The following is a 115,343-nucleotide window of genomic DNA, read 5'->3' on the forward strand; positions in this document are numbered from 1 at the left end:
TTCAGGGGCTCTTCTTGTAAAAACACCTACTAATTCCATATCTTTATTTTGCTTTATTGAACGCTCAACACCGCGTCCAAGGTTCCCATACCCGACAATTGCTATTTTTATCATACTTACATTCCTCCACTTCTATGCATCAAATTATACCAAAAGAAAACCTCTTTTGACAATTGATGTTGAACCGGCGAATGATCGACTCTTTAAAACATACTATTCTAAATTCAATTGTTTTTTTAATTCCGTTGTGACCTTTTCCTTTTCTTCTTCTGAAATACTTTGATAAGAAATACCTTCCTCACCAGTATAACCATCTCCAGTAAATCCTTCACCTTGCATTTGGTAACTTTCAATATTCTCTAGTGCTTTCTGATAATTTTTCATCAATAACATCATTTGATCTAATGCCATATCTGTCTGGCCATTTTCACCAATAACATCTAGCAACTCTTGATAACGAAACACACTCTTCATAGACATCAATTCTTTGGTCAGTTGAATGGTCACTTCCCGCTGTCTCTTTTGTCTACCATAATCTCCCAGCGGATCTTCGTAACGCATTCTTGCATACTGTAACGTTTCCCAACCACCTAAATGCTGTTCTCCTTTGGGATAATGAATTCCCTCAGCATCAAATTCAAAATCATTGTTAACTGTGACACCACCAACTGCATCACTCAATGCAGCTAAGCCATCCATATTGATAACAAAATAATGATTGATTGGAATACCTAAATAATGCTCCACTGTGTCGATCATCATCTCATCACCACCAAATGAATGCGCATGATTGATTTTGTCATATGCACCATCTTTTCCAACAATTTCTACGTAAGCATCTCTAGGAATACTTGTGATTGTCGTTTCCTTCAATTGATTATTGACTGTTACGACCATGATTGTATTTGCTCGCAGATCTGTTTTACGCTTTGAATCATTTGCGATTCCTAAAAGTAAGAAACTAACAGGTTCACTATTGTTAAGCTCTACAGGCGTTGTTTTTCGATTCAATGGCTGATACATTTTATCCGCCGTTTTTTGTACATTTTTAAACACGGTTGCACCATAAAACGATGCACCAGTAACGACAAATAATAGTAATGTTAAAGCGCTTAAAATAGTTCGTTGTACAAACTTTTTTTTATCTTCTGATGTTGAAAATTTCCTGTTAAGATATACTTTTTGAAGACAAATGTATGAAAGATTTACCCATGAAAAGCTCAAAAGAAACCCGCCAATAATATCACTCGGATAATGGACTCTTAAATATATTCGACTTACGCCAATCAATACTACATAGACGATCAACAACGTTTTTAATGTATTGTATTTTTTTGTCTGCTTTTTATAAATCGTTTGTGCCATTAAAATAATTGAACATGCCAAACACATAGCTAACAACGAATGCCCACTAGGAAAACTATAAGAAGTTCGTTCTGCTAAATGCTCCACATTAGGTCTTGTTCGTGCAACAGCATGTTTTAGGATAAAGCCTAGAGCACTGACCACCAAAACATTGCTGCTCATCCAAAATGCCAGTAATTTTTGTTTTTTCCGCCAAAGGACAAATGAAACAATTAAACTTACAATAAAAATTGGCACGATCGTTGCAGTTTTAGCAAATAGATTTACAATACTTGTAATCAAATCATTTGGTTTCCAATTGAATTGGTAAATCGCTGAATCTAACTGATTAAACCACGTAACATTCTGAACAACTAAAAAGGTTAACACGGAAAACAGTATGGCACTTAAAATAGCTGGAGTTAATTTTTTTTCTTTAAACGTATGCATGTATAAAATCCCTTCATTCTTATAATAAATAAAATTGCTAGTTCAAAATCAGTATTCATAAAATTTGATCAAAAACACCAATAAAAAAAACCTTGGACTCATGCTTCTTGCAGTAGAAGTGAATGATCCAGCGGTTACTTTATCCGTCCAATGACACTTCTAAAAACACAAGTAGGCATTCAGACGTTAAACAATCAGTAAATATGTTCTCTATTTACCAAAAAGAAAAAAAAGCCAAACATTTTTTCCTACGACGTTTGACTTTCAATCAATCTCATCGTCTGAGTTTTAGCACTATACAACGTAAAGAAAATTCTTAGCTATTTTATGAAAAGCCTTAATTCGACAATTCCTGTTTTACACATTGGCGTCTTTCGACGTTTCTGCGCAATAGCCTATGTTTGTATAGGAGCCTCACCTAACAAGGTTATTTATCTATTTATTTTTCTAAAGAATAACGTTAAAAAGAATTTTTTTCAAGTTATTTTAAGCATCTTTAAGTTTTCTTAATTTAAAAAAAGCACAATTTGAATAAAAAAGAAGAGCGTGAGACAAAACGAAAAATCAGTTTTGTGTCACGCTCTAAATCCGAATAAACGGCGAGAAAAAGGCAACTCCTTCAAAATAAGCTGAAATTCACAAAAATTTGAAGAGCAATTTTCGTGAATTCCCTCTTATTTCTTGGAGCTAAACACTTTTGTCTCGGCCTCTTCTTTTAGACGATTTTTATTCATCTAACTCTTCAAACTGAGAGTTATAAAGTGAAGCATAGTAGCCCCCTTTAGCAAGGAGTTCTTCATGTGTTCCTTGTTCTTTGATGTCACCATCTTGCATATAAAGAATTTTGTCTGCATCTTTGATCGTTGATAAACGGTGTGCGATAACAAAGGATGTGCGGCCATCCATTAAGTTGTTCATGGCACCTTGAATCAAACCTTCTGTTCTTGTATCAACAGATGACGTTGCTTCATCAAGAATCAAAATTGGCTTGTCTGCTAAAATAGCACGAGCAATCGTTAGTAATTGTTTTTGACCTTGAGAAATATTTGACGATTCTTCATTTAATTCCATATTATAGCCGCCAGGCAATGTTTGGATAAAGTGATGAACGTGAGCGGCTTTCGCAGCCTCATAAACTTCTTCATCCGTTGCATCTAAACGACCATAACGAATGTTTTCCATGATGGTTCCTTTGAATAACCAAGTATCTTGTAAAACCATCCCAATATTTTTACGTAAATCTGCACGATTGAAGTCTTTGATATTATAACCATCGATTTTAATCGCACCAGATGTTACATCGTAAAAACGCATCAATAGTTTAACCATGGTTGTTTTACCTGCTCCGGTTGGTCCAACAATTGCTACTGTTTGTCCTGGATCAACATGTGAACTGAAATCATTGATAATGATTTTATCTGGTGTATAACCAAAACGAACATGTTCAAAGTCAACCATTCCTTTGGCTTTATCGATTTTAACTGGGTTTGGTACTGTTTGTGCCTCTTCATCTTCTTCAAGAAATTCGAAGACACGTTCAGCTGCAGCCGCCATTGATTGAAGTAAGTTAGAGACTTGAGCCAATTGCGCAATAGGTTGCGTTAAGTTACGAACGTATTGGATAAATGCTTGGATATCTCCGACCGTGATCGTGCCATTATAAGCTAAGATCCCACCAAAGATCGCTACAGCGACATACCCTAGATTTCCAACAAAGTTCATGATAGGTTGCATCAATCCAGAAAGAAATTGTGATTTCCACGCTGATTTGAATAAAACATCATTTTGCGTTTTAAATTCTTCGAGAGAGTTTTCTTCATCATTGAATAAACGTACAATGTTGTATCCACTAATTGTTTCTTCTACTTTACCATTGATCACCCCAAGATATTCTTGTTGTGTTTTAAAGTATTTTTGAGAATTCTTCACAACGATCATAATCAAGAGCATTGAAATCGGTACGATTAAAATGGCAATCCCTGTCATTTGAACAGAAATCGATAGCATCATGACGATAACCCCAATGATGGTGAATACTGATGTAATCAACTGTGTGATCGATTGATTTAGTGATTGACCTAAAGTATCCACGTCATTTGTGATACGAGATAATACTTCACCTGTTGTACGACTTTCAAAATAGTTCATCGGCATGCGATTGATTTTTTCTGAAATTTCTTTACGCATCCGATACGTGATTTTTTGCGAAATCGTTGACATGATCCAACCTTGCATGATTCCAAAGGCTGAAGCCACTAAGTAGAGTCCTAACATGAAGAGTAAGATTCCACCAATTTTATTAAAATCGATTCCACCGGTTCCTTGGTATTTTTTAATCAAACCATTAAATAATTCTGTGATCGCTTGTGATAGGATTTTTGGACCCCAAATATTAAATACAGTTGAGGCAATTGCAAAGATCATTACAAAGAAAACAGGTATTTTATAAGCACCAATATAGGAGATTAATTTTTTTAGTGTTCCTTTAAAATCTTTGGCTTTTTCCACTGGAGCACCTTGTCCAGGTCCGCGGCCGCCACGAGGGCGATTTTGTGTTTGTTCTGCCATTATATTCGCTCCTCCCTACTCAGCTTCTTCTATGCCTAATTCAGCATTGCTCAATTGTGATTGGGCAATTTCTTGATAGACAGTAGATGATTTCATTAATTCATCATGTGTTCCATGATCGACTACACGACCTTCATTTAAAACGATAATATTATCCGCATGAAGAATCGTAGAAATTTTTTGTGCAACAATGATTTGTGTTGCCCCTTTAATATTTTCAGATAGAGCTTTACGTAATGCTACATCTGTTTTATTGTCAAGCGCTGAGAATGAATCATCAAAAATCAAAATTTTAGGATTTTTCGCTAAGGCACGCGCAATGGATAGACGTTGTTTTTGTCCACCTGAAACATTGGTTCCGCCCTGAGAAATTTCTCGGTCATAGCCTTTTTCATTTGAATCGATGAATTCTTCTGCTTGGGCAATTTCAGCAGCTTTCCTCATTTGTTCATCTGAAATGTTTGCATCTCCAAATTTGATATTTGATGCGATATCACCTGAGAATAAGATCCCTTTTTGCGGCACAAATCCAATGATTTCGTGTAATTTATGCAAGCTCATTTCACGAACATCGATGCCATCGATCGTGATTCGTCCACCCGTCACATCAAACAAACGCGGAATCAAGTTAACGATCGTAGACTTACCTGAACCAGTTGAACCGATCAAAGCAGTTGTCTGACCTGGTTTGGCCGTAAAGTTGATATGATGCAACACGTCTTCGTCAGCATCGCCATAACGAAATTCGACTGCTTCAAATTTCACTTCACCTTTAAAGTCATGGTCATCTTTAGGATGTTCTGGATCTTTGATTGTCGGTTCTGTTTCAAGTACTTCTTCCACACGACCAGCTGCAACGTTGGCACGAGGTAAAATAATTGAAACCATTGATAACATCATAAAGGCCATAACGATTTGCATTGTATACGTGATAAATGCCATCATATCCCCAACTTGTAGTTGACCGTTATTCATATTATGTCCGCCGACCCAAACGATCAGTACAGAAATACCATTCATCAATAACATCATGATAGGCATCATAATAGACATTGCACGGTTAACGAATAATTGAGTTTTCATTAAATTCTTGTTGGCAACATCAAAACGTTTTTCTTCGAATTTTTCACGAGAAAACGCACGAATAACAGGTAACCCAGTAATAATTTCACGAGATACCAAATTTACTCTATCGACTAAGTTTTGTAGTGCTTTAAACTTCGGCATTGTCGTTATTAATAGGCTTCCCACTAAAACTAAAACTGCAGCTACTGCTACACCGACGATCCAACCCATGCCTGTTCCTGTTTGATAGACATTGTAGATTCCGCCAATACCTAAGATCGGTGCATATAACACGATACGCATAATCATAACGATCCCCATTTGCATTTGTTGGATATCGTTAGTATTACGTGTGATCAATGAAGCTGGAGAGAATTTCTCCATTTCGGTGTTTGAAAATTGCAATGTTCGCTCATATTGACCGACACGCAAGTTTCGTCCAACAGATGCCGCCACAAGTGAGGCAATCAGCCCTACAATGATTGCAGCTACAGCTGAAACAAGTGTTAGAAGAACCATTTTTGTTCCTGTTTTAACCATATAATCTGTTTGGATTTGTTGTGTGTTCATATCTAGTGCTTTGTATTCAGCCAGTGTGAATTGAATCCCGACTGTTTTCATTGAATCCGCGCCTATATCGCCTAAGCCTTTTTTAGTTTCTTTTCGAGCTGCTTCAACTTTCGCTGGCATAGCGTCTGTCGTTGTTTTGATCGAATCGGCTAACGCTTTGGCTTCAGCACCTTTTGCTTGCGCTTGAGCCCCTAGCTCTTGTGCTTCTTGACCTTTTTCCATTGCAGTTGCAGCATCTGTAGCTGAAGCTGCCGCCGCACCTGCTGCTTTGGCTTGTTCGCCTAATGTCGTTGCTTCTTCGCCAAGTTGTTTGGCTTTAGCCGCATTTTCTCCAACTACTTTATAATCGTCGATGATTGCTTTTGCTTCACGACCACTTGATGAATCTTTTGATTGAGAAGTTGCCAGCATCATCATTGGTAGATTAAAAATGTCTGCCAGTTTGGCTTCTGTCATATTATCTTGAAGATTTAATTTATAGACCTCAACTTCTTTTCCATCGATTTTTTCAGTTGTTAGTTTATAATTATCTTCAATTACTTTTTTCTCATCCTCCGTCATGAACATTTCGATTCCTTGAAGAGATGTTTTTCTGATTTTTTCAGGTGTGGAGTATTCAAGCCCTCCTTGTTGAATACCAACATCGACGATACCAGATGTTAATTTTGGTAAGCTTAAATCACTACTTGCCTGTACAACTAAAAGCACAAGAACTGCGATGACCGCATACCAGTATTTGCCAAGATGTTTAAAAATCTTCACTATTGGTCACCTTCCTCTTTCTGGGAAATTTGTTGGGAGTAGTCTACGAATTTCGCAGTTAGCTCGATGAACTGTTTCGTATCTGTTTCTCCCATTAGTTTAAAAATCTGAACGATCTTATCGCGCATTTCTTTCTTTTGTAGCTTAGCCACATTTTTACCACAATCCGTTAATGTAACGTTGATACGGCGACGATCATCAGGGTCCATTTTACGTTCGATTTGACCTTTTTTTTCTAAACTGCCAAGAACGACTGCAATACGAGCGCTGGATAGGTTCAATGATTCTGCTAGATGCTTGGGACTAGTTGGCTCACCATAACGGGCAAGAAATTTGATGACGATACTTTCACCTTGGTTACTTTTTTCTAGTCTGCTAAATGCACTATGTCGATTTTGAACCATTAGACGCATAAGCTCTTGTTCGGCTTCTTCTGCGTATGACATATGACTCCTCCTTTTTTCAAAATAATTACTTTCTACCATTAATAGCTAATAGTGTTAGTAACTAATGCTGTTTGATATTAACGCAAATAGCTTTTAATGTCAATAGGATTTAATGATAAAAATAAATGAATACGGTTTTATTTAGAAATCTTAAAATTCAAGCAAAATCAAATGGAATATCTGCTCCTTTTTTGATGAAATAATGCATTAAAAAGGATTTTTTCTCAGATTCAAAATAGCTTAAATATATTGAGAAGTATCGATTAATAGCTATAAAAATAAAATTTGCTGTTATGTTCATGAGACAGACTCAAGACCATAACAGCAAATTTTATTTTTTACTACTTACACTTTCACGATACTCTATTTCATAAGGAATTATTCGACGAATACTGTTGTTTTGATCCTCTTTATTAATAATTTCAGTCAAAAGCTTTGCCGCTTCATATCCAATCTCTTCCATATCTTGAGCAACTGTTGTTAATCTAGGTGTCACGTAGGAAGCTAAAATGATATCATCAAAGCCAATGATCGATATGTCTTCTGGCACACGTTTGCCCATATCTTTGACTGCTCGCATCGCACCAATTGCCATAATATCACTTGCACAAAATAGTGCCGAAACCTCTTTATGATTGCTTAACAAGTTTTTCGTTATCAAAAAGGTAATCTCTTCATCAAAATTAGCATATTGTACATAAGCTTCGTTGACAGAAATAGCATTTTCCTCCAGTGCTTTACGATATCCTTGTTCCCGTAATATGCTAACATTAGCATCCCGACTACCATTTATCATTCCAATATTTTGATGGCCTTGGCTAATTAAGTAATTCACGGCTTCTAAAGAAGCTGCTTCACTATCTATAGCTACTGTTCCTATTGCCGGATTGTCCACTACAACATCTATTAGCACTGTTGGCAAACTAGTTTCTTGAATCTCATAATAATATGGATCAGTCATTTTTAGCCCCTGAATAACTGCTCCTGTAATATTATGCTCATTGCAAAATTGCCTAAATGTTTTAGATTCTTGCTTTTCTGTGCTGGTTCCATAAAAAACAAATTCAAAATCTGATTGTTCCGTAAATTTATACACGCCATTTAATACTTCCATCGGCATTGTTGATTTCCTATTAAAATTAAGCTCATTCAAAATCAAAGCAATGGTTTGCTGCTTTTTGGAAGACAAGGTTCTGGCAGCCATGTTCGGTGTATAATCCAGCCTTTTAGCAACTTCAAAGATTTTTTCTTTTGTCTCTTCATTTACATCTGTATAACCATTGAAAACCTTTGAGACTGTTGCAATTGAAACTCCAGCAGTTTTAGCCACATCGCGAATGGTTGCACGCATCTTTCTCGCCTCCTTTTTAGTTGATAAGCACTTCTTTCTCTGTGATGGTCAACGTATAGTTAGAATCAGGAATTAAAATACATTTTATTGTTTCTTGTGTTAGAATCACTTCGATCCGTTCCCTTTTAAAGAAAATTTGAAATCGAAGTTCTTTGATTTTTTCAGGTAAATGATTAGTCAGTTTAAGCCCTCGATCATATCGTAAACCTGCAAATCCATAAATCAAACTTAACCAGCTACCACCCATATTAGCTGCATGTACTCCATCTGCAGCATTTCCTTGCAAATCGGTCAAATCCATTAAAGCTGTGTCCATAAAATAATTGTAAGCTTTGTCTTTTTGACCTGTTCGGCTTGCCATAACGCTGAAAATTGAGCGTGATAATGAAGAATCGTGAGTGGTCAATTGCTCATAGTAAGCATAATCTCTCATTAATTGATCTTTAGAAAAGTCATCTGTAAAAAGCATCTCTGCCAAAATAGTGTCAGCTTGTTTACAGACTTGATATTTGTAAATAACCATTGGGTGATAGTGTAATAATAAAGGATAGTTTTCTTTTGGTGTATTTGCGAAATCCCAAAAAGCTTGATCCATAAAACCATCATCTTGTTTAGTAATTTCCATATCTTGATTATACCCTAAATACATGAGATCAGCTGCTTTTTTCCACTTTTTCCGCTCCGCTTCAAATAGCCCAAATCTTTTAGAAAGTTCAACTGCATAGCGCAAATTATTTTGTGCCATTTTATTTGTATAATAATTATTATTTACCAACGCGCTGTATTCGTCAGGTCCAGTGACGCCATTAATACAAAATACTTGTTCTCCATCTTTTTTAAGGAAATCACCAAAACTTAACCAAAATTTAGCTGTTTCAAAAACGACGTCACACCCTTTTTGTTTGATAAACGTTTGGTCACCAGTAACATGTTCATATAGTTGAAATCCATACACAATATCAGCATTTATATGAACTTGAGCAGTACCGGCAGGATAATAAGCACTCGTTTCGTGCCCGTCAATCGTCCGCCAAGCAAATAAAGCTCCTTCTTGATTCAATACCTTTGCACGAGCTTTGGCATGTTCTAAAACACTCCAGCGATAGGTTAGCAATTTTTTGGCGCTTTCTGGCTGTGTATAGATGAAAAATGGCAACATGTACATTTCTGTATCCCAAAAATAATGTCCCTCATAACCTTCACCTGTTAATCCCTTTGCAGGAAAGTTCGTTCGTCCATCTCGACCAGCACCTTGATTTAAATGAAAAAGATTAAACCGAATGCCCTTTTGTAAAAAATCATCTCCTTTTATTTGAATATCACTAGCTGCCCAAAACTTGGAATAGGCAAGCTTTTGTTCTTCTATAAGAGATTCATAATCAGCAACATCACATTCAAATGAATTTAGTGAATCCTCAGACACATTTTTTATCGAACCAATTTGAAAAATGGACACAAGACAATCCTTTTTACCTATAAAAATATCCTCATTGATAATTTGTTTAATGGCAAGTTTTTTTTGGCTATTTTTTGTGGTAATTCGATAAATATCCTTCTTTTGTTCAATTAACAGATCTTGCTTTTTGCTCACTACACGTGGATCATCGTTATCATTTGTGACTTTTCCTTTTTGAAATAGTGTATGCGAAAGATAGACTGGCTCCTCAAAATTCTGTTTCACAAGCTCATATTTGCAAACAAATAATTCATGACGAACGATTGATGCAAATGAAGTTATTTTAAGTTCAAATGATTTTCCTTTTGGTGTTTTTACTGCATAATTTTCGTACAAAATCCCTTCTTTCATATCTAGTTGACGCATTATTAATTCTATTTGCCATTCTTCTTTTGCTGAATTTTCCATCCCTATGCGTAGAATCACACCACGAAGATTAGGTAATTTGCAGATAGTCTGATGTTTCTTTGCATACCCGTGCGCCCATTCGCCATATTGAATCTCTTCAGTTTCAAAAAATCCATTTACAAATAAGCCTGGATTGCCATCGTAATAATGATTCACTTTTAAAGGATTTCCTGCTCGGATACCGAATTTACCATTTCCTAAAGCAAATAAGGTTTCTAAATACTCTGGATTGCGATTAGGTACTTCAGTGGCATCCAGAATAAACTCTTTATTTTTCTCCATCCATTCTCACTCCCTGCAAGAAATACTGATTAAAGACTAGATATAAGATAATGATTGGAATAATCGTAATTACACTCGCAGCCATTGTCTGATCCCAGCGAACGCCGCCATTTTGACTTTGAAATGTTTGCAACCCTAGCGTTAAAGTGTATTTACTAGGTGTGCTTAAATAAAGCATTGGTTTCATAAATTCATTCCAAAAGCCCATAAAAATAAACACTGCTTGAGTCGCAATCGATGGCTTAGCTAACGGCATTACAATTCTAAAGAATGTCTGAAACCTTCCCAATCCGTCTATCGACGCTGCTTCTTCTACATCTTTTGGGAAAGACAAAAAGAATTGACGCATCATAAAAATATTTCCGATATTGATTGCTGCTGGCAAAATCAAAGCAGAAAAGCTATCTAATAGACCAAGATTCATTAGAATCAAATAATTTGGAATCAGCAACACTTGAGCAGGTACCATCATTAGTGCTAAAAAACCATAGTAAATTCGTTGACGCCCTGGGAAATTTAATCGAGCCAAAGCATATCCTGCCATTGTGTTTAAAAGAATGTTGATTGCTGTACCAATTACTGAAATTATGACTGAATTGATAAACCAGCGTGTAAATAACGAAGACCGTCCTAATACGTACTGATAATTCCCTAAAGTAAAACGCTGTGGAATTAAACTTAAATCACCTGATACAATTTCTTTTAAAGGCTTAAATGAGGCTGCAATTGCCCAGATAAATGGATAAAAAGTTCCGACTGCATAAATGATCAATAGTGCATATAGTACGCCTTTTAGAATTTTTTCTTTCTTTGTCGCTTTCATAGTTACCTCCCACCGTTTAATTTTTCAGCCAAACGAGATGCAATAAAAATAATGATCGCTAAAACAATCGCCAAAGCAGCCGCATAGCCCATTGTATTCATCTGCCCAAATGCATACTGATAAATCATTAATGAAATGGTCAACGTCGAATTATTCGGCCCGCCAGATCCATTTGAAAAAATGTATGCCTGATCAAACAGTTGAAAGGTTCCAATGATTCCTGTTAACAACACATATGTCGTAATGGGTCTTAAGTAAGGAATCGTGATATAGCGCAATTTATCAATCGCCGTAGCACCATCCACCGATGCGGCTTCATACAATGTTGCTGGTAGATCAACTAAAGATGCCAAATAGATCGTCATATAATACGGAACTGTAGACCAAATATTCATCACCATAATGACTTTTAATGCATATGCTGGTTCTTGTAAAAAATTAATTGGTTCATTATATAGACCTAAGTTCATGAAAAATCCATTTACAGGTCCATAAACATTGAAGATAAACATAAAAATGATTGTCAAAGCTGAACTAGAGGTCAACGTCGGCAAAAAATAAACCATGCGAAACATCTTTTTCCCCTTGATTCCTTTACTACTTAGAATGTACGCTATAATCAATGCAAAAAGGGTTTGTAATGGAACCACGATAAAAGCAAACGTTGCTGTATTTTTGAGAGCAATCAATGCTTTTTTATCTTGAAAAATACGTAAATAGTTATCCACCCCTTTAAAAGAATATGTACCGGAATACAAATTCACATCATTAAAGGAAAGATACACTGCAAATAATATTGCTAAAACAAAGAAAATTGAAACCACAATAATCGCTGGTGCTAGAAAAAACCAAGCTTGGCGAATCTCTTGCACCTGCGACTTAGTCTTTTTAGTTTTTATTTTTGACATTTCCATAAGATGCCTCCTTTTTGAAATGCAACAATGGCTGAAACAAAAATGAACAGCTGTTGACTCTTTTTGTTTCAGCCTCGATTATCAGAAAAACTTACTGTGCATCAATATCCGCATTCGCTTGTTCATCCGCTTGTTTCATGGCTTTTTCAAAACTTTCACTTCCATTTATAGCTTCAGGTAAAAAGTTTTCATAAGACTTGCGGATCGTATCAAGTGTTACCCCATCTTGCCAAACAGTAGCATAATCCCAAGCATCTAAATGAATTTTCAAATCAGGATTATCAGTGATTTTAGCCGCCTCAGCTACATCTTCTCGGCTCGGTAATGTTCCAGTTCCTTCTACCCAATTTTTCATACCGTCTTTACTTGTAGCATATTCAATCCACTTGTCCGCCAACTCTGGTTGCTTCGTGCCTGAATATTTTCCCCAGCCAACTGAAAACATCATTGATCCTTTTGTTCCTTTATAGGTTGGCATTTCTTTTACAGCAAATGGAATATCTGAAAACTCTGTTTTCAATGTTTGATACACCCAGTTTCCTTCATCCATAATCGCTACTTTCCCCGTTCCAAATGCTTCTCCATTCCAACCAGTGCCAACATCTTTTGGTGATACTACAGCCTTTGTATCAACTAATTCTTTTAAGATCGTTAAGTTTTCAACGACTTTTTTGTTTGCCAGATCAGAACGACCATCTTTTTTTATCGGTTGGGCGTCATCACGGATTGCCAACTGATAATTACGGGATAATTCTGGCGTATAACTCATTGCAAAAACTTTACCTGCACCATAAGCTTCATCGATTTTCTTTTGAAAACCTGGTAACCATGTTACGTATTCCTCATACGAACTTGGAACATCATCCACAGAAACGCCAGCTTTTTCAAAAATTTCTGTATTTAAATACAACGCTAATGTCGACATATCTTTAGGTACAGCATATAAGTCTCCATCGGTTGAGAAAGTTTTAATTAAACTATCGTAAAACTTATCTGAATCAAATTTTTTAGCATCAAGTTTTTCAAGCATGCCATTTTGAGAGAAGAACGGATACATTTGTGAATCGACATAAAAAACATCCGGAGCTGTTTTTCCGACCATGTCAGCTTGAATCTGAGTATTATAGTCTGTATACACTTTCTTTTCGATTTTCGCCCCTGTATCTTTTTCAAATGTTTGGATCATTTTATCTAAGGAAACTTCTTCTGCTTCATTACCACCCCAGACACCGATCGTCAATTTTTCTCCAGTAAAATCCGTTTTGTTTCCATCAGTATTACTAGAACTCTTTCCTCCATTCCCACATGCTACAAGCATTACTGACGCAATAAATACAACCCCGCTACCTACTATTTTTTTCCACGTTTTCATCTTTGTACCTCCTGTATAGTCATTATTTTTTCTTCTTTCAATGTATATGTGTTACCAAATGATTCAATCACAACTTCATTTGACCCATGATTGATCACCGTAATTTTCTCATGAGTTACCTCTACGGTCAGAGGATTATTCTTCCAGATGATTCCAAACGAGAGATGATCCCAAGCTTTTGGTAAATGCGGTTCAATACGTAATTTTCCGTCTAAACAACGGACACCACCATAACCAAAAACAATCATTTGCCAAATGCCCCCTAATGAAGCAGCATGAATACCTTCATTTGAAGAGAACATATTTTCACCCATATCGATATTTAAAGCTTTGTTAAATAATTCGTATGACTCTTCTAGTTTGCCTAAATCAGCAGCTAAAATAGCATGGGTAGATAAAGAAAGAGATGAATCATGCAATGTTTTTGGTTCATAGTAGTTCCAATTGATTAATTTTTCTTCTTTCGGGAATAGATCTTCTAATAAGAAAAGTAATAGTAAAACATCGGCTTGTTTTGTTACTTGTAAATTATTGACTTGATCCAAATTATATTCATGAAATAACGTACCAACATGCGGACTATTTTTGTATTTTGTTAAATCAATGACTGGTTTTGATAAGTACGTATCATCTTGGGGTAACACGTTTTCCTGATTTGGTTGTGGTAGATAGACCTTATTCACTTTTTCTTGCCATTCTTGATACACTCGTGTCAGATCTAACTTATCATTTAATTGATTGAATAATTTTAGATCGTTCTCTTTTAACTCCTCATAAAGCTTCATTGCCAACTTAATATTCCAGCAAGCTGTGTAGTTGGTAAACGCATTATTATCAACATGCTCTTTATATTCATCTGGCCCAACTACTTCTAAAATCTCATAACGTTGATTTGCTTCTTGCCATTGTAAACGACTTGCCCAAAATTTCGCTGTATCAAAAATTACTTCGTATCCTTTTTCTCGAGCAAAATTTGTATTTCCTGTAACATCTATAAATTGTTTCATCCCGATTGCAACATCACTCGTAATATGTTGCTCAATAAAACCAGACCAAATCTTTGTTGGTTTTCCTGTGATAATATCGGCTGCTCCCCAGACTGGTGTTGTTTCTCCATCATCTGGCCAAGCCGCTTCCCAAGGAAACTGAGCTCCTTCAAATCCATTTTCAGATGCCTTTTTATGTGCTCCTTCCAGCCCAAGATAACGATAGGTCACTAATTTTTCGGCAATTTCTGGATGAGTAAAAGTGAAATACGGTAACATAAATATTTCTGTATCCCAGAAAGTATGCCCTTTATACCCTTCGCCTGAAAGTCCTTTTGCACCAATATTCATTCGTTCGTCATGCGCTGGAGTCATCACATGTAGATGATATTTTGCAAAATTTATTGCTAGCTGATCTTTGAAGTTTTTAGAATTAATTGAAATTGGTAAAACTGACCAAACTTGTTCATTCCAAGCATTCTTCGATGCTTTGTATAGCGCTTGATAGCCGGCTTCTTGTGCTAGTTTTAGTTCATCTAAGGCATTATTTTTCATTGCTTCTAACGTTTTTCCACTTGTCTTTAAGTCAATACTTGTATGAATGGATGAGATTTTTTCGATCGTTACGGTTTCATTTCGAACAAGATTCAACCAATAGCGATTATAAATTTTGCGACGTCCCATCTCAATTCGTTTTTTTGTCTTTTCATAAATGTCTTGTTCTTTTTTTATTTTATGAACCGTTGATAAAACAAAGAAAATGTTTGATTGACTCGTATATGGCATCATTTGCATGTATTTGCCTTCAGATAATGCTTTATCGCCTTCAGTAAAATGCTGAGAGCCACTATTTGTGACTTGTCCATTAATACCCGATGTAACTTCTATGGTCAAAGGAACACCTAAGTTTTCTATTTCAACTTTTTGAGCAATTAAATGCTTATTTGAAAATGAAGCAAATCGTTTAAAGATAAACTTAGCCTTAATATCCTTATATGCCCAAATAAAAGAACGAATCAATTCACCTGTTTTTAGATTTAGGTTACGCTCGTATTCGCTGACAGATCCTTTCGTTAAATCTAAACGATGGTTGTTCAATCGAAACTCCATACCAATTAAATCAGGTACATTAGGTAGCTCAGTTACTTCGTTGTCATCAAATTTATTAAATGTTCCTGCGACAAACGTATTTCTTGTTTCTCCAACATACGATTCTTCAGTAGTGGAGCGAACTCCTAAATAACCATTTCCCAGACACATGATTGTTTCAGCTTTTCCTAACCAATCTGTTTTGAAGGCTTGTTCTCCAATCACCCATTGATCATTTTCAAAATATTTCATTCCAGTTTCCATAATTTCCCCCTAAAGAAAACGTTTTAGTTTTACTGCAAAAAAATTAACTATAAAAATAGTGATTAGAACGGAAGATTGCAAAAACTCCACCCAATAAATATGAACCAATCACGAGTATTGCTGCCGCTTCAATAACGAAAAGTCCAATCCATAAATGAACGATACCGAATAGAAGATATGCCCGAATTAAGTAACGTACATCGTATTTATCTTTGTAAAACCAAGTTAACAAATAACCAACACCTACGGCCGCAACAATCAACAAAATCAAATGTTCTGTATTAATCTGGGCAATCGGATTATCTGACAATACTTCATCTAGTGAGCCGTTTTTCATAAAAGTCTTCCCTTTCCAACTTCAGCTTTTCATTATCTAATAATACTTGACTTTTACCAATCCAATCATGAATTGTTCTACCAAAAATTAGACTGGTAATAAAACTGATTCCTATAAAAAAAATACCTATGTTAGGTAAAAAATATAGTAACTTAGCAACTTCACGAATCCCTAAATGTAATGCACCGCCATCTTCAGTATAAACGGACAGACGAGCAAAATATTTACCAATCGTTTTACCATGAAATGATGTAATTGAAACGACACTATAAACTGCAAACAACAATTGAGGTAATAAATTATAAACTACTCCATTGACTTCCAACACAGTCAATACCATATAACTAGGAAGGATAATCAATAGCAAATCAATAACACCTGCTAATCCTCTCAATATCATCTTACTTCTCATAAAAAACCACCTCCTTTTTCACGAAAACCTTTTCGATATAATTGGATAATATCAGATAAACTTCATGTAATCAAGCGTTTTCAAAAAAATAATTGCTTTTATTTTTAGATTAAACTATACTATTAGACGAATTAACTAAAACGTTTTAGGAGTGATAAATAGTGTTTAAAGCTGTTATTTTTGATTTAGATGGTGTGATTACCGACACTGCCGCCTTTCATTTTGTTGCATGGAAGAAATTAGGAGAAAAATTAGGAATTGAACTAACAGAATCTTTCAATGAAGAACTAAAAGGAGTCGATCGTATTGAATCTTTACGTAGAATTCTAGCCTTAAGAAATCAAGAACTTGATTTTTCCAATGAAGAAAAAGCAGTCCTAGCGACTGAAAAAAATGATTACTATGTGACTTTAATTCAACAAATCACACCGAATGATCTTCTTCCAGGTATCTCCGACTTATTAAAAGATTTAAAGAAAAATCATATTAAAGTTGGTTTAGCTTCTGCTAGTAAAAATGCCCCAATGATACTAAATCAGCTTGGATTAACCAATGCATTTGATACAATTGTTGATCCAGCAACATTGTCTAAAGGTAAACCTGATCCGGAAATTTTTGTTAAAGCGTGCGAACAATTACTAATAACTCCTAGCGAAGCAATCGGTATAGAAGATGCCTACTCAGGTGTCCAAGCAATCAATGACGCTAATATGCTTTCAGTTGGGGTTGGAGATGCCGAAACTCTGTCTGCAGCTGATTATGTATTTTCGACAACCGCTAATTTGACTTTTGAAGAATTGATGCACATATGGGAACTCAAAAACTATGCATCCAATAAAAAAAATTCCTTTACTCGCTAAAGTGTACTTTTTTGCAAGCTTTTATCACCGCCAATACCATTCAAATAATCGTGAATAACTTATTTCTTCCATTCGAATGACTATTTGGTCATAATAAAATACCCCATAACTCAGATATCGATCCAAGTTTATGGGGTGCACTACAATTTTCTGTCTTCCATTTTATGTTTCTTGAGACTTATATTCAAAACTCATGCTTTAAAATCTAAAACAACATCTTTAGAAATAAACGACTCCACGTAACATTTTTAACTGCGTATGATTATTTTTTACCATGGTCAATCGACGAATGATTCATCAAGCGATTGATATGAACACCTAAATAGACAATTTCATTTTCAGGGATCTGTGTATGATAGGTTTGATCGATATAATTTTTTACCTTCGTTGCAATATCCATTGCGCCAGGATATAGTGACCACATTTGACGATATAATTCGTCTTCTTTTTCCTGAAGCAGACCATCATTGAAAAAACGATCGACAAAAAAGCGGACATGTGTGATAAAACGAGTGTAATGAACTGAATTCGTATCGATTTCCTGACGTAAGGAGTAACGTACCATATTGACAATCGTACCGACTAATTTGGCTTTTTTCAGGCCATCTTGATCTTCATGACGATCTGATTGTGCATTGATCAAATGAAAAGCTATGTTTGATGCTTCTTCGTTTGGCAGTTCGATTTGATATTTCGTTTTCATTTGTTCGAGTACAACTTCACCAATATGAAATTCTTTCGGATAATAATTTTTAATTTCCCAATACAAACGATTTGAAACATTCAAACCTTTTTCACTACGTTCCACAGCGAAATGCAAATGATCTGAAAGGGTTAAATAGATACTAGTATTCAATTGATAGGATAATTCTTCCTCAGCAATTGCGACAATTTCTTTGGTGATTTCAAAATAGTGCATTGGAATTTCATCGACCAATTCAGCAAATTGAGAGGATTTCTGCGCTTCGATCGGCAAAAATATTTTATCAACTAAAGAATCTGAAATAGCCTCACCAATTTTTTTACCGTAGCCAATACCTTTCCCTAACGCAATCATCTCTTGTCCCTCTTTTTCAACAAGTACGACACTTGAATTCAATACTTTTTTTACCAAGATCATCACGATCCACTCCTTGTCTCCTACTTCGCTAAACTTGCTCCATTTGTCGCAATGACTTCTTGATACCAATCAAAAGAATCTTTTTTAGAGCGATCATATGTGCCATTACCTTCATCGTCTGCATCAACGTAGATAAACCCGTAGCGTTTTGACATTTGAGATGTTCCCGCACTGACTAAATCAATCGGCGCCCAACTAGTATACCCTATCAAATCAACGCCTTCATCAATTGCTTCTTTCATTTGTTGAAAATGCGCTTTAAAATAGTCTACACGATAAGGATCATGAATTTTACCATCTTCCACCACATCTACCGAGCCCATGCCATTTTCTACGATCATCATTGGTATATTGTAGCGATCATATAATTCAATCAATGAAATTTTCAATCCTTTTGGATCAATTTGCCAGCCCCAATCGGTCGAAGGTAAATATGGGTTTTTAACACCTAAAACGGTATTACCTGGCGTTCTTTCAGCTTTTGGATCACCAGATTCCGCCATTGACATATAATAACTAAACGAAAGAAAATCAACGGTATTTTCTTTTAAGATTTGGCGTTCTTCTGGTGTTATTTTGATGTTGATCCCTTTATTTTTTAAGGCTTCTTCTATCATTTTGGGGTATACACCTTTAACTTGAACATCCGTATAAAAATTATTCTCTAGGTTTTTCTTTAATGTTAACTCTACATCGATTGGTGCACAAGTTAATGGATAGGTCATTAATTTTGTCAACATACAGCCTACTTTGTTGTTGGAATTTTTCTCATGGGCAATTTTCGTGACTAAAGCACTGGCTACAAATTGATGATGTAGCGCCTGGTAGATCTCTTGTTCTTCTTGTCCAAGTGTACATTTATCAGGCACGATCCCAGCTGTTGTAAAAGGATGACGGTGAATACTATCAATTTCATTAAACGTTAACCAATACTCTACATACTCGTCAAACTCTTCAAAGCAAACTGTTGCAAAACGCACAAAATCATCAATTACACGACGGTCGATCCACCCATTATAATTTAAACTAAGCGAAAGCGGCATTTCGTAATGGGATAATGTGACTATAGGTTTGATCCCTAAGCGCTGCATTTCTTTGAAGACATCACGATAAAATGCCAGTCCTTTTTCATTTGGCTTCTCTTCTTCGCCAGTTGGAAATAGTCGCGTCCAAGCAATTGATAATCGCAACGTTTTAAAACCCAGTTCACTAAATAATGCCAAATCTTCTTTATAACGATGATAGAAATCAATCCCACGACGTTTTGGATAATCTTTATCTGTCTTGTCTGCCATCGCAGCTTTGATTGTAGCAGTTGAAATAGTCATATGTGCAGCATAATCTTTGTTATCGACATGAGGTTTATAACTGGCTATATCTGCAACAGATAACCCCTTACCGTCAAGGTTCCAGCCACCTTCTACTTGATTTGCAGCGATTGCACCGCCCCATAAAAAATCTTTTGGAAACTCATTTTTAGTATTCATACTATTCTCCTCATTTAAAGTCTGTTAGGGACAAGCCCCTTACAGTTATTTTTATTTATATAATTGGAGCAATTGACAATATATCTGTCTGATTCGTCACCATTTCTGAATGGTGAGAAGCATTTACCTGATAGGCTTCTTTATTCGTTACAACACAAACAATTGTTGGGTCAAACCCGGCATCCTTGATTTTAGCTAAATCAAAAGCAATCAACTTTTGCCCTTTGATCACTTTATCGCCAACTTTTACAAAAGCTTCGAATCCCTCGCCACCTAATTGCACGGTATTAAGACCTATATGAAAAAGAATCTCAGCCCCATTACTCATTTTTAAACCTAATGCATGCTTTGTTTCAAAAACCATGGTGATCTCTCCTGCTTCTGGCGCGACCAAAATAGTATCTTCCGGAATGATCGCAAGACCGTCACCGATCAACCCACTTGAAAAAACATCATCATTTACTTCAGTCAAAGAGATAACTTTACCAGCAACCGGACTGACCAATTGTTCTGTACCTGCCCCAGAAATAATTTCCATACCATCTGCTTCTTCTAAAGCCACCTCATCTTTGTACACAAATAAGACAGACAAAAATCCAGCAACAAATGAGATTCCTAACGTAACAAATGCCCAGATCAAGTTCATTGGATTGGCTTTATCTACAAACATTGTGATACTTGCTAAACCAGGTCCAACCAACGCAAATGCTTTGATCGCCATGATTCCTGCAAAACTACCGCCAACTAAACTTGAAAACATTACACTATATAATACTCGTTTATTTAGAATTGTCACACCATACAAAGCAGGTTCTGTAATCCCGAATAGAGCAGAAATCCCCGCCGATACTGCAATAGATCGTAATTTTTGATCCTTCGTCCTGATACTTACTGCAAAACATGCACCAGATTCAGCGATATTATGAGCAAGAGAAGCTGGTAAATAAAGTAATTCCGCTCCGATTTCACTCATAGAAGATACCGCATAAGGAATCATCGCTTTATGCATCCCTGTGACCACCATAAATGGCAGAATCGCTGCTAACACACCCGTCGCAACCCAACCAAAATGAGTATATAACCAAATGATAACTGTTGAAAACACGGTTCCGACATTATAACCTAATGGACCTAAAATCAGTAACGCAACCGGCACTGTAATCAGTAAACTCATCATTGGTACAAAGAAAATCCGAATCGGCTTCGGTGAATATTTGGTAAAAAGCTTCTCAACTTGTGCATAAAACAATACCGTTAAAATTGCTGGAAAAACTTGTGATGCATAAGCAATATTCGTCACACCAAAACCAAGAAAGTTCGTCCCTTCTGCCAACATAGTCGTTAAATCTGGCAGAATCAAAGCACCCACTGCCGATACTGCAACTAGTTGATTTACTTTTAATTTATTTGCTGTTGTCATTGCAACTAAGATCGGAAGAAAATATAATGGCGCTCCACCAATCAAATTAAGAATTTGGTATGTTTGGCTTTGATCGCTTATCACCCCAGTTACAGAAGCGAGTAATAATAATGATTTTAAAACGCCTCCGCCAGCAATCGCTGGAATGAGCGGCTGAAAAATAGAAATAACAAAATCTAGTAGCACTGCTCCCCATTTTTGTTTTTCTTTAGGACCATCATCTTGAGGTAATTCACCTAAGAGAGCCTTCATTTCATCGTAAACTTCTACCACATCATTTCCAATAATCACTTGACATTGAACATTTTGACGCACCCCGATCACACCGTCTACTTCTTCAAGTTTTTCGGTTTCTACCAAATCATTATTTTTTAACGTAAAACGCAAGCGCGTCGAGCAGTGTTCAAGATGTGAGACATTTTCTTTTCCGCCGATCAAAGTTAGAATCGACGCAGCAGTTTCTTTGTAGTTCATCGCTATTTCCCCTTTATAATTAGTTACGCAGAATTGGCCACATCCTACGCAAAAAAACAGACAGAAACTAAATAAAACATTCATCAGAGTAAAACTCCTTCTGTTGAAAAATGCTTTATTTAGGTCCTGCCTGCATTACCAGTCACATGCCTGTTATTGATTGACTTTATAGTAGCATAGAAATTTTGGAAACGCAACCATGAAAATAAAATAGTAATAATGTGACCTTATATAAAAACAAACAGTAAATCAGAATATCGTCTAATTTACTGTTTGCTTTGTGTTATTATTTTAATTAATATTCAATCTATTTTAAATTAAGCTGGTGGAATGAATTGAACAATTTTTTTGTTGAAATGTGAGTAACCACAAGCAATTGACACAACAATTAGTAGTAACTCTAATTCATATCCATTAACAAAACCACTGCCTGATTTTAACATAAAAATAGCTGAGCCAAGAATAGCGATAAATCCTAGTGAAACTAATGGTACTAATAGACCGATAATCATAAAAATACCACCGCCTACTTCTATCAGAGCAATAATTATAGGCATAAAAGATGGTAGACCCAAGCTAACAAAGAAGTCAGTTGTTCCTTTCAGATCTGAAAACTTTGCTATACCGTGCATTGCCATCGTAATACCTAATGCTATTCTTATTAATAACATGCTCGTGCTTGTTGCGCTTTTTAACTGCATTAATTTTGTACCCTCCTTTAGTTGATGGTTAATTCTATCATACAAAAAACTTGCTTACAATAAGTAAGTTTAAAAAACTTCACTTTTCCAAATAAAAAAACACCTAGCTGCATCGCTAAGTGCTTAATACTAGTATTTATCTTATTCTCTAATCCTCATGATTTAGTAAACTTGTGAGTTCAAACCCAGTATTCATTTTAGAATAAATTGAGCAAACAACAAATAACTCTTTTCTTGCAAATGTTACCATTTTATATCGTCCTAAAGATGCCGGTATATGATAATGACCATGAATAGCGCCAATTATGTTATATGTTTCAAATAATTTTTCGATTTTAGGTTCTGAACAAACATAAGCTCTTTTATACGCGTTGCTCGCGGGTGAAAGCATACTCAGTTCATTAAACAACGGCGCATGTGAAACAATTACTGTGGGCATGGTAAAATCGTTATTTAATAGATATTCCAATGCATTGAGAATAAACTTTTGTTGTACTTTTTTTCGTTTCACAAGTGCAACTGGGACGGTCAGTCCGATATAACGAATACCATCATGGATAATACTACTATTATTTAACACATTCATTTTAGGAAATCGTTTTTCGAGTTCAGCTTTTACACATTCATAAAAGATATGATTTCCTGTAGGCAGCTTGTTCCAAGAATCATCTGGATTTCTCATAAGTTCTTGAAACCACTTATCTTTAAAAAATGGCTGCCACTTTTCCCATTCCTTGTTTCCTTTGACATCGCTCTTTGGCAATACATTAGCTAATTCATGATTTCCTATAACATAGACCCCTTCAATATTTTCATCTACTATAGGAGAGTCTGCCAAATCTCCGACTATGATATTGAAATTTTTATTCATAAATGGAAGTTTTCCATTTGACACATGAACGTCAGAAACAACATTTACTAAATTTGTATTTTCTGTTGGAAGAACATTTTCAAAATATTGTTCCAATTCTCTAGGATCAACACTATGAGCAACGTAATTTTTCCTAACCTCAGATAGTTCTTGACCAAACTCTGATCTTAAAAGTAATTTATTAGTTGCAGGTATTGATTGCTTCCCAATAACAATTGAATGTTCTATTGATTGTTTTACGCCCTGAGGTAATAGCTCTAACGCTGGCTTAATATCTGATTCAAACGTTAAATGTCTATCCGAAATAGAACTATCTTGTAAAACCGATTCTAGTAGTCGTATGCTTTTTCCATCCGTCATTATCGGTAGAGTCTGTGTTAGCTGAACAACAAAATTAAGATATTCTGAAACATAGCCGGATATTCCTGTTTTCATATTCTCACTATATAAAAACTTCCCAGCAAGATTAGCTGAAAGCGCGCCAGTTTCATCATGCTGCAATAAGCGTCCCAAAACTTGAATCTCAAGTAGAGGATCTTCGAATATGGCATTATATGCTTGAACAATTTTAGAAGAATTCTTGTTTACTCGTTTGTTTGTCACTTGAAAAATACTTAGCTGAAGATAAGTTTCTAGATTAGCTTGATGTGATTGGATATATTGACGAACTTCTTTTGGTTGTAACAAATATTGAATTGCTGCGCGTTGGATATAATTTCTAGCCGTATCATATGGGATTGCTGAATAGATAAGGTCACCTCTAGAGGATATATCCAGCGAGTTTTCTTTCATATTGTAGGTTAATTGGAAATAATCATTTTTGAATATTGTTTTATTGACTGGTCTTCGTTTGTTTTCTGGGTACAAATCAAAGCGAGTCGTAAGTTCTGAAGGTAATATCCCCTCAGTTTTGGAAGGTAAAACTGGCTTTGGCTCCTCGATAGATAGAAAATTTTTATGTTTTTTTGATTTCATGATGGGATCACCTACTTCATTAATTCTACTGTTCTTTTCCTATTTTTTTCATAGTCATTCCTCAACTCTGTCAGTTATTCAAAAAATTGATTGTTTCTTTTACGATTGTTTCCATTTGCGTGTGGTGTAAATAATGGGCGCCAGGTAATTGAATCAATTTTCCTTTGTCTAAACCTTTCACTTGATCTTGATGCATCTCAAGCCAATTTTTTTGATTCATATCATTATCTGCAACAAATAATAAAACCGGCATATTTTTTGGATAGGTTAAGCCACGAGAATCAGGGAAGCTATTGCTTAATTCTTGAAGTTCATCTTTCATCGCTGGACTACTCATGTTCTTCATTGTCAATAACTTAATCTGTTCAAAGTCAGGATTATTTTGACTCACTCCCAGCCCCACTTCTGGATTAACTTTGATTAACGCTCGAAAAACACCTGCTGTTTTTAAGAAGTCGAAGACTGACATATCAATACCAGGCCAAGGTTGTTCTGGTGTGCTGGAATCAATTCCCACAAAACCTTCCATTTCATTTGGGTAAACTTGGGCGTAATTCACCGCATAAAGACCTGCAATCGAGTGTCCCATCAATGTGTATTTAGAAATGTTCAGTTCTTTGGCCACTTCGTGGATTTCTTCCACAATATTTTCAACGCTACGACGTCGATTTGTTTGGCTACTTAAGCCATAGCCAAATGGCTCAATCGTAACCACACGATACTCTTTCTTCAACTCATCGATCATCGGTTTAAAATCTAAATAAGGACTGGCTGTTCCTTGCCCAGGTAAAAGTAAAATCGTTTTCTGTCCTTTACCTTCATCGACAACATTCATCTCACCATCAAAGACTCTTAATTTCTCACCATAAGACTCAATTCGTTTTGCTTCACTTTTCAAACTTATCTGGTGAATTGTAAAGGTAATCACTAAGGACACAATTAGGATGGTGATTATACCTATGATTACTTTGCCGAGTCCTTTTAATAGTCTGATGCCTAGTGATTTAGTTTTCAGTTGTTTGGTCATTTAGTTCTGCCGCCTTTATCATAATTTGTTGGTCAAGTTGCTCTAAAAATACATCACTGATAATTGGCATTCCACTATTTTCAAGCATTGTTTTGGCAGACATTAATTTTTCAAAAAAGGTCTCTACTGTATTTGGAAACAAGGCTTGAATAAACCATGTACTTAAAATCAAGATCGCTAATTCAGCCATTTGTTTCGGTTGATCAACTGTGGCTGATCCATCGCTGTTTCCTTCGATCAAACAGGTTTCTACTAATGGTGCCATAATTTCATTCGTCGTTCGAATATACATTGAAAAGAATTTAGGATTATCTAATAACGTAAAACTAAGGCTTCGCGATTGACTGGCCTCACTATTGAACATTCCTTCAAATAACAAAGCTTGAATTTTCTCTAATCCATTTAATTTATCTTTTTCCATAATTGCTGTTAAGGCAGTTTCATTGGGAATAAATCGTCTGACGACGGCATCTATGATCTCATCTTTAGATGCATAGTGGTGATAAACGGCACCTTTAGTTAAACCGTCTAAACCTTTGACGATATCGGAAATAGATGTTTTTTCATAGCCTTTTTCTATGAACAATTCTGTTGAAACATCTAGAATTAATGATTTAGCTTCCTCTGCTGTATATTTTTTAGGCATCTAATCTCTCCTCTTTTCAAAAACATTCAATCGGTATGTTTTTATCATACGCTTTTTTTGAGGAATGTCAAATTATGTGTAATTATATACTCCGATTTTATTGAGTTTTATATCACATACAAATTCACCTTGTCGTCAAAAATAAATTAACTTACTACAATAATGTAAATATTTAGCATTTTATTAACTCAATCACTTAAAACATAAAATAGAAGACCGAAAATCGTAAAGAGGATTTTCGGTCTTCTATTTTTAAAATTATTGGAAGAATCATTCTCATTTGTCGGTTTATTTATATACTATACTTTTTCGACATAATAAGAGATTCAAGAATATTATATTTGTGCCACTCCTCCAGTTTTCTCATCAATTAAAGATAACTTCGAATTCTTCAACTATGCGATCAGCATTCTCGAAATCCAAGGAATACTATAAGCATTGTGTTCTAACTCAACTCAATAAGCTAAATTTTTTGCTTAACATTCTGATTTGTTCATCTTCTCCATACAATGCAACAACGACTGGCTCTAAGTCCTTCAATTCATTAGTAGAGATTTCCATTTTATAGTCAGAAAATTGATTATTTAAACGTTGTCCTTTACTTGTAAATACGACAGATTCAATATCGTCTATCTCATTCACAGTTTCAGTAAGTGTCAACAGTGCTGTTGGATTAGATTTTAAAATAACTAAGCTTTTTTTATAGCTGCATGCTTGTTACCATTTAAATCAATTATTTTTTCTGAATCAATCATATCTTCAGTAGCATTTGCTAAAGCGGCTGATACAATAGCAATCACATTTGCTTGTTCTCCGAAAGGAAGATTTTTATTAATTATTATTGCTGTTCGCTTCATTTATTATTCTCCTTTATTTTAAAAATTGCCCCTGGCATGGAAATTCCTTCTCTAAGAATTGTGTGGATTTTTAAATTAAAATACTCGGCACATAACGAGTTTGTAATACACGCTGTAAAGCTTTGATCTTGATTATTCATAATAAGTTTTTCACATGCTTCTTCATTTGAATCCACGTACGTTAACTTTGTGACAGATGAGATACTTGGAATATCTGTTACTAAGTTTTTAGTCGCTTTATGCAAAAATAACTCGCTACACTCTTTTGGTTTCTTGGAATTGCTTGCAAATACTAAGCTTGGTATTTTTTCTACAAAACTTTTGTATACTTCTAAATCATTATCCATAATAAATTTATTAATATCTGGATACGCTCCTGGAATCAAAACCTTTTGAATCGTATTTTTCTTTAATGATTCAATTGCTCGTTCAAAGCTTGAAAATCCTTTTAATTCATCATCTGTACTTAATTCTTTAGCGATATGCATGCTACACGTTAATTGGCTCAATTCATTTCCCAACGTACCTAAAATCATTGTTCGTCACCTCTCCTTTTATCACAGAAAATTCTGCATTTTCACATCAAATTATTATTTTTTACTCAATATACCAATTTGATTTTAATAAGTCAATAAATTTCTGCTTTTATCAAGATAAGTATAGCCTTTCTTAGGTTAGCCATTTTAATCTGAATTACTACCTGTTTGAAGATTTATGAATAAATCGTTCGCTTTTTTCTCTGTTCGCCTTGATTCTCGCTGTCGTTTTATTTATACTTAGTGTATAGAATGGAAATAAAAAAGCTGAGTAAGTCCTGATTCAGAACATCACTCAACTTTATGACAATTTAATCCTTGGCACCTTTTTGTTTGGCTGGAACCGAACGGAAATGGTCTTGAAATCTTCAAAAACTGTCCACATCAGTTTGCCAATAGTAAATGAATCACTAGCTTTTTTGTTGTGACTCTTTTTGAGCTACCACTAGAAAGGATTGCTAGGTTTCTTTAAGGTACTATTGACTTATTCAGGTATTGGACATTGCGCCAATGCCTTTTTTGTTTCTATTCTAGGTCTGATTTTTATCGATGGTGGTGATAATGAAACGTAGCGATGTACAAGTTTAAAAATAGAAAAATAAAAAACGGCACCTTACAACCTGACTGGAATCACGTTGCAAGGCCCCGATTAAACAGCCACAAACTGCTTATCCGAGTTGCCGATAGCGCGTACCGAAGTACTCGCATGTTTTATTGTACTTAATTTTGATTGATTTTACTAGTCTCTTTGCTAGATTCTTTCATCTTTTTGGCGATTTCATGTGTTCTTTGGCGAACTATTGCACACGATGAGGCACAGATAGGTCTGATCGTTTTTTATTTTCCTGTTGGTTTTTCAAAAAAATAGGAATGGATGTGTAGTGATGAGTAAAGAACAGAATTTGAAGGCGGTACCTTATCAGGATATTTTGGATGTGCGGAGTGAGTTGATCAAGCTTCGGTCTTGGCAGAAGTCGTTGGTTTATTTGGATGAGTTTTTTGATGGGAAGGTTACGAGGAATAAGAAGGATATGCGGATGCGTTATTATGCTTGTCAGCAGTTGTATCAGGTTTTTTCTGGGGATTTTGAGGAGGTTTTGAAGGAGAGTGAAGAGATTGTAGCGAGGATGATTCAGAGAGGGAAAGTTTAGTTTAATGCAAACAAGTATATACTCTTCACTTTCTTAAACAGAAAAGAGTATATACTTGTTTTGAATAATTATATTTTATTCATATATCAAATAGTATAACTTAGATCATCAAAAATATTATATTCAGTGGCGATTATTTTAATAATAGAAAGAATCGTTTCCGAACTAAAGTTTGTTTCCACGATTTCACCGTTGGATAGCTTGCCAGGATTTCTAACTTCGTCTGCTGGGCTAATATGTAAAAACCAGAAACCTTGTTAATTTAAGATTTCTGGTTTTTACTATTTAAGTCCCTGTTCTATCTCTAATGCCAGAACTATTAATAAAAATTACTTAACATCAATAATTTCCACTCGCTTAGCTAAAACCCATCCATTCATTCCATATGAAGAATATAAAACTTGATAAGCTACATTTGCATTTCTGATTTCATTTTCCAGTTCTCCGAAAGAATCATATATTATGGGCCATGCACTTTTTTCTCCTTGCTGTAATAACTCTTCATTTTCTGAGAAAAAATTATCGAGTGGTCTTTCCTCTAAATCTAAAATCACACTATATGGCATTTCATCATAAAATTTATAAGTAAAAATATTATGAAATACTACTTGTTTTTCCTTTATGTCATTACTTACTTCTAAAATTATCTTTTTTTCTTCGAAGTTTACAGTATAACTTTTTATTATATAATCATGCACATTGTTCATATCTACCATTCTCCTTTTCCAACTAAACTTTTTCCCGATTTACTAAAAATAGAGATATTGGGAGATTTAACCATTCTAAACTAGTATAAACATACCAGTAAAGATACATAATCTTTTATAACTAATGTAAAACAATGATATCATACGGATACAAAATAGCTTTCAGTTTGATCAAATGTGCTGACGGTGGCTTTTATTGTCTTGTTATTCAATAAAATTCTCATTGGTGCTAGCCTCTTTTTTACTGTCCCAATTCATAATAATACGCTTTATCATTTATTCAAAATTGTAATATCAGGATCCATTTCACTTATAACTTCAATGACAAAATTAAGAGTGATTATTATATAGTGTTTCATATTTAAGTGCTCATATAAGCCTCCACTGGTTTTTTTTATAAGATTTCCGAAGTCTCCATCTTGCATCTCATAAATAACACTTTCAAATCCTTGCCCCTTAAATTTTTCAATTTCCTCATCACAGAAGATTCCTCTGAGATACATGCCCTCATCAGCAACTCGCATAGCTTTAGTAGCGAAAAAATCAATTACAACCTTTTCCTTTTCATCTTTTCTGTATTCTAATTCTAGAATCAAACCGTCCATGTCACCACTTTTAATACTTACCAAATAGTCGTGTCCACAGTGCTGTATCAATCCAGAAAATCTATCTATCCATTTTTCCATAATATTTTAACCTCCTTTTTTAGCGGAAGAACTGTTAATAAAGGTTAATTAAGATCGATAATTTCTACTCGCTTAGCTAAAACCCATCCATTCATTCCATATGAAGATGATAATACCTGATAGTGTACATCAGCATCCTTAATTTTATTGACCAATTCTTGTATTGAGTCATACATTATCGGCCAAGCATAATTTTTCGTTTGATTTAGCAATTCTTTATTTTCTTTAAAAAAATCTTCTATTGGCCTTTCTTCTAAATCTGAAATAATACTATATGGCATCTCTTCATAAAACTTATAGCAAAATACTTCTTGAAATACGATTTGTTTTTGCCTTTGTTCACTTGATATATCTATTGATATTGTATTTTTTTTAAATTCTACTGTAAATCTTTCTATTTCATAATCATGAATTGTATTCATATTATATCTCTCCCCTTATACATACTTATTGTCTTGGTGGTACCTTATTCCAATCCCACTGATGTCTATGTGGAAACTCGTGTGTTCCATCATCTGTATGGTTATAATCTATGTCCTCCACTGCTTTTCCGTCTGGGCCATAATATCTTCTTCTCTTTACAGAGCCATCTGGATTCAATAAGTCAGTTGAAGAATTGGGCTCTCCAGTTGATTCTAATCTCCGTTCTCCAACTTCTAGCTCTTTATGTTTTTTAGCCGGTTCACCACTTTCTCTGCTCTTATCCAGATCTGCCGTTTCATCCATCGCATTGATAGTAGGTGCATTATTTATTATATCCGAAATAGACTGCCCTGCTTTAAGCACTCCACTCCCTTTTTTAATAACATCCGCTATTTTTCCAGCCTTTCCTAGATTTCCTAATATACCACCAAATCCAGGAGCAAGCGGCATTTCATTTTTCATCACTTTTAATTCTTCAACTTTGTACTGATCTTTATTTAAATAATCTTTACACTTTTCTAATTGTTCATAGAGTTCTGGGTATTTATCTGGTGAAACAATTTTGCCGTCTTTCATTAGATACCAATAACCCAGTTCAATTTTAACGATTTCGTACCCGTTCAACTTACCAATTGCTTGTTTTACTCGTGCATCTTTCACTTGTTGTTTCATTTTTTCACGTTGCTTCCAACGTGTATGAATAGGTTTTGCCCATGTCATGTCTAAACGTTTCAAATCAAAAGTACCTGTTGCTGGATTCCATGCTTTAGAGTTGGCGACCTGTGCCAAACCTGTATTGAATTCTTGCTGACTCGCTTCATAATCTGAAAAGAAACTTGCTGATTGACCATCGTAGGCATGAAACTTTTCTAATTTCTCTCGACGTTTATCAATACTTTCACAGGCATTGATATATCTCCGTTCTAAGTCTGGTCGTGGTGTTTTAGCCGTACTCATTTGGTGATCTAAACGCTGCTTTAACTGCTCAAATTGATTAATCTCTTCTAGGATTAAATCTTCATCTGTATCAATCCCACTTACTGTTCCTTGATATTCACTAAGAAACTTTTTATGCGCACTTTCCAACGCTTCACCTGTCATTATAGCAGATTGACATAAAGGTGTATAAGCGACCATGAAATAATTTTTCGCTGAATCATAGGCCTTACTTGATAATGGCGCAGATAAAAAGAGTTGAATGCTCGCTTGTAATGATGTAATAGCCTGATTTGCTTGATTGGTCAATTGAGAAGCTTGTACTGATCGTGCCTGTGCTTCGCTCACGTAAAATTTAAGCCCCATTTTCTTTTTCCTCTGGTTTCTTCCAAAAAGCTTGTTGCTCTACCTTTAGATTTTCTTCTTGATCAAACAACGTCCGTTCATCTTTTTTTAGCTGAAGAAGTTGTTCATCAAATTCTCGTTGCGCTTTTTTAGCAAGATGAAGGCTCTCATCTCCTCTTTCTTCAAAAAAGGCTCGTTCTTCTGCTTCGCAATTACCTAAGACAAAATCATAGGCCGCTTGTTCTTGTTGTTGTAGCTGAAAAAATTCTTCTTGTTGCTCTTCTATGTAGTGTTGCTCTTTTCTAATATCTAACTGATCCTCTTGAAGTTGTTCTAAACGAATCCTGAAATGATAATTTTTTTGATCAAATTCTTGTTGTTTCTGGGCTTCACTCATGACAAACCTCCTGGAAAATTAAATTTTGTCAATTGCGCAATATTTTGATCGATTCGTTCAAACTCTTTCGCAACGGAATGAATGTTATCACCAGCTGAAACAACACTGGTAGATAATGCTGCTAATCCTTGTTGGTAGTTATTGAGAGATTGTACAGCTGGGGCGTTTCCTGAAACATTGGTGCTAGAAGCCATTACAGAAACACTTATACTATTTAATGCGCTAACAGACTGACTAAAAGAAGCCGAAATACCACTAGCAATACTTGAATTACTATTTATAGACATTTTGTTCCTATTCATTTATCTTATTGTCTAATTTAGTTTATCATATACTAGATAAATTATAAATATGATAAATGGATTAAAAAGAAAATATACTTGAATACTTAATATATAAATAAAGAAATTATAACTAATCATGTACATAGACTATTAAATGAGTGAAAATACAGACCATCTTATAATCCAACTAAAATTAAAAAGCTAGGAACACTGATATATCAGTATTCCTAGCACATATTAAAGGGTTAACCCACAGACCCTTCCATATTGGAATCGGCTTCTCAACCAATGTCATTCATTGTCAAAACAAATAATTAAGTTCACTCATCGTAGTTCAATTAGTCAATAGTTATCAATAATTGTCAAATTAAGATGGTCAAAATCTGGTCAATTTAGAATATGTTATTGGGAGCAATATTTAATATAAAGTCAGTCTACTAAGATTGACTTTTTTTATTAACTTGATGATCTTGCCCCATATAAATCTTTGGTGTAAAATTATTTTCCAATACTGAACTATACCAATCAACAATCTTTAATTTTAGTAGAACTGAACCTATTTGATTGAAATCAAATGTTTTTTCTTCTGTCATCTTTACATATTTTGTTTTACTTTGTAACCATAGCACTGAGGAAATTCTCGAATCTAAAATTTTTCCAATAGTTGGTTTCTGAATATTAGGGAATTTCTCCTTATCTGCATATACTTTTCTATCATTATATTTTGACAACTCTTCTTCTACATCAAACTCAGTAGTATTTCTCAATAATTGAAGTGATAAGATAGATTGCTCAAAACTATACATACTATTTGATGTATCCATTCCTCTTTTAATTGCTATTAACTCTTTGGTATCCTTCTTGTATACATCTGCTATTTCTATTGGAACTCCGTTGTAATTAATGTTTCTTTGGTGTAACTTTATATAATTCTTATTCTCACTTAGTTTTTCAATATACCCACCTTCTCCTTTTAGCCGTCCTTCACCAGAAGAATAGGATATATTAAACTCATCATTATACTCAATAACTCTATTTATCTCTTCCAATTGCTTCCTTAATAACTCTGAAAATTTATCGTTAAAATATCCCCAAAACCCTGAATCCAAAGTATACAACATATTCTTATACTCTAATTCACAATAAATCCATTCTTTTAATGGACGACTTTCAATTACATGATATTCATGATTAGTCACTCTAATTTTAATATCCGTTAAAGAAGTTATTCTTTCATTGTACTTACGAATGTATTCTAGTATAGAACCATCGTAAGGTTCTAGCTCTTCTTTCGTTTCATTCAAATGGTTACTGACATATAGTTCCAAATGATTGTTCTCCGAATATATATTAATCGAATTATTTACTAAGTGAATTTTACTCACATCCAAAGCTATACCTATTTCATTAGTATTATTCACTATTCTCTCTATGACTTCTTCATCCAATAATCCAGATAATTGAGATTTTTTCGCAAGTCTTTTCTTTCTAGGTAAAATCGATTTATTATCTTTTAAAGTTAAAGCTTCATCTACATTTTTTAATAATTCAGATAATTGATAAAACCCTTCTGTACTACTTATATCAAAATTTTTTGGAAAAGATACACCAGTTCCACAATCAATAGAATTTCCATAAAAATCAAAATCTGGTTTTCCACTTACATAAGCATAACTTTCACTCGCTTTAGGAAATTCTCCTTGATCTTTCTTATAATTAGTAATGCCTTTCATTTTATTTTTTTGAATATAACTCACATTTTTTAAAGTAATATGCTCATTTTTTATTGTCTTCTCAGCAAATTTCAAACCAAATTCTTCATCAATAAACTTTTCAAGAACTCTAAATCCTTGACTTAACGAATGTGCGTATAAGTTATTTGGAGTTTTCAGTATAATAACTGCATTATACTGATGTAAAGTATCATCTAGAATATTATGCTCTTCATAGACTTCTTCACTAACATTAAAGAAATGCAATAATTCAGAAAGCCAGTCTACCTGCTCTTTTTCATGACTTTCAAAAAAGAGAAACAATTCCAAATTATTTTGTGGCTCAATTCTACTATCCCCTATTTGTATATAATCATTTTCATTAAGTATTCTAGAAACCTCAGAAAAATTATTTTCCTTACATTTAGATAGTATAAGTTTCATTTTTTCATCTCCTTATATCACTTTATTTGTAAATATTAATTTTTATTTTTTTAAAATATAAATGTTTCTTTTCTACAGGAACATCAAATTTAGTTCTTTTATAACGCAATGCATGCCTGTAATGTTCCATATTTCTTTACTTTTCTATAGATTGTACTGCTATGCAGCCTTGAAACCTATTACAAGTATCAATAAACTCATCTTGAATAAAATTACTTGGATCTTTATCCATTTCAAGTAACAATATATAGTAATCACAAATCTTTTCATTAAGTTTTTTAGTCATTTTTTAGTATTTTCATGAATAATTACGCTTGTAATTCGTGTATGATTACATATTGTCAACCTAGTTTTTTTTCTTATCGACTTTTAAACCATATTTTTTCTATTATTGCAATTGCTTCCCTAAGCTTATTAGTATGAATAAACTTATCAGAAGAACATTTAAAATCATCATAATAAGCCGAGAATGTAAAATTATTACTTTTTGAAAATTTATTTAACTCTTCATACATTTGATGATACGATAGAAAACTTGGCATAATACTTGTTGAAAAACCTTGTGGTAAAAAACGATCTTTATCTTTTTTACTGTTGTTAAATTAGTTAAATTTTTTGCTATATCCTTAGGCTTTATCTAAATTTTCAATTAACCGTTACTTCACATATTTTTCATCATATTTTGAATAATCAGGTTGTTTCTCTCTATTCATTGCATAGCGTAAATAAGGTTCTTTAGTATTAGGAACAATCATAATAGCAACGGTATCATCTTGTTTTTCTGGAAAAATAATGTGTACTCTCCCTCCCCTCCCTATTTCCATTTCAAAATACTTTTTGCCTTCAGTTGTACCTGAAGTTATTTGTTTAACTTCTAACTTCACATTATTTACGGTCATTGTCGTATCCGTGATTGTCATTTCTGAAATTTCACCAGAGTCATTTTGTACGTGCCAAGTTCCTTTAATACTCTCAGAATTTTTACATGAAACGAGTAAGAAAAAAGTGATTACGTTTAATAATATCACGTAAAATTTTTGTTTATTATTCATCATTTTCTTCCTCTTCTATTTTTATCCCTCTACTTCTTGTTTCACTTCTTCATACCATGACATAAAGATATCGGAACTATAAAGAGCATCAGTATTAGAATAGATAGGATCATACTGGTATTTAGCTTTCAAACTGTTTTCTTGCACATCATAGTACAATTTGAATTGTGTCGGTACTGGTTGTTCATATTTAGTACAAACTTTTTTTATTTCTTGCAAATCTTTAGTACCAATTCTTAAAACAGCCCATTGTCTATCATCTGATAGGTCATATTCTCTTTCTCCCTCATTCAACACTGAATTTACTTGATCCATAGTTACAATTTGATTATTTATTTTAAAGAATAGATTGAAGGAATAACCTCCATTTTCAATTGAACCATACAAGTAAATTTTTTCCGCTCTATTCTCGATATATTCTTTAGTGATATCAACCATATCTGACTGCCATTCCATAAATTCATCTTCTAATATTTTGGTCATCACATTCCCGCTATTCCTAATTTACATTAACTTTCCTAGATAGCATTATTATTAAAATAAACTATTCATATTTACCTCTGCATTCTTCAAAATGGTTATTAATTTCTATGGAAATATTTTCTGTAGGTATGTTTAATTCCCAATTAATATTATAATCTTCTCTAGAATGACCTATGTCACAAAAAATACGTAATCTATATTCATCATCAAAGAGCATTTCTAAATCATAATGCGGCGTTAAGTTGAAATTAATTAACTTTCTACCTTCAAGAATAGGTGATTTTTCACCTATAAAACCATTTGGACTACTATCATTATCTGTTGGTGAAATGGTGTCTGAAGAAGTAACAATTACTTGAGCTCCCTGTTCAATACGCCAAGAACACCAAATAAATATATAAGACTTGTCTTCAAATTCTAACACTAAAGTTGATCCTGCTGCTCCTCCAGCACTACTTTTAACTATAGGTTGAGCAATCAAATTCTTTATTTTACTTTCCATTTAATATAGCCTCCGCAATTTCTTCAATCTCGTGATAATCAAATCCCTGTCCTGTTATTTCATCATGCAATTGTCTTTGTTGTTTTTTGTTTAATTTATACTTTTTCACGATGTCCCTTACTTGCTTATTTTGAGCTTGATTATTTCCTGGAGTGTTTCCTTTACGAGGACCCATTCTTTCAACTTTTCGAGAATAGTCATCAAAGTTTTTAGCAAAATTATAGTCGATTGAACTTGCTGGAACACCCATTTTACTGAGAGCATCTGAAACAATTGCCACACCAGCTCCTGTAGTCGCCGTGCCTGCTACGACTCCAGCTGGGGTTACTCCTGTTAAAGCAAGAGTTCCCCCAGAAAAATAAGTTCCCCCTAAACTTAGTCCAGTTATGCCTAACCCTCCAAGTGCTGTAGTTACTCCTGTTGCTAATTGTAACAGAGATTGATTTAGAAGTTCTCTTTGTTGTGCATCCAACTCTTTGTTAGCTTGTGCGGTTAATTCTGCATCATTTACGCCATTTTTTAAGATAATGACTCCGTTACCTGCACCCATATTCACAGGTAATACTCTCAATATATTCCCGTCATCATCAAACAATAATAACTGATTCAACTCATTGATAGCTGCTGCCCATTGATCAGCAGGGACATTCTTCAATGCCTCTTTCATAATTTCTTGATAGTATTTACGAGCTGCTTTTGGTAACTGGAGTTCGTCCATCCCGTTTTCTAGAGCAACCTGTTTTCTTGTTGCGGTTACACTCGTTGATTTTACCGATGTTAACCACGAAGAATCAAAACCTTCTGGAAAAGCATAAGCTCCTGTTTTAGGATTCACTGTCATTAGCCCTAATACTTCTATTGCCTGCATGCCAATCTTTAATTGCGTCAATGAATCACGAAACAAGCCATTTGTTTCTGATTGAAAATTAGCTAAAGCTTCTAATTTTTCTTGCTCTTTCCTTACTTTATCTTCCAAATTAGAGCGCGCTTGCTCTAATTGTTGGTTATCATGAACTAAAGCTTCTAAAGCACCTTTAGCTAGTTTTCCCAGTAATCCTAATTTATTTGAGCATTGAATTTGAAAATCAATTACTGAAATTTGGCGTTGAAATGATTGAATTAATTCATTTTGCACCTGTTCATCAATAACAGACCATTTATTCACTAATCCGTCAGCTGCTTGATAGCTGCTGAGTTCTTCTTTTATTGCGTCAACAGCACTATCTACACGTTCAACCGTTGGGAGAATCAAGTCTTGGAATAAGCCTTTCCCTGCTGTATACGCAGCCCCAGATAACTGTTCACCGTCCACTGACTGAATCAAATGTTGGCTACCTGATTTCAGTTGTCCTGTAACGCTTTTTGCAGTAGCTATATTCGTCGTTAAGCCTTGAATCAAAGTCGTGGAGTCTGCACTTATATACTTTACCATTCTAACGCTCCTCGCTCTTTATACAAACGTTCGTTAGTCTCTTCTAATTGTTTATTAGATTTTCTATAAGCAGATTCTACAGTTTCTTCCTGAGAACGAAAAACAGATTGAACCGTTTTGTAAATATCTTGGATATCTTCTTGGTTATAATAAGCCGCCTTATCACCAAAGTGGGCAAGTTCTTGATATAATGAAGCAATTCGATCAGTCTGTTGTTTCATTTGCCAGTTACTTTCTTCTAACTGTTCCTGCCACTTCCGTTGTTCTCTCTTCAAATCCTCTGAAATTTGCTCATTTTCTTGAATTTTCTTGGTTAATACAATTTTATCCGCTTCTATTTTTTGCTTATCCTTTGTCAATATACGACACCACCCATTTGATGAGCAGCTTGACGATCTTGATACTCCATCATTTCTGCAATTTGAGGGAATTTTTCTGCTTGAGACCAAACGCATTCTGCAAGACTACTCACTTCACCTACAATTTGATTTGCAATTGTCAACCCGTCTGTCATGCTAGACACCGTACTCCCAGAAAAACTGATTGCCTTTTTGGATAAATCTACATTTTTTCCAGTTAATTTAGTTACAGCATTTTGAGCTGCTGCTGTACTTGATGCTATTTTTCCAGTCATAAAAAAAACTCCTTTTATTTATTTTTTCGCAATAAATGTTTTTTCATCATTACATAAAGTCTATTTATAATGAAAGTTTACCAAATCTAATGACTAATAACAACAACATCATTACACCGCAGCATCTAATGGTACAAAATTTATAAGCTATTCTATGAAAACTATTCTTTTTTTATGTAAAGAAATTAATTTTGATAAAAATTAGTCAATATCAATAAACCTGTCAAGCTATCTAATTTAGAAATAACAAATTAGCGAGAGTAAGCCTCATCTTTTCATATCTCTTAAGACACTACTAGGATTTCCAATACAAGGAATTGATGAAATTCTTTTTGACCAAAAAATTCTGTGATATTCTTTCAAAATTAAAGCCATTGTATGAACGAAGAAGTTAAGATACATAGAAAAATTTTTTTAACATCTAGCTTTATACTAGGCGATGGTGAAAATGGAAAAATAAAATAGATTAAATTAGATTGCTTTTACTTGATAAACATGACAATAAATTTAGATAGTTTTATTTACAAATACAGACACTTGCACAGGCAAAAACCACCATGCCAAAATACATAATAATAGTTCACTAAAGTTCTCATTAACGTGGGGCGCTATAATTAATTAAATCTTAGTTAAAGTAGTTCAAAAACTATAAAATTTTTTTCTTTTCACGATACATTAAAACCTCTTGTAAAGCATTTAGAACTCTCTCTTCATCGCTGTAACTTGATACTTTTGGGTCATTAATAACTCTATAAATAAACAATCCGTAAAAAAGAAAAAGAACTATGATAATAATTACTAAACTGGAATTTAAAATATCTTTTTTGATAATAGATGATACATCTAGTACAGTCCAAAGTTCTTTAGAAAAGAATCCAATAACCCCAAAAAGAACCAGAGAAAGTTGGAACGTATATCTTGAACGATTTTCATTCTTTTTTTCTTTCTTTTTGATATTTTCTTGAATTACTATTATTAGTTGCTCGATGAACTTTGAATCAAATCCGTATAGATGTAAAGCTTCACTGAAAGAGTGTATTTGCTCTCTATAGTTATCATTCATAGTAACTATATCAATTAAAGTAGTTTTGTTTAATACATTTCTAAGTATATATAGAAATGTAATGAGAATTAATGCTGAAATTATTCTAAAGTAGGAATTATTTATAACGCTATTACTAATGGCTATCGCTAAACTTACTATTAAAAATAACACAAATATTATTATTTTTTTATTAGCATTTTCCCCAAGATGTTCTTTGAATGTTTGTTTTTTTGCAACATAAAAAAATTCATGCAATTCTCGTGCTATAAAATAGTATTTATTCATTTAAAGCCTCCTTAATTATCCCTATTATTATAACAACAAATAGAAATAAATAAAATACCATAAATATATTTACAAACTCATATAAAATCCCTCTCATACCATTCTTCTAAATATTTAACCTCGATTCTCACAAGACCACCATTCCTTTTCCCTGGTAAGGGATTGTTTTCTATGCGCATTCATCAGCTAACTGTTACTGCAGATACATTTATTCTTTCAGCTACTTCTTTCGCTTTTATAGTACACAAAGACATCAAAATAACTCTAGAAATATCTTCTCATGTTTTGCCAAAAGAAGCAGAAAAACCGCTTCTAAGTTTGCAAATTTTGTCGATTTTCAGAAATCTACAGACTAAAGCACAGACCTTTAATAATTTAAGCAAAATAAAAAGGCTAGGAATACTGATATATCAGTATTCCTAGCACATATTAAAGGGTTAACCCACAGACCCTTCCATTTCATAAGAAATCAATCTATTAAGCTCAACCGCATACTCCATCGGTAATTCCTTCGTAAACGGCTCCACAAATCCCATAACGATCATTTCAGTCGCTTCAACTTCAGTCAACCCACGACTCATCAAGTAATAAAGCTGCTCTTCCGAAATTTTCGAAACCTTCGCTTCATGCTCCAATGCCACTTGACTATTATGAATCTCATTAAATGGAATCGTATCCGATTTCGATTTATCATCCATAATAATCGTATCACACTCAATATGTGAAATCGATCCAGCACTATCTTTCCCAAACGTTACTTGACCACGGTAATTCACTTCACCGCCGTCTTTGGCAATTGATTTAGAAACGATCGAACTTGAAGTGTTTGGTGCGTTATGAATCATTTTCGCACCTGTATCTTGAATTTGGTTTTCTCCAGCAAATGCAATTGAAAGCATTGTGCCGCGAGCGCCTTTTCCATCAAGATAAACACTTGGGTATTTCATCGTAGTTTTGGCACCTAAGTTTCCATCGATCCATTCAACTGTGGCACCTTGGTAAGCTTTGGCACGTTTTGTTACCAAGTTATAAACGTTATCAGACCAGTTTTGGATGGTTGTATAACGCGTATAAGCATCTTTATGGGTAAAGATCTCAACGATCGCTGCATGTAAGCTATTGCTTGTATACGTAGGCGCTGTACAGCCTTCTACGTAGTGAACACTGGCACCTTCATCCACAATAATCAGCGTACGTTCAAATTGTCCTGTGTTTTCCGCGTTGATTCGGAAGTATGTTTGTAATGGCACATCCACACGAACACCTTTTGGTACATAGATAAACGTTCCACCAGACCAAACCGCTGAGTTTAGTGCAGCTAATTTGTTATCAGTTGGTGGGACTAATTTTGCAAAGTATTTTTTGAATATGTCCGGATATTCTTTCAACGCTGAATCAGTATCTGTAAAGATGATTCCTAATTTTTGGAATTCTTCTTTCATATTGTGGTAAACCACTTCTGATTCATATTGCGCTGAAGCTCCAGCTAGATACGCACGTTCGGCTTCTGGAATTCCGATTCTTTCAAATGTTTCTTTGATTTTATCTGGTACATCATCCCAATCACGAGCGGGTTTGTCACTAGCTCTTTGGAAATATTTAATTTTTTCAAAATCGATATCAGATAAATCAGGACCCCATTCTTGCATGGCCATTTTGTTGAATTGTTCTAATGATTTCAAACGGAATTCCAACATCCATTCTGGTTCTTCTTTCTTACGTGAAATTTCTCTAACGACTTCCTCTGTTAGTCCATTTCCCGTACTGAAAATTGGTTTCACATCATCATGAAAACCAAATTGATATTCTTCTAACTCAGGTACAGTACTCAAATTATCTCACGTCCTTTTCTTGATTCCTTACTGAATTCAACCTACTTATTATTCTTCGCAGTGTAATTGTCCTGCGGTCCCTTGTCCGTCATTTTCAACTGCTTGTTCTAATGCTTTCCAAGCAAGTGTTGCGCATTTGATCCGAGCGGGGAATTTTGCCACGCCGCTAAGCATCGCTGCATCGCCTAATTTTTCTTCTTCTGGTACATCATTTCCTTGTACCAACTGAGAAAAATCTTCAGCCAGCTGCTCTGCTTCGGCTAATGTCTTTCCAATCACCGCATCTGTCATCATACTGGCACTCGCTGTACTAATTGAGCAACCACTTCCGCTAAAGGCAATATCTTTAATAACATTGTCTTGAATAGCCACTTGCAATTCAATCACATCGCCACAAGTCGGGTTATTCATTTCGATTTTCTTGCTTGATTCTGCCAACGTTCCATGATGATGAGGATGACTAGAATGATCTAGGATCACTTGACGGTATAAATTATCTAATTTAGATAGAGCCATGTTGGAAAAACTCCTTTGTCGCTAAAATTGCTTCGATCAATCGATCGGCATCTGCTTTGGTATTATAGAGATAGAAACTCGCACGAGCTGTCGCTGAAACATTTAAATACTTCAGTAATGGCTGTGCACAATGATGCCCTGCACGAACTGCCACCCCTTCCATATCTAAAGCCGTCGCTGTATCATGTGGATGTAAACCATCTAAATTAAACGCCAAAACACCTGTATGATGGGCTGGGTCTTGTGGTCCGTAAACCGTCAAACCTTCAATCGCCAATAGTTTTGGTAACACGTAAGCCACTAATTCTGCTTCATGTTGATGGATTTCATCTAAACCAATTTCTGTTAGAAAATCGATTGCCGCACCTAAAGCGATCGCTCCAGCAATATTTGGTGTCCCCGCCTCAAATTTCCAAGGCAATTCTTTCCAAGTACTGTCATACAAATTCACGAAATCGATCATTTCACCACCAAATTCCACTGGTTCCATTTGATCTAGTAATTCGCGTTTTCCATATAATACACCAATTCCAGTTGGACCACACATTTTATGCCCGCTAAATGCATAAAAATCAGCATCGATTGCTTGAACATCCACTGGCATATGCGGTACAGCTTGAGCACCATCAACTACTAGCACAGCTCCATGACTATGGGCTAATTCAGCTAGTTCTCTAACTGGATTAATCACGCCTAAGACGTTAGACACATGAGCGATAGAAACAATTTTGGTTTTGTCCGTGATTTGTTCTTTCGCGCTTTCCATATCTAAAAAGCCGTCTGCTGTGATCTCGATATATTTTAAGGTTGCGCCTTTGCGTTCTGCTAGTTGTTGCCAAGGGATGATATTAGAGTGATGCTCCATATAGGAAATCACGATTTCATCTCCTGCTTCAACCGCTAAATCGCCATAGCTTTTTGCCACCCAATTTAAACTAGTCGTTGTGCCTCGGGTAAAGAGCGTTTCCGCTGTTTCTTTGGCATTGATAAAGCCTCTAACTTTTTCACGGGCATCTTCGTACTCTTTCGTCGCACGTTCTGCCAACGTATGCACACCACGGTGGACATTGGCGTTATCATGTTCGTAATAATAAGTCAATTTATCTAAAACTACTTTAGGCTTTTGAGTTGTTGCTGCATTATCCAGATAAACAAGCGGCTCGTCATTTACTTCTTGAAACAAGATGGGAAACTGCTGCCGAATCTTATCTGCGTTTATCATGCATTCAACTTCCCTTCGATTACGTCTACAAATTCTTTTTGAACATCCTTAACAGGAATCGCTGTGATTACTGAACCTAAGAAGCCACGAATAACCAAACGTTCCGCATCATCTTTACGTAAACCACGGCTCATTAAGTAGTACATTTCTTCTGGATCAACACGACCAACGCTGGCTGCGTGTCCTGCAGTTACTTCATTTTCATCGATCAATAGAATTGGGTTGGCATCACCACGAGCTTTGTCCGAAAGCATTAAGACACGACTTTCTTGTTGGGCATCTGCCCCTTTAGCTCCTTTTAAAATATGACCAATTCCGTTAAATGTTAAAGTACCACGCTCACGGATAACTCCGTGTTGTAAAATGTGTCCCACAGAATGAGAGGCTTTATTGGTTACACGTGTGTCAATTCCTTGTGTTTGTTTGCCGGCACTGATTGCCACAACTTTCACTTCTGAATGAGAGCCTTCGCCTACTAAATCAGAATCAAAATCAGCAACCACGTCACCGTCATTCATCACGCCTAACGCCCAATCAACAGAGGCATCACGCATGATATGTCCACGACGGTTCATATAGGTTGAAACATTTTCGCCTAATTGGTCTACAGCAGAATATTTCACTTTTGCACCAGCTTTAGCAATCACTTCAACGACGATATTCGCAGACACTTTGACTTTTTGATCTCCAATAGTTTGGAATCTTTCTAAATAGCTAAACTCACTATGTTCGTCCGCTACGATCAAGACATGTTTGAAGAACGATTCTTCACTCGCTGAATCTTGAATAAAGATTGCTTCGATCGGTTCTTCGATGACAACATTTTTCGGTACATATAAGAATACACCGCTATTCATAAAGGTTGTATGGAAAGCTGTTAATTTATCTTCGTCCATTTCAACCGCTTTGTTCATATAATATTCTTTGACTAAATCACCATGTTCTTGCATCGCTGTAAACATATCCGTGAAAATCACGCCTTGATCGGCTAATTTCGCTGAAAGTTGTTCAAACGCTGTGATCGACCCTTGTTGCACGATTACTGGGTTGTCTTTCATTGCGTCAAAGCTTGGGATGTTCATTGTCTCAGGTGCATACTCTTCAATATTCACGTTAAACAAAGGCCAACGGTGAAATTTCACGCGTTCGATCTTTGGTAATTCTAAGTTTTCAGCTTTTTCTAAAGCCGCTACACGTAAGTCTGTCATCCAAGTAGGTTCCGCGTTGCGGGCTGAAAAAGCGTTGACGTCGTCAAGATAATTCGCAGTTGTAATTTCTTTCATTTATCTTGTCCTCCTTATGCTTCTTCTTTGTATTCGATACCTAATTCTTGGCTGATACCAGCATATCCTTCTGCTTCCAAACGTTTTGCAAGTTCTGCACCGCCAGTTTTAACCACACGGCCTTCCATCATGATATGCACCACATCTGGTGTGATGTAGTTTAATAGACGTTGGTAGTGAGTGATGATCAACGCGCCAAAGTTTTCGCCGCGCATTTCGTTTACGCCTTTTGATACAACTTTTAAGGCATCGATATCTAGACCAGAATCGATTTCATCTAAAATAGCAAATGTTGGTTCCAACATCAATAATTGTAAGATTTCATTACGTTTCTTTTCTCCACCAGAGAAGCCTTCGTTTAAATAACGTTCAGCCATTTCTTCTGGCATATTTAGTAGATCCATTTTTTTATCTAATTTTTTGATGAATTCCATTACTGAAATTTTGTCATCTTCATCACGTTTGGCATTGATTGCAGCACGCATGAATTCAGCATTTGTGATTCCTGGAATTTCACTTGGGTATTGCATGGCAAGGAATAGACCTAAACGAGCACGTTCGTCCACTTCAAGTTCTAACACATTTTCTCCATCAAACAAGATTTCGCCTTCTGTGACTTCATAATTAGGATTTCCCATGATCGCAGCAGATAACGTTGATTTACCTGTTCCGTTTGGTCCCATGATTGCGTGGATTTCACCTGTTTTCATTGTCAGGTTAACACCCTTTAAAATCTTTTTATCTTCGATTGATACGTGTAAATTTTTAATTTCTAAAACGGACATGTACAATTCCCTCCAACTTAAAATAATTATTATCGTTCTCATTCATTTTATCCTAATTGAGAATGATAAGCAATCTCTTTGCTAGAATAATTCTTATTTAAGCTAGGTTTTCTTTGTGAAAAAATAGACTTAATTAGAATCTTTCTAAAATGGAAACCTAGACTTTCGTTACAAATTACTTTTGTCTTTTTATATGAATAGTGTACAAACTTGATAAACTAAAAAAGATTGACTTCCCTGAAAAGGAAGCCAATCTTTTTTAGTTTATTATTGAACTTTCACTGAAATGCTTGCTGATTCTATAAGCACTTTTGACATACTATCTATATTAGGTAATCCTACCCAATTTGGCACCAATCCCTGATCTGCCCGTATTGATAAAACTGTTCCGCCTGGTAATCCTTCAAGGATTTTCACACTAGTTTTATAGACAGGAGTTAAGCCATTCACTTTTTGTATATTGTAAACCCAAATTTTTGATTTACCATTGAAATAAGATTCTTTCGGTGAATAAGTTCCTTCAAAATTAAACATTCTTTCGTTTACGATATAAGCCGCTTGAATGTTTTTGGTACTAGCATTCGCGTATGCGAACTGAGCTTCACCAGTGTAACTATCATAACGATAAAGTCCTTTGCTACTATTAATCGTTTCATAAACGCCTGAATAAATTTTTTTCGAAGAACCACTTGGGTCCATGACAAAGGTTGTTCCTCTGTTCATATTGATCTCTGCTGCTTCAGTTTCGTAACCATTTAAAACAAATCCTAGACACATAGCCACCAATACCACAAAACCTAAACTTATTTTTCTTTTTTTCATCATTCATATCTCCTTTTTATTTTTTGTCACTACAATATATTAACATTAAGACACAAATATTACAACAATAGATTGATAAATAAGTTAAAAAAACCATATTTTTACTTTTAATATCATTTTTATATCAAAAAAAACCTGAAACAAGCTATTTAAGCACTTGTTCCAGATTTCATTTTTATTTATCTACTGGTTTAACGGATCCATCCCATTTTTCAAGAATCCAATCTTGGATTTCTTTACTGTGTAATGCATCAACCAATTTTTTGATTTTGTCGCTATCTTTATCTTCTGATCGAACAGCTACGATATTTACGTATGGTGAGTTATCTTTCTCAAGTAAAATTGAATCTTTTAACGGATTTAAGCCAGCGCCATAAGCAAAGTTTGCATTGATTGCTACAAGATCTGCTTCATCGTTATTGTAAGTTGTCGTTAGAACTTCTGGATTGATGTTATGGATAAATTTCAAGTTTTTAGGATTTTTATCGATATCTTCAAATGTCGCTGTTTCTAAATCAACACCATCTTTTACTGTTACTAAATCAGCATCTTGTAAAATCGTAATAATACGACCCCAGTCAGATTCAGAATTTGATGTAATGATCGTTGCGCCATCTTTTAACTCTTTGATATCTTTGATTCGTTTTGAGTATAAGCCCATTGGTTCGATATGAATACCACCAGCGTTTGTGAAATCATAGTTATTTTCTTTGACTTGTAAATTAAAGTACGGGATATGTTGGAAGTAATTCGCATCGATATCGCCTTCAGCCAAATTTTTATTTGGTAAAATGTAATCATCGAATTGAACGATTTCTAAATCGATGCCTTCTTTTTTAAGAATTGGTTTTACTTGCTCTAAAATTTCTGCATGAGGTGAAGCAGATGCGCCGACCTTTAAAACAGAAGAATTTTTATCTGACCCTGCCGATTTACTATCATCTGTCTTATTCTTTGCTCCGCCACAAGCGACTAATCCAAACGTCACAACAGCCAATGCTGCTAAACCGAATAATTTCTTTTTCATATTTATTTCCTCCAATTATTTTCTATTTTGATTGTTTATCGTTTGTCAGAGCGTTTTACTAATTGATCGCCGACAAATTGAATGATAAACACAATAACCAAGATTAAAACTGTTGCAACTAATGTAACGGTGTTATTGTTGCGGCTAAATCCTTCTTGATAAGCTAAACCACCAAGTCCGCCACCGCCAATGATACCTGCCATCGCAGTAAACCCGATCATCGTGATTGTCGTAAGCGTCACACCCGATAGTAACGCTGGGGTACTTTCTGGAATCAGTACTTTAAAGATTTTTTGGATTCTAGAAGCGCCCATTGCATCAGCTGCTTCCAAGACACCACTATCGACTTCACGAAACGCAATTTCGACTAGGCGAGCGTAAAATGGTGCTGCTGATACGATCAATGATGGAATTGCTGCTTTTGCCCCGATCCCCGTTCCCACTAATTTTCTTGAGAAATCCATCAACAAGATGATTAGGACGATATATGGGATGGAACGAAAAATATTGCTGACAACTGATAAAATGCTATAACAAACTTTTGCATAAGATGATTTGTTACGGCTTAAGCTATAAAGTAATAGCCCTAATAAAAATCCAATAATAATAACAAAAACCATCGCAACGACCGTCATGAACAAGGTATCGATCGCCGCCTGCTGCATTGATTCTGGATTCACCCGACTAAAATTTAAATATTTTTCTACAAATGTCTCATTCGCCACGGTGAATCACCTCCAAACCAACTTCTTTTTCTTTAAAGAACGTTAGTGCTTTTTCTACTTCACTTGCTGTTCCAGTGATCATAACGGTCAAGGTCCCGAACGCACCTTCTTTGGCTTGTTGAACTTGTCCTTGAACCACATTGATATCGACATCAAAAGTGCGTATTACTTGTGAAATAACTGGTTCATTTGCGTTGTCACCACTAAATTGAAGGGTGGCTACTAACCCAGCGGGATTTTCTTTGATCAATTCTTGTAATAATTCTTCCGTATCTTCTTTTGGTTCTAATTCTTGTTGCACAAAACGTTTTGTAACAGCTTGTTTTGGATGTCTAAAGACTTCTAACACATCGCCTTCTTCGACGATCTGACCAAGCTCCATTACAGCAACTTTATTACAAATCTTGCGTATCACATGCATCTCATGTGTGATCAATACGATCGTCAGATTCAAGGTTTTATTGATTTCTAATAGAAGATCCAATACTTCATCTGTCGTTTGCGGATCTAGTGCACTTGTTGCTTCATCACAAAGCAAGATTTCAGGGTTATTAGCCAAAGCTCTGGCGATTCCTACTCGTTGCTTTTGACCACCTGATAATTGACTTGGATAAGCATCTCCACGCCCTTCTAATCCAACTAAATTTAAAAGTTCTTGTGCGCGTTCTTTTCTCACATTCTTTGGAACATTTGCTAATTCTAGCGGTAACATAATATTCTCTAAAATCGTTCTTGACCATAATAAATTGAAATGTTGAAAGATCATACCAATTTTTTTACGAAATTGACGTAGTTCTCGATTCGCCATTTTTGCAACATTTTGTCCTTGAATAATGACTTCACCTTGCGTTGGCAATTCTAGACCGTTTAATAAACGAACTAATGTACTTTTACCCGCACCGGAATAGCCAACGATTCCGTAAATATCTCCTTGATTGACTGTTAGTGAAACATCATTGACAGCTGTTACTTGTCCGCTTTTACCGGAAAATTGTTTTTGTACGTGTTGTAATTCGATTAGAGGCATTTTTTCCCCTCCGCTTTCTTTGGTTTTGCTTCTGTTTTATTATACTACAGGATACGTGTTATTGTGAGTAGCATCTAGTAGATTAGTGCTTTTGCATATCAAATCCAGAGCTTAACCTCTTGGTAGAACATGCAAAAAGCTTCCGCCCTCTGTCATTAATCTGACATAAGGACGAAAGCTTGTCTTTCGTGTTACCACCTTGATTCACCATTATTTCACAATAATAGCCTTATACAGTACTTGAATTCGCATACTGTCGTGCTATAACGGGCACTCCCGTAACAAGTTCACATCTGCTCACTTATTCCGCTCAAAGACCATCTTCCATCTCAATCATGTTGCCCATTTTCAGCGAACAGGGCTCTCTTCAAACACTTTCGACATGTACTCTTCTTTTCAAAGCTTTTACTTTTATTGATGAATTATAGCAATATCCAAATGGCTTGTCAATTATTTTTACGCTTGGTTCAATTCTGCTTCATCAACATCTTTTAAAATGGCGATCCAAGCATTTGTTTGATCTGCATCATCTAATACACTAGTATCTTGTTCAACGGCTTCATTGATCGCCACGATCGTTCCGCTGATCGGTGTACTAAATTCACTTACAGCTTTTTCAGCTTCCAATTCGATCAGTGAATCCCCTTTTTGCAATGATTGACCAACCTTAGGCATTGTTGCAAAAGTGATAGTTCCCAGATCTTCTTGTGCTTCATTTGTTAAACCTATTTTATAACCATCGCTTGTTTTTAAAACCCATAAACTATCGATTATTTTCAATTCTTCAGCCATTATTTAATAGCTCCTTCATAATCAGATTCTTTAAATCCGTTTGCTAAAAATTGATCTCCTTTAACAAAAATCGGACGTTTGATCAACATACCATCAGTCGCTAATAATTCACTTGCTTCTTTGATTGAAAAGTCGTTGACTTTATCTTTCAATCCTTGTTCTCTATAACGAATACCGCTTGTATTAAAGAAACGGCGAACGGGTAAATCACTTTGCTCCATCCAGCTTGCTAATTGTTTTGCAGTTGGAGGATTTTCGATCATATCGATCGTTTCGTATTTTACCTGTTTAGCATCTAACCAAGCCTTTGCTTTCTTACAAGTTGAACATTTTGGATACCAGAAAAATGTGTACATTTTAACGCCTTCTTTCATTTAATATTCTTCGATCGTTGCTTCTTTTTGATATTTCATAGACATGATCAATCCCACACCTAGCATGTTGCCTAAAATCGAGGAACCACCTTGACTGATAAATGGTAACGGAATCCCTGTTAATGGTAGAAGTCCGATGTTGGCCCCAATATTTTCAAACACGTGGAATAAAATCATCATGATGATTCCTGTTGCAATGTAGGCGTAAAATTCATTATTTGTCTCAAAACAAACACGAATCATGCGGTAAATCAAGATAAAGTATAGCAGAATAATAAAGCAGCCGCCAATGAAACCAAAGTTCTCACCCACAACAGTGAAAATCATATCTGACTCTCTAACTGGCACATATACATCACTGATATTAAATCCTTTTCCAAGTAAACCACCTGAACCAATTGCAGTTATCGCTAACGCTGGTTGAAATGAACGGTCTGGATCATGATGGAAAGGATTCATCCATAGGTCGATCCGATCAAATTGGTAGGGTTTAAAACCAACTGAATAAAGGAATTCACGTCCAGTCGTGGTCGTCACTAGATAGATCGTTCCAGCTCCTAATATAATAGCACCTAAAAATGTAGGTAAAATAATTTTCCAAGAAATCCCTGACATCAGGAATACTCCACCGAAAATCGCTAAGAAGACTAGCATCGTCCCAAAGTCATCTTGTAGTAAAATCAAAATAATGACCGGCATAGTGACCAATAGCATTTTCCCAATCAACCAAAAATCAGATTTGAGCGTTCGATTGACATTTTTCACATTGTGCATAGTCACAACATAGGCGAGCATCAAGATAAAGGCTACTTTCATTAATTCTGAAGGCTGAAAAGTCGTACCGCCTATACTGATCCAGTTTTTAGAACCTGTTTGTGATTCTAGAAAAGGATCATAAAATTTTAAAAGCAATCCCATCATGATCAAGCCAATCGCATAAAATACAGGAGTTAGCCGCCAAAGGAGCTTTGAGCTGAAATTCATGACGATTACAATACTGAGACCACCGACTAAATACCACAATCCTTGTTTCATCAACATATTGCCGATTTCTGGGCGGTTTGGATCATTGCTTAAAGCTACATAAAGTGACAGTATCCCGATGATTGAAAGAAGGAACACAGGTAAAATCACACCATAATCAATTCTATTATCTAAGTTACGCATTAGTTTATTTTTATTCATTCTTCATCCCTTTTCCTTAAATCATACGCCTTTTATTATAACTTTCTATAGGGAGAAAAGAAAGTATAGACTTGATGATTTTGGAAAAACTTTAAAGTACAAATTTATTAGTTATATTTATATTGTTTTTTCATTTTGACAAATCTATCCTTTTGGCTTACTTTTCTGTGTACGTTAAATTTTTATATGCATTGCTTTCTTGCACTTTGAAAGTATATAGATGATAAAAACACTCTAAATCTAATTAGATTTAGAGTGTTTTTAATTGATGCTATGTTCTATTATAATTAATAGATAATTAGCATATAGATAGATAGATAAATACTTACTAATCTTGCAATCTAATAAACGCAGCCGTCTTTATACCGCAACTAAGTATCTGCCCAGTAATACTAGTTTCAATAATTGCTCCTAAGCGATCACCCTTTTTTAATCTGCTACAATAGATTCCAAAACCATCATTTCTGTTCTTCCAAGCGTTGGATCCCCAACCTGCAATCCTATCTTCACCGCCTGCTCTGACGCCATTTTTAACAAAATTATAGTACCAAAAACCATCCACTGTTCCAACTGGTTGACACCAAGATTGAATCAAAATCGCATAGTACCCATCTGTATTGACAATAGCTTCATGTGTCGTTTTATTTACTGTCACAGGAATTTGTCCAGTATCGCCCAGAAGATTTCCAACAGTATTACCAAAGCCAACTAATTTACCATTCAAAGCTGTACCAGATAATTGTCCTTCCTTCCCATCAATCACAGAAATCTGAAAGTTACCTTCATCTACTAATTTCATTCCTGTCACAAGTGGCGATTTTAAAAAATTTTTAACTCCTGAAATCTCTTGGTCATCATTTTTTGTTACAACTTCTTCAAAATTCCCTTGAATCGTTTCCGCTCCATTTTCCATTCCTCTATAAATTTTTTCTAATACCATCATTTTTCCTCCTTCTTATTTACGTAATTCAAAAATAATTGAACGTACATTTTCTTCATCTATCATCATATAATGCAACTCATCCAGCATCACTAGTTCGGCTTCATTTTTATACTCAACTGGTAATGAAACAACACTCTCATTAGCACCAATATGCGTTACTTGACTAGGAATTGATTGACTTGCTGAACCGCCAAATAATCCTATTGGCTCAGTCCCTAAGTTCATGACACCAATCGCATGTGTCCATGTTCGAACGTTTATTTCAGGCTGTACGCCCAAAGTATGATCAATCGTCACATCAAAACCAATCGGTAAAAATTTAACAAGTAATTGTTCAATATTCTCCAATCGGTCATCTAACACTGGAAATTTACCGTACAACTCGCTATTTCTTGCATTAATCAATTCACTGTCAACTGTTGCATTTTGCTGAACATCCCTAAATTGATCTTCTATTTTTGTTTGTCGCTGTTCGACTTGTGTTTGTCTTTTTTCTGTTTTATCGGCAATTTCTTTGATTTTATTGAATAAAACACTCGAATATTCTGACATTCTAGCAATTGCTTCTCTTACATGACGACGCCACATTTTTGTTCTGACCCACAAAGCATATTTTTGAGTTAATGGATCGATCACACCAAATTTGATTGCCTCTTCGATCTCTTCAACATCTGTAGGATCTTTGTAATCTACCTCGTGATTTTCACCTGTGGGTTGTGTATCATAAAATTTTTGTTCTGGCATTTTTTATTCACCTACTTTTTCTGTAATTCTTTGATTAGTGTAAAAAGTTCTTCTATTTTAGTTTGTTGCTCTGTTAATTTTATTTCTTGCGTTTGAATCAGTTCTTTTTGTTCGACAAGTATATTGTTTTGTTCTTCTAATCCTTGTTTTTGTTCGTTAAGTGATTGTTCGAATTGTGGTATTACAGCTGTTTGTTCCTCTAACTGTTGCGCTTGTGCTTTCAATCCGTCGATTGTTCGACTACTGGCTCCAACATTCGTTTTAACCGTTTCTAATGTTTGCTGCATACCTTTATACTCTAGTTGATATTGTGAAAACGTCTTTTTTCCACTACCAATCGTTAATCTGATTTTTTGCGGATTCAAAATATCGATTTTTTTCTCGATAACTTGCAATGTTTCTTTTTCGTACAAATAGGGATTGGAGACTGGATATGAATTCCCCAACTTAATGATTTCGTAGCGATTGTCCAGTAAACCTAGTTCAATTACTTCTGCACTCCAAGTAACAAGCATCAAACGTTGATTATTGAGATACTCCTGTCCTCTGCGTTTTAAAGTATTTTTATCGGTTATATTAGGAAAATCGACGATTGATTGAATCACACCAAATTTTTTAACAAGTGATGCATCTTCTAAAAAGTTTTTGCCATCATTGACGCTCTCAATCGTAGTTTTAGGGCGAAATTGATTCGTTTGTGCATCTGTTGTATCGTCCATTTCTAAATCTTTCCCTGTAAGTACGATTCTCGTAGCTAATTCAGAAATATCGATTTCGCGGCTAGCACTTTTTAAATTACGAGCGATTTGTAAAGGAGTGTTAGAAGTTGCCCCATACTCTGCCAAATAATCTAAATACAGCTGGCCATTTTTTTCTCTAAGAACTAAATAGCCTCCTAAACGATCCAGTAATTGATTTTTGATAATATCAGCAGTTTTTCCATAATCTGAACCTCGATAAACTTTTTCAGACTCTGTCACTGTGACTGTCCCTAAATAGATTTTTTTGTAATTCTCCACTTGATTATTATGCTCATTCAATAATTTTCCTAAAAATTGGCTAACCGTCATTATCGTACTTTTCATATATTTTTGCGTACTATCATATAGAAACGCTTTTTGATCTTCACATAGTATTTTTTCGATAAAATGCCCTTCGCCATTCATTGTATTGGAAATACTCGCAACTCTGCCTTTGAATAGTTGTCCATTACGATCAGAGATAGTCAGTAAATTAATGATTGGTTCGGTTTTTCTATATATGGGGTTATTGACATTTATCGAAAATTCAAATGTACTAATACCTAAACCTTCTAAGGATAATTCAAGGTTTCCAGAGTTTACTTTGTTTCCGTAATTAGCTGGCTCATGTATCACAGTTCCCTTTTTATCATGAGCATCTTTAAAGAGTGTTACGCGGTACATTACACCATCACCTCAGTTTCAGTGATAAAACGAATGTGACCACTTCCGATAATAGTGAGGTGATTTTCCCCTCTTTTTAATTTGAAGAATAAATCTTGATTTTGTCCTTTTTGGATATCCAAAGATTCACCGTCATCCGTGATCAATTGCATTTTTCCTGTAGCAGTAATGATTGGACTCGTTGCATTTACGCCTTCATTGATCAATAAAATGTTTCTTTGCCCTTTCACAAAGAATCCTGTCCATTGATCCACACCATCAACAAAATAATCTACATCAAATTCGTCAGTATAGCCCGCTGCATCTTTTAAGGCAAATGGGTAGCAATCAAACGTTATCGTTAGAATCAGTACATTTCGACTTTGGTCATCCTCTGCAATCACACTTGTACATTTTCCTAACCAGTGACAACCATCTAACCATGAATCCGTAATCGCTGAGACTTCATTTAATATCAATTGTTCCTTCGCTTCTTGTTCTAAGCGTTTACGTTCTTCATAGCTAGTTAGTGGTCGATATAATTTCACAGTGAGTTTTCGATTATCAAAAACTTTTTCTCCTAACAACATTGAAAAATCATAGACACCTTGCATGAAGGGAATACTTTCAATAATTTCTTGTTCATCTGGACTGGGCGCATCGTGTTCTAAAACATAATAGCCAGCTTCTTTACTGTTGAAACGTCCCATTTCGATATATTCATTTATTTCAATCCCCATTAGCGATACCTCCCTGCAAATCCTGCTTGATTTCCTAAAAAACCATCCATTTGATTGCCAATTCCGCCAACCAAAGCACCGCTTTCCAGAACCACTTTCATATTTTTGATTGTTTCGATCATTTCATGCATTTGATTTACCATGCTGTTTTGGACGTCATGTTCTACTTTTAAAGTTGCTGTAGGCGCATTGGCATTTTTATCTGATACTGCATTTTGGATCTCATTGACCATATTTCTGGCACTTGCTACTGCAACTTCTGTATCTTCTTCGATTCCCACAGCCACACCTTGTGCGATAAATTTACCAACAGTATCTCTAAAAAGCCTTGAAGGTGACTTAATTTCTGCTTTTTTCTTGGCTTCCTCATTTACTGCACTCACAAGTTGCCGCATAGCCTCTACAGCTGATTCTCTTCCGTTATTTATTCCTGTAGCAACACCGGCTGCCATGTTCGAACCTACGGAATTGAAATCCACTGATCCAGCAGCGTTACTAGCGGCATTTCCAAGTGTACGACCAGCATTTTCAGCCTGACCTACCTGTTGTACAACCCCAACTGCATAGGCACCTGTATTCCCTCCACCTACTGCGTTAAATTGAGCATCTTTTTGTTTCAAAGTATCAGTTGCCGCTGATGAAATTTGTTTACTCCCAGCTTGAACATCTCCAATTTTAGAAGCTGAACCTTTATTCATTGAACTAATTAATAAGGCACCAACATCGTTAGCATCAAGCTCTCCGGCTTTTAACCCTTCAATCAACTTGTTCTTCCCAATATCCCCCTGTGAGAATAATTCATCTGGCAAACCGCTGATTCCAGCAATTGCATTTTGACTTAATTGCATTCCAACTTGTGTTAAATCACCACTTTGTAATGCCGTTAAAAGACTGTCAGTAGCTTCAAGACCACGACTTTGTAAAATTCCAGCAAGAACAGTCATTTGATCATTGACACTATTGTTTGATTCACCATATTTACTTACAATATTTGCTAACTCTTGACCCGTCATTTCGCCCATACCTTTTAAACCATTGGACACCGTTTCAGCTTTTAATAGTTCATTTTTCTGTAACATCGTTAACATATCAGTACCGGCCTGAGTTTGTTGTTCTTTGGCTTGTTCATTGTGTAAAGATAATGCAGTGAGCTGCTGATTTAAATTAGCTTTTTGTACTTCATCAGAAGTTTCGTTGATTTGTTGTTTCAGTGATGCCATTTCTTCTTCATTTGTGACCATCTGCTCTTTTCTATTTTGATAAAGAGCTTGTGTCGCACTTACTGTTGCTTGCAATTCCGTTTCACTTAATTGTTGCCCTAATTCTAATTTCTTTTGACTGGCTTCTATAAGTAATTGTTGTTGCTCCATTAAACCTTCACGAACAGCATCGTTTTGCTCTTGTAGTGTTTTTCGTTGCTCTTCAGTTAATTCTTGTCCTTCTAAGGTTTTATTGTTAAGTAACATCTCTTTATTCGCGTTTGCAATAGTCAACATTTCACTAGAGCCAACACTAGCTTGAGTGATCATCATTGAATATGCGTTACTTTGTGCGGCAATTTGTTTTTCGCCTGTTAATTCATCCGCTTTGGCAAGTTCTTCGCCAACTTTTTCCTTCATTGATTTCATGCTCTCCGCATGTCTGCCCATGATTTGCTCTGCAGCTTCAAAACGAGCTGTTGATTGTTCCATTCCTTCACCAGAAAATGCAGTAATTGCTGCTTGTCCAACTTCGGAATATTTGGATTTTAGACTGTCGATCCTGTTTCCAGCTTCATCTAAGCTAGTCTTGTAAGATTCGCCCATTTCTTTGACCTGCTCACCTGTGATTGCAGCCTCTTTTCCAAGTTCTTTCGTTGATTCTGTCAATACCCCTTTAACAGCTGAATTCTCTCCTAAATTTTTAAAATCATCTACGATTCCACTGATACTGTCTTTGACTTTACTAAATTCCTCATCAGCACCTTTGAAATCCCCAGTTAAAAGTTTCCAAACGCTTTTTCCTAGCGTTAATAGCGTCATAAATCCATTCACAACCGACATAACTGATACTACTAAAAATCTGAAAGCATCGACTACCGCTGCTGCAGCAACTACTAAAGTTTCAATTAAAAAGGCTCCAACTGGTTTTAAAACTGACATCAGCTGATTAAAAACTGGTGCTAAACTTGTGATTGATCCCTTAATAACGCCAAATGCAGAAGACACAAACCCTTGGATGTTATTAAAATTTGATTTCCAGGCAACAGACATTGCTACAACTGCCGCGATAATCAACGCAAGACCAATTCCAATAGGATTTGCTAGTAAAAACGCTCCGATAGTTTGAATTGATCCTATTGCTCCTGATGCCATACTAGCAATTTGAGTTTGAAAAAAAGGAACAATTCCGCCTGCGTTTGCAATCGACAGTTTGAACCCGTTCATTCCAATTGAAGCAGACTGACCTAAATTTTTCATAGAACCTATTACATTTGTTGCCATGTTTCCCAATGTACTTTGGAAAAAGGGAACGACTCCGCCTGCTTCTGTAATAGATGCTCCTAGAGTACTCATTGAAGATGATACAAAGGAACTCATACTCCCAAGTAATTCAGTCGTACTTGTAACCATTCCACTGATTTTGCCTTGAAAAAGTGGAACGACACCTCCAGATTCTTCGACAGCCGACTGAAAGTTAGACATTGCAGTTGTGACATTTGAATCGATAGTTGAGAAGAATTCTGATACCATATTCCCCGTACTCGTAATATTATTTATAAATTCTCCACCAAGAGTATTGTTCAGTTTTACTAAATCGTTCTTCACCTTAACAAAAGTTTGACCATATTTTTCATATTCAGCTAAAATACTCGATACTAAACCACTTGAAACACTCAGTAGATCCATAGAACCTGCGACAGTTCCTAGGTCATTTCCTAACTGAATGCTCACTTGACTAGCTGACTGGGCTATTTTTGAAAATTCTTTTAAAAAATCAGATGTCTGTTGAATTGAGCTCTTCGTTTCATTTTTTTTTCCCATTATTTACCTCCTCTCTGGTTCTTTTTAGCCACGATTTCTTTTGCTCGTAAAAGACGTTTGCGCATTTCATACAAATCCTCCGTATCCTCCTGTTTTTGAATACTTGTTTGTTTGAAATCCGCTAAAATCCTTTGTTCATTTTTTTCGTAGTCATAAATACTTTTTACATCTTTTATCGTGAAACGGCCTTTCTTTTCCGCTTTAAATAAGCGATTCGCAAAAGCTGCCGCATATACTCTTCGTTCATTTTCGTTTTCGTTCAACAAATAAGCTTTTGTTCTGAGTGAGTATTCCCAAGGAGTCATTTGCTCGATTTCTTTTAATGTGATCCCTGAAAAATACCGAAAACAGCTAAGAACTATTTCGTCATAGCTTGCTCCAAACCGGCTTTTGCTTGTGCTTCGACTGTTTTCATCATTTGCTCGATCGTGGCTTTGATCTTCAGTGTCCGTTTTTTCAATAATGGTGCTGACGTTAAGAACTCGATAAAATTTTCAAATAATGATTCAACCTCATCTGACGTTTCTAAGTAATGAATGATGTCACGCTCTTCTAGCTCATCATAGGTGCTTAAACTTGCAATCAAAACTTCCTTTAGCGCGTTAGGATCACCGTCGATCAGTCCACCGATCAATAGAGTTAAATTGTCTACTTGCTCTGAATCTTTTGGTAAGGCATTAATTTCATTTAAGAACTTGAATCCAAAAATCAAAGGATATTTTTTGTCTGCGATTGTTATTACTGCTTTAATTGCTTTTTTTGCCATGTAGTATTCCTCCAATAAATTTTTTAAACAATGAGAGACAAAACTGAACACGTCTCGCCTCTACATTGATATTTTTGATTAGGTAACTGTATTATTCAGCTGGTGCTGATGGTGTTGTTTGTGGTTCGTAAATAGCTTTGGGTTCTTCTGGTTTGGCATCTACCACTGTGTCATAGAAGAATGCTTTAGCCAATTCATCATTTTCAGCGTCTACAGTTGCTTCACCGTTTACTAATAAACCGTTTAGATTTAACATAGTTGAAACAGATGCATTGCTTTCTGCTTCCGCAGCATCAGGAAAGTTCCCTAAAATACCGGTACCATATTGTGCTTTATACTTACGCATTTCACCTTCTACTGGATTATCAAAAAAGATTCGCCACACTTCGATCTCTTCACCGTTTTCATAAGCATATTCCAACATGCTGAAAACATCTGTGTTTGTTTTTAGAAATTCCATTTCGATATTTGATTCGATACTGCCGCCAGTAGCTACACTTCCATCTTTAGTCGCTTGTGTTTCTACGTTTGTTTCGCGATTATACGTATGACTCATTTCTAAAGCTAGTAACCCAGCTTTTTTGTGTGCACGTTCCTTTAATAAACGAAACATTAATTTGACATTTTTACCATGAATTGCTTTTTCCATAATTGATTCTCTCCTCTTGATTAACTATTTTTGGTGTATCATAATTGCCTTTTCCAGACCTTTTTTCGTGATAAATGCTTGCACGTTTCCATTGCTTTTTATGTCTTCAATGCTTGGACTTTTTTTCGTTACATAATAATTGATTTTTATGTCCCTGTTCTTTGAAGATGCTTTTATTTTTCCTGTACTGAAAAATAGTTTATCCAATTCCGACTATTGTATTTCTTTGTTTCCTTTTTTAATAGAAGAAACAAAAGCTACGATTGCTTGCGCGTTTTTTTTAGTCATTTCTATGCTTTCATCAACAACGCAATCAATAATGTCTATATCAAAGGATAGATCATTATTTAAGAAAATAGTTATCACTTCTCTATAAGAAGAAAGAGTGTTTTTTTGCTGCTCAAAACAAGCAATTTCTGCTTTTCTTTTTTGCTGCCAGCGATTATGCTTTTGTTTAATGATTCTATCTACATCAGCATCTGTGTATTTATACTCTTGATTTTTTTCGATTTTAATTCTCTCCTTTGTTATAAACTTATCTTTACCTTTGCTATGTTTTAATAATAAATTATTTTGTGAAGGTTCACCGCTCAAAATCCTCCCAATTTTCTTTCATAATTCTGTCGAGTGAAATTTTTATAAGATGTCGTTAACAGAAAAAGGCCAGACAAAACTAAAATCGTTTTGTCTGGCCTTTTACTAATAAATTTGTTTTTTTAACTACGTCATTAAAAGTATACGGTTATTTTACAATATCCAAAACCTTTTCATAAGCTTCGATTTTCGCATATAACCGTTGGATCTGCAATTCATTTTCAATATAATTGATAGAGTTTCCAAGACTATCTTGACGTTTGTCTTCTAAGCGTTCGACTTCTTTTTTTGCTTCATTCGCTAATTTATTGATTTTATCAACTTTCTCTGACATGATGCATTCCTCCTATTATACTTAAGTTTAATTATAGTGTAGGCTCTTTTTTACAAATATACAAAGAATATGTATGGATTTTCTTTAGGAAGAACAAATTTGTTTACAAAAAAGCTTAAAACCTCTATTTAAAAAGGTTTTAAGCTTTTATTTTATGCCAGCTGTAGGAATCGAACCTACGACCTACGCGTTACGAGTGCGTTGCTCTACCGACTGAGCTAAGCTGGCAATACATGCAAATTATAGAACTAAACGAATCCTTTGTAAAGCCAAAAATACTGGTTTTTTTTAAATAAAATTAGTTTTCTGAAATTTTCCTTCATATATGGTATAATAGAAGAAGTTAAGAAAGGAAGTTTTTTAATGTCTAATTTTGGTAACTTTAATCGTCCTGTTGAGCCTTCTGCTGAAGGAGATTTATTCACTGTTGATACTCAGGTCACTTTCTTGATGCATGGTCAACCACAAACTGGAATTATCACGAAACAATTAAATAATTCTGCTGTTGTAGAAATTGATGAAAACTCTGATAACACTGATTTAATGGTTAAAAGTAACGGCGTAATCGTCATCAATTACAAAAAACTTAAAAAAGTATAGATTCTTCCATCCATTATTATTGGATGGATTTTTTTATTTCATAAAAAATAGTTGATAAAAACAGCTTCATGTTTTTATCAACTATTTAACTATTACTTAGTTCCGAATAAACGGTCACCAGCATCGCCAAGACCTGGAACGATGTAGCCATCTTTATCTAAATATTCATCTAACGCTGCAGTATAAATATCGATATCTGGATGTGCTTCTTGTAACGCCTTCACACCTTCTGGCGCTGCAACTAAACAAACAAATTTAATATTGCTGCCGCCGCGAGCTTTCAATGCATCGATTGCCATAATAGCTGATCCACCGGTAGCAAGCATTGGGTCAACTACGAATAATTGACGTGCATCGATATCTTCAGGCATTTTAACAAAATATTCAACTGGTTCTAATGTATCATGATCACGGTATAAACCGATATGTCCAACTTTAGCTGCTGGAATCAATTCCAAAATACCATCTACCATTCCAATACCTGCACGTAAAATAGGAACGATTGCCACCTTTTTACCAGATAATGTTTTTTGTGTTGTTTCACAGATCGGCGTCTCGATAACAACGTCTTCTAAAGGCATATCTCTTGAAACTTCATATGCCATAAGCATTGCAATCTCATTCACGACTTCACGAAAAACCTTTGTTCCACAATCCTTATCTCTAATGATTGTTAATTTGTGTTGGATCAGTGGATGATCAATAACTTGGAATTTTCCCATGCTCATTCTCCTTCAATAATTTATTCCTTCCTATTGTAAAACAAAATCGAGCGATTGACTAGTCAATCACTCGAAACTTTTACTTATAAAGTGGATATTTTTTTGTAAGTTCACTAACAGAAGCACGAACCTCGGAAAGAGTCGCTTCATTTTCGTGGTCTTTTAAGACTTTGACGATTAATTTTGCTACTTCTACACAATCATCTTCTAAAAATCCTCTAGTGGTGATTGCAGGTGTACCAATGCGAATACCACTTGTTTTAAATGGACTAAGCTGTTCAAACGGAATTGAATTCTTGTTAGCCGTGATATTCACGTTATCTAAGATTGCTTCTGCTTCTTTTCCGTTTAACCCAAAGCCACTAACATCGATCAACAACAAATGATTATCTGTCGATCCACTGACTAAACGAGCTTCTGGTGTTTGATTAAACACTTTCGTCATCGCTTTAGCATTTTCGATAACTTGTTCGCTATATTCTTTAAAGCTAATGTCTAATGCTTCTTTAAAGGCAACTGCTTTACCCGCAATCACATGTTCTAATGGTCCGCCCTGAATACCAGGGAAAATATTGCTATTGATTTTTTTTGCTAAGTCTTCATCATTGGTTAAAATAAGTCCGCCGCGTGGACCACGTAATGTCTTGTGTGTTGTTGACGTTGTAATATCCGCATATGGTACTGGATTGGGATGTAAACCAGCTGCTACGAGACCAGCAATGTGCGCCATATCTACCATTAATTTCGCGCCGACTTCATCTGCGATTTCACGGAATTTTTCAAAATCGATTGTACGAGAATACGCACTGGCACCTGCTACGATCAATTTTGGTTGATGTTCGCGTGCTAAAATACGCACAACATTATAGTCGATTACTTCTGTTGTTGGATCAACACCGTAACTTACAAAATTATAGGTTTTACCACTAAAATTCACTGGTGATCCATGAGTTAAATGTCCTCCCGCAGACAAATCCATCCCTAAAACAGTGTCTCCTGGTTCAATCAATGAAAGGTAAGCTGCTGTATTTGCTTGTGAGCCTGAATGTGGCTGAACATTCGCAAATTTTGCTCCAAATAATTCTTTGGCACGATCAATTGCTAAATCCTCAACAATATCGATAAACTCGCAACCGCCGTAATAGCGTTTACCAGGATATCCTTCTGCATACTTATTTGTAAGAATACTTCCTTGTGCAGCCATCACACCTTTAGAAACAACGTTCTCTGATGCAATCAACTCCAAGTTATTTTCTTGACGGTCATTCTCTTTTGCAATTGCATCCCATAAATCAGGATCAAATGTTTTATAATCCATTAAACAAGCCTCCATTTCATTTGTTTGTACCGATTGTATCATACTTAAATGCTCTCTACTCAAAAATCGAATCAATTTTCAAAATTTTTTGATTCGCTGCTTTTTTCAACCGATTCATGTAAGCGATACCTAAATCAGATTCTGGGAAAGCTTGCGCAAAAATCACGTCAATATTTTGTTCATCTAAATTTCTAAGGCCTGCAAATAACAACTTCGTTCCTTGTTCAACTGAACGTTCACCAAACGAAAAAACTGCCTCTACTTCATTAGAAAATATTTTGGTAACTTGATTGTCCGCAAACAAACCGATCCGTTGATTTTTATTTTTAGCCCATTCAATCGCTTTTCTAAATACCTGCTGATCCCCCTCTATGATCCAAACAGGGACATCTGGAGAATAATGCTTATACTTCATTCCAGGAGCTTTAGGAGCTTCTGATTCGCTGATTAAATGCTGATCAACTTGTACCTTGCCGACAACTTGTTCCAAACGTTCTTGTGTAACAGCACCTGGTCTTAAAATAACCGGGATTCCATTTGCCGCGGTTAAATCTAAGACCGTAGATTCTACACCGATTTGAGTTGGACCATCATCTAAAATACCAGCGATTTTCCCATGAAGATCATGGTATACATGTTTTGCTGTCGTTGGACTAGGTTTTCCAGAAGTATTGGCGCTAGGACCTACTAAAGGCAGTTTAGCTGTTTTGATCAACTCTAGCGTTTTTTCATTCTTAGGCATCCGGAAAGCGACAGTTTTCAAACCGCCAGTCACAGTGGTAGAAAAGGCATCTGCTCTTACATTAAAAATCAACGTTAAAGGACCAGGCCAAAAGGCATCTACTAACTTTTTAGTCTGTTCAGGAATGTCAGTCACATAGTTTTTGACCATCTCAAAATCACTTACGTGAACGATCAACGGATTATCGCTAGGACGTCCTTTAACTGCATAAACTTGCTTTACCGCACGCGCATCCAATGCATTTGCGCCAAGACCGTAAACTGTTTCAGTTGGAAAAGCAATCAGTTCTCCCTTTCGGATCAGCTCAGCCGCTTGGTCGATTTCATCCGTCGTAAATTGTTTTGTCTCCAATTTTTTATCCCTCCTCTATTTTAGAAGAAATAATCACCATTCGATCATTTCCCGATAAGTCTTGGGCAACTTTTACTTGTTTTTGCGGAAATGTTTGCTGGAAAAGTTGTTTGACCGTTTCACCTTGCTGAAAACCGATTTCTAAATAAATTTTCCCATCTGGATTCAGCAATTTTTTTGCTTCTTCAGCCAATCGTTGATAAATCGCTAAGCCATCATTTTCTGCAAATAATGCCGTTTTTGGCTCAAAGGTTCGCACACTTTCATCCATCAAGTCCCATTCTTTATTACTGATATAAGGAGGATTGGAAATCAAGATATCGATTTTCTGCTCTTTCATTGGCTTAAGAGCATCGCCATGGCTAAAGCAAACCTCTGCCTTTAATTGTTCTGCATTTTTCTTAGCAACTTGTAATGCTTCTTCAGAAATATCGATTGCTGTTACTTGCCAGTTTGGTCGATCTAATTTTAGACTAATCGCAATTGCACCTGTTCCAGTCCCTACATCAACAACTGTCATCTGCTTATTTGGATTTTCTTTTAAGCAGCGGTCTACGAGTTCTTCAGTCTCAGGTCTAGGAATCAATGTGTGTTCATTGACCATAAAACGATGACCATAAAAATCGCTATTTCCTAATAAATACTGAGGTGGATAATTTTGAATAAGTTTTTCTAAATCTTCATTGATCTGTTGCTCATCTTCTGATGTTATTTCTTCTTTCAGATGAAGCAGCCAATCCGTTTTGCTCCAGCCTTTTCTTTCTAGGAAAACAAAGAGAATACTATGCCCTTCTTTTCCTTGTTTTTCTAAAAAAGAAGAAGCCCGTTCAAGGACTTCAAAATAACGGTTACCCATTTTGCATCTCTTCTAATTTTGATGTTTGATCGTACAAGACTAATGCATCGACGATTTCATCTAATTTTCCAGCTAAAATTTGATCTAGCTTTTGAATGGTTAAACCAATACGGTGATCGGTCACACGATTTTGTGGGAAGTTATAAGTACGGATTCGTTCAGAACGATCCCCTGTCCCAACAGCTGATTTACGGGTTGCATCATATTCACTTTGCGCTTCTTGCTGCATTTGATCATAGACTCTTGCCCGTAAAATCTTCATCGCTTTTTCACGGTTTTTGATTTGCGAACGTTCATCTTGCATGGCAACCGCAATCCCAGTTGGAATATGCGTCAAACGAACAGCTGAAGCCGTTTTATTGACGTGCTGCCCACCAGCGCCACTAGCATGGTAAATATCTGTACGAATATCTTTATCTGCAAGGTCTAATTCTACTTCTTCTGCTTCTGGTAAAACCACAACAGTTGCTGTTGATGTATGGATCCGTCCTTGAGATTCGGTTGAAGGAACGCGTTGAACACGGTGCGCACCGCTCTCATATTTTAGTTTAGAGAAGACATTATCCCCTGAAATCATCATGATTACTTCTTTGTAGCCACCGATCCCAGTAATGCTTGCTTCCATCACCTCTGTTTTCCAGCCTTGAGATTCCGCATATTTTTGATACATGCCGAATAGATCACCTGCAAATAAAGCTGCTTCATCTCCACCTGCTGCACCGCGGATTTCCATAATGATATTCTTATCGTCATTTGGATCTGTCGGTAATAGTAAAATTTTGATTCGTTCTTCAAGTACTTCTTTTTCTTTTTTTAATTCTGAAAGTTCTTCTTTAGCCATTTCAGCCATTTCGGCATCTAATTTTTCGCCTAGTAGTTCTTCGGTATCACTGATCCCTTCGACTACTTGTTTATAGCGACGATAAACGTCTACTGTTTCACGCGTGTTCGCTTCTTCTTTAGATAATTGCATAAAGCGTTTCGTATCACTGATGACAGCTGGGTCACTTAATAATTCTCCCAACTCTTCATAGCGATCTTCGATTGATTGTAACTGATCGTACATAGTTAGTTGCTCCTCTTTTTATTTAATAGTATCGTTTATTTTCACTTTTTACTGAGCTAATTATTTTTCACCTGTTCACCATCGATTGGTGGATGGAAATAGTGATTACGGCATACAGGATAATAGGCTTCATTACCGCCAATTTGAACTTGTGTTCCTTCATACACTGGCTGACCATCGATATAATGGAGGTTCATCGTCGCTTTTTTGTGACAGAACCAGCAGATCGTTTTAAGTTCTTCTAGTTTATCTGCATATAGCATCAAGTATTTTGATCCTTCAAATAGTTCATTGCGGAAATCGTTCTTCAAACCGAATGCCATAACTGGAATATTTAATTCATCTACGACACGGGCAAATTCGATTACGTGTTGTTTTCCTAAAAATTGGGATTCGTCTACCAAGATACAATAAGGCTTATAATCAAGCTTTTGGATCAAATCATAGACATTGGTTTCCTTAAAAATTGGGATCGCTTCTCTTCTAAGGCCGATACGGCTTGAAACGACACCAACACCATCTCTAGTATCAAGTCCGCTTGTCATAATAACAACAGGTTTGTCTTGTTCTTCATAATTGTGCGCTACTTTTAATATTTCAATTGTTTTACCACTGTTCATTGCGCCATATTTAAAAAATAATTGTGCCATTCGTCCGTCGTCACCTCTCGTTTAGTTCCTCTCGTATTTTACTATAAAACAGAAGTTTTTTACAGTGGTAAATTTAATGCTTATGTATTCAGGATTCTTTCTTACAGTAAAATGTCCATACCTACAGTCATACTTGCTTTTTTCTGAATAAGGATAGAAGTTTTGTAGTAGCCAATTCAGGTCTTTAATACCATCAATTTAGAAGTTACAAAAAAATGATGAACCTATAGACGTTCATCATTTTCCATCTTCTGTAATAGTTGTTAGTTTTTTTGACGTATTCTCAAACGTTGTTTTAGCTTTTGTTACCCATGCCCCTTTTGCAGAGGATTGAAAGTTTGAAATATAGTTTGCACTGCTACTTTTTAATCGTTCTACTCGAGCTTGTCCCATGATTTTAACTAGTTGCTTTTTCGTTTCTGCCGTTTGAACGCAAGGTGGAGCAACCATTCCACGTATCAGAGCTTTTTCCAGCTCTTTTCTCAATCTCTTTAACTCCAGTTTCATTTTTTCACTACTCATTTTCTTTTTTTCTCTCCTTCTCTTTTAAAAGAGTAAGTTCATCTTCCATTAAACGGGTTTGTTTCTTATAATGAATCGTATTTTCTTCTTGTTTATTTTCTAATTCTTTCATTGTTTGATTAACAACCCTATCCCCATCATCTTTACATTGTTCTAATAAATGATAGACTCTGCTCATATTTATTGGTTCACTATATTCGGCTTGCTGATAATGATATCGATAATTTTCTGAAAGATTTTCTAACTCACGAGCAAATTTTTGTTTTTCATAGAATGCTTCTTCTAACTCTTCTTCAATCTTTCTTTGGTTCTTTTCATAGTTGGATTCTAAATCTGCTAATTTATTTAAATATGTTCTCTCCATGAGAGTTTATCCCCCTATTTGTCTAGATAACTCTTGGTCTGTTTCTACTTGTTTGTTTATTGACGATTGGATTTGCTCAATTAATTCATGATATTCTTGTTGTATCGAAGATAATTCTGATATTTTTTGTTCATATTCTTCTTTTGGTTCTATTCGAACAATTGGCTCTGTTGCTCCACCAGCATTTAAAGAATCCACTACTTCTCCTTGATGTAATGTAGAGCCTATGGAATCAGCCGTTTTTACTGTGTTTGTCCATAACTTATCGGAATCTTTCTTTGCTTCACGATACATTTTTTTAATATCATCTATTTCTATTTGAAGAGTTTTACTCATTCCTTGTGTTAAAATCAAGGCTTCAGACGCATCTAAATAAATTTCTTCTGAAGCAGATAATCCTCCTCCGCTTTTTAAAAGCTTTGCTCGCAACACATCTAATGCTTTTAATTTACTCCGAGTATTTGTTTGAACTTTTTGTTGAGCCACATAAATTTTATTTAAATCTGGAGTATATTGACGAATAAAATCCTGTTCTTCCTTTGTTAAAAACCCAGTAATATCATGCTCTTTGCCATTTTTTATGATAATAATTTTCCCTGGATAGATACTTCCAGGAACTCCACCCGCAGCTTTATTTAACGGGTCATTTTCAGATACAAAATAAATGATATTTCCGCTATATCGTCCAAATAAATCAGATAATTCTTGTTGATTCGATTTCTTTAGATTTCCTAATAAATTCATTAGTGGAGCTGAATTATAAAGTATAATATTGGGGATATTGTGTACCATGCCCATAATAGTTCCATTTCTTCCACCTAAAGAGTGCCCCGTAACTGTATCAATGTCATAGCCATTTGCTTTTAAATCGTTCATAAACTTGTTACTAGCATCAAAATATGCCGAGGAAGGACCATCCCCTTTAAAGGCTATATTGCCCCATTGGCCTATGTCTTTTGCGCTTTCTAATATACCATTGTCAAGGTTAGTACCAGTGAAGCCAACTACAACTTTTCCTGTGTTGTTATCCAAAAATGCTACACCGCTTGAACTTGTTTTAGGGTCGTAGAATGCATCAACTAATTGAAGGTTAGAAGGGAATTTCCCCTTCTCTTGTAGTGTATCAATTTGCCCTTGAACCTCTTTTAAAGGTACATTATTGACTAATGCATTTTCTACTTCGTAAGAAATTGTTGATACCGCACTGGTTACTTCACTATCTTTTTTTATACCTTTATCTTTAACTTCATATTTACTCACTTACTAAATCCTCCTCAGAAAGAGGTTGAAAATCAATAGAATCTGTGAAAAATATGCTTAATTTTTTATCAAATCTAAATTCTAACTGTTTATAACCTATCGAGTTACCTTTTAAGTCCCCTGTCCCTTTCAGCAATAAAGTAGGTGATCTATCTGTAACAATATCATACTTGCTTCTCAATTCTTGAACATTGAAATTTTCATTTGTTAATTGATATTCTAATTCATACATTGGAACTTCTGGATTATACATTTTTTTTGTATTTTTATATTTATCTAATTTATCAAAGTTTCCATACTGAACAAAGAACTTGAATTTTTCAACCTTCTTTTTAATTTCTTCCCTTTGTACATCTCCTAATAAATGAAAACCATTCTCATTATATATAACTGGGTACTTTTCTTTCTCAATAGGCTTACTTAAATCATTAGAAGTTTTTCTAATATAATAAAATCCTTTTGCTTTTCTTGTATTTCTATTGATTCTTAGTAACATACCTTCTGTAAATAAATCTCCTTCTTCAGTTTTACTCATTGAAAAATCAGAATTTAACACCCAAACCCCTTTATCATCTTTATCAAATTCATCATCTTTATAGCCTTCCATATCGTAGAAACTCTCCAGATTTGGCGTTGGATACAAAGCTAATACTTTATCAAAACTTTGTTCAATTTCTGCTTTATTTTTTGTTTCACATCCAGTTAGTCCACTCATTAGAATTAGCCCTCCTATAAATAAATATAATTTTTTCAAAATATTTTCTCCTCCTAAACAGGATGAAATTTATTTACACCTTAATCAATATTTATTTTACCAAAAGTCGACTGTATTAGATAGTTATATATTACATTTCCGTTATTTAATTTAAAATAATGCTACTGATTTATGATAAAAAAGAGATAGTCTATTTTTTAACTTACTATATTTTCGACTAAAAGCAGTATTTTTGAAAAATTGCTTTCTTAGTTTTTGATCATAGGTTCATTTAGACTACAAAAAGAAACCAATAGACAAACGCGGACGTTCAATCTATTGGTTTTCTTAAACTTACTTATTTTTGTGCTGAAGCAAAATTTGCTGCTTCGGTTCCTGATTGACGACCAAAGATGATGATATCCGCTACAGCATTTCCGCCGATACGGTTTGCACCATGTAATCCGCCCGTTACTTCACCAGCTGCATACAATCCTTTGATTGGTGCACCATCTTCTTTCAACACTTCTGTTTTCGTATTGATTTTCACACCGCCCATTGTATGATGGATTCCTGGTGCGATTTTGATTGCGTAGTAAGGACCCACTGATAAGTCATGGTCCATACCTGTTGCCCGATTAAATTGTGTATCTGATTTAGCTTGAACCTCTTTATTCCATTGCTCTACTGTTTCTTTTAATGCGGCTTCTGGCATATCGATTTTTTTAGCAAGTTCTTCAATCGTTGCCCCTTCTACAACAAAGCCTTGTTCATCGTAAAAATCAATGGCTTTGGCACGATCACGAACGCCTTGATCAAAGACTAAGTAAGCCGATTTTTCTGGTAATGCAGTAATAGCAGCAGAAACTTTATCACGAGTATCCATTTCATTAACAAAACGTGTACCTTCTTGTGATGCTAAAATTCCCCCTTCACCACGAACGACTTCACCGATCAAGAATGATTTATCTTGTTGAACGGTTGGATGGATTTGGATTTCTTTCATATCCACTGTAGCACCGCCAAGTTTTTCGATCATCTTGATACCGTCACCTGTAGTTCCTTCTTGGTTTGTTGTGACGTAGTCTTTTAATTTTGGATCGTATTTCTCTAACATTTCTTTATTCGCACCGAAACCACCTGTTGTAACGATTACAGCATTTGATTTGATTTCTTTAGTTTCTTTGTCATTTAATTTGACTTTGACGCCATTCACTTGACCGTCTTTTTCAGTGATTTCAGTCACATTTGCATTGACAAATAGCGGGATTTTTTCTTCTTTAACATTACGGACAAGTCCATCTACTAGGTAGCCGCCGATTGCGGAACCATCTGCTGGACGGTGTGTGCGCTTTTCACTCATTCCGCCAGTGATTGTTAAGTTACTAAGCTCGATTCCTTTTGTATCTAACCAGTCAATTGCATCAGCTGAATGATCTACGAAAAAGCGTAACAGTTCTTTGTCATTCGTACCTTTGCCGCCTTTTAGCGTTTCTTCAAAGAATTTATCGTTGCTATCCGTGATCCCTTCGGCTTTTTGATATTTGGTTTCAGATGCATTCATACCTGATGACGATTTGATCGTATTTCCACCGGCAACAGGCATTTTTTCTAAAATAGCTGGATTCATTCCGGCTTCTTTAGCTTGTAAGGCTGCGGTCATCCCAGCGCCCCCTGCACCGATGATTACGATATCATATTGATCTTCTAATTCACTTAAATCTGTATAGCCATTGGCTGATGCACCAGAAGTAACTTCTGTGCTTTCTTTAGATTCCTTACTTTTCTTGCTTGTTTTGTCTTGATCACTAGTACAACCTACAGCAATTCCTGCAAATAGACTCAATGATAGTAAACTCATGATAACTTTTTTCATTTTTTCCCCACCTCAGTAATTTTTAACCATACAACTCCTGATTACTTAACGCAATTCTGTCTAATTTCTTGCTCAATGTGAATATAATCACATTAAAAATAACAATAAGTTTTCCTTTTTAAGATATTCATTCGTGCATTTATGTTTATCCTTAAAAGAAATAAATAAAAGAATGTTACTCCTCTCACAATAAAATAGCATGTTCTGTTTGATTTGTGCTATATTCTCTCTTTTTTTAATCAATTTCTAATTTCCGCTAACTGATTTATTCTTTGTTTGCCCATCATTTATTTTCTGCTATACTTATTTTAACGACATTCAGGAGGTCCATTATGAATCGATTTCGGCTTTTATGGCTGGCTCAACGCAAAGGAAGGCGTTTTATTTCTAATCATTTTTCATCTATTCAAATAATTGTTTCCTATTATATTATTATGACCGTTGTTTCTTACTTGTTATTTTGTTTGCCATTTTTTAGGGAGGCAGGCACTCATGTTAGCTTCATCGATATGCTCTTTATGGCGATTAGTACGGTAAGTGTTACAGGGTTGTCTACATTCGATATTAATTCTGTCTTTAATGATCGTGGCGTGATTTTGCTGGAAGTGCTCTTTCAAGTTGGTGGTTTAGGAATCATGATGATTTCCACTGCCTTTATTATTCTATCCAAACGTAGAATTTCTTTAAAGCAACGGCAATTGATCATGACCGATATGAATCAACCAAAATTGAGTGGTATTGTTCGTTTGATTCGGATTACATTTACGATTATTTTATGGTTCCAAGTGATTTTTGGTACATTTTTCTCCATTTATTTTTATTTTTCTGGCTATTATAAAACCTGGCCAAAAGCAATTTTCTTTGGTTTTTACCAATCGATTTCAGCTGTGACCAACTCTGGCTTTGATGTAACTGGTGATTCCATCATGCCATTTGCTAACGATTATATTTTTTTGATCGCAATCATGTTCTTGATTTTTGTCGGTGGGATTGGTTTTCCAGTATTGATGGAAGTTCGTGAGTGGTTGTTCTTTAAAAAGAAAAAACGTGGCTTGCCTTTCCGCTTTTCATTATTTAGCAAAATTGCAGTATTGGCCTTTGTGATTTTGTTTGTTGGTGGAACGATTTTGATTTATTTATTGGAAAAAGATCATTTGTTTGTAGGAATGGGGGAGATTCAGCGTTGGATTACCTCAATGTTCTACTCTATGACAACGCGGAATGCGGGTTTGCAGATCAACGATTTAGGTGATTTTCAGGTTACGACGCTGATTGTTTTTTCTTTATTGATGTTTATCGGTTGTAGTCCCAGCTCTGTTGGCGGTGGTATCAGGACCACAACCGTTGCAATCATTGGATTGTATTTGTACGCCTTTTTGAAAAGTGAAGATAAGATCAATGTGTTTGGACGTCGAATTGATGACGATGATGTAAAAAAATCGATTGTCGTCTTTATGCTCTCATTGATCATGTGCTTCTTTGCCGTCTTATTTTTAACTGCAACAGAGGAACATCCGCTGATCGCAATTATTGTTGAAGTAGCTTCAGCTTTTGGTACAACAGGGTTGTCTTTAGGGATTACTTCTGATCTAACTACAGTTGGTAAGTTGATGATCGCACTTTTGATGTTTATTGGACGTATCGGTATGCTGTATACATTAATGTTGTTCGTGCCAAAGGAAACACGGGATATTGGTTATGAATATCCTTCTGAAAAAATTATTATTGGCTAATAAGAGGTTAGGAGAGAGGTCATTTAGACTTGAGTAAAAAACCGCACGATGCTTAAAACGCATCGTGCGGTTTTTGGGAAATTTCCAAAGAATATGACTTTTCACACTGTTTATTAAAATCACTTTTATATTAAATCAGGACATTAACGATCAAATAGATCAAAAACAAGCCTGAAATCAACCACATCGGCAGTGAGAGCTCTGATTTTTTCCCAGCAACCCATTTCGTCAATGGATACGCGACAAACCCAAATGCCATCCCATCAGAGATATTCATCGTAAAAGGAATTAAAACGATCATTAACATAGCAGGAAAATAGTCACTAAAATCATCAAAATGCAGAGTCTTGATCTGTTGGATCATTAAAAAACCCGTTATGATGATCGCTGGTGCTAATGCCGAATCAGGAATATAAGAAAGTAACGGTAAAGCTAATAACGCTAAAAAGAAACAAATACCGCTAGTAATCGATGTTATCCCAGTTTTTCCACCCTCTTCAATCCCTGTTGCACTTTCAGCAGCTGCTACAGTTGGGCTTGTTCCAAAAATACTGGATAATAATGTAATAAAACCAGTTACACGATACGCTCGCAAATATTTTTTTTCATCAGCTTCTGGCATCAACCCTTTAAGTAAGCCCATCGACTCAAATATCAAAATCATCGATAATGCAAAAACACCCAATAAAAAGCTTTTAGAAAAAAATGTACTAAAATCTAATTGTAAAAAGATTTGAGAATAGTTCCCTAACCCACTCAAAGAAAAATGTTCAGTTGGTGTCACCATACCAAAAATATTAGCAATAAGCGTCACAACAACGATACCAATAAAGAAGCTCCCTTGAACTCCTTTTACAAATAGAATCACAGTCAAAATCAATGAAAATAACGTTAACAAAGTCAGGCTATTATCTAAAGATGCCAACTGCAAAAAAGTATGCTCTCCCCGTAAAATCAAGTGCCCCTTTTCTAAGCCAATCAACACAAGAAAAAATCCAATTCCTACAGTAATCCCTGTTTTCAAGGTTTCCGGGACAACCTCAGCAAACAATTTACTTAGCTTCGTAAAAGCGACTAGTAAATAAACAACACCTGCACAAAAACTAACAGCTAACGCCTGTTGCCAAGTTAAACCTAATGAAAGAACCAACGTATAAGTAAAAAATGAATTAACACCCATCCCTGTAGTTAAAACAATTGGCGCATCTGCAACCAATCCGATCAAGATCGATCCAATAATCGAAATAAAGATCGTACCGAAAATCGTTAATTCCTTTGGCATTCCAGCTTCAGCTAAGATCACCGTATTCACCATAATGATATATGAAATGGCGAAAAATGAGGTTGTTCCTGCAAGAATTTCTCGTTTTATATCCTCTTTTTTTAGCTTTTTCCAATTAAACATCAAAATCCTCCTTATATTAAAAGCGGAATGGGCTCGTTTAGCTCTGACAAGAAAATAGGAAAAATTGACTGTGACGCTTTTTGTCACATTCCATTTTTATCTTTTTCTCGAAGAGCTAGCCCAAGCAGCTAGATAGATAAAAGCGGAATGGGCTCATCCAGCTCTGACAAGAAAATAGGAAAAATTGACTGTGACGCTTTTTGTCACATTCCATTTTTATCTTTTTCTCGAAGAGCTAGCCCAAGCAGCTAGATAGATAAAAGCGGAATGGGCTCATCCAGCTCTGACAAGAAAATAGGAAAAATTGACTGTGACGCTTTTTGTCACATTCCATTTTTATCTTTTTCTCGAAGAGCTAGCCCAAGCAGCTAGATAGATAAAAGCGGAATGGGCTCATCCAGCTCTGACAAGAAAATAGGAAAAATTGACTGTGACGCTTTTTGTCACATTCCATTTTTATCTTTTTCTCAAAGAGCTAGCCCAAGCAGCTAGATAGGTAAAAGCGGAATGGGCTCATCCAGCTCTGACAAGAAAATAGGAAAAATTGACTGTGACGCTTTTTGTCACATTCCATTTTTATCTTTTTCTCAAAGAGCTAGCCCAAGCAGCTAGATAGATAAAAACTAAACAAACTCATTCATCTTTAACAGCAAGTAATCAAATTTACTTAATAAAATTATTTTTTACTTAAATTACGATACTGTAAGAATACCACATTGGAAGCGCTTTTTGAAATTTCTAAAGACTTTTTTATTTTTCCCTCATAAAAAACTATTTGACTAATTTAAGTCATAGTTTGATTTCACTTGCTAATTTTTTTATAAATTTTATCGTTACTAATCTTTTTCATCGCACATACATTGGTATAATCATAATATAGTAAGAAAGAGTAAAAGGAATTAATTTTTTTTTTCAATTGTGGTATTATAGATTGAGTTTATTGTTGAATGTAACAACAATAGTTGATATAAATTGGAGGGCACTTTATGGGAATCAGAAGTCATGTAGCAATAGCCGCTGGAAAAACTTCTCAATGGGTATTACAAACTTTCTTCAAAGGCGGCAGTAGCTACCCTGGAAAATTAGCATTAAAAATCGATCCAAAAATTTTGGATACCTTAGCTAAAGATTATGAAATCGTTGTTGTCACTGGTACGAATGGAAAAACGTTGACAACCGCTCTAACGGTAAATATTTTAAGACAAGAATTTGATCACGTACTGACCAATCCAACTGGTGCGAACATGGAGCAAGGGATCGTTTCAACCTTCTTATCTGCTAAAAATAAAGGGGCAAAAAAGAAATTTGCGGTTTTAGAAATCGATGAAGCGAGTTTGAGCCGTGTCACAAAATATATTGAACCAAAATTATTTTTGTTTACTAATATTTTCCGAGATCAAATGGATCGCTACGGTGAAATTTATACAACATACAAACTGATTGTTGACGGTGCTGCTGCAGCGCCTAATGCACCGATTCTTTGCAATGGTGACTCACCGATTTTCAACTCAGTTGAAACGGTCAATCCAAGAAAATATTACGGCTTTAATCACAAACCAGATGAAGAACAAATGGCTCATTACAATACAGATGGTTTACTTTGTCCAAAATGTCACCATATTTTACATTATAAAATGATCACTTATGCTAATCTCGGAAAATATTATTGCCCAAACTGTGGGTTCCATCGTCCTGAGTTAGATGTTCAATTAACAGAAATGGTTGCGATGGACAATACTTCTGCCGAATTCGTGATCGATGGCGCACAATACAACATTGCTGTTGGCGGTATGTATAATGTATATAATGCTTTAGCTGCGACCTCTGTTGCTGAACATTATGGTGTTTCTCCTGAAAAAATCAGAGCTGGACTAAGTTATGACGAAAAAGTCTTTGGGCGCCAAGAAACGATCAATATCGAAGGCAAATTATGCACCTTAATTTTAGTCAAAAATCCCGTTGGCTTAAATCAGGTCATTGATATGATGGCTCTTGCCCCTTACTCTTTCTCACTTGTGTCTTTATTAAACGCAAACTATGCGGATGGAATCGACGTTAGCTGGATCTGGGATGGAGATCATGAGGCATTTGCTCAGATGAATATTCCACAAGTCCTCGCTGGCGGTGACCGTCATCAGGATATGGCTTTACGTTTGAAAGTGGCGGGAATTTCTGAAGATAAATTAAAAGAAATCCCTAATCTAGAAGATGTGATTACAGCAATCAAAGAATTGCCGACAGAACATGTTTATATTTTGGCCACATATACAGCTGTTTTACAGTTACGTAAATCACTCGCTGCACAAGGTTATATTAAGAGCTAACCTTTCGAAAAAAGATAAATTAGGAATGAGGTAACGAACAATGCCTAAAGAATTAGTTGTGTGTCATTTATATGGAAATTTATTGAACACTTATGGCGATAATGGTAATTTACTGATGCTAAAATACCTTGCCGAAAAAATGAATGTGACGTTTCGGTCTGAAATCATCAGTATTTATGAACCATTTGACCCTAATAAATATGATCTAGTGTTTGTTGGCGGAGGTCAAGATTTTGAACAGCTGATTATTTCAGACGATATCCAAACGAAAAAAGATTCCTTGATTGAATATATTGAAAATGACGGTGTCATGCTGGCAATTTGTGGCGGTTATCAGTTATTAGGTCATTATTATATGGGCGCTAAAGGCGAAAAAATTCATGGTATCGGCGCGTTAGATCACTATACATTAAGTCAAGATAATAACCGTTATATCGGTGATATCGTGATTCATAATGAAGAATTTAATGAAACCTATTATGGCTTTGAAAATCATAACGGCCGAACATTTTTAGGGAAAGGAGAACGTCCTTTAGGCAATGTCGTCCAAGGAAAAGGGAATAATAGCGAAGACGGTTCTGAAGGCGTGATCTATAAAAATGTCTTTGGTTCTTATTTCCACGGACCAATTCTTGCTCGTAATGAAAATCTAGCGATTCGGTTGATCAAAACGGCTTTAGAAAAAAAATACAATGAACCTTTCAATGTACCTCAAGAAATGCAGACAGTTGAATAAAAAAAAGTGTTAGGAAAAATTTCCTAACACTTTTTTATACTTAAAATTTATGCATCGATTCCTGGTTCGGAAGCGATAATCGTCAGATCACCTTCAACACGCCATTTTGCAATATCAGTTGGCAAAATAAAGCTTGTTCCTTTTGTCAGTTCATAGCTTTCAGACTTGATCGTATCTGCATCCTCAATAATCAAATGACCAACACCATCAATAACCGTCGCCAATGTATAGGGCGCATTTTTCTTTAAATTCAACACGCCTTTGACTTGCCATTCATATACATTGAAAAAAGGTGTTTTCAAATACGTGATAACGCTAGACTTTCCTTGGTTTTGTTGTTGGATCGATAGTTGTGCATCTTTTGCGGGAACTGTTGTTACATCCACTGATTGTTGAATATGCAGTTCTCTTGCATTTCCTTGATCATCTTTTCTGTCATAATCATACACACGATACGTAGTATCACTACTTTGTTGTGTTTCCAAAATCATGATCCCTTTACCGATTGCGTGAATCGTTCCGCTTGGTACATAGAAAAAGTCCCCTTTTTTAACAGGCACTTTCTTAAGTAAATCATCCCACCGCTCTTCTTTGATCATCTCTTCAAGCTCTTCTCGACTCTTAGCATTATGTCCATAAATGATTGTTGATCCTGGTTCAGCATCAATAATGTACCAACATTCTGTTTTCCCAAGTTCGCCTTCATGAGCCAAACCATACGTATCATCAGGATGTACTTGTACAGATAAATCATCTTCAGCATCTAAAATCTTAGTTAGTAAAGGAAAAACATCTCCTTTAGCATTACCAAATAATTCACGATGATTCGCCCAAAGCTCATCTAGCTTTTGTCCAGAAAATTCACCATTTTCTACTGTACTTACCCCATGAGGATGAGCGCTGATTGCCCAATCTTCCCCGATCTTATTACTTGGTAAATCAAAACCGAATACAGTGTGTAAACGATCTCCACCCCAAATTTTTTCTTGAAACACTGGTTTTAAAAATAAAGGTTGCTGCATAGTTTAGAGACTCCCTTCCATTTATACTCGTCAATTATACCACTAAAAAGAAAGCGATTCATCTTTGTTTGCTATTTTTTTCTTTTAAATAAATCTCAATAAGCTCATCTCTTTTTTCGATATATTCCGCTCTCTTATCTACTGGATGAACACGATTGGAAAGAAAGACGAACCCTTCCTTCTCCTTAGGATCGATCAATAAAAAAGTCCCAGTGTAGCCCGTATGAAATAAAATCGATCGCCCAGACATGTCCTCTTTCAAATCCCATCCTAAAGAACGATGCCCTTTCTGATTAGGTGTTTGATCGTCTAATAATGAGCGAATTGTATTTTTTTCTAATACTCGAGTTGTCTGATATTTTCCTTCATTCAAGTACATTGCTGTAAATTTTTTTAGATCGGTCAAATTAGTGAATAGTCCCGCATTACCAGCATGTTCAGCCAAAACAAACGCTTTTGGATCATGAGTTTGTCCTCGAATCAGTCCTCTGATAGGGTGGTTTTCAGTCGGTACAATTTTAGAAAAATCCTTAGGTAAAAAACTACTTTCTGTCATATTCATTGGTTGCAATACTCGCTCTTTAAAAATCTCGATGACCTCTTTGCCCAGTAGTTCCTCTAGCATAAACCCTAGTAAAATCGTTCCAGTATCTGTATAAGCGACCTTTTTACCTATATTTGTACCTGGTTGAACCTGATTATACGCTGCTATCAATTCATCTTTCGACAAAGCCTCTCGATTTTCAATATAACTTTGAATATCAGATGTATGTGTCAAAAGATGGCGGATCGTTATCTTTTCATTTTCAAACGCTGGGTAGTATTTTTTGAACGGTGCATCGATGTTTATCACGCCTGTTTCCTTCAACTGTAAGACAACCGTTGTAGTACAAACGACCTTAGTCAAAGAGGCTACATCAAAAAGCAGCGAACGCTCTAATGGTTCGACTGTAGGTATGATTTGAGCATTTCCCCAAGTATAGTCTTCAGATTCTCCCTCTGTAATGAAAGAAAAACTGGCGCCTGGAAAAATCCTCTCATCTATCAATTCTTTGATTTTTTGCTTCGTTTTTTTATACATGATTTATTTTCCTCATTGCTCTGTGTCCTATTTTTTCCTAATTTCTAACGAACCACCATTCAATCTCACTAGGATCGTAAATCGTTAAAATCGTTAATTTTTTATCAACAAAAAATTCTTGTTTTTGGTCTTCTAAATGTTGCTTTAACTTTTTCATTTCTTCTTCGTGGTTTACTGTTAAAACAAAAAAATCCAATCCCAAAGATTCTTCTGAATCGGCTATTTGTCTATCCATTTTTATTGAATCATCTAAATGTATCCAAAAATTCCTATCGTTTAATGATAGTCTGTCAGCTGTTTTACTTTCAGAAACCATTCCTAAAACATCTCGATAAAAAGTGTGATGTTTAGCGTTATCTTTTACGTCCAGTTTGAGTCGATCAAATCTCACCTTAGCTGAAAGGCTAGAATATAAAACATTACTTCGATCTATCAAAGGTTGTATATCTAGGATTTCAGTTTCATTTTCATATTGATTTGCTGAACCTTGATAACTAATTTCCAGTTCATTACCTTCTGGATCTTCTAAAAACACACTTTGTCGTTGTCCTTTTTGTACTGATTTACTGATAGGATAATTATGCGTTGTAATTCTTCTCAAAAGACTACCAAACTCTTCCTCTGTTGGAATCAACAAAGAAAAGCAGACAGATTTCTCAAAAGGTTTTTTTTGACCTTCATCAGAATCTGTTTCTTCTAATATCAGTAATCGACTGTCTTTTTCTTGTGAACCAAATATAGACAGATTATTCTCTTCTAACTTTAAAATAAACCCAAGCACATTCTTATAAAAGCTAACCATTCTCTCTACATCGTTTACACGAAGTGCAATCGTTTTCACATATACATCTTGCGATAATTGAAACTTTTCCATTCGTCTTCCCCCTCCGAATGTCTACCACTATTTATTCTAAACATCTCTACTGATTTCAGCAAGCAAATGCTCTTTTCAAAAAAATAATAACTATACGAAATTTTCTCCTTATATCAATTTCATTAAAGCTGCTTGAATAGCAAAACTATATTTTAATCATTTTAAATAGAAAAAGATGCTGAACATCGAATTCAAACATCTTTATCGTAATTTTTTTATCTTTTCTTTAATTATAAATGGCTTTGATTGGGTCCATTCTAGACGCACTGATTGCAGGAATGATCCCGAATATTACACCTGTAAGAATAGATACCACGGTTGATATAGCAAAAATTGTAGGCGTCATAACTGGAACGATATCTACGAATCGTCCAACTATGGTAGAAAGAAGGTAACCTAATCCAACACCTATCAATCCCCCAAGTAAAGTAATAAACGCCGCTTCTAGCAGAAATTGCATTAAAATCATTCGAGGTTTAGCTCCAATCGCTCTGCGAATCCCAATTTCTCGTTTTCTTTCTGTAACAGAAACATACATAATATTCATCACACCAATACCACCAACTAAAAGTGAAATTGCAGTGACCGCCATCAAGAACATCGTCATACCTCCGATAGCATCTTCCATTTGCTTTTGATTCTTTTGTTCCTGATCATTTTCCTTAAAAATACCTTTGACATCCGGATGATTTTCGGTTAAAACCTTAACGGCTTGAGCAATAACCTTTTGTTTATCTGCATCTTCTTTTAATTTAAAATTAATCCCACTGATTGATTTTGATGTCGCTAGTTTATTGTACGAACTTCTCGATACAAAACTGCTGGACACCGTATTCCAGTCTAGTGACATCGCTTCCGAATTATCCAATGCTTCATAATCGAACGGCTCCAAAATTCCAATTACTTTATACATATATCCATGGATTGACACAGCTTTTCCAATCAATTCACCAGGATCATCCATCTTCAAACTCGTATCAAATGTATCGTGATTCAAAACAATTACGTCTTTATTGATATCTCGATCGTCAAAATCTCGGCCATATTTAATCTTATTCTGTCCTTTATTAGAAGTGACCATTAAACTTGCTTTAGCGCCGAAATAATCCAACTCCATCGTTAAATTATCTCCCATCATGCCATCACCATATTGAGGATAAATTGATGCAATCCCTTCAATATCTCTGACCTTTTTCATATCAACTCTGGAAAAACTATAATCAGGTTCTTCATAAGACATCATTCCCGAAGCACTTTCATCTTCCATCGTATAATGAAGCTTCACTACATCGGTATTCATAGCACTTGTTGCAGACATGACTTGCTTTTTCATGCCTTCTCCCAATGTTGAAATTGTTACAACAGAGGCAATACCGATAATAATTCCGATCATCGTCAGAAATACGCGTAGTTTATGGGCTCTTAAACTCAATAATGTACTAATCAATAGATTTGAGATCATCGAATCACCTCTTCTTCAAGAAATCGGCCATCCTTCATATGAATCACTCGAGTCGCATATTTTTTCATATCGTTATCATGAGTAACCATTACGATTGTTTTTCCTTGGCGATTCAACTCTGTCAATAACTCCATGATTTCCGTTCCTGTCTCACTATCCAATGCGCCTGTCGGTTCATCAGCCATGATCAAAAGCGGATCATTCACTAAAGAACGAGCAATTGCTACACGCTGTTGTTGTCCACCAGAGAGTTCATTTACTTTTGCTTTTGTTTTTTCACCTAAACCAACCAACTCTAAATACTTTTCAGCAATCTTACGTTTTTCTTCATTACTTTTCTTTCCTTCATAAACACAAGGTAACTGCACATTTTGACTGACGTTCAATGAATTGATCAAAAAGAATTGCTGGAAAATAAAACCAAGATATTCATTTCGAAACTCAGATTTTTTATTTTCTGAAAGCTTGGAAACATCTTCCCCTTTAAACAAATAATTGCCGTCAGAAACACGATCTAAAAAACCAATGATATTCATCAAGGTTGTTTTTCCACTTCCAGATTTTCCCATGATCATAATAAATTCGCCTTCTTTGATCGTCAAATCTAATGCTTTTAGGACATGCAGTTTTTCTTTCCCAACAGGAAAATATTTATTGATTGCTTGCATCTGAATGAGAGGGCGCGGATTTTTTTCTTCTTGCATCATATGTGCTCCTCCTATTCTTTAGCTGCAGGTGCTGCTTCTCCAGATTCTACATTACTCTCTTCAATTAAGTCGCCTTCTTTGATTTTCTTTTTAGAAGAAACAATAATTCGATCAGCAGACTCTAATCCAAAATTAACGACTGTGTTTTCGCCTTTTTCTTCGCCTACCTGAATATCACGTCGGATCACTGAACCAAAGTCGTTGACTAACACATATTTTTTGCCTTCTTGATCATAGATCGCTTTTTTAGGAACTTCTATTGGTTTATTGTCTCCTAAGTTAATCGTTGCTTGCATGTGGTAGCCATTTTTAATTCCTTCTAGGCTATCTAATGATAGTTTTACGTTATAAGTAGACATCGATCCATCGGCGTTATTACTATCACTTTGATTTGCTTTGGCTTCTGGTGGATTATCGTCAATGTATGAGATTTTGCCTTTAACAGTCGTTCCACTTGAAACTACTGAAAGATTTGCTTGTTGATCGACAGAAATTTTCATTAGATCCTTTTCATTCACTTTCCCAGCAACATACAAATCATCCGATGTTAAACGAAGAACTGGTGCATTTTCATCTTTGACTTCAGGTATTGACACTCGCCCTTTGAATTTTGCTTTTGTCGATATAAACTGTTTTGTAGATAAATCTGCAATCGTTTGATTTGAAAACAAAATTTCTTCATCTACACTATCGACTTCTGCTTGATGTTGTTCATCAATTGCCGCTCCAGTTGTGCTTCGGTCTTCTTCTTTTGTTTTATTATAATTATCGATTGCTCGATTCCATTTGTTATAAATATTTTGTTTTTTTGTAGCTAGTTTGGTTAACGTATTATTTTGCGCTTCAATTTCTTTAGTTATTTCTTTATCTTCATATGTGAATAATTCTGTTTCAGGTTCCACAACATCTCCATTATTTACTTTAATTTCAGGAGTACTTGTCATTTTTGTGTCTTTTGAGAAAGCTTCTGCCTGTTCGGGTTGTACAACGCCGTTTATATATACCTGTTCAATATCAGGTACTTCAAAATATTCGATTCCAAAATCTTCCACAGCTGGCTTCATATTCGACTTAGCTTCTTTTTTTCCTCCTAATAAATTTGGAAGAACAAAAATACCAATAAATAGCACTACAACTATACCTACAATGACCATTGTTCTTTTTTTCATCACGCTTTCCTATCTCCTTTTTTAGTTATACTTTTCATCTTTTTTAGTTATCTTACTATTTTATTTAACCATTATTTGGTTTATCATACAAGTTACATTTTTGGAATTACCGAAAAATTCAGATTTTTCGACTTATTTCACAACTAAACCCCAAAGTAAAATGAACTTGTCTTTTTACTCTGGGATTTTTACTTTTTAGTTTATATAGCTCTATATTTTTTATTATTGCTTAAAAACACCGATATCTTTTTTCAAGAACGGATTAAGGAAAGAATTTGCCGGTATTCTGGTACGTTTGATTACATCACTCATATTTGTGCTAATTGCCACGTAAAAAACATTAGGACTTTACAATAGGTCTGATTTTACTGAGTGATGTTTGCGCATATCAAACTTAATTATGACTGTATAAACAGCCTTCCTTCTGCTATTCTTATAACAGAATATTTGTCACAGAAACAAGTTTTGCTGAAAAAATGTTTGAGAAATCATTTATTACCGATTTGTTCATAAAGAGCCGCTTATATTAGTTATTGATACACACCATTTTTCAACCAATTTAATTTAATTTTAAAATTTTCAACTATTTGTTCAATATCATATTGAGGATTTTTTTCAAGTTGTCGGTAACCTTCCACAATCGAAGAATAAACGCTATTCATGAGCATTTGCATCAATAGTTTAAATTCTTTTTCCCCATGAATTGTTAAGTTTGAAAAGTTGATTGCTTTATAAATCTTATATCCATGACATTTTTTTTGCCAATGTTCACCTTTTTTGCTGTTTGTGCTGAATTTAGGAAAAACTCGGCTATATACTTGATCATCCATATGCATAAAAAGATTTTGATAAAAAGCCGCATGTTCCCCAATTAATACATCGAAAATCATTTTTGAAAAATACACGGTCATCCCCTCAAATAGTTCTCCATCTGCTTCCTTTATACATTTTTCGATATTTTTTTTACTATCTTGTCTTAATGATTCAAAATAATAATAGTATAAATCTTCCTTATCTTCAAAATACTGATAAAAACTGCCTCTTGGTATCTCAGCTAATTTTACGATATTGGCAATTGATGCTTCTTTCAAAGGTGTTCTAGAGAATTCTATTGATGCTGCTTCTAAAAGTCTCTGTTGTTTCTCCTCAGATAAATGAAAAAAAGTCTTTTTTGGCATTTATTACATCCCTTTCTTATATCACAATTCGCTATAATGACAAGGCGTCATATGACACATTGTCATTATAGCATTATGAAATAAAAAAGCAATAGATCATAGATTGAATTTACCACGTTGTATACTTTTTTATAAAAAATTCGTTAGATGAAAAAATAGACGAACGATTTGATTCGTTTCATTCTAGCTTACATTCAGTACGTTCATTACTGCCTGTTTTACCTCTTTAACTACTTTTTCAAAGGATTGATTTGCATTGATTATATAATTGTTTTGATACGTGATTACTTTATTTTTATTCTGAGTTTCTTGGTCATACAGTGCACCACGTTGTAAAATGTTTTCTTCATTGTCTTCTCTCTTCTGCAATCTTGATAGTACATTTTTTTTAGATACTTCTAAAAAAATTGGAATAACCATATTGCCAAATTGCTTTTCGATTGCTTGGAAACCCTTGATAGTTAAAACATCATACGCATAATGATTGGTTGTTTTTTGAATCAATTCTGCGATTCCAACGCCATATTGATTTCCATGATACGTATCATGTTCTGCTAAAGCTTCCGTTTTTAGTAAATGTTCAAATTGCTCCCTTGTTTCAAAATAATAATCTACACCGTTCAACTCTCCCTTACGAATTGAGCGCGTCGTATGTGAAATTACTTTGTACTTTGAATTAAAAACAGCTTCAGCTACTTTCGTTTTTCCTGAGCCACTCGGACCGATAATGACAAAAAATGGATGCTTTAATGTTTTTCTTTCCACTGGTCATTCCTCCTTTCCCCTACTATACAATAACCAAATAATGCCTTCAAACAAAAAGACAATGATGCTTAGATTGTTAGAAAATTCTAGGCGTTTAATCGTTGCCTGTTCTAAAAAAATATGTACTTTTTTTGACTCTAGCTAACATTTTTATATTGTAAAGCAAGAAGAACTGTAGATCAGAAATTCTCGCTGATCTACAGCTCTAGCTTATTTTTTATTTCAAATCTTGTCCATTTGTTTCAATCACTTGTTTATACCAATTAAAAGATTTTTTCTTATAACGATCCATCGTACCTTCACCGTTATCATCTAAATCCACATAGATAAATCCATAACGTTTACTCATTTCACCTGTTGAAGCACTTACTAAATCAATACAGCCCCACGGTGTGTAACCCATTAAATCAACGCCATCTTTAATTGCATCTGACATGGCTTCAATGTGACGACGTAAATAATCAATTCGGTAATCATCTTCTACATAAAAGTTTTCATCCACTTGATCGATTGCACCTAAGCCGTTTTCAACGATAAATAAAGGCTTTTGGTAACGATCATATAATTCGTTCAAAGCAATTCTCAACCCTTCAGGATCGATCTGCCAGCCCCATTCACTCGCTTCTAAGAATGGATTGCGCACACCACCTAATAAGTTTCCAACTACTGTATCATCTTCTTCCGCGGTTTCATTGACTGCTGAAGACATGTAATAACTAAAGCCAATATAATCTACTGAATATTTTTTCATTAATTCTAAATCATCGGCCTCGATTTCTAACTCAGAGACACCGTATTTATCAAACATACGTTGTTGATAAGCAGGATACTCACCACGAACTTGGGCATCTGTACAATAGAAATTAAATTCTTGATTTTGAGCTAATGTCGCCATTTGATTAACTGGGTTTGCATCAATACTGTAAGTTGTAGCATAGATGATCATACAGCCAATTTGCATATCTGGGTTGATTTCATGACCGATTTTCACTGCTTTTGCACTCGCCACGAATTGATTATGCCATGCTTGGAAAATATTTTGATAATCACCAGCGCCTGTTGCTTTGACCATTCCTTGACTTAGTGCTGGGAAATGGAATGCTGAATTGATTTCATTGAACGTCATCCAATATTTTACTTTTTTACCATAACGAGTCAACACAACTGTTGCATAGTTTTCAAAGAAATCGATCATTTTACGATTTTTCCAGCCACCGTATTCTTTTGCTAAATGTAAAGGCATTTCATAGTGAGAAATCGTGATCACAGGTTCAATACCATGCTTCAAACATTCATCAATCACTTGATCATAGAATTTTAAGCCCGCTTCATTTGGCATTGTTTCATCACCCTTAGGGAAAATTCTTGCCCAAGCAATTGAGAATCGATAACATTTAAAACCCATTTTTGCAAATAATGCAATATCTTCTTTAAAACGGTGGTAATGATCAATCCCGCGATGGTTTGGATAAATAAATTTATCTTCATCAATTTCCCAATTGAACGTATCACTACCTAAAATCTGAAAACGTTGTTTGCCGCCAGGCATTGCATCTGCAACTGATAATCCTTTACCATCTGAGCGATAGGCTCCTTCTAATTGGTTGGCTGCAGTTGCACCACCCCATAAAAATCCATCTGGAAATACTGTTGTTTTGTTTGACATACGATTTTCCTCCTAAATTTAAAAGTATAGTGGAGCAGTTCTTTCTCGAATCATCAAAAACATTTCATTTAACGTACAATTGCCAAGAAATCCTCACCATGTAAAACATCTACTTGATCCATATCTAATACATCCAAGTAATCACCGCTATTTGTAACAACAACTGGTGTCACAATCGGATGTCCAGCTGCTTTGATCTTTTCAATATCAAATTTAACTAATAAATCGCCTTGTTTGACTTTATCACCTTGTTTTACTAATATTTCGAATCCGTCACCATCCATCTCAACGGTATCCATTCCAATGTGCATCAAAACTTCTGCGCCATCTTCTGTTGTGATTCCAACCGCATGTCCTGTTGGAAATAGTGTTGTGATTTCGCCGTTAGCAGGAGCGTAAAGTTCACCTACGGTTGGTTCGATCGCAATCCCTTTACCCAATGCACCAGATGAAAATACTTGGTCTTCAACTTTATCCAAAGGAATGATTGTACCTGTTATTGGACTAGTTAAAACAATTTTATCATTTTTATTACCATTATTCACTTCTGTGTTATTTTCTTTTGATGTTTCGCTACCAGCTTCTGGTTTATCATCAAATTTTAAAATAAATGTTAATACGAAGGCAATCACAAAAGCAATCACAGTTCCGATCACAGCTGCAACTAGACCAGAAGTATCTTTCGTATCTTGAGGGATAAACCCTGGTAAACTCAATAAACTGATCAAACCAAAGACATAGTTTTGAACATGACTGAAACCAATAAACGCACCACCAACTGCACCACCGATACAAGCTGCAATAAATGGTTTTTTAAGCGGTAATGTCACACCATACACAGTTGGTTCTGTAATCCCAAAGATTGAAGTGATCGTTGAAGATAACGCCAATCCTTTTAGTTTTACATTCTTTGTCATAAAGAAGACTGCTAAAGCCGCGCCACCTTGTGATAATACAGCTGGTAAAAGCATTGGTGCCATTGTATCCACTCCACCACCTGCTGCTGAAAGATTTAATAGCATGATTGGAACGAAGCCCCAATGCATACCGAACATAACAAACACTTGCCATAAACCACCCATAACTGCACCGGCAATAATTGGACTGAAACCATAAATACCATCATATCCTTTACCTAACAAATCACCTAAAATCGTTCCGATCGGGCCAATTGCAATAAATGTAACTGGTGCCATTACAAGAAAAACAGCTAAAGGAACACAAATGATTTGTAAGAAAGAAGGAATTATTTTCTTAAAGAAACGTTCAACATAGCTTTGAACATAAACTGCTAAAATAATTGGAATGACAGATGATGTATACGCACTTGCCCCAATAATTACTGGAAGTCCAGCAAAACTTAACGTTTGTCCGGCCATTGCAGTAATGCTTGGATGAACGAGTGCCATTGCCAAACAGACCGCTAAAAATTCATTCGTTTTAAATTTCTTCGCAGCAGTAAAGGCTAGAAGAATCGGTAGGAATGTGAAAATTCCATCAGCTATTGCAAAAAGAACAACATAAACGCCTGATTCAGCAGTCAACCAATTTAATGTAACAGCTAGTGTTAAGAAGCCTTTTAAGACCCCAGCTCCAGCCATCGCACCTAAGAAAGGCGTGAATATAGAAGAAATAATATCAATCAATTGATTAAAAATATTACCTTTAGGTCCTTCATCTTTTTCAGAATCATCGTCACCTAAACCACTATGTGCCATCAATTCTTTATAAACATCACTTACATGACTGCCGATTACGACTTGATATTGGCCGCCACTTCTAACTACTTGAATCACATCTGGATCTTGATTTAATTTTTCAGTTTCCGCTTTTTCCTCATCTTTTAATTTGAAACGTAGACGAGTCGCACAGTGGACAACGCTATTTACATTTTCTTCTCCGCCGACTAGTGTTAAGACGCGCTCAGCGATTTCTTGATTTTTACTCATTTTATATGCCCCTTTTCCTTAATTTTTTATATAAAAAAACCTAAACTGAAAAAACAATGATCTACTATACTTACAAAAAACATAATTATAGATGAATCTCTTGTTTTTTCAATCTAGGTTTTGCCTGCTAAACAGTAACAATCCGCTTCGATTGAAAGTTGAATTTTTAATGGATAATATAAACACTACATTTTTTTCTCTCCAGCTACCCGCTGAATATGAATAGTCAAATAAATTTGTTCTGCTTTGTCGATCGGTTTTTGATACTTTTTGACTAAATAATCATTGATTCTTTGTACTGATTGAAACGCTTTAGGATACTTGCTTTGAATCAACTCATAAAGAAAGTCATCTTCTTCATCGTGTGCTTCGTTTTGTAAATAACGTTGGGCAAAATACTGTAAGTGCGTCACGATTCTTTGATAGTTCAATGAATCTTCATCAAATGGTTTACCGAAATAACGGCTGATGATCGTTAAGATATCTCGTACCATTTCAGTAGCAGACATCGTCACTTCCATGTTTCCATTCGCCTGTTCGCTGTTTACAATGTGAAATGCAATAAAGCCTGCTTCACTTTCTGAAAAATCAATGTTCAGTTTTTCCTTGATCAACGCTACGCCTTTTCTAGCGATAGCAAATTCTTTAGGGTAAAACTTTTTTGTTTCAAACATCAAGGGGTTCGGCATCTCAATACCTTCTTTTGCTCTCATGATTGCGTAATGCACATGATCAGTCAAGGTTAAATAGATATTAGATGAAAGTTCGATTCCTAAATCTTCTTCAGCCATGTCCACAATTCTTTTAACGATCTCTACCTCTTCTAACGGAATATCCGCAAATAACTGCTGGAACTGTCCTGAAGTGATAGAATCTTTTAGAACAAATTCTTTTTCAATAAAAGTTGGATCGATCAAATCACCGATTTTCTTTTGAAATGCTAGTCCTCGGCCCATACAGACGATTTCTTCACCTGATTCATTTTTTGTCATGACGACATTGTTATTTAAAATTTTTTCGATATACATGATGAACCTCACTTTTACAAATACAAATGAAAAAAACCTAGAATCCACCCAAATAAATCGCTATGGAAGATTCAGGTTTTGCCTGCCGAACAGTAACAATCCTTATTACATGGATATCATAACATCTTTCTAATTTATTTGCAACCCTTTTCAAAAGCAATTTTAAATGAAATTTTTGGACAACTATTAAGAAATGTCAAAGTCTGATTGCAAACCATTTTCAAAAGAGTTACAATCTATTCCATAGTTTTAAAAAATATATATTTTCAAAGGATGAGTTACATGTTTGAAACAATTTCTACTCCTGATTTTGAAACACTTTACACTGCAAATGACCTTAATGTCATTGATATTCGTGAAACTGAAAGTTTTTTACAAGGACACTTAGCACACTCTATGTCACTGCCTGCAACTGTTTTACCAAATATGCTAAAACAACTAAATAAAGAAAAAACCTATCATATCATTAGTTACAGTGGACGCCGTTCTGAAATTATTGCGTCGTTCATGGCTTCGAAAGGCTTTCATGCTGTCCACGTGATTGGCGGCATGCAACAAATCTCTAAAGCTTCTTAATAGAAAAAACAAGTATTCAACTGCTGAATGCTTGTTTTTTTCTAGAATTTAAGTAAAAACTTGATTTTCTTACTTTTTATTAGTAGAATAGTTTTTGTTTATAAATAATCATACTTAGGTATTCAAAGGAGACTTTACATGTCAAAATTACTTGTTGTTAAAGCACACCCTCTTACTAAAGAAGAATCTCGTTCTGTGCGTGCGTTAGAAACCTTTTTAGAAAGTTATCAAACTCAAAATCCATCTGATGAGATCGATGTACTTGATGTCTATGCTGATTTCGTTCCTGAAATCGATGAAGAGTTACTTTCTGGATGGGGTGCATTACGCACTGGTACTGAATTTATCGCTTTAAATGAAAGCCAACAAACTAAAGTTGCTCGCTTCAACGAATTAACGGATCAATTCCTAGGCGCTGACAAAGTAGTTATTGCCAATGCTTTATGGAATTTAAATGTTCCGACTCGCTTAAAAGCATGGGTTGATACGATCAACGTTGCTGGAAAAACATTTAAATACACTGAAGAAGGTCCTAAACCTTTGACTAACGGTAAAAAAGCCTTGCATATTCAATCAAATGGTGGTTTTTATGAAGGACAAGATTTTGCTTCTCAATATGTAAAAGGGATTTTGAACTTCATCGGTGTTGCTGAAGTCGATCAATTATTTATCGAAGGAATCGATCATCACCCAGAAAAAGCTGAAGAATTGTTAAGTGCAGCAATGGACCAAGCAACAACTTTAGGTAAAACATTTTAAGAATAAAAAAGCCGAAATGAACAAATTTGTTCATTTCGGCTTTTTTCATTCGAATTTTTTTAATTTTTCTTCTTCATGGTACAAACTTGACACATCTTTATACCATTCAAATATATGCGTAATTATAACCTTAGCAGCGGCGTAAACAGGTATTCCCAAAATAACTCCTACTACACCAAATAACTTTCCAGACGTCAGCAACACGACTAAAATTGTCACTGGATGAATGTCTAACTGGTTACCTAAGACTAGTGGTGAAATCACACGGCCTTCGATTGTCTGCTCAATAACAAAAACGACTAAAACTTTAGCTAATAAAACAGGTCCGCCCACAATTCCTAGAAATATGGCTGGTACCATCGCTAGAAATGAACCTAGATAGGGAATCAAATTAAGGAAACCAGCTGTAATTCCCAAAGTGATTGCATAATCCAATCCAATAAATGAAAAGCCAAGAATAAACATTACAGCAACAGCAAAAGCCACCGTCAATTGACCGCGTATATAAGAAGAAACTTGCGAATTAACTTCTCCTAATACTTTTAATGTAGGTTTTCGCATTTTATTAGGTAAAAACTTCATCAAATAAGGTGCTAATTGCTTTCCGTCTTTTAAAAGATAAAACAAAATGAATGGCATTGTGATAATTGCCACTACAACTGTCGCAACAGCTCCAACAAAACTTCCTAAACCTTGAACTGTAAACGTAGAAATATTACGAATAATATCTCCTAATGAACTGATCAATTTATCGCCCATATCCTCTAACTGACTGCGAAATTGTGCAAAGAAAGGATCACTTAAAATCTCCTGCATCTTTTTATCGAGTGTATCGATATATTGAGGAAAATGATTTCCAAAACTAATGGTTTGTTCTTGAATTTTTGGAACGATCACTACAAGACCCCAAATGATCAAGGCCACTACAATAATAAATAGTCCGATAATACTCCAAATACGAGGTACTCGTTTCTTTTCCAGATAATCAACGACTGGATTCATTAAATAATACAAAATCCCTGCCATGATCAGCGGTAAACCAACAACACCGATAAACTGCCAAACTGGTTTAAATAGATACGAAACTTTTGTAAATACTAATAAAATTAGTAAAATTAATAACACAATCAATAACGTGGTTACAACTTGATTATTTAAAAACCAACGCCAAAACCATGAAAATCGTTTCTCTTTATTATTCTCTTGTTCCATTCACTCACACTCCAAAAGATATATATTCAATTGTTGATCCAACTTTGATTGTTGGAAAGACACTAGGAGTAAGGTATAACCCATTAACAATTGCATCTTCTTTTGGCACATCAGCAAAAACCAATGTCACATGAGCAATGCTGTTTAAGTTATCATTAGCAAAAGGTCCAACATAATCGATAGTATATTCTTGTTCATCGATCTTTAGTAGATCCCCTTTTTTTAATTCTAAAGACTGATTTTCTTGAAATTTTTGAATCACAGAATATTCCTTTAAACCCTCTGTGGCACTTTCACCAAAAAGTATGATCATCGGTTCTTTTTCATCTAATGCCCGAACACCAATTTCAGTAACTACAGCTTTCATATACTTATCGCTCCTTCTTCCATTAATCAATCTTCATTATAACATATAACTTTTTTTCTTATTCGATAATTCGGACTTTGTGAGCTATAAAAAAAGATGAACAAGAATTCAAACATCCTGTTCATCTTTTGATATATTATCGCAAAATTCTTTAAAATACGTTCTCGGCTTATGATAGAATGGTTACGGAAACTTGTCTTCTCCCCCAATTGATACATTGAGCTACATCTGAAAAATGAAGATCGATAATATTTCCCTTAATTGCACCACCAGTATCGCTGGCAACGGCTTCTCCATATCCTTCGACATACAATTTTGTGCCTAGTGGAATCACATTTGGGTCAACTGCAATAGCCATTGGATCCAAGCGTAAATCCTGTCCCATAGCAGTTAGATTCCCTCCGCCAATAAATCCTTCATTACAAGAATAGGCGGTTGCTTCCATCATCATCGTTTTTCCTTCAGGCTTTGTACTTTCAGTTTTTTCTTTTTCAAGTTGGGCTTGTTTTTTTTCAGCTTCCAACTTTTGTTTTGCAGCTTGCTCTTTTTTTTGAGTCTCAGCCTTTTCTTTTTCGGTTTTTTCTTTATTTAAAATATTGGTTTTTACTTGCTGAAAGGCTTTGCTTTCTGTCATTGAATAGATCATTGAGCTTGATAAGTTTTGTGCTGTTTTTTCTGACACAACTGTGTAACTGCTTAAACTCTTAATTTCGCTATTTTTATTTTCTGCTGCATATACAGGAATCACTGATCCAGTAATAAAACAGGAAATGATAAATAAAATTGGCAACCATCTTTTTTTCATTAAATAGGTTCCTCCCTCAAATTCGTACGAAAGCTATCATAGCACGTGGTGAATCGTTGATGGTTACTATTTAATTAAGGCTAAGTTACAGTCTACAAGAAAGCGTTTTATAGATTGTTACATAGGAAATATTTTCATTTTTTTATTTAATTTTATGTGAAATAAACCTGCTGTAATAGGATTCATATTTTTTTATTAGAAAATACCCCAAATTATATTTATCATTTTTTGTTATATTTACTATAATAGTATCTATAAGAAAACAGATTAAAATCAACAAAAACCCTTTATATTACAAGGGTTTTACAAATATATATAGGTATAAAATATAAAACAGTAGTTATTTTATACTAAGCAAAAAAAAAACAATCCCAACAAAAATACAGTTTGGATTGTTTTTGTATTAAGGTTTATTTAAAAAACTCTAGAATATGAGTCCAAATTTCCTCTTTGAACACATCTTTTGGATTCCCTCCGCCGACTACTCCATAACCGATCATCGTACCAGCAACAAATAAAATAATTACTAAGGCAATCACTACTAAAACTTTCAACAAAGTCACTATAATATAGCGTGTCGAACTCATATCTATTTCCCCTTTTTATCTAACTGCTGACATTTTCTTTTCTGTCGCTTTTTCGTCGTTTACTCGTTCCACTTTTGCTCCTAATTTTTGAAGTTTTTCATGGAATTTATAGTAACCGCGATCTAAATATTCTAAGTGTGATACACGCGTAATACCTTGAGCACGTAATCCAACTAAGATCAATGCAGCGGCCGCACGTAAATCTGTTGCCTCTACAGCAGCGCCCTGTAATGCTTGACTACCATTGATAATAGCAACATTGCCATCCATTTTCACATCAGCATTCATTCGTTGCATTTCTTCTAAATGTTGGAAACGATTTTCAAAGACTGTCTCAGTTACAACACTTGAACCGTCTGCTACCATTTGTATCGCAGTCATTTGTGCTTGCATATCTGTCGGGAAGCCGGGATGCGGCATTGTTTTAACGTCTGTTGGTTTGATTACTTTAGGACCAATGACGCGCAAACCGCCTCTTTCTTCACGAATAACAGCGCCCATTTCAGTTAATTTAGAAATAAGTGGACGATTATGTTCAGGAATTGCTTCTTCGATCAAAACATCTCCTTCAGTCATCGCAGCTGCAACCATGAAGGTTCCTGCTTCAATACGATCTTGAACAATTGAATGTTCAACAGCATGAAGTTTTTTCACACCTTCAATACGCATCATTTCAGTACCCGCACCGACAATTTTAGCACCCATTTTGTTAAGGATATTCGCTAAATCAACGATTTCAGGTTCTCTAGCAACGTTTTCGATGACTGTCGTACCTTTGGCTTTAACAGCGGCCATCATGATATTTTGAGTAGCACCTACACTTGGGAAATCCAAATAAATCGTATTTCCGATCAATTCATCCGCAATTGCTTCGATATAGCCATTTTTTTGAATGATCTTCGCGCCTAATGCTTGGAAGCCTTTTAAGTGCAAGTCAATTGGACGCTTACCAATTGCACATCCACCAGGCATAGCAACTTTTGCATGACCATTGCGAGCCAATAAAGGACCCATTACAACGATAGACGCTCTCATTTGACTAACATACTCATAATTCGCTTCGATGCCTAACGGCTGCGTTGCATCTATTGTGACTTGGTTCTCTTCTTCATTAAATTCGATATCTACGTTTAAGTGTTTGATTACTTGGTTCATTGTAAAGACATCTGAAAGAATCGGTACATTATTTAATGTAGTCGTTCCTTCTTCTGCTAAAAGGGTTGCTGCTAAAATTGGCAATACTGCATTTTTAGCCCCTTCGATTTTCACAGTTCCTTTTAATTGGTTACCACCATGAACAATAATCTGTTCCATTTTGTTCCCCCCAAAAAAGTTAGAATTGGATACTTCGATCCAAAATCTTTTCTATTATACCACTATTCACCAACAAATAGTATCTTTTCTTTTTATTCATCAATCCTTATGGGAAAAATACAATAAATAAGTTACGGCATAACGCAAGAAACTCTAAGAAAAACGAGCTCACAGTAAAGCCGATAACAATTGAAATCAAGACGATTAGTAACCGCACTTGAGTGGTTTGATGCGCTTTAAAAAACTGTTCTATTCTAATAGATTGCATCGCCCAAAAACTAACATAGATAAACATCATATGGCAGATGATCCGAATCACTGCATCGATACCAAAAAATTGCATAGATTTCTCCTTACTTTAAAAGCTGAAAAATAATACTAAGGTACTTTGCCCTCATTCTTATCTTTTTTCCGAGAGACTAGCCTGTAAAGCTAGATAATATAAAAAGCGTATTGGGCTTTTTTCAACTCTGATTGAAAAATTTCCACAACTTATTTAAGTAACATAAAGATAGTTTATCACAAATTGCCTCAAACAAAAAATAAAGATTCTTAACTTTCATAAAAATAACATATGTATGTTGTTTTATTTACTATAAGAGATGGCTGAGACATCACTATTTTGCTGTCTCAGCCACTCATAAATTTAGGTATGTTTTGACACATTGATCCGATTGATTGCTCGGTGAAGTGCAACTGTTGCACGGCGTAATTCATCCGTATTTGCATTTTCCTTCGCTTTTTCAATCATACGCTCAGCACGGTGTTTGGCACGTTCTGCACGGCTTACATCAATATCTCTTTCACGTTCTGCACTATCGGCAATGATTGAAACGATGTTATCACGAACTTCCATAATACCGCCATTCACAGCGATCCAATCCACATGTGTATCAGAATCGGTCCTTTTTACGCGAACTTCATCAATTGCTAAAGGAACGATGATCGGTGCATGTTTAGGTAAGATACCAATTTCGCCATCTGTTGTTTTTGCAACAACGATCGTTGCACGATGATCATAAACCAATCCATCAGGAGTCACCACATTGACAGTTAAACAATCCATTTCTGTGTCTCCTCCTTTTTAGTAGTTCAACGTTTTAGCTTTTTCAATAACGTCTTCAATTCTACCGACACTACGGAAAGCTTCTTCAGGTAAGTCATCGTATTTTCCATCAAGAATCTCTCTAAATCCTTTGACTGTATCAGCAACAGGAACATAAGAACCTGGTTGTCCCGTAAATTGTTCGGCTACGTTAAAGTTTTGTGATAAGAAGAACTGAATACGACGGGCACGGCCAACCAAGACTTTTTCTTGATCAGATAGCTCGTCCATCCCTAAAATTGCAATGATATCTTGTAACTCACGGTAACGTTGCAATACGTGTTGTACTTCTGTAGCCACGGCGTAATGCTCGTCACCTACAACTTCTGGTGCTAAAGCGCTTGAAGATGAAGCTAATGGATCAACTGCGGGATAAATACCCATTTCAGTTAAACGACGTTCCAAGTTAGTTGTTGCATCTAAATGGGCGAATGCTGTTGCTGGCGCCGGGTCAGTATAGTCATCAGCTGGTACATAGATTGCTTGAATCGATGTGATCGAGCCTTTTTTAGTTGAAGTGATACGTTCTTGTAATTGACCCATTTCAGTGGCAAGTGTTGGTTGATAACCAACCGCTGAAGGCATACGACCTAGTAAGGCTGAAACCTCAGAACCTGCTTGAGTGAAACGAAAAATATTATCGATGAATAATAACACATCTTGGCCTTCAACATCACGGAAATATTCCGCAATCGTTAAACCAGTCAATGCCACACGCATACGTGCACCAGGAGGTTCATTCATTTGACCGAATACCATGGCTGTTTTTTCAATAACACCAGAGTCTTTCATTTCAAAATAAAGGTCATTCCCCTCACGAGTTCGTTCACCAACACCGGTAAACACTGAAATACCACCATGTTCTTGCGCAATATTATGAATTAATTCTTGAATCAAAACGGTTTTACCAACACCGGCACCACCGAATAATCCGACTTTACCACCTTTTAAATACGGAGCTAATAAGTCGATCACTTTGATTCCTGTTTCTAAAATTTCGTTACTTGTGCTTAAATCAGCAAAATCAGGGGCTTTCTTATGAATACCGCTGCGTATTGCGTCTTCTGGGAATGGTTCTTCCAAATCAATTGTATCACCTAAAACGTTGAATACACGACCCAATGTTTCTTTCCCTACAGGAACAGAAATCGGTTTTCCAGTATCAATAACTTCCATTCCGCGTTGTAATCCATCAGTGGACTCCATTGCAATCGAGCGGATGACACCGTCCCCTAATTCTAAAGCTACTTCTAAAACGACTTTTTGTTTTTCTTCGCCGTTTTTGTAAACGACTAATGCATTATTTATATCTGGTAAGGATTGATCTAGTGAAAATTCCACGTCAACAACGGGACCGATTACTTCAACAATCTTTCCTAAACTCATGTGTCTTTCCTCCGTTTCGTTTGAAGAGGCCATAAAAATATCGAAGGCTCGACAGTTTTAGACCCTAACGAGGTCATGATAAAACCTGTCTTCTCTATTACTTAGTAAGAACTTCGAGCCACGCAGGCTCGAATCTTGTTTGTTATTCTAAAGCAGCTGCACCAGCTACGATTTCGGTAATTTCTTGTGTAATCGCTCCTTGACGAGCCCGATTGTAAGAAATCGTCAAATCGCTAATAATGTTTTGCGCATTATCTGTGGCTGTTTTCATCGCTGTCATCCCAGCAGCATGTTCTGCTGTTTTAGCGTCAATAATAGCCCCATAAATCAAACTTTCAGCATATTGAGGCAACAAATTATCTAAGATTGCTTCTTCTGAAGGCTCTAGGATATATTCTTGCTCATAGGTTGTCGCTTCGTCCGGATCTAAATCTGAAATCGGCAGCATTTTTTCTACACGAAACTGACTTGTCAATGAATTGATATGGTGATTATAACAAACATACAACTCATCAAACACTTCATTTTCATACATTGTAGTCGCGGTTGAAACGATTTTTCTAACTTCATCAAAGCTAGGTTGATCACTTAGTCCACGAAGTTCATAGGCAACATTTATGCCACGAGCTTTGAAAAAATCTGCACCCGTTCCGCCGATAGCAACCAAGACATATTCATCTTGCGATTTATGGTCATCTGCCATCATTTTCATCGTTTGTTTCAAAATTGAACTGTTATAGCCGCCAACCAATCCTTTATCGGAGGTAATGACGATATAACCTGTTTTTTTCACGGGACGAGATGTCAGCATCATATGGTAGTTTCCACTTTCTGACGCTTCTTCATTGTCATATGAATCCAATTCTTCCAGATCACTTAATTGAGCTGCAACAAGATGCGTAACGATAGAACGGATTTTTGATGCATATTCTTGAAAGCTTCTAGAAGCGGCTTCTGATTTTGTCAGTTTAGCGCCCGAAACCATCTGCATAGCGTTAGTAATTTGACTGGTTTTTTTAGTTGAAGCAATGCGTTGTTTGATTTCATTTAATGAAGCACCCAATTCTTGTCACCTCTCTTACGCATTTTGAATTGATTCAAGTGTATCTTTAGCTGTAGATCCTTCTGAATTTGCTGCTCCGAAAATCTCTTTGAATTCGCTAATTGCTGCATCTAAATCTTCTGATTTTGGCAAATCTTTCGTTGTACGGATTGTTTCAAATAATTCAGGATGTTTGCCGTCCAAAAAGTCAAATAATTCTGATTCGAAATCTAGGATTTTTGCAACACTAATACTATCTAAAAATCCGTGGGTCAACGCATATAAAATCACTACTTGCTTTTCAACTGCTAATGGTGCATGTAATTTTTGTTTTAAAATCTCAACGGTACGACGTCCGCGGTTTAGTTTGGCTTGAGTTGCCGCATCTAAGTCAGAACCAAACTGAGTAAATGCTTCTAATTCACGGTAACTTGCTAAATCTAAACGAAGTGTACCAGCAACTTTTTTCATTGCTTTGATTTGTGCTGAACCACCAACACGTGATACGGAAAGACCGGCATCAACGGCTGGACGAGTACCCGCATAGAACAAATCGCTTTCTAAGAAAATTTGTCCATCTGTAATTGAAATAACGTTTGTTGGAATATAAGCAGAAATATCTCCGGCTTGTGTTTCAACAAATGGTAAAGCAGTCATTGAACCGCCACCTAATTCGTCACTTAATTTTGCCGCACGTTCTAATAAACGTGAATGTAGATAGAACACATCACCTGGATAAGCTTCCCGACCTGGAGGACGACGTAGCAGCAATGAAAGTTCACGGTAAGCTACAGCTTGTTTTGATAAGTCATCAAAGATGATCAAAACATGTTTGCCGTTGTACATGAATTCTTCACCCATCGCAGCTCCTGCATAAGGCGCAATATAGAGTAATGGAGCTGGTTGAGACGCTCCTGCGTTTACAATAATCGTATAATCTAGTGCACCATAAGCTCTTAACGTTTCAACTTGGTTACGGACTGTTGATTCTTTTTGGCCGATAGCGACATAGATACAAATAACATCTTGACCTTTTTGATTGATAATCGTATCGATGGCAATAGATGTTTTACCTGTTTTACGGTCACCAATAACTAATTCACGTTGACCACGACCAATTGGTACTAAGGCATCGATTGCTTTAAGACCTGTTTGCATCGGTTGATCAACTGATTTTCTTTGCATAACGCCTGGAGCTGCCGCTTCTACTGGACGTGTTTTATCTGTTTTGATTTCACCTAAGCCGTCGATCGGTTGACCTAATGGATTAACAACACGGCCGATCATTGCTTCGCCGACAGGGACTTCCATGATTTTACCAGTACGTTTGACTTTGTCGCCTTCTCGAATGGTTTCAAAATCACCTAAAATGATAATACCGACATCATTGGTTTCTAAATTTTGCGCCATTCCATATGAGCCATTAGAAAATTCAAGCAGTTCTCCACTCATCGCGTTTTCTAATCCATGGGCACGAGCAATTCCATCCCCAACATATGTGACAGTCCCGATTTCTTCGACTGCTAATTCTTGTTGATAATTTTTGATCTGTTCCTTAATCAAGGCACTGATTTCTTCTGCTTTGATAGCCATTCAATTCACCTCTTTATTGTGCTGAACGTTATTTTAATAACAATTCTTGGATTCGTTCTAATTGCTTATGGATACTACCGTCGATCACTTTATAATTGGCTTCTATAATCACGCCACCAACGATTTTGGGATCAATTAAATTGATTAAATTCGCTTTTTCATACCCTAAAAGTTTTGCTGCTTTTTCTTCCATTAATTGATGTTGCTCTTTTGTCAACGGTACAGCTGTTAAAGCTGTTCCTAAGAGTAAACTTTTGTGCTCATCATAACGTCTTTCGTATTCATCAATCATCAATAATAAATCATTCATACGACTATAGTTATAAACGACATATAAGAAGTTTTCTATTGTTCCTTCAAAGCCGCTAACTAATTGTTTCATGATTTCATCTTTTTCGTATGGTTCAAGGCGGACATCACTTAAAATATCGCCTAATTCTGGAACTTCGTGAAAAATCTCTCTAAGTTTTAATAAGTCCTGATAAATACTGTCAGCTTCTTGCTTTTCAATCGCCAACTCAAACAAAGCTTTGCCGTAGCGTTTACCTACCGTATACTTATCTAACTTCATTTGTCTTACCTAAGCCTTCGATATAAGAATTGATCAATGAATCATGTGCATCTGGGGTCAATTCTTTGTTTAAAATTTTCTCTGCAATTTGTAGAGACAAGTTCGCCACTTCATCTTTAACAGATGCCAATGCTTCTTCATGCTCTTGAGAAATATCAAGACGTGCTTTTTCTCGTAAACGTGACACTTCATCATTGGTTTCTGCTAACATTTTTTGACGGTTTTGATCTCCGTTCTCTTTCGCTTGTTTAATGATTTCTGCTGCTTCAGATTTAGAAGAAAGCAATTTTTGTTGGCGTTCCTCTTGCATCTTAGCGGCTGCTATTCGAGATTGCTCTGCAGAATCTAAATCGTTGGCAATTTTATCTTCACGTTTTTTTAACATATCAGTGATTGCTTCCCAAGCGAATTTCTTGATTAGAAGCATCAAAATTAGAAAAGCGCCACTTACGACAATCATCGTGCCTATTGTTGTACTTGGTCCGGCTTCACCGATTACTAAATAATCTAGCATGAAGTTTCAACTTCCTTTCTCTGCAATTCTCTTTGGTGATGTTGTTGAATTGACTCTTTATATGGTTTGTTTTATCTTATTTTTGTTTCATTTATCTCTCGTTTTTCGCCAAGTACTGCTCATCATCAGCTCATCTATTTTAAAATAGCTACAGACTAATCTTGATGTTTTTAGCGGTCTACTTTGCTTTTGGTGAAGCTTGATGTTTCTTTTAATAGGTTACTTCTCTCACTTCGTTCGCCAAGTACTGCTCATCATCAGCTCTGCCGAAGGCAGTCGCTGTGATTCGCAGCAAAGAAAGCAGTAACGCGTGGCGTTTTAAAAACTCAGCGTCCTGCCTTCTAAAGAGATTATTTAAGCACTAATAACAATGCAATAACTACACCTAGAATAGGAACCGCTTCGATTAAGGCAACCCCGATAAACATTGTTGTTCTTAGTTGTCCAGCCATTTCTGGTTGGCGTGTCATTGATTCGATTGTTTTTGAGATAACTTTTCCGTTACCGTATGCTGCTCCGACTGCTGCTCCGAAAACTGCGATTGCTGCTGCGATATAATTCATTATTGTTTTCCTCCTAAGAAATAGTTGTTTTTTATTTATTGTTTATTCTTCGACTTCAACTTTGTGAGCCATGTAAACCATTGATAATGTTACGAATATAAATGCTTGAATTGCACCGATAAATAATGAAAAGGCTAACCAGACCATTTCTAGTGGTATCGCTAGTGGAATCGTCCATAGTCCTACACTTGATACAAGTCCTGCAATCAGTCCGAGTAATACTTCACCGGCAAAAATATTTCCGTATAAACGTAGCGCCAAAGTAAGCAAGTTCGTAAATTCTTCCATTAACTTGATCGGCATTAGAAAAGCTACAGGACTTAAAAAGCTATTTTTGAAATATCCTTTTAATCCAAAACGGCTAACACTGAAAAAATGCGTTAACCCAATCATGATCAATGCTAATGTCAAAGTGACCATTGGATCGGCTGTTGGGCTCTTCCAATAAGTGTAATCACCGATAGCGACTTTTGTCACTAAACCAATGATATTCGCAACCAAGACGAACATAAACATCGTGAATGCTAGCAGGTGAAAATTTGTTACTTCTTTACTTGGCATATTGTCGGTAATGATTCCCCGAACAAAATCAATGAGATACTCAATGACATTTTGTTTGCCTTTTGGTTTCATTTGAATATTCCTTGTGCAGAAATATACTATCCCAAAGACAATGACACATGTTAACAAAACCATTAAACAAATCGTTCCGTCAAACCAAATTGGCCCAATCTTGAAGAGTAGTGTCTTCTCTTCCAAATTATTTCACCTCTTTTCCAACAAACTTGCGAGAAGCTTAAAAGGCTTCTATTTCTTAACCACACGTATCATACCACCAACGATGAATAATTTCAAAAGAATTTCATGAAAATTGGACACTTCTTTTAATATGACAAAATATTAAAAGAATAGAGTCCTATTAGTATTTGGCAGTACATAGGTCAGTTACTGAAAAAATGATGAAAACTCATCATTTCCATTACACTCTACCAAATTTTCCGCCTAAGATAAAGCAAAGAAAATAAATATGCGAAAAAGAATAAAATCAGCACTAAAATGGGTTCATTTCATTCAAAAATACATGAATTTTAATAAATTACCGTAAATTGTTTTTTAGTGTCCGACTAATTTCTCGATTAATTTCTTTTCGTTTCAAATCTTCCCGTTTATCATATTGTTTTTTCCCTTTTGCAAGACCAATCAAGACCTTGGCATAACCATTGCGAATATAAACTTTTAACGGAATAATCGTGATTCCAGTATTTTTCGTCTCAGCAATCAGCTTGGCAATTTGCTTTTTGTGTAGTAACAATTTTCTTGTTCGTAGAGGATCATGATTGAAAATATTTCCCTGCTCATAAGGACTGATATGCACATTGAGCAAGTACGCTTCTCCATTTCTGATTCTAGCAAAACCATCTTTTAAGTTGATTCGCCCATTTCGAATCGATTTGATTTCTGTTCCTTGTAAAACTATTCCAGCTTCCATTGTATCAACAACAGTATAGTCATGCCGTGCCTTACGATTTTGGGCAATCAGCTTGCCTTCCCCTTTTGGCATACCCATTCCTCCGTTTTCTATTTTTTCTTTTGTTTCTTCGGTTTTTTCTTTTTGGCCACTTCTTTATAAAATGGCTTTTTGCCTTTTTTCTTGTTTTTCTTTTGTGTGAACGGCTTCTTATCAGCATTATTGCGATCTGAAGTTCGTTTTCGGCGTCCATCTTGACGTTTCTTTTGTTTTGGCGCTTCAATTTTCTCAACTTCTTCTGCTTCAAGAAATTCAAAATCGATTTCTCTAGTTTCTGGATCTGCTTTGTCTACTTTGACTTTGACTTTTTGACCGATTTTTAAGGTCATTCCTGTTCGTTCCCCAACAAGTGCCATATGGTTTTCAATAAAATGGAAATAATCTTGTTTTAGGTTATTCACGTGGATCAAGCCTTCAATCGTATTCGGTAGCTCTACAAATAGTCCAAAACGAGTTACTGAACTAATGATGCCATCGTATTCTTCACCAATTTTATCTGCCATAAATTCAGCTTTCTTCATTGAATCAACTTCACGCTCTGTCTCAACTGCTCGACGTTCCATTCTTGAGCTATGATCAGCAATATCTGGTAAATTTTGTTCCCATTTTTCTTTTAGTTTTTCTGAAACTTTTCCTTCATAACTACGAATCAATCGATGAACGATCAAATCTGGGTAACGACGGATCGGTGACGTAAAGTGGGTATAATATTCTGCCGCCAAACCATAATGACCATAGTTATCCTCTGAGTAACGAGCTTGCTGCATACTACGCAACAACATTGTATTGATCACAGCTTCTTCTGGTTTATCAGCAACTTGTTCCAAGACTTTTTGTAAGTCTTTTGGCGTGATATCTGACTTTGTTCCTTTGACTAAAATGCCTAACACAGCTGCAAAATCAAAGAAGCGTTGCATTTTTTCTTCTTTCGGTTGTTCATGGATCCGATAAATAAATGGCAATTTCAACTCATTGAAATGTTTAGCAACTGTTTCATTTGCTGCCAACATAAATGATTCGATTAAACGTTCACCAACACCGCGTGTACGAAGTAAAATATCATGTGGATGACCATTTTCATCAACTAGCACTTTTGCTTCACGGTCTTCAAATGAAATTGCACCGCGATTTTCACGCATTTGTTCAAGAATTTGGTGAAGTTCCCCCATTTCTTGAAACATCGTTAGTAATTTTTTGTAACGTTTCATTGTTTCCGGCTTTTGTTCTTCTAAAATTTCATTGACAGCTGTATAAGTCATTCGTTCAGTCGTTTGGATCACACTTTGGAAAATATCATGTTTCACTATGTGACCATCAGGCGTTATCTCCATTTCGCAACTCATCGTAAGTCTTGGCACGTTAGGATTTAGTGAACAAATGCCATTAGACAAGCGTTGTGGGATCATCGGTACAACTCGGTCAGTTAGATAAACACTAGTCCCGCGCTCATAAGCTTCTTGATCTAAAACACTGCCTTCAGTAACATAATAAGAAACATCGGCAATGTGCACGCCTAAGAAATAATTGCCGTTTTCTAATTTCCGTACTGCTACTGCATCATCTAAATCTTTAGCATCTTCTCCATCGATTGTGACGATCATTTGATCACGTAAATCTCTACGACCTTCGATATCAGCATCTGAAATTGCATCAGGTACTTTGTCCGCTTCTGCGACCACTTCATCAGGAAAACTTGTTGGGATGCCGTGAGCCACGACAATCGATAAAATATCCATACCAGGATCGTTTTTGTGACCGACTACTTTTTTGACGATACCTTCTAAACTTTTTGGATATTCTTTTTCAGGATAGTGCGTCACTTCTACGATCACAATGCTGCCGTCAACTGGTTTGATTCCTTGTGCAGCAATGTTAAAGGTCAAGCCTGTCATTTTTTTATCTTTTGGAACAGCATAACCGTAAAGGTCTGTTTCGCTCACTTCTTTTTCGTCATAGGCAATAAATTCACCTACAACTTGAGTGATCGCACGCGTTTTGATTTCTACTATTTTTCCTTCAGCTCCGCGATCTGAAAATGGGTCCGCCGGCTGGATGATATCAATTACAACGATATCACCATCCATCGCAAAATTGACAGCTTCTTTTGGAATATAGACATCGGCTTCTTCTGGGTCAATGGTCACAAACCCAAAGCCACGTTCATTCGCACGAAAAGTTCCTTCGATATCTCCATTTTTTTGTGGCAAACGGATTTTGCCTTTTTTATTGAATTCTACTAATTTTTCACGTTCCATCGTTGCAACAGTTTGAACCAACAGTTTAAAATCTGAGCTCTTTTGTAGTTGCAAACCTACCGCGATTTCTTCCATAGAAAAACTTTTTTTCGTCTGGTTTTCCATAAAAGATAGGATTTTCTCCTTGATTGTTTGTTTTGTCATTCTTTCTCCTCATTCCAAGACAATGTATTTAAAAATGCAAATACATCTTGTTCTAATTGTTTATGATCTGGTCCAATTGTCAGTACATGTCCGCTATTTGGATACCAGTTTAATGTAAATCGTGTTTGGGCTAGCGCTTGAGCCGTCTGATAGACACCTAACGGATCGATCATTTCATCTTTACCAGCTTGTGCCATAAAAACGGGAACATTTACTTGTCCAAGTTTATTGGCCGTTTGTTCAGAAAAAGATTCAATATCTTTTAGTTGAACGTAAGAAGCTTCTTTGATTTTTACCATTCGTTCTGCTCGTTCATCAGTTGAAACACCAGCTGTTTTTAATACTTTATCAGCATAAAGAACGAAGTTTTCTGGCACTTTATTTTTTACTGGGAAAATGGGTGAACAGAAAAAGCCGCCACCGATAATTCCTTCTAATTGACTTGTCAATGCGCCCATCGTAAAAATGCCACCCATTGAAAGACCAAAAACAGCCATTTCTTGATATCCTTTGTCTTTTAAAAATTGAACAGCTTCAACTGTATCTTGCCACCAATCATTGGTTGTCTTTTCCAAAATATCTTCTGGCGCAATAGTTGCATGACCAGAAAAATTAGGTGAATACACCGTATAATTTTCTTTCTCTAAATAACGACTCAGCATCCGAACATCGTTGCTGCTTCCTGAATAGGCGTGCAATAATAGTACGGCACGGGGACCATTTTGCGTAAATAATGGTTTAGGTAGACTTATTTTTTTCACTATCTAATTCACCTCATTCCCATTTTAGCACATTATCTATTGAAAACCTTATGAAAAGAAAGATGTTGCAAGAACTTTTATTAGAGAATTGTTCAACTTGTGTAAGAAAAAAAGCCCCTCAGTAAATGAGAGACTTCAAAGATTTTAATTCGATGATAATAATACTAAAATAAATAATAGTAACATCCAAACGGCACCAATAATCGCTGTCGCACGTTGCATAACAGCTTCAAATCCGCGTGCTTTTTGTTTACCGAAAAGTTTATCTGCGCCACCTGTAAATGCACTTGCTGCACTGTTTTGCTTACTTGGCTGCATCATAACGGCAATAACCATCACTACTGACAGGATGATTACAAGTGTTAAAATAAAATTATACATAGTCTAATTCTCCCTTATTCACAAAATACATCTCTTATACTTTAGCATATTTTCTATTCAAATACCAGTTGTATTTGAATAACCTTGATTTTTTTCATCTATATTGGATGAAAAAAGTGATCTGTGCCTATTTAACCAAGCGCAGATCACCTTTACTAAGTTCTTAAAACATCACTATATTCTGGTTTTGTATCAAACTCTTTTTTAGCAAACGGACACAATGGAATGATTTTTTTGCCTTCACGCCGAGCTTTTTCCACTCCGTTAAAGACTAATTTTTCCGCTAGTTTTTGTCCTCTGTAAGTTGGATCAACAAATGTATGATCAATTATCATCATTTTGTCTCCTGCATTTGACCAAGTCATTTCGCCAATTTCTTGATTGTCGTCATTTAATAATACAAAGCGATTTTGTTCTTCTTTGATTTCCATCATTATTTTTCGTCCTTTCGAATGTATTTTAAAGCGCCACTTGGACAGGTATCGATTACACGAATATTCTCTTCAATACTGCCATTATCAGCAATAATCCAGGGTCTACGACCGACTTCAAAAACATCTGGATTACCGAAAACACAGTTGCCGATATGAGCACAAATGTCCTTACTATAATAAATATCCAAACCCTCTCCTGAATATTTACGATAACCTTCTTCTAAAAGTATTTCTTCTGTTACTGGTTTATCATTTATTTTGCTTCCATCCATCCAATTTCCCTCCTATTAAAAAAACTGAGCGAGCTAGTATGTACAGCTAAATCACCATAAAATAACGTTTGTTATTCAGCGCTTTATAAGTTGATTCTACCAATTTAAAAGTATAGTTGCAACTATCTGTTCTCCTAAAATAATACTCGTTAAAAAGATCCAACTCAATCATTTTTTGCCCGTAAGGAAGATAGAATCGAAACCGTATCCACCACTTCTTGTAAAACCGCACCAAATAAAGCGGGGATGATGCCTGTACTTGCTACTAACATCAAGACTGTACAAATCGTGATACCAATTAAAACCGATTGTTTCGCGATTTTCATGGTATCTTTAGAAATTTTCACTGCTGTACTGACTTTTTCTAAATCATCTTTTAAGATTACTGCATCAGCTGTTTCGCTTGCCGCCGTTGCGCCATGAGCTCCCATAGCAATACCAACATCGGCAATTGCTAAAGAAGGCGCATCATTCACACCATCTCCGACCATGATCACCGGCCGTTTAGAGTCAGGTATTTGCTTTAGCACATTGATTTTATCTTGAGGCAAACATTCCGCATAAACTTCGCTAATTCCAACTTCTTTTGCGATATCCTCTGCAACTATTTGATGATCTCCTGTCAACATCAATAAGTGGTCTACATGTAATTTTCGCAAATGATCCATCGTTTCTTTCGCCTCTGGACGAATTCTATCTGTGAACGTAATATAGCCTAAATAATGTTCATCTTGAGAAATGTAAATAATCGTTTGGTCTGCTATTTCTTCAATTTTTTGTTGGGAAATAAAGGCTGGTTTTCCAACACGAATCACTTTCCCTTCAATTATTGCTTTGACACCAGCGCCTGTTACTTCTTCTAAATCAGAAACCTTCTTTAACCTTTCTGGTGAAGAGATATATGCTACAAGTGAGCGTGCTAATATGTGACTGGATTCTTGTTCCGCACTTGCTGCTAATACTAATAAATCTTCTGCTGAAACGCCACTTTCAGGAATAATTTTATCCACTGATAAAGCTCCCTTAGTAATCGTTCCCGTCTTATCAAAGGCAACTGATTTTGTTTCAGCCATTTTTTCCAATGTGGTACCTGTTTTTACGACAATCCCATTTCTACTTGAGCGGCTCATACCAGCAACTAAAGCGATTGGTGCTGCTAATATCAATGGGCAAGGTGAAGCCACGACCAACACTTCCGCAAACCTAGTTGGATCTTTTGAAATAAACCATGCTGCTCCTGCAATCAAATAAGCTGTAATTGTAAAGGGGACAGCATAGCGATCGGCCATTCGTACAAAATGAGCAGGTTGTGCTTCTGAGGCTTTTACCAGTTTCACGATAGTTTGATATTGACTATCTGCTGCACTTTTTTCAGCTTGCATTGTAAGTGAGCTGTCGCCATTGATCGAACCTGACATCAATGGATCGCCTATTTTTTTGTTCACGGGACGTGATTCACCAGTTAAAGAAGATTCATCAACTTCAGATGTCCCTTTTGTAATATAGCCGTCAACGGGAATTATTTCTCCTGGTTTAACCACAAGTTGATCGCCTACGACGACTTTTTCTGCTGGGATATCTGTCAATGTATCATTGATCAGCTGATGCGCTTGTTGTGGTGAATTATCCAGCAACGATCTTAACTCTTTATTGGCCTTTTTAGCTGCATAATCTTCAAGAGAATCACCCCCTGTCAACATGATCAAAATCATCAAACTTGCCCAGTATTCGCCGACTGCTAACGTTGCAATGATTGCTGTTATCGCTAAAATATCCACACCGTATTTGCCTGATTTCAACGTTTTTACCATTTCTACTAACATTGAAAATGTCATGATTGAGCCCGTAATTATGATGATTCCAAACGCCCATGCTGGCTGATGAAAAATAAATTCAAATACTAATGCCAAAATCCCTGTCACGATCGTAATGATCAATTTCGTTAAATGTTTCATTTATACCACTCCTTTTGAAAAGTTTCCCCTTTTATCTTTAGATTACGCGCACTTGGAGAAATAACAAAGTTAAAGGGCTTAAATGAAAATGATTGTCATTCTTTATTAGACTCACCCAACATAAAAAAGCTAGGACATCTTTACGTCCTAACTTTTTCTAGCCTTAAATAACTCTTTTTTTCTTCTTGATTCTTCTATTTTCTTTCCTCTTCTCAACCTCATATATCGCTCTCGTCATAAATAATGATATATAGTTAAAAATAGACCGGCTGCCAAGAATCAATGGCAGATAGAATAGAACATTTCTTGTAAATAATGATGTCAACATAAAGAAATTCCCAAAGAATAGGAAGCAAACAAGAAACGCAATTAATAGAAGGCCAATCATGATCTGTTTTTTCAAATCTAATGGTCGTGCGGCTCTAAGTAACACTTGAAATCCTACACAACCTGTAAGCAACACACACATCGTAGAGACATCTTGATGCGATAAATCAAACCAAATTCCAGCTAGCTGTAACACTAAAATATTAAAAACAACTGTCAGTGCTCCGGGAACTGAAATCCGCAATATATTAGTCAAAAAGTGCCCTTTGATTCGTTGATAATTCGGTTCTAACGCTAAAATAAAGGAAGGAATCCCAACCGTCAACGTATTGATTGGCGTTAATTGTAGCGGTGCAAATGGATATGGTAAGAATAAAAAGATAAATGTTACTGCAAGAATCGCAGAGTAAATTGTTTTTACCATATACATTGATGCAACGCGCTCGATGTTATTGATTACACGGCGACCCTCATTCAGTACTTGGATCATTGAACTAAAATCAGAATTTAATAAAACGACATCTGACACAGCACGGGCAGCATCACTTCCACTCGCCATAGCTACGCTGACATCTGCTTCTCTTAATGAAAGAATATCATTGACACCATCCCCTGTCATACATGTCGTATGTCCATTTTGTTTCAAGGCTTGAATCAACTCTCTTTTTTGATAAGGCGTTACTCGACCAAAAACGGTCGTTTTTTCTACCAGTTCATTGAAGTTTGTTGAATCAGAAATAGTACTCATGTCAACAAAATTTTCTGCTCCAGCGATTCCTGCTTGCTTCGCTATTTGCGATACCGTTATTGGATTATCACCTGAAATGACTTTTAGAGTTACATCTTGTTTTGCAAAATAAGAGAATGTATCAACAGCATTTTCACGTATTGTATCCGCAATGATAAAAATCGCAACCGTTTCTTTCTCTTTAGGCAACTTAGGACTTGTTAACTCTTCTGAAAAATGAACCAAAATCAGGACACGATCTCCTTGCTCATTATAAGGCGCCAATTTCTCTCGTAACGCTTCTGGAACTTCAGAATAAATAAATTCTGGTGCCCCCATAACAAACGAGCCCTTTTCTTCAAAAGTGATACCACTCCATTTTCGATCGGAAGAAAACGGGATTACTTCTTTAACTTTCCAAGCAGATTGAGAAAGTGGAAACCTCGTTCTAAGAACTTTAGCTGTTGCATTTTGATCTGATAGGCCTGCCATCATTTCACTCATTGCACGCTCGATTTCACTTGCTGGAAAACCAGCTTGGGGAATCAATTCTTTAAATGTCAAACTGCCATCTGTAATAGTTCCTGTTTTATCTAGACAAATAGTGTCAACACGTGCAAGCGTTTCAATACAGGATAGACGTTGGATCAAGGTTTGTTTTCTGGCTAAATTCGCTGCCCCTACTGCAAATGCCACGCTAGTCAATAGCATCAAACCTTCTGGAATCATACTAATCAACGCGCCAGAAACACCTAAAACTGTTTTTGGAAAGGATTGTGTTGATTGGTACTGTGACCAGAATAATAGTAAACCAATCGGAATGATCGCAAATGTTAGTCCTTTGATCAAAAGATTCAGTGAATTCATTAATTCCGAAGTCGAATGTTTCTCTGTTTTCGCTTCTTTGGATAACTTAGAAACAAAGTTGTCTTCACCGACTGCCGTGATTTTGACAAAGCCTAAACCTGAGGTAATAAAACTTCCACTCATGATTTTGTCACCATTTTGCTTCGTGATTTTATCTGATTCTCCCGTTAATAAGGATTCATCGACCTCCATACCTTCTGCCTGAAGCACGACACCGTCAGAAGGAACTTGATTTCCTAAGGTTAAAACCAACACATCTCCCAAAACAATTTCATCTTGAAAGATTTTAACCAATTGATTTCCTCTTAATGCAGTTACTTCTGTTTTGTTAACGATGGATAGTTTGTCGATCGTTTTCTTTGCATGGATTTCTTGGATTACACCAATTGCTGTATTGATAATAATGATCCAGAAAAATAGTGCATTTTTAGGATACCCCACAGCGAAAACTGCACCGGCTAAAAACAAGTTGATAAAATTAAATAATGTTAGCGAATTTTCTAAAACGATCTGTTTTGTTGTTCTAGATAGATCTTCAACTTCTTTGTTGGTCTTACCTTCTGCAGAAAGTTGCTGTACTTCTTTATCGGATAATCCTTTAATATTGGCTGGGATTCGAATATCATTATTATTGATTGTTTGCGGTTTTTCTTCTGATGGAGAAAACTCCTCTTTATCTATATCTCTTTTTTTCCTAAACAATTTTTTCATTTTTTCATTCACCTTCTTATTACTGTAATTAAATCAATTGTAGAGTAGTTTATCTACTATTTCAGATAACTAGTTTAATTTTACACTTTTTTTAACCATTTGAACAAAATGAAGATATTTTGTTATGAAATTTAGCTATAAAAAAAGAAAGGCAACTCTTTCTCAATTGATTTTAGTGCGCTTGCTATGCTTTATATTAAAGTGAACCTCAGATTAAAAAAAGTTGTAGGAAAAACGAGAATTTCAATCCACTCACTCATATTAGAGTGAGACATAAAATCATTATTACAATAAATGATCAGCATAGTATTTCAATCCACTCACTCATATTAGAGTGAGACAGATGCTGAAGTAGATGATTACGACTATATCGCTATTTCAATCCACTCACTCATATTAGAGTGAGACCCCGTCATTTGATATCGGAGATAAATGGTTATCAAATTTCAATCCACTCACTCATATTAGAGTGAGACCGCTTGCTCCAGCAGCTCTCAGCAGAGAGTCACATTTCAATCCACTCACTCATATTAGAGTGAGACATTGTTTACATTAGTTTAAAGACCCTCTTAAAAAATTTCAATCCACTCACTCATATTAGAGTGAGACTGTCATGCGGGCACCGAAAACTTTTACCAGAGAAATTTCAATCCACTCACTCATATTAGAGTGAGACGTTATGAAGAAGCAGCAGGGCAAGGCTTGATAGCTGGAAATTTCAATCCACTCACTCATATTAGAGTGAGACCGTGAAAAAATAGGATTATCTTCCATAAATCATTCATAATCCTTATTTTTCCAAGTAAATCTACATGAACATTAAAAAAATATGAGAAAAACCTCAAATTTAAGTCCTTTTCTCCACTAATTTTGGTGCGGGTCTCCTAATGATTTCATGGGCACTTGGGGTCCGCACCAAAAATGTTCATTTTCTTTTCTAACTCTTATTTCCAAAAATCATCAAAAATTGAAATCGGCATATGACGTTTATGCTGTGTTTTGTTATACCAACCTTCAATCGTTTCTTTCGCTTTATCCGATACAGCTTTTCCTTCAACATAATCATCGATATCATCGTAAGTCACACCAAGTGCTACTTCATCCGCTACCAAAGGTTTATCATCTTCTAAATCAGCAGTAGGAATTTTTGTATAAAGTTCAGCAGGTGAGCCTAACTCTTTCAGCAATGCCTTGCCTTGCCGCTTATTCAAACGGAACAATGGCAAAATATCTGCTCCGCCGTCACCATATTTTGTATAAAAACCAGTAATATTTTCAGCCGCATGATCT

The 115,343-nt window shown here is 35.6% G+C and carries 111 protein-coding genes, 1 tRNA gene, 1 pseudogene, 1 CRISPR repeat array, 1 riboswitch and 1 other annotated feature (2 of these 116 running past the window's edge); of the genes and pseudogenes, 8 read left to right on the plus strand and 105 right to left on the minus strand.

What is annotated here, in order from left to right:
- The 13 genes from BCR21_RS03255 to BCR21_RS03315 form a co-directional block, all read right to left on the minus strand.
- Positions 1-114, minus strand: the 5' portion of a protein-coding gene (locus BCR21_RS03255; protein WP_069645074.1) for a diaminopimelate dehydrogenase. 858 nt of this gene lie to the left of the window's left edge; the window shows 114 of its 972 coding nt (coding positions 1-114); the start codon lies at positions 112-114; the stop codon falls past the left edge of the window.
- 99 nt (positions 115-213) lie between these two features.
- Positions 214-1,794 (minus strand): phosphatase PAP2/LCP family protein, encoded by a 1,581-nt coding sequence (locus BCR21_RS03260; protein WP_069645075.1) that lies wholly within the window; start codon positions 1,792-1,794, stop codon positions 214-216.
- Positions 1,795-2,060: 266 nt separating this feature from the next.
- A riboswitch (M-box (ykoK) riboswitch) is annotated at positions 2,061-2,227 on the minus strand.
- A 293-nt stretch (positions 2,228-2,520) separates the two neighbouring features.
- A complete protein-coding gene (locus tag BCR21_RS03265; protein WP_069645076.1) occupies positions 2,521-4,362 on the minus strand; it encodes an ABC transporter ATP-binding protein in 1,842 nt (613 codons plus the stop codon).
- A 15-nt stretch (positions 4,363-4,377) separates the two neighbouring features.
- The gene (locus BCR21_RS03270) at positions 4,378-6,759 is read right to left on the minus strand and encodes an ABC transporter ATP-binding protein (RefSeq protein WP_069645077.1); all 2,382 of its coding nucleotides are present in this window, start codon (positions 6,757-6,759) and stop codon (positions 4,378-4,380) included.
- A complete protein-coding gene (locus tag BCR21_RS03275) occupies positions 6,759-7,205 on the minus strand; it encodes a MarR family winged helix-turn-helix transcriptional regulator (RefSeq protein WP_069645078.1) in 447 nt (148 codons plus the stop codon). Before BCR21_RS03275 ends, BCR21_RS03270 begins: the two co-directional genes overlap by 1 nt.
- Before the next feature lie 331 nt (positions 7,206-7,536).
- On the minus strand, positions 7,537-8,556 hold the full coding sequence (locus BCR21_RS03280; protein ID WP_069645079.1) for a LacI family DNA-binding transcriptional regulator: 1,020 nt from the start codon (positions 8,554-8,556) through the stop codon (positions 7,537-7,539).
- Between the two features lie 16 nt (positions 8,557-8,572).
- The gene (locus BCR21_RS03285) at positions 8,573-10,702 is read right to left on the minus strand and encodes a glycoside hydrolase family 65 protein (RefSeq protein ID WP_069645080.1); all 2,130 of its coding nucleotides are present in this window, start codon (positions 10,700-10,702) and stop codon (positions 8,573-8,575) included.
- Positions 10,689-11,525, minus strand: coding sequence for a carbohydrate ABC transporter permease (locus BCR21_RS03290; protein ID WP_069645081.1), 837 nt, complete (start codon positions 11,523-11,525; stop codon positions 10,689-10,691). The genes BCR21_RS03285 and BCR21_RS03290 overlap by 14 nt, the downstream gene beginning before the upstream one ends.
- 2 nt (positions 11,526-11,527) lie before the next feature.
- A complete protein-coding gene (locus tag BCR21_RS03295) occupies positions 11,528-12,439 on the minus strand; it encodes a carbohydrate ABC transporter permease (protein WP_420809821.1) in 912 nt (303 codons plus the stop codon).
- Between the two features lie 91 nt (positions 12,440-12,530).
- Positions 12,531-13,811, minus strand: coding sequence for an extracellular solute-binding protein (locus tag BCR21_RS03300; RefSeq protein WP_069645082.1), 1,281 nt, complete (start codon positions 13,809-13,811; stop codon positions 12,531-12,533).
- Positions 13,808-16,150 carry a glycoside hydrolase family 65 protein gene (locus tag BCR21_RS03305; protein ID WP_069645083.1) on the minus strand — a complete coding sequence of 781 codons (2,343 nt, stop codon included), beginning with the start codon at positions 16,148-16,150 and terminating at the stop codon, positions 13,808-13,810. Before BCR21_RS03305 ends, BCR21_RS03300 begins: the two co-directional genes overlap by 4 nt.
- Before the next feature lie 43 nt (positions 16,151-16,193).
- Positions 16,194-16,487 (minus strand): hypothetical protein, encoded by a 294-nt coding sequence (locus BCR21_RS03310; protein WP_069645084.1) that lies wholly within the window; start codon positions 16,485-16,487, stop codon positions 16,194-16,196.
- Complete coding sequence (locus BCR21_RS03315; protein ID WP_069645085.1) at positions 16,465-16,899, minus strand: RDD family protein; 435 nt, start codon at positions 16,897-16,899, stop codon at positions 16,465-16,467. Before BCR21_RS03315 ends, BCR21_RS03310 begins: the two co-directional genes overlap by 23 nt.
- Before the next feature lie 161 nt (positions 16,900-17,060).
- Here BCR21_RS03315 and pgmB point away from each other — a divergent pair, with 161 nt between their 5' ends.
- Positions 17,061-17,759, plus strand: a complete 699-nt coding sequence (gene pgmB, locus BCR21_RS03320; RefSeq protein ID WP_069645086.1) for a beta-phosphoglucomutase — start codon at positions 17,061-17,063, stop codon at positions 17,757-17,759.
- A gap of 262 nt (positions 17,760-18,021) precedes the next feature.
- On the opposite strand, the gene BCR21_RS03325 is transcribed toward pgmB, so the two are convergent.
- The 9 genes and pseudogenes from BCR21_RS03325 to BCR21_RS03365 all read right to left on the minus strand — a co-directional run bounded on the left by BCR21_RS03325 (position 18,022) and on the right by BCR21_RS03365 (position 27,873).
- A complete protein-coding gene (locus BCR21_RS03325) occupies positions 18,022-18,879 on the minus strand; it encodes a PRD domain-containing protein (RefSeq protein ID WP_069645087.1) in 858 nt (285 codons plus the stop codon).
- 20 nt (positions 18,880-18,899) lie between these two features.
- Positions 18,900-20,366, minus strand: coding sequence for a glycoside hydrolase family 1 protein (locus BCR21_RS03330; RefSeq protein ID WP_069645088.1), 1,467 nt, complete (start codon positions 20,364-20,366; stop codon positions 18,900-18,902).
- A gap of 55 nt (positions 20,367-20,421) precedes the next feature.
- Positions 20,422-22,260 carry a beta-glucoside-specific PTS transporter subunit IIABC gene (locus tag BCR21_RS03335; RefSeq protein WP_069645089.1) on the minus strand — a complete coding sequence of 613 codons (1,839 nt, stop codon included), beginning with the start codon at positions 22,258-22,260 and terminating at the stop codon, positions 20,422-20,424.
- A gap of 317 nt (positions 22,261-22,577) precedes the next feature.
- The gene (locus BCR21_RS03340; RefSeq protein ID WP_069645090.1) at positions 22,578-22,961 is read right to left on the minus strand and encodes a DoxX family protein; all 384 of its coding nucleotides are present in this window, start codon (positions 22,959-22,961) and stop codon (positions 22,578-22,580) included.
- Positions 22,962-23,109: 148 nt separating this feature from the next.
- On the minus strand, positions 23,110-24,807 hold the full coding sequence (locus tag BCR21_RS03345) for a metallophosphoesterase (protein ID WP_069645091.1): 1,698 nt from the start codon (positions 24,805-24,807) through the stop codon (positions 23,110-23,112).
- A gap of 70 nt (positions 24,808-24,877) precedes the next feature.
- Positions 24,878-25,834 carry an alpha/beta fold hydrolase gene (locus BCR21_RS03350; protein ID WP_069645092.1) on the minus strand — a complete coding sequence of 319 codons (957 nt, stop codon included), beginning with the start codon at positions 25,832-25,834 and terminating at the stop codon, positions 24,878-24,880.
- Positions 25,812-26,480 (minus strand): TetR/AcrR family transcriptional regulator, encoded by a 669-nt coding sequence (locus BCR21_RS03355; RefSeq protein ID WP_069645093.1) that lies wholly within the window; start codon positions 26,478-26,480, stop codon positions 25,812-25,814. The genes BCR21_RS03350 and BCR21_RS03355 overlap by 23 nt, the downstream gene beginning before the upstream one ends.
- Before the next feature lie 450 nt (positions 26,481-26,930).
- Positions 26,931-27,337 (minus strand): annotated as a pseudogene (locus tag BCR21_RS17330) (DUF2000 family protein).
- Positions 27,334-27,873, minus strand: coding sequence for a hypothetical protein (locus tag BCR21_RS03365; protein ID WP_069645094.1), 540 nt, complete (start codon positions 27,871-27,873; stop codon positions 27,334-27,336). Before BCR21_RS03365 ends, BCR21_RS17330 begins: the two are co-directional and overlap by 4 nt.
- An 884-nt stretch (positions 27,874-28,757) precedes the next feature.
- On the opposite strand from BCR21_RS03365, the gene BCR21_RS03370 reads away from it, so the two are divergent.
- Positions 28,758-29,024: a hypothetical protein gene (locus BCR21_RS03370; protein ID WP_069645095.1), complete on the plus strand. Its 267-nt coding sequence runs from the start codon at positions 28,758-28,760 to the stop codon at positions 29,022-29,024.
- A gap of 329 nt (positions 29,025-29,353) precedes the next feature.
- Here BCR21_RS03370 and BCR21_RS03375 read toward each other — a convergent pair whose 3' ends face one another.
- The 37 genes from BCR21_RS03375 to BCR21_RS03565 form a co-directional block, all read right to left on the minus strand.
- Complete coding sequence (locus BCR21_RS03375) at positions 29,354-29,731, minus strand: hypothetical protein (protein ID WP_069645096.1); 378 nt, start codon at positions 29,729-29,731, stop codon at positions 29,354-29,356.
- A gap of 272 nt (positions 29,732-30,003) precedes the next feature.
- Positions 30,004-30,417 (minus strand): hypothetical protein, encoded by a 414-nt coding sequence (locus BCR21_RS03380; RefSeq protein WP_069645097.1) that lies wholly within the window; start codon positions 30,415-30,417, stop codon positions 30,004-30,006.
- Between the two features lie 44 nt (positions 30,418-30,461).
- Entirely contained in the window at positions 30,462-30,839 is a 378-nt protein-coding gene (locus BCR21_RS03385; protein ID WP_069645098.1) for a hypothetical protein, read from the minus strand.
- 25 nt (positions 30,840-30,864) lie between these two features.
- Entirely contained in the window at positions 30,865-32,142 is a 1,278-nt protein-coding gene (locus BCR21_RS03390) for a T7SS effector LXG polymorphic toxin (protein WP_069645099.1), read from the minus strand.
- The gene (locus BCR21_RS03395) at positions 32,132-32,518 is read right to left on the minus strand and encodes a hypothetical protein (protein ID WP_069645100.1); all 387 of its coding nucleotides are present in this window, start codon (positions 32,516-32,518) and stop codon (positions 32,132-32,134) included. The genes BCR21_RS03390 and BCR21_RS03395 overlap by 11 nt, the downstream gene beginning before the upstream one ends.
- Entirely contained in the window at positions 32,515-32,805 is a 291-nt protein-coding gene (locus BCR21_RS03400; RefSeq protein WP_069645101.1) for a TIGR04197 family type VII secretion effector, read from the minus strand. The genes BCR21_RS03395 and BCR21_RS03400 overlap by 4 nt, the downstream gene beginning before the upstream one ends.
- Before the next feature lie 434 nt (positions 32,806-33,239).
- Positions 33,240-34,958, minus strand: a complete 1,719-nt coding sequence (locus BCR21_RS03405) for a DUF6119 family protein (protein WP_069645102.1) — start codon at positions 34,956-34,958, stop codon at positions 33,240-33,242.
- A gap of 656 nt (positions 34,959-35,614) precedes the next feature.
- Positions 35,615-36,010 carry a hypothetical protein gene (locus BCR21_RS03410; protein ID WP_139125579.1) on the minus strand — a complete coding sequence of 132 codons (396 nt, stop codon included), beginning with the start codon at positions 36,008-36,010 and terminating at the stop codon, positions 35,615-35,617.
- Between the two features lie 21 nt (positions 36,011-36,031).
- Positions 36,032-36,493, minus strand: coding sequence for a hypothetical protein (locus BCR21_RS03415; protein WP_069645104.1), 462 nt, complete (start codon positions 36,491-36,493; stop codon positions 36,032-36,034).
- Between the two features lie 61 nt (positions 36,494-36,554).
- Entirely contained in the window at positions 36,555-36,995 is a 441-nt protein-coding gene (locus tag BCR21_RS03420; RefSeq protein WP_069645105.1) for a hypothetical protein, read from the minus strand.
- Entirely contained in the window at positions 36,985-38,427 is a 1,443-nt protein-coding gene (locus BCR21_RS03425) for a hypothetical protein (protein ID WP_069645106.1), read from the minus strand. Before BCR21_RS03425 ends, BCR21_RS03420 begins: the two co-directional genes overlap by 11 nt.
- Positions 38,421-38,786 carry a hypothetical protein gene (locus BCR21_RS03430; RefSeq protein ID WP_069645107.1) on the minus strand — a complete coding sequence of 122 codons (366 nt, stop codon included), beginning with the start codon at positions 38,784-38,786 and terminating at the stop codon, positions 38,421-38,423. The genes BCR21_RS03425 and BCR21_RS03430 overlap by 7 nt, the downstream gene beginning before the upstream one ends.
- On the minus strand, positions 38,783-39,061 hold the full coding sequence (locus BCR21_RS03435) for a hypothetical protein (RefSeq protein ID WP_069645108.1): 279 nt from the start codon (positions 39,059-39,061) through the stop codon (positions 38,783-38,785). The genes BCR21_RS03430 and BCR21_RS03435 overlap by 4 nt, the downstream gene beginning before the upstream one ends.
- 646 nt (positions 39,062-39,707) lie before the next feature.
- A complete protein-coding gene (locus BCR21_RS03440; RefSeq protein WP_069645109.1) occupies positions 39,708-40,391 on the minus strand; it encodes a hypothetical protein in 684 nt (227 codons plus the stop codon).
- A gap of 437 nt (positions 40,392-40,828) precedes the next feature.
- The gene (sufB, locus tag BCR21_RS03450) at positions 40,829-42,223 is read right to left on the minus strand and encodes a Fe-S cluster assembly protein SufB (RefSeq protein ID WP_069645111.1); all 1,395 of its coding nucleotides are present in this window, start codon (positions 42,221-42,223) and stop codon (positions 40,829-40,831) included.
- Between the two features lie 48 nt (positions 42,224-42,271).
- Complete coding sequence (gene sufU / locus BCR21_RS03455) at positions 42,272-42,739, minus strand: Fe-S cluster assembly sulfur transfer protein SufU (RefSeq protein WP_010763369.1); 468 nt, start codon at positions 42,737-42,739, stop codon at positions 42,272-42,274.
- Complete coding sequence (locus tag BCR21_RS03460) at positions 42,726-43,961, minus strand: cysteine desulfurase (RefSeq protein ID WP_069645112.1); 1,236 nt, start codon at positions 43,959-43,961, stop codon at positions 42,726-42,728. Before BCR21_RS03460 ends, sufU begins: the two co-directional genes overlap by 14 nt.
- The gene (gene sufD, locus BCR21_RS03465) at positions 43,958-45,244 is read right to left on the minus strand and encodes a Fe-S cluster assembly protein SufD (protein ID WP_069645113.1); all 1,287 of its coding nucleotides are present in this window, start codon (positions 45,242-45,244) and stop codon (positions 43,958-43,960) included. Before sufD ends, BCR21_RS03460 begins: the two co-directional genes overlap by 4 nt.
- Before the next feature lie 14 nt (positions 45,245-45,258).
- Positions 45,259-46,029, minus strand: a complete 771-nt coding sequence (sufC, locus tag BCR21_RS03470) for a Fe-S cluster assembly ATPase SufC (RefSeq protein ID WP_010763366.1) — start codon at positions 46,027-46,029, stop codon at positions 45,259-45,261.
- 267 nt (positions 46,030-46,296) lie between these two features.
- On the minus strand, positions 46,297-46,851 hold the full coding sequence (locus BCR21_RS03475; protein WP_069645114.1) for a hypothetical protein: 555 nt from the start codon (positions 46,849-46,851) through the stop codon (positions 46,297-46,299).
- 175 nt (positions 46,852-47,026) lie between these two features.
- Positions 47,027-47,878, minus strand: a complete 852-nt coding sequence (locus tag BCR21_RS03480; protein ID WP_069645115.1) for a MetQ/NlpA family ABC transporter substrate-binding protein — start codon at positions 47,876-47,878, stop codon at positions 47,027-47,029.
- A gap of 35 nt (positions 47,879-47,913) precedes the next feature.
- A complete protein-coding gene (locus BCR21_RS03485) occupies positions 47,914-48,543 on the minus strand; it encodes a methionine ABC transporter permease (protein ID WP_069645552.1) in 630 nt (209 codons plus the stop codon).
- 49 nt (positions 48,544-48,592) lie between these two features.
- Positions 48,593-49,630 carry a methionine ABC transporter ATP-binding protein gene (locus BCR21_RS03490; protein WP_069645116.1) on the minus strand — a complete coding sequence of 346 codons (1,038 nt, stop codon included), beginning with the start codon at positions 49,628-49,630 and terminating at the stop codon, positions 48,593-48,595.
- A gap of 164 nt (positions 49,631-49,794) precedes the next feature.
- Positions 49,795-50,039 (minus strand) — a binding site (T-box leader).
- A 47-nt stretch (positions 50,040-50,086) separates the two neighbouring features.
- Positions 50,087-50,422: a glycine cleavage system H family protein gene (locus BCR21_RS03495; RefSeq protein WP_069645117.1), complete on the minus strand. Its 336-nt coding sequence runs from the start codon at positions 50,420-50,422 to the stop codon at positions 50,087-50,089.
- Positions 50,422-50,778, minus strand: coding sequence for an arsenate reductase family protein (locus tag BCR21_RS03500; protein ID WP_069645553.1), 357 nt, complete (start codon positions 50,776-50,778; stop codon positions 50,422-50,424). Before BCR21_RS03500 ends, BCR21_RS03495 begins: the two co-directional genes overlap by 1 nt.
- Positions 50,779-50,796: 18 nt before the next feature.
- Positions 50,797-51,981 carry an FtsW/RodA/SpoVE family cell cycle protein gene (locus tag BCR21_RS03505; protein ID WP_069645118.1) on the minus strand — a complete coding sequence of 395 codons (1,185 nt, stop codon included), beginning with the start codon at positions 51,979-51,981 and terminating at the stop codon, positions 50,797-50,799.
- Positions 51,982-52,309: 328 nt separating this feature from the next.
- A complete protein-coding gene (locus BCR21_RS03510) occupies positions 52,310-52,921 on the minus strand; it encodes a hypothetical protein (protein WP_069645119.1) in 612 nt (203 codons plus the stop codon).
- Positions 52,922-52,936: 15 nt separating this feature from the next.
- Positions 52,937-53,668: a hypothetical protein gene (locus tag BCR21_RS03515; protein ID WP_069645120.1), complete on the minus strand. Its 732-nt coding sequence runs from the start codon at positions 53,666-53,668 to the stop codon at positions 52,937-52,939.
- A gap of 11 nt (positions 53,669-53,679) precedes the next feature.
- On the minus strand, positions 53,680-55,092 hold the full coding sequence (locus BCR21_RS03520; protein WP_069645121.1) for a phage tail protein: 1,413 nt from the start codon (positions 55,090-55,092) through the stop codon (positions 53,680-53,682).
- Complete coding sequence (locus tag BCR21_RS03525) at positions 55,092-55,811, minus strand: hypothetical protein (RefSeq protein WP_069645122.1); 720 nt, start codon at positions 55,809-55,811, stop codon at positions 55,092-55,094. Before BCR21_RS03525 ends, BCR21_RS03520 begins: the two co-directional genes overlap by 1 nt.
- Entirely contained in the window at positions 55,811-58,834 is a 3,024-nt protein-coding gene (locus BCR21_RS03530; RefSeq protein WP_069645123.1) for a coiled-coil domain-containing protein, read from the minus strand. Before BCR21_RS03530 ends, BCR21_RS03525 begins: the two co-directional genes overlap by 1 nt.
- Positions 58,834-59,139: a hypothetical protein gene (locus BCR21_RS03535; RefSeq protein ID WP_069645124.1), complete on the minus strand. Its 306-nt coding sequence runs from the start codon at positions 59,137-59,139 to the stop codon at positions 58,834-58,836. Before BCR21_RS03535 ends, BCR21_RS03530 begins: the two co-directional genes overlap by 1 nt.
- A 53-nt stretch (positions 59,140-59,192) precedes the next feature.
- Positions 59,193-59,600, minus strand: a complete 408-nt coding sequence (locus tag BCR21_RS03540; RefSeq protein ID WP_069645125.1) for a tail assembly chaperone — start codon at positions 59,598-59,600, stop codon at positions 59,193-59,195.
- Between the two features lie 91 nt (positions 59,601-59,691).
- Positions 59,692-60,249: a phage major tail protein, TP901-1 family gene (locus BCR21_RS03545; RefSeq protein WP_069645126.1), complete on the minus strand. Its 558-nt coding sequence runs from the start codon at positions 60,247-60,249 to the stop codon at positions 59,692-59,694.
- A gap of 213 nt (positions 60,250-60,462) precedes the next feature.
- A complete protein-coding gene (locus tag BCR21_RS03555) occupies positions 60,463-60,843 on the minus strand; it encodes a hypothetical protein (RefSeq protein WP_069645128.1) in 381 nt (126 codons plus the stop codon).
- Positions 60,844-60,991: 148 nt separating this feature from the next.
- Positions 60,992-61,177, minus strand: coding sequence for a hypothetical protein (locus BCR21_RS03560; RefSeq protein ID WP_069645129.1), 186 nt, complete (start codon positions 61,175-61,177; stop codon positions 60,992-60,994).
- A 155-nt stretch (positions 61,178-61,332) separates the two neighbouring features.
- A tRNA-Thr gene (locus BCR21_RS03565) sits at positions 61,333-61,405 on the minus strand.
- Positions 61,406-61,540: 135 nt separating this feature from the next.
- Between BCR21_RS03565 and BCR21_RS03570 the strand changes: the two genes are divergently transcribed.
- The gene (locus BCR21_RS03570; RefSeq protein WP_010763354.1) at positions 61,541-61,777 is read left to right on the plus strand and encodes a hypothetical protein; all 237 of its coding nucleotides are present in this window, start codon (positions 61,541-61,543) and stop codon (positions 61,775-61,777) included.
- 92 nt (positions 61,778-61,869) lie between these two features.
- On the opposite strand, the gene upp is transcribed toward BCR21_RS03570, so the two are convergent.
- The 11 genes from upp to BCR21_RS03625 form a co-directional block, all read right to left on the minus strand.
- Positions 61,870-62,499 (minus strand): uracil phosphoribosyltransferase, encoded by a 630-nt coding sequence (gene upp, locus BCR21_RS03575; protein ID WP_069645130.1) that lies wholly within the window; start codon positions 62,497-62,499, stop codon positions 61,870-61,872.
- Between the two features lie 79 nt (positions 62,500-62,578).
- Entirely contained in the window at positions 62,579-63,817 is a 1,239-nt protein-coding gene (glyA, locus tag BCR21_RS03580) for a serine hydroxymethyltransferase (RefSeq protein ID WP_069645131.1), read from the minus strand.
- 55 nt (positions 63,818-63,872) lie between these two features.
- Positions 63,873-64,910, minus strand: coding sequence for an L-threonylcarbamoyladenylate synthase (locus BCR21_RS03585; protein ID WP_069645132.1), 1,038 nt, complete (start codon positions 64,908-64,910; stop codon positions 63,873-63,875).
- 4 nt (positions 64,911-64,914) lie between these two features.
- Complete coding sequence (gene prmC, locus BCR21_RS03590; protein ID WP_069645133.1) at positions 64,915-65,766, minus strand: peptide chain release factor N(5)-glutamine methyltransferase; 852 nt, start codon at positions 65,764-65,766, stop codon at positions 64,915-64,917.
- Complete coding sequence (gene prfA / locus BCR21_RS03595) at positions 65,759-66,832, minus strand: peptide chain release factor 1 (protein WP_069645134.1); 1,074 nt, start codon at positions 66,830-66,832, stop codon at positions 65,759-65,761. The genes prmC and prfA overlap by 8 nt, the downstream gene beginning before the upstream one ends.
- A 56-nt stretch (positions 66,833-66,888) precedes the next feature.
- On the minus strand, positions 66,889-67,482 hold the full coding sequence (locus BCR21_RS03600; RefSeq protein ID WP_069645135.1) for a thymidine kinase: 594 nt from the start codon (positions 67,480-67,482) through the stop codon (positions 66,889-66,891).
- A gap of 237 nt (positions 67,483-67,719) precedes the next feature.
- Entirely contained in the window at positions 67,720-68,004 is a 285-nt protein-coding gene (locus BCR21_RS03605) for a hypothetical protein (protein ID WP_069645136.1), read from the minus strand.
- Positions 67,997-68,368: a hypothetical protein gene (locus BCR21_RS03610; RefSeq protein ID WP_069645137.1), complete on the minus strand. Its 372-nt coding sequence runs from the start codon at positions 68,366-68,368 to the stop codon at positions 67,997-67,999. Before BCR21_RS03610 ends, BCR21_RS03605 begins: the two co-directional genes overlap by 8 nt.
- A 6-nt stretch (positions 68,369-68,374) precedes the next feature.
- On the minus strand, positions 68,375-69,628 hold the full coding sequence (locus tag BCR21_RS03615) for an alpha/beta hydrolase family protein (RefSeq protein WP_069645138.1): 1,254 nt from the start codon (positions 69,626-69,628) through the stop codon (positions 68,375-68,377).
- Positions 69,621-70,382 carry a tandem-type lipoprotein gene (locus tag BCR21_RS03620; protein ID WP_084013211.1) on the minus strand — a complete coding sequence of 254 codons (762 nt, stop codon included), beginning with the start codon at positions 70,380-70,382 and terminating at the stop codon, positions 69,621-69,623. The genes BCR21_RS03615 and BCR21_RS03620 overlap by 8 nt, the downstream gene beginning before the upstream one ends.
- 298 nt (positions 70,383-70,680) lie before the next feature.
- Complete coding sequence (locus tag BCR21_RS03625) at positions 70,681-72,198, minus strand: flavocytochrome c (RefSeq protein WP_069645140.1); 1,518 nt, start codon at positions 72,196-72,198, stop codon at positions 70,681-70,683.
- A 332-nt stretch (positions 72,199-72,530) separates the two neighbouring features.
- Between BCR21_RS03625 and BCR21_RS03630 the strand changes: the two genes are divergently transcribed.
- Positions 72,531-73,931, plus strand: a complete 1,401-nt coding sequence (locus BCR21_RS03630) for a TrkH family potassium uptake protein (RefSeq protein ID WP_069645141.1) — start codon at positions 72,531-72,533, stop codon at positions 73,929-73,931.
- 130 nt (positions 73,932-74,061) lie between these two features.
- Here the strand turns inward: BCR21_RS03630 and BCR21_RS03635 are convergent, their stop codons facing one another.
- Complete coding sequence (locus BCR21_RS03635) at positions 74,062-75,336, minus strand: NCS2 family permease (RefSeq protein ID WP_069645142.1); 1,275 nt, start codon at positions 75,334-75,336, stop codon at positions 74,062-74,064.
- A gap of 986 nt (positions 75,337-76,322) precedes the next feature.
- Here BCR21_RS03635 and BCR21_RS03640 point away from each other — a divergent pair.
- Positions 76,323-77,660, plus strand: coding sequence for a Mur ligase family protein (locus BCR21_RS03640; RefSeq protein WP_069645143.1), 1,338 nt, complete (start codon positions 76,323-76,325; stop codon positions 77,658-77,660).
- 40 nt (positions 77,661-77,700) lie between these two features.
- Positions 77,701-78,396, plus strand: coding sequence for a type 1 glutamine amidotransferase (locus tag BCR21_RS03645; RefSeq protein WP_069645144.1), 696 nt, complete (start codon positions 77,701-77,703; stop codon positions 78,394-78,396).
- Positions 78,397-78,443: 47 nt separating this feature from the next.
- Here BCR21_RS03645 and manA read toward each other — a convergent pair whose 3' ends face one another.
- The 11 genes from manA to licT all read right to left on the minus strand — a co-directional run bounded on the left by manA (position 78,444) and on the right by licT (position 91,297).
- On the minus strand, positions 78,444-79,418 hold the full coding sequence (manA, locus tag BCR21_RS03650) for a mannose-6-phosphate isomerase, class I (RefSeq protein ID WP_069645145.1): 975 nt from the start codon (positions 79,416-79,418) through the stop codon (positions 78,444-78,446).
- Positions 79,419-79,476: 58 nt separating this feature from the next.
- Positions 79,477-80,499, minus strand: a complete 1,023-nt coding sequence (locus BCR21_RS03655; protein WP_069645146.1) for a serine hydrolase domain-containing protein — start codon at positions 80,497-80,499, stop codon at positions 79,477-79,479.
- A 37-nt stretch (positions 80,500-80,536) separates the two neighbouring features.
- Positions 80,537-81,373 (minus strand): VOC family protein, encoded by an 837-nt coding sequence (locus tag BCR21_RS03660; protein ID WP_069645147.1) that lies wholly within the window; start codon positions 81,371-81,373, stop codon positions 80,537-80,539.
- Positions 81,374-81,599: 226 nt separating this feature from the next.
- A complete protein-coding gene (locus BCR21_RS03665; protein WP_069645148.1) occupies positions 81,600-82,835 on the minus strand; it encodes an ABC transporter permease in 1,236 nt (411 codons plus the stop codon).
- Positions 82,832-83,542 carry an ABC transporter ATP-binding protein gene (locus BCR21_RS03670; protein WP_139125580.1) on the minus strand — a complete coding sequence of 237 codons (711 nt, stop codon included), beginning with the start codon at positions 83,540-83,542 and terminating at the stop codon, positions 82,832-82,834. The genes BCR21_RS03665 and BCR21_RS03670 overlap by 4 nt, the downstream gene beginning before the upstream one ends.
- An 11-nt stretch (positions 83,543-83,553) precedes the next feature.
- Positions 83,554-84,711, minus strand: coding sequence for an efflux RND transporter periplasmic adaptor subunit (locus tag BCR21_RS03675; protein ID WP_069645149.1), 1,158 nt, complete (start codon positions 84,709-84,711; stop codon positions 83,554-83,556).
- 530 nt (positions 84,712-85,241) lie between these two features.
- Entirely contained in the window at positions 85,242-85,889 is a 648-nt protein-coding gene (locus BCR21_RS03680) for a TetR/AcrR family transcriptional regulator (protein WP_069645150.1), read from the minus strand.
- Positions 85,890-86,072: 183 nt separating this feature from the next.
- On the minus strand, positions 86,073-86,654 hold the full coding sequence (locus BCR21_RS03685; RefSeq protein WP_069645151.1) for a guanylate kinase: 582 nt from the start codon (positions 86,652-86,654) through the stop codon (positions 86,073-86,075).
- A 217-nt stretch (positions 86,655-86,871) separates the two neighbouring features.
- On the minus strand, positions 86,872-88,320 hold the full coding sequence (locus BCR21_RS03690; RefSeq protein ID WP_069645152.1) for a glycoside hydrolase family 1 protein: 1,449 nt from the start codon (positions 88,318-88,320) through the stop codon (positions 86,872-86,874).
- A 68-nt stretch (positions 88,321-88,388) separates the two neighbouring features.
- On the minus strand, positions 88,389-90,269 hold the full coding sequence (locus tag BCR21_RS03695) for a beta-glucoside-specific PTS transporter subunit IIABC (protein ID WP_069645153.1): 1,881 nt from the start codon (positions 90,267-90,269) through the stop codon (positions 88,389-88,391).
- A gap of 185 nt (positions 90,270-90,454) precedes the next feature.
- Positions 90,455-91,297: a BglG family transcription antiterminator LicT gene (gene licT / locus BCR21_RS03700; protein WP_069645154.1), complete on the minus strand. Its 843-nt coding sequence runs from the start codon at positions 91,295-91,297 to the stop codon at positions 90,455-90,457.
- A gap of 282 nt (positions 91,298-91,579) precedes the next feature.
- Here licT and BCR21_RS03705 point away from each other — a divergent pair, with 282 nt between their 5' ends.
- Complete coding sequence (locus BCR21_RS03705) at positions 91,580-91,873, plus strand: rhodanese-like domain-containing protein (protein ID WP_069645155.1); 294 nt, start codon at positions 91,580-91,582, stop codon at positions 91,871-91,873.
- A gap of 138 nt (positions 91,874-92,011) precedes the next feature.
- The gene (locus tag BCR21_RS03710) at positions 92,012-92,632 is read left to right on the plus strand and encodes an FMN-dependent NADH-azoreductase (protein WP_069645156.1); all 621 of its coding nucleotides are present in this window, start codon (positions 92,012-92,014) and stop codon (positions 92,630-92,632) included.
- A gap of 45 nt (positions 92,633-92,677) precedes the next feature.
- Here BCR21_RS03710 and BCR21_RS03715 read toward each other — a convergent pair whose 3' ends face one another.
- From BCR21_RS03715 to nadE, 23 genes are all read right to left on the minus strand, one after another.
- Complete coding sequence (locus BCR21_RS03715) at positions 92,678-93,844, minus strand: AI-2E family transporter (RefSeq protein ID WP_069645157.1); 1,167 nt, start codon at positions 93,842-93,844, stop codon at positions 92,678-92,680.
- A 4-nt stretch (positions 93,845-93,848) separates the two neighbouring features.
- The gene (locus BCR21_RS03720; RefSeq protein WP_069645158.1) at positions 93,849-94,211 is read right to left on the minus strand and encodes a PTS glucitol/sorbitol transporter subunit IIA; all 363 of its coding nucleotides are present in this window, start codon (positions 94,209-94,211) and stop codon (positions 93,849-93,851) included.
- A 169-nt stretch (positions 94,212-94,380) separates the two neighbouring features.
- Positions 94,381-95,016 carry a 3D domain-containing protein gene (locus BCR21_RS03725; protein WP_069645159.1) on the minus strand — a complete coding sequence of 212 codons (636 nt, stop codon included), beginning with the start codon at positions 95,014-95,016 and terminating at the stop codon, positions 94,381-94,383.
- 410 nt (positions 95,017-95,426) lie between these two features.
- Positions 95,427-95,603, minus strand: coding sequence for a DNA-directed RNA polymerase subunit beta (locus BCR21_RS03730; RefSeq protein WP_069645160.1), 177 nt, complete (start codon positions 95,601-95,603; stop codon positions 95,427-95,429).
- A gap of 15 nt (positions 95,604-95,618) precedes the next feature.
- Complete coding sequence (gene murA / locus BCR21_RS03735) at positions 95,619-96,917, minus strand: UDP-N-acetylglucosamine 1-carboxyvinyltransferase (RefSeq protein WP_069645161.1); 1,299 nt, start codon at positions 96,915-96,917, stop codon at positions 95,619-95,621.
- Positions 96,918-97,023: 106 nt separating this feature from the next.
- Complete coding sequence (locus tag BCR21_RS03740; protein WP_069645162.1) at positions 97,024-97,260, minus strand: DUF1146 family protein; 237 nt, start codon at positions 97,258-97,260, stop codon at positions 97,024-97,026.
- Positions 97,261-97,563: 303 nt separating this feature from the next.
- Entirely contained in the window at positions 97,564-97,983 is a 420-nt protein-coding gene (locus BCR21_RS03745) for a F0F1 ATP synthase subunit epsilon (protein WP_069645163.1), read from the minus strand.
- Positions 97,984-98,001: 18 nt separating this feature from the next.
- On the minus strand, positions 98,002-99,408 hold the full coding sequence (atpD, locus tag BCR21_RS03750; RefSeq protein WP_069645164.1) for a F0F1 ATP synthase subunit beta: 1,407 nt from the start codon (positions 99,406-99,408) through the stop codon (positions 98,002-98,004).
- A 142-nt stretch (positions 99,409-99,550) separates the two neighbouring features.
- Entirely contained in the window at positions 99,551-100,471 is a 921-nt protein-coding gene (locus BCR21_RS03755) for a F0F1 ATP synthase subunit gamma (protein ID WP_069645165.1), read from the minus strand.
- Positions 100,472-100,486: 15 nt separating this feature from the next.
- A complete protein-coding gene (gene atpA, locus BCR21_RS03760; RefSeq protein ID WP_069645166.1) occupies positions 100,487-102,043 on the minus strand; it encodes a F0F1 ATP synthase subunit alpha in 1,557 nt (518 codons plus the stop codon).
- A 28-nt stretch (positions 102,044-102,071) separates the two neighbouring features.
- Positions 102,072-102,614: an ATP synthase F1 subunit delta gene (gene atpH, locus BCR21_RS03765; protein WP_069645167.1), complete on the minus strand. Its 543-nt coding sequence runs from the start codon at positions 102,612-102,614 to the stop codon at positions 102,072-102,074.
- Positions 102,601-103,128 carry a F0F1 ATP synthase subunit B gene (gene atpF / locus BCR21_RS03770; protein ID WP_069645168.1) on the minus strand — a complete coding sequence of 176 codons (528 nt, stop codon included), beginning with the start codon at positions 103,126-103,128 and terminating at the stop codon, positions 102,601-102,603. Before atpF ends, atpH begins: the two co-directional genes overlap by 14 nt.
- A 350-nt stretch (positions 103,129-103,478) precedes the next feature.
- Positions 103,479-103,691 (minus strand): F0F1 ATP synthase subunit C, encoded by a 213-nt coding sequence (gene atpE, locus BCR21_RS03775; RefSeq protein ID WP_069645169.1) that lies wholly within the window; start codon positions 103,689-103,691, stop codon positions 103,479-103,481.
- A 42-nt stretch (positions 103,692-103,733) separates the two neighbouring features.
- Positions 103,734-104,450, minus strand: a complete 717-nt coding sequence (gene atpB / locus BCR21_RS03780; protein WP_069645170.1) for a F0F1 ATP synthase subunit A — start codon at positions 104,448-104,450, stop codon at positions 103,734-103,736.
- Between the two features lie 337 nt (positions 104,451-104,787).
- Positions 104,788-105,252 (minus strand): SsrA-binding protein SmpB, encoded by a 465-nt coding sequence (smpB, locus tag BCR21_RS03785; RefSeq protein ID WP_069639814.1) that lies wholly within the window; start codon positions 105,250-105,252, stop codon positions 104,788-104,790.
- Between the two features lie 17 nt (positions 105,253-105,269).
- Positions 105,270-107,618: a ribonuclease R gene (rnr, locus tag BCR21_RS03790; RefSeq protein WP_069645171.1), complete on the minus strand. Its 2,349-nt coding sequence runs from the start codon at positions 107,616-107,618 to the stop codon at positions 105,270-105,272.
- Complete coding sequence (locus BCR21_RS03795; RefSeq protein ID WP_069645172.1) at positions 107,615-108,382, minus strand: alpha/beta hydrolase; 768 nt, start codon at positions 108,380-108,382, stop codon at positions 107,615-107,617. Before BCR21_RS03795 ends, rnr begins: the two co-directional genes overlap by 4 nt.
- A 141-nt stretch (positions 108,383-108,523) precedes the next feature.
- Positions 108,524-108,760 carry a preprotein translocase subunit SecG gene (gene secG, locus BCR21_RS03800; protein ID WP_069645173.1) on the minus strand — a complete coding sequence of 79 codons (237 nt, stop codon included), beginning with the start codon at positions 108,758-108,760 and terminating at the stop codon, positions 108,524-108,526.
- Positions 108,761-108,915: 155 nt separating this feature from the next.
- Positions 108,916-109,191 (minus strand): GNAT family N-acetyltransferase, encoded by a 276-nt coding sequence (locus BCR21_RS03805; protein WP_069645555.1) that lies wholly within the window; start codon positions 109,189-109,191, stop codon positions 108,916-108,918.
- 2 nt (positions 109,192-109,193) lie between these two features.
- Positions 109,194-109,466, minus strand: a complete 273-nt coding sequence (locus BCR21_RS03810) for a (4Fe-4S)-binding protein (RefSeq protein ID WP_069645174.1) — start codon at positions 109,464-109,466, stop codon at positions 109,194-109,196.
- Positions 109,467-109,630: 164 nt separating this feature from the next.
- On the minus strand, positions 109,631-111,421 hold the full coding sequence (locus tag BCR21_RS03815; RefSeq protein ID WP_069645175.1) for a heavy metal translocating P-type ATPase: 1,791 nt from the start codon (positions 111,419-111,421) through the stop codon (positions 109,631-109,633).
- 163 nt (positions 111,422-111,584) lie between these two features.
- On the minus strand, positions 111,585-114,053 hold the full coding sequence (locus BCR21_RS03820) for a cation-translocating P-type ATPase (protein ID WP_069645176.1): 2,469 nt from the start codon (positions 114,051-114,053) through the stop codon (positions 111,585-111,587).
- Between the two features lie 240 nt (positions 114,054-114,293).
- A CRISPR array of direct repeats spans positions 114,294-114,801; the repeat unit is 33 nt; unit sequence ATTTCAATCCACTCACTCATATTAGAGTGAGAC.
- A gap of 196 nt (positions 114,802-114,997) precedes the next feature.
- Positions 114,998-115,343 carry the 3' portion of an ammonia-dependent NAD(+) synthetase gene (gene nadE, locus BCR21_RS03825; RefSeq protein ID WP_069645177.1) on the minus strand. 482 nt of this gene lie beyond the right edge of the window, so the window shows 346 of its 828 coding nt (coding positions 483-828); its start codon lies beyond the right edge, outside the window — the gene reads right to left on this strand; it ends in the stop codon at positions 114,998-115,000.

Origin of the sequence: Enterococcus ureasiticus (assembly GCF_001730285.1) — a bacterium.
GTDB classification, from domain to species: Bacteria; Bacillota; Bacilli; order Lactobacillales; family Enterococcaceae; genus Enterococcus_L; species Enterococcus_L ureasiticus.

Excerpts from the sequence above, each read along its gene's own strand:
- BCR21_RS03260 (WP_069645075.1), bottom strand. The coding sequence starts at position 1,794 with ATGCATACGTTTAAAGAAAAAAAATTAACTCCAGCTATTTTAAGTGCC.
- BCR21_RS03265 (WP_069645076.1), bottom strand. The coding sequence starts at position 4,362 with ATGGCAGAACAAACACAAAATCGCCCTCGTGGCGGCCGCGGACCTGGA.
- BCR21_RS03275 (WP_069645078.1), bottom strand. The coding sequence starts at position 7,205 with ATGTCATACGCAGAAGAAGCCGAACAAGAGCTTATGCGTCTAATGGTT.
- BCR21_RS03280 (WP_069645079.1), bottom strand. The coding sequence starts at position 8,556 with ATGCGTGCAACCATTCGCGATGTGGCTAAAACTGCTGGAGTTTCAATT.
- BCR21_RS03285 (WP_069645080.1), bottom strand. The coding sequence starts at position 10,702 with ATGGAGAAAAATAAAGAGTTTATTCTGGATGCCACTGAAGTACCTAAT.
- BCR21_RS03290 (WP_069645081.1), bottom strand. The coding sequence starts at position 11,525 with ATGAAAGCGACAAAGAAAGAAAAAATTCTAAAAGGCGTACTATATGCA.
- BCR21_RS03295 (WP_420809821.1), bottom strand. The coding sequence starts at position 12,439 with ATGGAAATGTCAAAAATAAAAACTAAAAAGACTAAGTCGCAGGTGCAA.
- BCR21_RS03300 (WP_069645082.1), bottom strand. The coding sequence starts at position 13,811 with ATGAAAACGTGGAAAAAAATAGTAGGTAGCGGGGTTGTATTTATTGCG.
- BCR21_RS03305 (WP_069645083.1), bottom strand. The coding sequence starts at position 16,150 with ATGGAAACTGGAATGAAATATTTTGAAAATGATCAATGGGTGATTGGA.
- BCR21_RS03310 (WP_069645084.1), bottom strand. The coding sequence starts at position 16,487 with ATGAAAAACGGCTCACTAGATGAAGTATTGTCAGATAATCCGATTGCC.
- BCR21_RS03315 (WP_069645085.1), bottom strand. The coding sequence starts at position 16,899 with ATGAGAAGTAAGATGATATTGAGAGGATTAGCAGGTGTTATTGATTTG.
- BCR21_RS03325 (WP_069645087.1), bottom strand. The coding sequence starts at position 18,879 with ATGATCTTGGTAAAAAAAGTATTGAATTCAAGTGTCGTACTTGTTGAA.
- BCR21_RS03330 (WP_069645088.1), bottom strand. The coding sequence starts at position 20,366 with ATGAATACTAAAAATGAGTTTCCAAAAGATTTTTTATGGGGCGGTGCA.
- BCR21_RS03335 (WP_069645089.1), bottom strand. The coding sequence starts at position 22,260 with ATGAACTACAAAGAAACTGCTGCGTCGATTCTAACTTTGATCGGCGGA.
- BCR21_RS03340 (WP_069645090.1), bottom strand. The coding sequence starts at position 22,961 with ATGCAGTTAAAAAGCGCAACAAGCACGAGCATGTTATTAATAAGAATA.
- BCR21_RS03345 (WP_069645091.1), bottom strand. The coding sequence starts at position 24,807 with ATGAAATCAAAAAAACATAAAAATTTTCTATCTATCGAGGAGCCAAAG.
- BCR21_RS03350 (WP_069645092.1), bottom strand. The coding sequence starts at position 25,834 with ATGACCAAACAACTGAAAACTAAATCACTAGGCATCAGACTATTAAAA.
- BCR21_RS03355 (WP_069645093.1), bottom strand. The coding sequence starts at position 26,480 with ATGCCTAAAAAATATACAGCAGAGGAAGCTAAATCATTAATTCTAGAT.
- BCR21_RS03365 (WP_069645094.1), bottom strand. The coding sequence starts at position 27,873 with ATGATTTTAGGTACGTTGGGAAATGAATTGAGCCAATTAACGTGTAGC.
- BCR21_RS03370 (WP_069645095.1), top strand. The coding sequence starts at position 28,758 with ATGAGTAAAGAACAGAATTTGAAGGCGGTACCTTATCAGGATATTTTG.
- BCR21_RS03375 (WP_069645096.1), bottom strand. The coding sequence starts at position 29,731 with ATGAACAATGTGCATGATTATATAATAAAAAGTTATACTGTAAACTTC.
- BCR21_RS03380 (WP_069645097.1), bottom strand. The coding sequence starts at position 30,417 with ATGGAAAAATGGATAGATAGATTTTCTGGATTGATACAGCACTGTGGA.
- BCR21_RS03385 (WP_069645098.1), bottom strand. The coding sequence starts at position 30,839 with ATGAATACAATTCATGATTATGAAATAGAAAGATTTACAGTAGAATTT.
- BCR21_RS03390 (WP_069645099.1), bottom strand. The coding sequence starts at position 32,142 with ATGGGGCTTAAATTTTACGTGAGCGAAGCACAGGCACGATCAGTACAA.
- BCR21_RS03395 (WP_069645100.1), bottom strand. The coding sequence starts at position 32,518 with ATGAGTGAAGCCCAGAAACAACAAGAATTTGATCAAAAAAATTATCAT.
- BCR21_RS03400 (WP_069645101.1), bottom strand. The coding sequence starts at position 32,805 with ATGTCTATAAATAGTAATTCAAGTATTGCTAGTGGTATTTCGGCTTCT.
- BCR21_RS03405 (WP_069645102.1), bottom strand. The coding sequence starts at position 34,958 with ATGAAACTTATACTATCTAAATGTAAGGAAAATAATTTTTCTGAGGTT.
- BCR21_RS03410 (WP_139125579.1), bottom strand. The coding sequence starts at position 36,010 with ATGAATAATAAACAAAAATTTTACGTGATATTATTAAACGTAATCACT.
- BCR21_RS03415 (WP_069645104.1), bottom strand. The coding sequence starts at position 36,493 with ATGACCAAAATATTAGAAGATGAATTTATGGAATGGCAGTCAGATATG.
- BCR21_RS03420 (WP_069645105.1), bottom strand. The coding sequence starts at position 36,995 with ATGGAAAGTAAAATAAAGAATTTGATTGCTCAACCTATAGTTAAAAGT.
- BCR21_RS03425 (WP_069645106.1), bottom strand. The coding sequence starts at position 38,427 with ATGGTAAAGTATATAAGTGCAGACTCCACGACTTTGATTCAAGGCTTA.
- BCR21_RS03435 (WP_069645108.1), bottom strand. The coding sequence starts at position 39,061 with ATGACTGGAAAAATAGCATCAAGTACAGCAGCAGCTCAAAATGCTGTA.
- BCR21_RS03440 (WP_069645109.1), bottom strand. The coding sequence starts at position 40,391 with ATGAATAAATACTATTTTATAGCACGAGAATTGCATGAATTTTTTTAT.
- sufU (WP_010763369.1), bottom strand. The coding sequence starts at position 42,739 with ATGGCTCTATCTAAATTAGATAATTTATACCGTCAAGTGATCCTAGAT.
- BCR21_RS03460 (WP_069645112.1), bottom strand. The coding sequence starts at position 43,961 with ATGATAAACGCAGATAAGATTCGGCAGCAGTTTCCCATCTTGTTTCAA.
- sufD (WP_069645113.1), bottom strand. The coding sequence starts at position 45,244 with ATGAAAGAAATTACAACTGCGAATTATCTTGACGACGTCAACGCTTTT.
- sufC (WP_010763366.1), bottom strand. The coding sequence starts at position 46,029 with ATGTCCGTTTTAGAAATTAAAAATTTACACGTATCAATCGAAGATAAA.
- BCR21_RS03475 (WP_069645114.1), bottom strand. The coding sequence starts at position 46,851 with ATGAAAAAAAGAAAAATAAGTTTAGGTTTTGTGGTATTGGTGGCTATG.
- BCR21_RS03480 (WP_069645115.1), bottom strand. The coding sequence starts at position 47,878 with ATGAAAAAGAAATTATTCGGTTTAGCAGCATTGGCTGTTGTGACGTTT.
- BCR21_RS03485 (WP_069645552.1), bottom strand. The coding sequence starts at position 48,543 with ATGCAGCAGGCGGCGATCGATACCTTGTTCATGACGGTCGTTGCGATG.
- BCR21_RS03490 (WP_069645116.1), bottom strand. The coding sequence starts at position 49,630 with ATGCCTCTAATCGAATTACAACACGTACAAAAACAATTTTCCGGTAAA.
- BCR21_RS03495 (WP_069645117.1), bottom strand. The coding sequence starts at position 50,422 with ATGGCTGAAGAATTGAAAATAATCGATAGTTTATGGGTTTTAAAAACA.
- BCR21_RS03500 (WP_069645553.1), bottom strand. The coding sequence starts at position 50,778 with ATGTACACATTTTTCTGGTATCCAAAATGTTCAACTTGTAAGAAAGCA.
- BCR21_RS03505 (WP_069645118.1), bottom strand. The coding sequence starts at position 51,981 with ATGAATAAAAATAAACTAATGCGTAACTTAGATAATAGAATTGATTAT.
- BCR21_RS03510 (WP_069645119.1), bottom strand. The coding sequence starts at position 52,921 with ATGGTATTAGAAAAAATTTATAGAGGAATGGAAAATGGAGCGGAAACG.
- BCR21_RS03515 (WP_069645120.1), bottom strand. The coding sequence starts at position 53,668 with ATGCCAGAACAAAAATTTTATGATACACAACCCACAGGTGAAAATCAC.
- BCR21_RS03520 (WP_069645121.1), bottom strand. The coding sequence starts at position 55,092 with ATGTACCGCGTAACACTCTTTAAAGATGCTCATGATAAAAAGGGAACT.
- BCR21_RS03525 (WP_069645122.1), bottom strand. The coding sequence starts at position 55,811 with ATGGGGATTGAAATAAATGAATATATCGAAATGGGACGTTTCAACAGT.
- BCR21_RS03530 (WP_069645123.1), bottom strand. The coding sequence starts at position 58,834 with ATGGGAAAAAAAAATGAAACGAAGAGCTCAATTCAACAGACATCTGAT.
- BCR21_RS03535 (WP_069645124.1), bottom strand. The coding sequence starts at position 59,139 with ATGACTCCTTGGGAATACTCACTCAGAACAAAAGCTTATTTGTTGAAC.
- BCR21_RS03540 (WP_069645125.1), bottom strand. The coding sequence starts at position 59,600 with ATGGCAAAAAAAGCAATTAAAGCAGTAATAACAATCGCAGACAAAAAA.
- BCR21_RS03545 (WP_069645126.1), bottom strand. The coding sequence starts at position 60,249 with ATGGAAAAAGCAATTCATGGTAAAAATGTCAAATTAATGTTTCGTTTA.
- BCR21_RS03560 (WP_069645129.1), bottom strand. The coding sequence starts at position 61,177 with ATGTCAGAGAAAGTTGATAAAATCAATAAATTAGCGAATGAAGCAAAA.
- BCR21_RS03570 (WP_010763354.1), top strand. The coding sequence starts at position 61,541 with ATGTCTAATTTTGGTAACTTTAATCGTCCTGTTGAGCCTTCTGCTGAA.
- upp (WP_069645130.1), bottom strand. The coding sequence starts at position 62,499 with ATGGGAAAATTCCAAGTTATTGATCATCCACTGATCCAACACAAATTA.
- glyA (WP_069645131.1), bottom strand. The coding sequence starts at position 63,817 with ATGGATTATAAAACATTTGATCCTGATTTATGGGATGCAATTGCAAAA.
- prmC (WP_069645133.1), bottom strand. The coding sequence starts at position 65,766 with ATGGGTAACCGTTATTTTGAAGTCCTTGAACGGGCTTCTTCTTTTTTA.
- prfA (WP_069645134.1), bottom strand. The coding sequence starts at position 66,832 with ATGTACGATCAGTTACAATCAATCGAAGATCGCTATGAAGAGTTGGGA.
- BCR21_RS03600 (WP_069645135.1), bottom strand. The coding sequence starts at position 67,482 with ATGGCACAATTATTTTTTAAATATGGCGCAATGAACAGTGGTAAAACA.
- BCR21_RS03605 (WP_069645136.1), bottom strand. The coding sequence starts at position 68,004 with ATGAGTAGTGAAAAAATGAAACTGGAGTTAAAGAGATTGAGAAAAGAG.
- BCR21_RS03610 (WP_069645137.1), bottom strand. The coding sequence starts at position 68,368 with ATGGAGAGAACATATTTAAATAAATTAGCAGATTTAGAATCCAACTAT.
- BCR21_RS03625 (WP_069645140.1), bottom strand. The coding sequence starts at position 72,198 with ATGAAAAAAGTTATCATGAGTTTACTATCATTGAGTCTATTTGCAGGA.
- BCR21_RS03630 (WP_069645141.1), top strand. The coding sequence starts at position 72,531 with ATGAATCGATTTCGGCTTTTATGGCTGGCTCAACGCAAAGGAAGGCGT.
- BCR21_RS03635 (WP_069645142.1), bottom strand. The coding sequence starts at position 75,336 with ATGTTTAATTGGAAAAAGCTAAAAAAAGAGGATATAAAACGAGAAATT.
- BCR21_RS03640 (WP_069645143.1), top strand. The coding sequence starts at position 76,323 with ATGGGAATCAGAAGTCATGTAGCAATAGCCGCTGGAAAAACTTCTCAA.
- BCR21_RS03645 (WP_069645144.1), top strand. The coding sequence starts at position 77,701 with ATGCCTAAAGAATTAGTTGTGTGTCATTTATATGGAAATTTATTGAAC.
- manA (WP_069645145.1), bottom strand. The coding sequence starts at position 79,418 with ATGCAGCAACCTTTATTTTTAAAACCAGTGTTTCAAGAAAAAATTTGG.
- BCR21_RS03655 (WP_069645146.1), bottom strand. The coding sequence starts at position 80,499 with ATGTATAAAAAAACGAAGCAAAAAATCAAAGAATTGATAGATGAGAGG.
- BCR21_RS03660 (WP_069645147.1), bottom strand. The coding sequence starts at position 81,373 with ATGGAAAAGTTTCAATTATCGCAAGATGTATATGTGAAAACGATTGCA.
- BCR21_RS03665 (WP_069645148.1), bottom strand. The coding sequence starts at position 82,835 with ATGATCTCAAATCTATTGATTAGTACATTATTGAGTTTAAGAGCCCAT.
- BCR21_RS03670 (WP_139125580.1), bottom strand. The coding sequence starts at position 83,542 with ATGATGCAAGAAGAAAAAAATCCGCGCCCTCTCATTCAGATGCAAGCA.
- BCR21_RS03675 (WP_069645149.1), bottom strand. The coding sequence starts at position 84,711 with ATGAAAAAAAGAACAATGGTCATTGTAGGTATAGTTGTAGTGCTATTT.
- BCR21_RS03680 (WP_069645150.1), bottom strand. The coding sequence starts at position 85,889 with ATGCCAAAAAAGACTTTTTTTCATTTATCTGAGGAGAAACAACAGAGA.
- BCR21_RS03690 (WP_069645152.1), bottom strand. The coding sequence starts at position 88,320 with ATGTCAAACAAAACAACAGTATTTCCAGATGGATTTTTATGGGGTGGT.
- BCR21_RS03695 (WP_069645153.1), bottom strand. The coding sequence starts at position 90,269 with ATGAGTAAAAATCAAGAAATCGCTGAGCGCGTCTTAACACTAGTCGGC.
- licT (WP_069645154.1), bottom strand. The coding sequence starts at position 91,297 with ATGTATATCGAAAAAATTTTAAATAACAATGTCGTCATGACAAAAAAT.
- BCR21_RS03705 (WP_069645155.1), top strand. The coding sequence starts at position 91,580 with ATGTTTGAAACAATTTCTACTCCTGATTTTGAAACACTTTACACTGCA.
- BCR21_RS03710 (WP_069645156.1), top strand. The coding sequence starts at position 92,012 with ATGTCAAAATTACTTGTTGTTAAAGCACACCCTCTTACTAAAGAAGAA.
- BCR21_RS03715 (WP_069645157.1), bottom strand. The coding sequence starts at position 93,844 with ATGGAACAAGAGAATAATAAAGAGAAACGATTTTCATGGTTTTGGCGT.
- BCR21_RS03720 (WP_069645158.1), bottom strand. The coding sequence starts at position 94,211 with ATGAAAGCTGTAGTTACTGAAATTGGTGTTCGGGCATTAGATGAAAAA.
- BCR21_RS03725 (WP_069645159.1), bottom strand. The coding sequence starts at position 95,016 with ATGAAAAAAAGATGGTTGCCAATTTTATTTATCATTTCCTGTTTTATT.
- BCR21_RS03730 (WP_069645160.1), bottom strand. The coding sequence starts at position 95,603 with ATGAGTTCGACACGCTATATTATAGTGACTTTGTTGAAAGTTTTAGTA.
- murA (WP_069645161.1), bottom strand. The coding sequence starts at position 96,917 with ATGGAACAGATTATTGTTCATGGTGGTAACCAATTAAAAGGAACTGTG.
- BCR21_RS03740 (WP_069645162.1), bottom strand. The coding sequence starts at position 97,260 with ATGCAATTTTTTGGTATCGATGCAGTGATTCGGATCATCTGCCATATG.
- BCR21_RS03745 (WP_069645163.1), bottom strand. The coding sequence starts at position 97,983 with ATGGATTGTTTAACTGTCAATGTGGTGACTCCTGATGGATTGGTTTAT.
- atpD (WP_069645164.1), bottom strand. The coding sequence starts at position 99,408 with ATGAGTTTAGGAAAGATTGTTGAAGTAATCGGTCCCGTTGTTGACGTG.
- atpA (WP_069645166.1), bottom strand. The coding sequence starts at position 102,043 with ATGGCTATCAAAGCAGAAGAAATCAGTGCCTTGATTAAGGAACAGATC.
- atpH (WP_069645167.1), bottom strand. The coding sequence starts at position 102,614 with ATGAAGTTAGATAAGTATACGGTAGGTAAACGCTACGGCAAAGCTTTG.
- atpF (WP_069645168.1), bottom strand. The coding sequence starts at position 103,128 with ATGCTAGATTATTTAGTAATCGGTGAAGCCGGACCAAGTACAACAATA.
- atpE (WP_069645169.1), bottom strand. The coding sequence starts at position 103,691 with ATGAATTATATCGCAGCAGCAATCGCAGTTTTCGGAGCAGCAGTCGGA.
- smpB (WP_069639814.1), bottom strand. The coding sequence starts at position 105,252 with ATGCCAAAAGGGGAAGGCAAGCTGATTGCCCAAAATCGTAAGGCACGG.
- rnr (WP_069645171.1), bottom strand. The coding sequence starts at position 107,618 with ATGACAAAACAAACAATCAAGGAGAAAATCCTATCTTTTATGGAAAAC.
- secG (WP_069645173.1), bottom strand. The coding sequence starts at position 108,760 with ATGTATAATTTTATTTTAACACTTGTAATCATCCTGTCAGTAGTGATG.
- BCR21_RS03805 (WP_069645555.1), bottom strand. The coding sequence starts at position 109,191 with ATGGAAATCAAAGAAGAACAAAATCGCTTTGTATTATTAAATGACGAC.
- BCR21_RS03810 (WP_069645174.1), bottom strand. The coding sequence starts at position 109,466 with ATGGATGGAAGCAAAATAAATGATAAACCAGTAACAGAAGAAATACTT.
- BCR21_RS03815 (WP_069645175.1), bottom strand. The coding sequence starts at position 111,421 with ATGAAACATTTAACGAAATTGATCATTACGATCGTGACAGGGATTTTG.
- BCR21_RS03820 (WP_069645176.1), bottom strand. The coding sequence starts at position 114,053 with ATGAAAAAATTGTTTAGGAAAAAAAGAGATATAGATAAAGAGGAGTTT.